Source organism: Kitasatospora herbaricolor (assembly GCF_030813695.1).
Taxonomy (GTDB): domain Bacteria; phylum Actinomycetota; class Actinomycetes; order Streptomycetales; family Streptomycetaceae; genus Kitasatospora; species Kitasatospora herbaricolor.
Genome location: NZ_JAUSVA010000002.1, coordinates 8,660,734 through 8,773,136, shown reverse-complemented (window position 1 = coordinate 8,773,136; position 112,403 = coordinate 8,660,734). Strand labels below are relative to the sequence as shown.

At 74.3% G+C, this 112,403-nt stretch carries 101 protein-coding genes and 3 pseudogenes (2 of these 104 only partly in view); 45 read left to right on the top strand and 59 right to left on the bottom strand.

The features are described from left to right. Both J2S46_RS37965 and J2S46_RS37960 read left to right on the top strand, forming a co-directional pair. Positions 1-585 carry the 3' portion of a carbohydrate ABC transporter permease gene (locus J2S46_RS37965; protein ID WP_191291554.1) on the top strand. 321 nt of this gene lie to the left of the window's left edge, so the window shows 585 of its 906 coding nt (coding positions 322-906); the start codon falls outside the window, past its left edge; the stop codon is at positions 583-585. 55 nt (positions 586-640) lie between these two features. Beyond that, complete coding sequence (locus J2S46_RS37960) at positions 641-1,687, top strand: LacI family DNA-binding transcriptional regulator (protein ID WP_191291555.1); 1,047 nt, start codon at positions 641-643, stop codon at positions 1,685-1,687. 59 nt (positions 1,688-1,746) lie between these two features. Here the strand turns inward: J2S46_RS37960 and J2S46_RS37955 are convergent, their stop codons facing one another. Further along, entirely contained in the window at positions 1,747-2,127 is a 381-nt protein-coding gene (locus J2S46_RS37955) for a carboxymuconolactone decarboxylase family protein (RefSeq protein ID WP_191291556.1), read from the bottom strand. 596 nt (positions 2,128-2,723) lie between these two features. Here J2S46_RS37955 and J2S46_RS37950 point away from each other — a divergent pair. Next, a complete protein-coding gene (locus J2S46_RS37950) occupies positions 2,724-3,131 on the top strand; it encodes a hypothetical protein (RefSeq protein ID WP_191291557.1) in 408 nt (135 codons plus the stop codon). Positions 3,132-3,196: 65 nt separating this feature from the next. On the opposite strand, the gene J2S46_RS37945 is transcribed toward J2S46_RS37950, so the two are convergent. Then, complete coding sequence (locus J2S46_RS37945; RefSeq protein WP_191291558.1) at positions 3,197-3,667, bottom strand: hypothetical protein; 471 nt, start codon at positions 3,665-3,667, stop codon at positions 3,197-3,199. A 238-nt stretch (positions 3,668-3,905) separates the two neighbouring features. Here J2S46_RS37945 and J2S46_RS37940 point away from each other — a divergent pair, with 238 nt between their 5' ends. After that, positions 3,906-5,255 carry a chloride channel protein gene (locus tag J2S46_RS37940; RefSeq protein WP_370882289.1) on the top strand — a complete coding sequence of 450 codons (1,350 nt, stop codon included), beginning with the start codon at positions 3,906-3,908 and terminating at the stop codon, positions 5,253-5,255. A gap of 32 nt (positions 5,256-5,287) precedes the next feature. Here J2S46_RS37940 and J2S46_RS37935 read toward each other — a convergent pair whose 3' ends face one another. Continuing rightward, positions 5,288-5,794: an ROK family protein gene (locus J2S46_RS37935; RefSeq protein WP_191291634.1), complete on the bottom strand. Its 507-nt coding sequence runs from the start codon at positions 5,792-5,794 to the stop codon at positions 5,288-5,290. A gap of 283 nt (positions 5,795-6,077) precedes the next feature. Between J2S46_RS37935 and J2S46_RS37930 the strand changes: the two genes are divergently transcribed. Next, positions 6,078-6,857, top strand: coding sequence for a class I SAM-dependent methyltransferase (locus tag J2S46_RS37930; RefSeq protein ID WP_191291559.1), 780 nt, complete (start codon positions 6,078-6,080; stop codon positions 6,855-6,857). Between the two features lie 80 nt (positions 6,858-6,937). On the opposite strand, the gene J2S46_RS37925 is transcribed toward J2S46_RS37930, so the two are convergent. From J2S46_RS37925 to J2S46_RS37910, 4 genes are all read right to left on the bottom strand, one after another. Further along, on the bottom strand, positions 6,938-7,666 hold the full coding sequence (locus tag J2S46_RS37925) for an ABC transporter ATP-binding protein (protein ID WP_191291560.1): 729 nt from the start codon (positions 7,664-7,666) through the stop codon (positions 6,938-6,940). Positions 7,667-7,712: 46 nt separating this feature from the next. Next, on the bottom strand, positions 7,713-8,474 hold the full coding sequence (locus J2S46_RS37920) for an ABC transporter ATP-binding protein (RefSeq protein WP_229912947.1): 762 nt from the start codon (positions 8,472-8,474) through the stop codon (positions 7,713-7,715). A 97-nt stretch (positions 8,475-8,571) separates the two neighbouring features. Next, positions 8,572-10,473 carry an ABC transporter permease subunit gene (locus J2S46_RS37915; RefSeq protein WP_229912948.1) on the bottom strand — a complete coding sequence of 634 codons (1,902 nt, stop codon included), beginning with the start codon at positions 10,471-10,473 and terminating at the stop codon, positions 8,572-8,574. 4 nt (positions 10,474-10,477) lie between these two features. Then, the gene (locus J2S46_RS37910) at positions 10,478-11,023 is read right to left on the bottom strand and encodes a DUF6233 domain-containing protein (RefSeq protein WP_229912949.1); all 546 of its coding nucleotides are present in this window, start codon (positions 11,021-11,023) and stop codon (positions 10,478-10,480) included. Positions 11,024-11,199: 176 nt separating this feature from the next. Between J2S46_RS37910 and J2S46_RS37905 the strand changes: the two genes are divergently transcribed. From J2S46_RS37905 to J2S46_RS37895, 3 genes are all read left to right on the top strand, one after another. Further along, the gene (locus J2S46_RS37905) at positions 11,200-11,823 is read left to right on the top strand and encodes an MTB12 C-terminal domain-containing protein (protein WP_229912950.1); all 624 of its coding nucleotides are present in this window, start codon (positions 11,200-11,202) and stop codon (positions 11,821-11,823) included. Further along, positions 11,820-13,175: an ABC transporter substrate-binding protein gene (locus J2S46_RS37900; RefSeq protein ID WP_191291561.1), complete on the top strand. Its 1,356-nt coding sequence runs from the start codon at positions 11,820-11,822 to the stop codon at positions 13,173-13,175. The genes J2S46_RS37905 and J2S46_RS37900 overlap by 4 nt, the downstream gene beginning before the upstream one ends. A gap of 195 nt (positions 13,176-13,370) precedes the next feature. Beyond that, positions 13,371-14,042, top strand: coding sequence for an HAD-IA family hydrolase (locus tag J2S46_RS37895; RefSeq protein WP_191291562.1), 672 nt, complete (start codon positions 13,371-13,373; stop codon positions 14,040-14,042). Positions 14,043-14,295: 253 nt separating this feature from the next. Here J2S46_RS37895 and J2S46_RS37890 read toward each other — a convergent pair whose 3' ends face one another. Beyond that, positions 14,296-14,925 (bottom strand): SGNH/GDSL hydrolase family protein, encoded by a 630-nt coding sequence (locus J2S46_RS37890; RefSeq protein WP_191291563.1) that lies wholly within the window; start codon positions 14,923-14,925, stop codon positions 14,296-14,298. 308 nt (positions 14,926-15,233) lie between these two features. Between J2S46_RS37890 and J2S46_RS37885 the strand changes: the two genes are divergently transcribed. The 4 genes from J2S46_RS37885 to J2S46_RS37870 all read left to right on the top strand — a co-directional run bounded on the left by J2S46_RS37885 (position 15,234) and on the right by J2S46_RS37870 (position 18,412). Next, complete coding sequence (locus J2S46_RS37885) at positions 15,234-15,959, top strand: DUF998 domain-containing protein (protein WP_191291564.1); 726 nt, start codon at positions 15,234-15,236, stop codon at positions 15,957-15,959. A gap of 383 nt (positions 15,960-16,342) precedes the next feature. Further along, complete coding sequence (locus tag J2S46_RS37880) at positions 16,343-16,672, top strand: hypothetical protein (RefSeq protein WP_191291565.1); 330 nt, start codon at positions 16,343-16,345, stop codon at positions 16,670-16,672. A 234-nt stretch (positions 16,673-16,906) separates the two neighbouring features. Beyond that, positions 16,907-17,542 carry a dihydrofolate reductase family protein gene (locus J2S46_RS37875; RefSeq protein ID WP_191291566.1) on the top strand — a complete coding sequence of 212 codons (636 nt, stop codon included), beginning with the start codon at positions 16,907-16,909 and terminating at the stop codon, positions 17,540-17,542. Between the two features lie 162 nt (positions 17,543-17,704). After that, entirely contained in the window at positions 17,705-18,412 is a 708-nt protein-coding gene (locus J2S46_RS37870) for a hypothetical protein (RefSeq protein WP_191291567.1), read from the top strand. Between the two features lie 251 nt (positions 18,413-18,663). Here J2S46_RS37870 and J2S46_RS37865 read toward each other — a convergent pair whose 3' ends face one another. The 5 genes from J2S46_RS37865 to J2S46_RS37845 form a co-directional block, all read right to left on the bottom strand. Next, positions 18,664-20,094 carry a serine hydrolase domain-containing protein gene (locus tag J2S46_RS37865; protein WP_191291568.1) on the bottom strand — a complete coding sequence of 477 codons (1,431 nt, stop codon included), beginning with the start codon at positions 20,092-20,094 and terminating at the stop codon, positions 18,664-18,666. A 225-nt stretch (positions 20,095-20,319) separates the two neighbouring features. After that, the gene (locus J2S46_RS37860; RefSeq protein ID WP_073928332.1) at positions 20,320-20,688 is read right to left on the bottom strand and encodes a PH domain-containing protein; all 369 of its coding nucleotides are present in this window, start codon (positions 20,686-20,688) and stop codon (positions 20,320-20,322) included. Positions 20,689-20,999: 311 nt separating this feature from the next. Beyond that, on the bottom strand, positions 21,000-21,908 hold the full coding sequence (locus tag J2S46_RS37855) for an alpha/beta fold hydrolase (protein WP_191291569.1): 909 nt from the start codon (positions 21,906-21,908) through the stop codon (positions 21,000-21,002). Continuing rightward, the gene (locus tag J2S46_RS37850; protein ID WP_191291570.1) at positions 21,905-22,498 is read right to left on the bottom strand and encodes a TetR/AcrR family transcriptional regulator; all 594 of its coding nucleotides are present in this window, start codon (positions 22,496-22,498) and stop codon (positions 21,905-21,907) included. The genes J2S46_RS37855 and J2S46_RS37850 overlap by 4 nt, the downstream gene beginning before the upstream one ends. Before the next feature lie 331 nt (positions 22,499-22,829). Continuing rightward, entirely contained in the window at positions 22,830-23,639 is an 810-nt protein-coding gene (locus J2S46_RS37845; protein ID WP_191291571.1) for a DeoR/GlpR family DNA-binding transcription regulator, read from the bottom strand. A 386-nt stretch (positions 23,640-24,025) separates the two neighbouring features. Between J2S46_RS37845 and galT the strand changes: the two genes are divergently transcribed. After that, positions 24,026-25,156 (top strand): galactose-1-phosphate uridylyltransferase, encoded by a 1,131-nt coding sequence (galT, locus tag J2S46_RS37840; RefSeq protein WP_191291572.1) that lies wholly within the window; start codon positions 24,026-24,028, stop codon positions 25,154-25,156. A 663-nt stretch (positions 25,157-25,819) separates the two neighbouring features. Then, entirely contained in the window at positions 25,820-26,140 is a 321-nt protein-coding gene (locus tag J2S46_RS37835; RefSeq protein WP_191291573.1) for a hypothetical protein, read from the top strand. A 97-nt stretch (positions 26,141-26,237) separates the two neighbouring features. On the opposite strand, the gene J2S46_RS37830 is transcribed toward J2S46_RS37835, so the two are convergent. Next, positions 26,238-26,534 (bottom strand): hypothetical protein, encoded by a 297-nt coding sequence (locus tag J2S46_RS37830; RefSeq protein WP_191291574.1) that lies wholly within the window; start codon positions 26,532-26,534, stop codon positions 26,238-26,240. Between the two features lie 13 nt (positions 26,535-26,547). Then, positions 26,548-28,263, bottom strand: coding sequence for a sodium:solute symporter family protein (locus tag J2S46_RS37825; protein WP_229912951.1), 1,716 nt, complete (start codon positions 28,261-28,263; stop codon positions 26,548-26,550). Positions 28,264-28,672: 409 nt separating this feature from the next. Here J2S46_RS37825 and J2S46_RS37820 point away from each other — a divergent pair, with 409 nt between their 5' ends. From J2S46_RS37820 to J2S46_RS37805, 4 genes are read left to right on the top strand one after another with little or no spacing between them, the layout of a single operon-like run. After that, the gene (locus J2S46_RS37820; RefSeq protein WP_191291575.1) at positions 28,673-33,097 is read left to right on the top strand and encodes a non-ribosomal peptide synthetase; all 4,425 of its coding nucleotides are present in this window, start codon (positions 28,673-28,675) and stop codon (positions 33,095-33,097) included. Further along, positions 33,094-33,348 (top strand): acyl carrier protein, encoded by a 255-nt coding sequence (locus J2S46_RS37815; protein WP_073928341.1) that lies wholly within the window; start codon positions 33,094-33,096, stop codon positions 33,346-33,348. Before J2S46_RS37820 ends, J2S46_RS37815 begins: the two co-directional genes overlap by 4 nt. A gap of 5 nt (positions 33,349-33,353) precedes the next feature. After that, the gene (locus J2S46_RS37810; protein WP_191291576.1) at positions 33,354-34,109 is read left to right on the top strand and encodes a thioesterase II family protein; all 756 of its coding nucleotides are present in this window, start codon (positions 33,354-33,356) and stop codon (positions 34,107-34,109) included. After that, positions 34,103-34,714 carry a LysE family translocator gene (locus tag J2S46_RS37805; RefSeq protein WP_191291577.1) on the top strand — a complete coding sequence of 204 codons (612 nt, stop codon included), beginning with the start codon at positions 34,103-34,105 and terminating at the stop codon, positions 34,712-34,714. The genes J2S46_RS37810 and J2S46_RS37805 overlap by 7 nt, the downstream gene beginning before the upstream one ends. A 45-nt stretch (positions 34,715-34,759) precedes the next feature. Here the strand turns inward: J2S46_RS37805 and J2S46_RS37800 are convergent, their stop codons facing one another. The 7 genes from J2S46_RS37800 to J2S46_RS37770 form a co-directional block, all read right to left on the bottom strand. After that, positions 34,760-35,773 carry a helix-turn-helix transcriptional regulator gene (locus tag J2S46_RS37800; protein ID WP_191291578.1) on the bottom strand — a complete coding sequence of 338 codons (1,014 nt, stop codon included), beginning with the start codon at positions 35,771-35,773 and terminating at the stop codon, positions 34,760-34,762. 211 nt (positions 35,774-35,984) lie between these two features. Beyond that, a complete protein-coding gene (locus tag J2S46_RS37795; protein ID WP_191291579.1) occupies positions 35,985-37,430 on the bottom strand; it encodes an ATP-binding protein in 1,446 nt (481 codons plus the stop codon). A 4-nt stretch (positions 37,431-37,434) separates the two neighbouring features. Continuing rightward, complete coding sequence (locus tag J2S46_RS37790) at positions 37,435-39,111, bottom strand: NAD(P)/FAD-dependent oxidoreductase (RefSeq protein ID WP_191291580.1); 1,677 nt, start codon at positions 39,109-39,111, stop codon at positions 37,435-37,437. A gap of 185 nt (positions 39,112-39,296) precedes the next feature. Then, positions 39,297-39,920 (bottom strand): TetR/AcrR family transcriptional regulator, encoded by a 624-nt coding sequence (locus J2S46_RS37785; RefSeq protein WP_191291581.1) that lies wholly within the window; start codon positions 39,918-39,920, stop codon positions 39,297-39,299. Between the two features lie 130 nt (positions 39,921-40,050). Beyond that, positions 40,051-42,042 (bottom strand): galactose-binding domain-containing protein, encoded by a 1,992-nt coding sequence (locus J2S46_RS37780; RefSeq protein WP_370882345.1) that lies wholly within the window; start codon positions 42,040-42,042, stop codon positions 40,051-40,053. 355 nt (positions 42,043-42,397) lie between these two features. Next, positions 42,398-43,111, bottom strand: coding sequence for a ribonuclease H family protein (locus tag J2S46_RS37775; protein WP_191291582.1), 714 nt, complete (start codon positions 43,109-43,111; stop codon positions 42,398-42,400). Positions 43,112-43,220: 109 nt separating this feature from the next. Beyond that, complete coding sequence (locus J2S46_RS37770; RefSeq protein WP_191291583.1) at positions 43,221-43,676, bottom strand: MarR family winged helix-turn-helix transcriptional regulator; 456 nt, start codon at positions 43,674-43,676, stop codon at positions 43,221-43,223. 160 nt (positions 43,677-43,836) lie between these two features. On the opposite strand from J2S46_RS37770, the gene J2S46_RS37765 reads away from it, so the two are divergent. The 3 genes from J2S46_RS37765 (at position 43,837) to J2S46_RS37755 (ending at position 46,163) form a co-directional block, all read left to right on the top strand. After that, the gene (locus tag J2S46_RS37765) at positions 43,837-45,300 is read left to right on the top strand and encodes an MFS transporter (protein ID WP_191291584.1); all 1,464 of its coding nucleotides are present in this window, start codon (positions 43,837-43,839) and stop codon (positions 45,298-45,300) included. A gap of 252 nt (positions 45,301-45,552) precedes the next feature. Beyond that, positions 45,553-45,768 (top strand): hypothetical protein, encoded by a 216-nt coding sequence (locus J2S46_RS37760; protein ID WP_191291585.1) that lies wholly within the window; start codon positions 45,553-45,555, stop codon positions 45,766-45,768. Next, entirely contained in the window at positions 45,765-46,163 is a 399-nt protein-coding gene (locus tag J2S46_RS37755; protein WP_191291586.1) for a hypothetical protein, read from the top strand. Before J2S46_RS37760 ends, J2S46_RS37755 begins: the two co-directional genes overlap by 4 nt. 87 nt (positions 46,164-46,250) lie before the next feature. On the opposite strand, the gene lexA is transcribed toward J2S46_RS37755, so the two are convergent. The 3 genes from lexA to J2S46_RS37740 form a co-directional block, all read right to left on the bottom strand. Beyond that, entirely contained in the window at positions 46,251-46,937 is a 687-nt protein-coding gene (gene lexA / locus J2S46_RS37750; protein WP_191291587.1) for a transcriptional repressor LexA, read from the bottom strand. Between the two features lie 64 nt (positions 46,938-47,001). Continuing rightward, the gene (locus J2S46_RS37745) at positions 47,002-47,301 is read right to left on the bottom strand and encodes a cupin domain-containing protein (RefSeq protein WP_191291588.1); all 300 of its coding nucleotides are present in this window, start codon (positions 47,299-47,301) and stop codon (positions 47,002-47,004) included. Between the two features lie 302 nt (positions 47,302-47,603). Beyond that, positions 47,604-48,407 carry an endonuclease I family protein gene (locus J2S46_RS37740; protein ID WP_191291589.1) on the bottom strand — a complete coding sequence of 268 codons (804 nt, stop codon included), beginning with the start codon at positions 48,405-48,407 and terminating at the stop codon, positions 47,604-47,606. 560 nt (positions 48,408-48,967) lie between these two features. Between J2S46_RS37740 and J2S46_RS37735 the strand changes: the two genes are divergently transcribed. Then, a complete protein-coding gene (locus J2S46_RS37735) occupies positions 48,968-49,573 on the top strand; it encodes a hypothetical protein (protein WP_191291590.1) in 606 nt (201 codons plus the stop codon). A 57-nt stretch (positions 49,574-49,630) separates the two neighbouring features. On the opposite strand, the gene J2S46_RS37730 is transcribed toward J2S46_RS37735, so the two are convergent. From J2S46_RS37730 to J2S46_RS37720, 3 genes are all read right to left on the bottom strand, one after another. Then, positions 49,631-50,383 (bottom strand): class I SAM-dependent methyltransferase, encoded by a 753-nt coding sequence (locus tag J2S46_RS37730; protein ID WP_191291591.1) that lies wholly within the window; start codon positions 50,381-50,383, stop codon positions 49,631-49,633. Continuing rightward, on the bottom strand, positions 50,364-51,491 hold the full coding sequence (locus tag J2S46_RS37725) for a DNA polymerase Y family protein (protein ID WP_191291592.1): 1,128 nt from the start codon (positions 51,489-51,491) through the stop codon (positions 50,364-50,366). Before J2S46_RS37725 ends, J2S46_RS37730 begins: the two co-directional genes overlap by 20 nt. 307 nt (positions 51,492-51,798) lie before the next feature. Then, positions 51,799-52,290, bottom strand: a complete 492-nt coding sequence (locus J2S46_RS37720) for an FBP domain-containing protein (RefSeq protein ID WP_191291593.1) — start codon at positions 52,288-52,290, stop codon at positions 51,799-51,801. A gap of 99 nt (positions 52,291-52,389) precedes the next feature. Between J2S46_RS37720 and J2S46_RS37715 the strand changes: the two genes are divergently transcribed. Further along, on the top strand, positions 52,390-52,959 hold the full coding sequence (locus J2S46_RS37715) for a TetR/AcrR family transcriptional regulator (RefSeq protein WP_191291594.1): 570 nt from the start codon (positions 52,390-52,392) through the stop codon (positions 52,957-52,959). Positions 52,960-53,451: 492 nt separating this feature from the next. On the opposite strand, the gene J2S46_RS37710 is transcribed toward J2S46_RS37715, so the two are convergent. After that, the gene (locus tag J2S46_RS37710; protein ID WP_191291595.1) at positions 53,452-53,961 is read right to left on the bottom strand and encodes a hypothetical protein; all 510 of its coding nucleotides are present in this window, start codon (positions 53,959-53,961) and stop codon (positions 53,452-53,454) included. A 290-nt stretch (positions 53,962-54,251) separates the two neighbouring features. Further along, entirely contained in the window at positions 54,252-54,830 is a 579-nt protein-coding gene (locus tag J2S46_RS37705) for a TetR family transcriptional regulator (RefSeq protein ID WP_191291596.1), read from the bottom strand. Positions 54,831-54,969: 139 nt separating this feature from the next. On the opposite strand from J2S46_RS37705, the gene J2S46_RS37700 reads away from it, so the two are divergent. After that, positions 54,970-55,905 carry an SDR family oxidoreductase gene (locus J2S46_RS37700; protein ID WP_191291597.1) on the top strand — a complete coding sequence of 312 codons (936 nt, stop codon included), beginning with the start codon at positions 54,970-54,972 and terminating at the stop codon, positions 55,903-55,905. Positions 55,906-56,394: 489 nt separating this feature from the next. On the opposite strand, the gene J2S46_RS37695 is transcribed toward J2S46_RS37700, so the two are convergent. Further along, positions 56,395-57,453 carry an NAD(P)-dependent oxidoreductase gene (locus tag J2S46_RS37695; RefSeq protein WP_191291598.1) on the bottom strand — a complete coding sequence of 353 codons (1,059 nt, stop codon included), beginning with the start codon at positions 57,451-57,453 and terminating at the stop codon, positions 56,395-56,397. 49 nt (positions 57,454-57,502) lie between these two features. Here J2S46_RS37695 and J2S46_RS37690 point away from each other — a divergent pair. Next, positions 57,503-57,966, top strand: a pseudogene (locus J2S46_RS37690) (serine hydrolase domain-containing protein); the annotation flags it as partial. A 100-nt stretch (positions 57,967-58,066) separates the two neighbouring features. Beyond that, on the top strand, positions 58,067-58,732 hold the full coding sequence (locus tag J2S46_RS37685; RefSeq protein WP_191291599.1) for a DJ-1/PfpI family protein: 666 nt from the start codon (positions 58,067-58,069) through the stop codon (positions 58,730-58,732). 285 nt (positions 58,733-59,017) lie between these two features. Here the strand turns inward: J2S46_RS37685 and J2S46_RS37680 are convergent, their stop codons facing one another. The 4 genes from J2S46_RS37680 to J2S46_RS37665 all read right to left on the bottom strand — a co-directional run bounded on the left by J2S46_RS37680 (position 59,018) and on the right by J2S46_RS37665 (position 66,469). Next, positions 59,018-59,710 carry an SDR family oxidoreductase gene (locus tag J2S46_RS37680; protein ID WP_191291600.1) on the bottom strand — a complete coding sequence of 231 codons (693 nt, stop codon included), beginning with the start codon at positions 59,708-59,710 and terminating at the stop codon, positions 59,018-59,020. A gap of 396 nt (positions 59,711-60,106) precedes the next feature. After that, complete coding sequence (locus J2S46_RS37675) at positions 60,107-63,766, bottom strand: DNA polymerase III subunit alpha (RefSeq protein WP_370882288.1); 3,660 nt, start codon at positions 63,764-63,766, stop codon at positions 60,107-60,109. 531 nt (positions 63,767-64,297) lie between these two features. Beyond that, a complete protein-coding gene (gene gap / locus J2S46_RS37670; protein WP_191291602.1) occupies positions 64,298-65,296 on the bottom strand; it encodes a type I glyceraldehyde-3-phosphate dehydrogenase in 999 nt (332 codons plus the stop codon). Between the two features lie 216 nt (positions 65,297-65,512). Next, positions 65,513-66,469 carry a GlxA family transcriptional regulator gene (locus J2S46_RS37665; RefSeq protein ID WP_191291603.1) on the bottom strand — a complete coding sequence of 319 codons (957 nt, stop codon included), beginning with the start codon at positions 66,467-66,469 and terminating at the stop codon, positions 65,513-65,515. A 133-nt stretch (positions 66,470-66,602) separates the two neighbouring features. Between J2S46_RS37665 and J2S46_RS37660 the strand changes: the two genes are divergently transcribed. The 4 genes from J2S46_RS37660 to J2S46_RS37640 all read left to right on the top strand — a co-directional run bounded on the left by J2S46_RS37660 (position 66,603) and on the right by J2S46_RS37640 (position 70,120). Then, positions 66,603-67,139: a carbohydrate-binding module family 20 domain-containing protein gene (locus J2S46_RS37660; RefSeq protein ID WP_229912953.1), complete on the top strand. Its 537-nt coding sequence runs from the start codon at positions 66,603-66,605 to the stop codon at positions 67,137-67,139. A gap of 82 nt (positions 67,140-67,221) precedes the next feature. Then, on the top strand, positions 67,222-67,947 hold the full coding sequence (locus J2S46_RS37655) for a cupredoxin domain-containing protein (protein ID WP_191291605.1): 726 nt from the start codon (positions 67,222-67,224) through the stop codon (positions 67,945-67,947). A gap of 37 nt (positions 67,948-67,984) precedes the next feature. Continuing rightward, a complete protein-coding gene (gene efeU, locus J2S46_RS37650; protein ID WP_191291606.1) occupies positions 67,985-68,878 on the top strand; it encodes an iron uptake transporter permease EfeU in 894 nt (297 codons plus the stop codon). 333 nt (positions 68,879-69,211) lie between these two features. Beyond that, the gene (locus J2S46_RS37640; protein ID WP_191291608.1) at positions 69,212-70,120 is read left to right on the top strand and encodes a LysR family transcriptional regulator; all 909 of its coding nucleotides are present in this window, start codon (positions 69,212-69,214) and stop codon (positions 70,118-70,120) included. 101 nt (positions 70,121-70,221) lie between these two features. Here the strand turns inward: J2S46_RS37640 and J2S46_RS37635 are convergent, their stop codons facing one another. Then, on the bottom strand, positions 70,222-71,682 hold the full coding sequence (locus tag J2S46_RS37635; protein WP_191291609.1) for an aminotransferase class I/II-fold pyridoxal phosphate-dependent enzyme: 1,461 nt from the start codon (positions 71,680-71,682) through the stop codon (positions 70,222-70,224). Between the two features lie 398 nt (positions 71,683-72,080). Between J2S46_RS37635 and J2S46_RS37630 the strand changes: the two genes are divergently transcribed. From J2S46_RS37630 to J2S46_RS37620, 3 genes and pseudogenes are all read left to right on the top strand, one after another. Beyond that, a complete protein-coding gene (locus tag J2S46_RS37630) occupies positions 72,081-72,464 on the top strand; it encodes a hypothetical protein (RefSeq protein WP_191291610.1) in 384 nt (127 codons plus the stop codon). Between the two features lie 49 nt (positions 72,465-72,513). Beyond that, positions 72,514-74,667: pseudogene (locus tag J2S46_RS37625) on the top strand (tetratricopeptide repeat protein); the annotation flags it as partial. A gap of 84 nt (positions 74,668-74,751) precedes the next feature. After that, positions 74,752-75,186, top strand: coding sequence for a VOC family protein (locus J2S46_RS37620; protein ID WP_191291639.1), 435 nt, complete (start codon positions 74,752-74,754; stop codon positions 75,184-75,186). Between the two features lie 335 nt (positions 75,187-75,521). Here J2S46_RS37620 and J2S46_RS37615 read toward each other — a convergent pair whose 3' ends face one another. Further along, a complete protein-coding gene (locus J2S46_RS37615; RefSeq protein ID WP_191291611.1) occupies positions 75,522-75,944 on the bottom strand; it encodes a hypothetical protein in 423 nt (140 codons plus the stop codon). Positions 75,945-76,132: 188 nt separating this feature from the next. Here J2S46_RS37615 and J2S46_RS37610 point away from each other — a divergent pair, with 188 nt between their 5' ends. Continuing rightward, positions 76,133-76,930 carry a class I SAM-dependent methyltransferase gene (locus tag J2S46_RS37610; RefSeq protein ID WP_191291612.1) on the top strand — a complete coding sequence of 266 codons (798 nt, stop codon included), beginning with the start codon at positions 76,133-76,135 and terminating at the stop codon, positions 76,928-76,930. A 210-nt stretch (positions 76,931-77,140) separates the two neighbouring features. Here J2S46_RS37610 and J2S46_RS37605 read toward each other — a convergent pair whose 3' ends face one another. Then, positions 77,141-79,357 (bottom strand): TerD family protein, encoded by a 2,217-nt coding sequence (locus tag J2S46_RS37605; protein ID WP_191291613.1) that lies wholly within the window; start codon positions 79,355-79,357, stop codon positions 77,141-77,143. A 100-nt stretch (positions 79,358-79,457) separates the two neighbouring features. Further along, entirely contained in the window at positions 79,458-80,441 is a 984-nt protein-coding gene (locus J2S46_RS37600; protein ID WP_191291614.1) for a LysR family transcriptional regulator, read from the bottom strand. A 104-nt stretch (positions 80,442-80,545) separates the two neighbouring features. Between J2S46_RS37600 and J2S46_RS37595 the strand changes: the two genes are divergently transcribed. Continuing rightward, entirely contained in the window at positions 80,546-81,439 is an 894-nt protein-coding gene (locus J2S46_RS37595) for an NAD(P)H-binding protein (protein ID WP_191291615.1), read from the top strand. A 74-nt stretch (positions 81,440-81,513) separates the two neighbouring features. Next, a complete protein-coding gene (locus J2S46_RS37590) occupies positions 81,514-81,879 on the top strand; it encodes a darcynin family protein (RefSeq protein WP_191291616.1) in 366 nt (121 codons plus the stop codon). An 80-nt stretch (positions 81,880-81,959) separates the two neighbouring features. Here the strand turns inward: J2S46_RS37590 and J2S46_RS37585 are convergent, their stop codons facing one another. Further along, positions 81,960-82,553: a DinB family protein gene (locus J2S46_RS37585; protein ID WP_191291617.1), complete on the bottom strand. Its 594-nt coding sequence runs from the start codon at positions 82,551-82,553 to the stop codon at positions 81,960-81,962. A 262-nt stretch (positions 82,554-82,815) separates the two neighbouring features. On the opposite strand from J2S46_RS37585, the gene J2S46_RS37580 reads away from it, so the two are divergent. Further along, positions 82,816-83,781, top strand: a complete 966-nt coding sequence (locus tag J2S46_RS37580; protein ID WP_191291618.1) for a substrate-binding domain-containing protein — start codon at positions 82,816-82,818, stop codon at positions 83,779-83,781. A 110-nt stretch (positions 83,782-83,891) separates the two neighbouring features. Here J2S46_RS37580 and J2S46_RS37575 read toward each other — a convergent pair whose 3' ends face one another. From J2S46_RS37575 to J2S46_RS37545, 7 genes are all read right to left on the bottom strand, one after another. Continuing rightward, the gene (locus tag J2S46_RS37575) at positions 83,892-84,956 is read right to left on the bottom strand and encodes a 2-aminoethylphosphonate ABC transporter substrate-binding protein (RefSeq protein ID WP_191291619.1); all 1,065 of its coding nucleotides are present in this window, start codon (positions 84,954-84,956) and stop codon (positions 83,892-83,894) included. Positions 84,957-85,032: 76 nt separating this feature from the next. Then, positions 85,033-85,830, bottom strand: a complete 798-nt coding sequence (locus J2S46_RS37570) for an ABC transporter permease (protein WP_191291620.1) — start codon at positions 85,828-85,830, stop codon at positions 85,033-85,035. After that, a complete protein-coding gene (locus J2S46_RS37565; protein ID WP_191291621.1) occupies positions 85,817-86,734 on the bottom strand; it encodes a 2-aminoethylphosphonate ABC transporter permease subunit in 918 nt (305 codons plus the stop codon). Before J2S46_RS37565 ends, J2S46_RS37570 begins: the two co-directional genes overlap by 14 nt. After that, positions 86,727-87,896 (bottom strand): ABC transporter ATP-binding protein, encoded by a 1,170-nt coding sequence (locus J2S46_RS37560; RefSeq protein ID WP_191291622.1) that lies wholly within the window; start codon positions 87,894-87,896, stop codon positions 86,727-86,729. The genes J2S46_RS37565 and J2S46_RS37560 overlap by 8 nt, the downstream gene beginning before the upstream one ends. Further along, positions 87,893-88,576 (bottom strand): phosphonatase-like hydrolase, encoded by a 684-nt coding sequence (locus tag J2S46_RS37555; RefSeq protein ID WP_191291623.1) that lies wholly within the window; start codon positions 88,574-88,576, stop codon positions 87,893-87,895. Before J2S46_RS37555 ends, J2S46_RS37560 begins: the two co-directional genes overlap by 4 nt. 20 nt (positions 88,577-88,596) lie before the next feature. After that, positions 88,597-89,718 carry a TIGR03364 family FAD-dependent oxidoreductase gene (locus tag J2S46_RS37550; RefSeq protein WP_191291624.1) on the bottom strand — a complete coding sequence of 374 codons (1,122 nt, stop codon included), beginning with the start codon at positions 89,716-89,718 and terminating at the stop codon, positions 88,597-88,599. Between the two features lie 392 nt (positions 89,719-90,110). Further along, a complete protein-coding gene (locus tag J2S46_RS37545; protein ID WP_307352549.1) occupies positions 90,111-92,240 on the bottom strand; it encodes a family 20 glycosylhydrolase in 2,130 nt (709 codons plus the stop codon). 1,362 nt (positions 92,241-93,602) lie between these two features. On the opposite strand from J2S46_RS37545, the gene J2S46_RS37540 reads away from it, so the two are divergent. Further along, positions 93,603-95,129, top strand: coding sequence for an alkaline phosphatase family protein (locus J2S46_RS37540; RefSeq protein ID WP_191294492.1), 1,527 nt, complete (start codon positions 93,603-93,605; stop codon positions 95,127-95,129). A 61-nt stretch (positions 95,130-95,190) separates the two neighbouring features. Here the strand turns inward: J2S46_RS37540 and J2S46_RS37535 are convergent, their stop codons facing one another. Both J2S46_RS37535 and J2S46_RS37530 read right to left on the bottom strand, forming a co-directional pair. After that, positions 95,191-97,290 (bottom strand): SpoIIE family protein phosphatase, encoded by a 2,100-nt coding sequence (locus J2S46_RS37535; protein WP_191294493.1) that lies wholly within the window; start codon positions 97,288-97,290, stop codon positions 95,191-95,193. Between the two features lie 257 nt (positions 97,291-97,547). Next, positions 97,548-97,916, bottom strand: coding sequence for a low affinity iron permease family protein (locus tag J2S46_RS37530; RefSeq protein ID WP_191294494.1), 369 nt, complete (start codon positions 97,914-97,916; stop codon positions 97,548-97,550). Positions 97,917-98,342: 426 nt separating this feature from the next. Between J2S46_RS37530 and J2S46_RS37525 the strand changes: the two genes are divergently transcribed. The 4 genes from J2S46_RS37525 (at position 98,343) to J2S46_RS37510 (ending at position 100,071) form a co-directional block, all read left to right on the top strand. After that, positions 98,343-98,504 (top strand): hypothetical protein, encoded by a 162-nt coding sequence (locus J2S46_RS37525; protein ID WP_191294495.1) that lies wholly within the window; start codon positions 98,343-98,345, stop codon positions 98,502-98,504. A 109-nt stretch (positions 98,505-98,613) separates the two neighbouring features. Next, complete coding sequence (locus J2S46_RS37520; protein ID WP_191294496.1) at positions 98,614-98,970, top strand: PRC-barrel domain-containing protein; 357 nt, start codon at positions 98,614-98,616, stop codon at positions 98,968-98,970. Positions 98,971-98,990: 20 nt separating this feature from the next. Continuing rightward, positions 98,991-99,158 carry a hypothetical protein gene (locus J2S46_RS37515; RefSeq protein WP_191294497.1) on the top strand — a complete coding sequence of 56 codons (168 nt, stop codon included), beginning with the start codon at positions 98,991-98,993 and terminating at the stop codon, positions 99,156-99,158. 46 nt (positions 99,159-99,204) lie between these two features. Next, positions 99,205-100,071, top strand: a complete 867-nt coding sequence (locus J2S46_RS37510; RefSeq protein ID WP_191294498.1) for an alpha/beta fold hydrolase — start codon at positions 99,205-99,207, stop codon at positions 100,069-100,071. A 5-nt stretch (positions 100,072-100,076) separates the two neighbouring features. On the opposite strand, the gene J2S46_RS37505 is transcribed toward J2S46_RS37510, so the two are convergent. Both J2S46_RS37505 and J2S46_RS37500 read right to left on the bottom strand, forming a co-directional pair. After that, positions 100,077-101,465, bottom strand: coding sequence for an MFS transporter (locus J2S46_RS37505; protein WP_191294499.1), 1,389 nt, complete (start codon positions 101,463-101,465; stop codon positions 100,077-100,079). A gap of 26 nt (positions 101,466-101,491) precedes the next feature. After that, entirely contained in the window at positions 101,492-101,950 is a 459-nt protein-coding gene (locus J2S46_RS37500; RefSeq protein WP_229913399.1) for a MarR family winged helix-turn-helix transcriptional regulator, read from the bottom strand. A gap of 195 nt (positions 101,951-102,145) precedes the next feature. Here J2S46_RS37500 and J2S46_RS37495 point away from each other — a divergent pair, with 195 nt between their 5' ends. Beyond that, positions 102,146-102,670, top strand: a complete 525-nt coding sequence (locus tag J2S46_RS37495; RefSeq protein ID WP_191294500.1) for a hypothetical protein — start codon at positions 102,146-102,148, stop codon at positions 102,668-102,670. Between the two features lie 156 nt (positions 102,671-102,826). Next, on the top strand, positions 102,827-103,612 hold the full coding sequence (locus J2S46_RS37490) for a hypothetical protein (protein WP_191294501.1): 786 nt from the start codon (positions 102,827-102,829) through the stop codon (positions 103,610-103,612). Between the two features lie 181 nt (positions 103,613-103,793). On the opposite strand, the gene J2S46_RS37485 is transcribed toward J2S46_RS37490, so the two are convergent. Further along, positions 103,794-106,271: a SpoIIE family protein phosphatase gene (locus tag J2S46_RS37485; protein ID WP_191294502.1), complete on the bottom strand. Its 2,478-nt coding sequence runs from the start codon at positions 106,269-106,271 to the stop codon at positions 103,794-103,796. Between the two features lie 294 nt (positions 106,272-106,565). On the opposite strand from J2S46_RS37485, the gene J2S46_RS37480 reads away from it, so the two are divergent. Further along, positions 106,566-107,204, top strand: a complete 639-nt coding sequence (locus tag J2S46_RS37480) for a LysE family translocator (RefSeq protein WP_191294503.1) — start codon at positions 106,566-106,568, stop codon at positions 107,202-107,204. A gap of 125 nt (positions 107,205-107,329) precedes the next feature. Here the strand turns inward: J2S46_RS37480 and J2S46_RS37475 are convergent, their stop codons facing one another. The 7 genes and pseudogenes from J2S46_RS37475 to J2S46_RS37445 form a co-directional block, all read right to left on the bottom strand. After that, entirely contained in the window at positions 107,330-107,653 is a 324-nt protein-coding gene (locus tag J2S46_RS37475) for a plasmid stabilization protein (protein WP_191294504.1), read from the bottom strand. An 87-nt stretch (positions 107,654-107,740) separates the two neighbouring features. After that, the gene (locus tag J2S46_RS37470) at positions 107,741-108,790 is read right to left on the bottom strand and encodes an SDR family oxidoreductase (RefSeq protein ID WP_191294505.1); all 1,050 of its coding nucleotides are present in this window, start codon (positions 108,788-108,790) and stop codon (positions 107,741-107,743) included. A 322-nt stretch (positions 108,791-109,112) separates the two neighbouring features. Next, positions 109,113-109,565, bottom strand: a pseudogene (locus tag J2S46_RS37465) (SRPBCC family protein); the annotation flags it as partial. Positions 109,566-109,693: 128 nt separating this feature from the next. Then, positions 109,694-109,987, bottom strand: a complete 294-nt coding sequence (locus tag J2S46_RS37460) for a WhiB family transcriptional regulator (RefSeq protein WP_191294507.1) — start codon at positions 109,985-109,987, stop codon at positions 109,694-109,696. A 206-nt stretch (positions 109,988-110,193) separates the two neighbouring features. Further along, on the bottom strand, positions 110,194-111,039 hold the full coding sequence (locus tag J2S46_RS37455) for a YhjD/YihY/BrkB family envelope integrity protein (protein ID WP_229913400.1): 846 nt from the start codon (positions 111,037-111,039) through the stop codon (positions 110,194-110,196). A gap of 95 nt (positions 111,040-111,134) precedes the next feature. After that, positions 111,135-112,019, bottom strand: a complete 885-nt coding sequence (locus J2S46_RS37450; RefSeq protein WP_191294508.1) for a phosphatase PAP2 family protein — start codon at positions 112,017-112,019, stop codon at positions 111,135-111,137. Between the two features lie 9 nt (positions 112,020-112,028). Next, positions 112,029-112,403, bottom strand: the 3' portion of a protein-coding gene (locus tag J2S46_RS37445) for a YihY/virulence factor BrkB family protein (RefSeq protein ID WP_191294509.1). It continues 624 nt past the right edge of the window; the window shows 375 of its 999 coding nt (coding positions 625-999); its start codon lies off the right edge, out of view; its stop codon occupies positions 112,029-112,031.

The window sequence follows — 112,403 nt, the reverse complement described above, 5'->3', positions numbered from 1 at the left end:
GCCGCGCTCTCCGGCGTCACCGGCTACGCGCTCGCCAAGTACCGGTTCCGGGGGCGTACCGCGATCTTCAACATCCTGCTGGCCGGCGTGCTGATGCCGCCGATCACGCTGGCCGTCCCGCAGTACCTGCTGATGGCCCAGGCCGGCCTGGCGGACAGCTACTGGTCGGTGCTGCTGCCCAGCATCGTCAGCCCGTACGGCATCTACCTGGCGCGGATCTACGCCGCCGCCGCGATCCCCGACGAGGTGGTCGAGGCCGCCCGGGTGGACGGCGCGAAGGAGTTCCGGCTGTTCCGCAGCGTGGCGCTGCCGATGATGGTGCCCGGGCTGGTCACCGTCTTCCTGTTCCAGTTCGTGGCGATCTGGAACAACTTCCTGCTCCCCTACATCATGCTCGGCGACGACCACCGGTTCCCGGTCACGGTGGGCCTGTACTCGCTGCTCCAGCAGGGGGCGAACGCCCCCGCGCTGTACACCCTGGTGATCACCGGCGCGCTGCTCTCGGTGGTGCCGCTGATCCTGCTCTTCCTCGGGCTCCAGCGCTACTGGCGCATCGATCTGCTCTCCGGAGCCGTCAAGTCCTGACCGTCCGCCGCTGCCGCGCTTGTCGGCAGCCCCTCCGCAAGGAACGCTTGGCACCATGACCGAACCAGCAGCCCAGGGCCGGCCCGCCGGCAAGCCCCGCCGCGCACCGACCATCCACGACGTCGCCGCGGTCGCGGGTGTCTCGCGCGGCACCGTGTCGCGGGTGCTGCAGGGCGGGCACAACGTCAGCCCGGCCTCGATGGAGGCGGTGAACGCGGCGATCGGCAAGCTCGGGTACGTGGTCAACCGGCACGCCCGCAACCTGGTCACCCAGCGCTCCAACTCGGTGGCGTTCCTGCTCACCGAACCGCAGGAGCGCTTCTTCGAGGACCCCAACTTCACCACCCTGCTGCGGGGTTGCACAGCCGCCCTGGGCGAGCACGACATCCCGCTGCTGCTGATGACGGCGGGCGACGAGGCGGAACGCCGCCGGGTGGTGCGCTACCTGGCGGCCGGCCACGTGGACGGGGTGCTGCTGGTCTCCTCCCATCGGGGGAACCCGATGATCGAGCACCTGCGGGAGGCCGAGATCCCGATGGTCTCCTGCGGCAAGCCGCTCGGCCAGCGCGGCCGGGTCGCGTACGTCGCGGCCGACGACCGGGAGGGCGCCAAGGACATGGTCCGCCACCTGATCGAATCGGGCCGCGGCCGGGTCGCCACCGTCGCGGGGCCGCAGGACACCCCCGGCGGGGTCGAACGGCTGCTGGGCTACCGCGAGGTGCTGGACGAGTACGGCATCGCCTTCGACGAGAGCCTGGTGGCGTACGGCGACTACAGCCGGGCCGGCGGCGAGCAGGCCGCCGACCGGCTGCTGGCGACCGCACCCGGCCTGGACGCGCTCTTCGTCGCCTCGGACCTGATGGCCGACGGCGCGCTGGCCGCCCTGGAGCGGGCCGGCCGCAGCGTCCCCGGGGACGTCGCGGTCGGCGGCTTCGACGACTCGCCGGCCGCCCTGACCACCCGCCCGGCGCTCACCACCGTCCGCCAGCCCTGGGACCGGATCAGCCACGAGATGGTCCGGCTGCTGCTCGCCCAGATCGCGGGCGAGACCCAGCCGACGGTGATCCTGCCGACCGAGCTGGTGATCCGCGAGTCGGCCTGAGGGCCAGGCCCGGGGCCGGCGGCCCCGGGCCCCGGGGCGTCCGGGGCCGCCGGGGCGTCTCAGTCGAGGCCCGGGCCGGGCGTCGACTCCGCCTCCGACTCCGCCTGCGGTGTGAGAAGCATGACGCCGAGCGCCTCCTCCATGCCCCGGGCGGCCGCGACGATGCGAGCGGTGCCCACCAACGGGGCCAGGGCCACCAGCACCCCGCGGACCCGCTCCGGCGGGATGCCGCTCTCCCGGGCGGCTGCGACGTTCAGCAGGTAGGAGTCGGGCGCGGCTCCCATCGCGACCAGGGCAGCGATCCGGACCAGGAGGTAGCTCTCCTCGTCCAGGCCTGATGCTTCGAAGGCGCCCAGCGTCAACCCGGTGAGGACTTCCAGCAGCGGCGGCACGGAGCCCGCGGCCTGTCCCGGATCACCGCTCGCGTCGAAGGCTGCCATCTCGCTCGTTCCTCTCGTCGGGTGCGCCGTCCGAGCGCCGCACTCGTCGACCGCCCTGGGCGCGTGCCACGGGACCGGGCCGGTGACGTGCGGCTCCGTCCGTCCCGACCACCGTCTCACGCGGCACCCACCACCGGCCCGTCGTACGCGCCCGAGCACGCGCCGCGGAACGCGCCCGCACCGCACCCGCACCCGCACCCGCACCCGCACCCGGCGGAGCAACCCGTCCGGGCAGGAAGGGCGTCACGAACCCGGCCTGCCACCGCGGGTGCCGGGCACCGCCGTCGTCGGGCCCCGCCCGCACCGACCAGGAGGCTGGTCATGGCGCACAGCGGCTGAAACCTGGAGGATGGGGCGGTGCCGAAGAATCCGCCGCCGCCGATCCGTCGCTCACCGCGTCAGCGACCGATCGGCGCAGAGGCCCACCGGTTGCGGCCGACCGGCTTGACGGTCCGCCACCGCGCGGGACCTGCCCACGCGACAGGGGAGGGCGCGAACGCGGCCGGCTCCCCGGACGCGGCGCCGGCCCGCGGCCGCCGCCTCGGCGCGCCCTGCGGGCAACTCCCGTCCGCCCCGTCGACCCCGCCGCGCCGGTCATGACGCCCGTCCCCGCGCTGCCCGCCGGGGCCGCCTGGCACGACACGGGCAGCACGGTCTTCCGCTACGCGGCCCGGGCCGACGGGCACTGGTGGGTCCTGCGGCTCAACGACTTCCCTGAGCATCCCCTCTTCACCCTGTTCATCGACGCAGCGGTCGTCGGTGACATCGACGACCTCCCCGCCGCCTGGCGGCTGACGCCACGGGCGGCGCTCCCCGTCCTCCACGCGCCGGACCGCGCCGAGATGCTCCGCGTCATGAGCGGTCTCGGCCCCTACGGTGCGGAGGCCGGCACGCCGTGCACGGGCGACTGGTGCACCTGCAGCCTCCTCACCGACGACTACGCCGCCCGGCCGAGCACCCCGCCAGAGGATTCCGCGGAGGACACCGGATCGGCGCCTTCGTGAGCGGACTCCCTGGAAGGCGGGCACCCCGAGCCCCGACGTCCGGACCACCCGGTACGCCGGAATGCTCAGTGGAACCAGCAGTAGAGGTTGCCTCTCGTGGTCGCGGCGCTCGTGGCGAGCCGTGCGACCGCTCGTACCAGGGCCGGGAGATCGTCGTCGGTCATCTCGTCGCCGTCCTCACGGCGGAGCCGCTCGGCCCAGCGGGCCGCGAGTCGCTCCAGTTCCTCGACGCGGGCGTCGGCGAGCGAGCGGGTCAGCCGGGGCGGAAGAGCGAACATTCCGCTGCCGTCATGGGTCCAGGGCTTGATCCAGCGCGGTTCCGAGGGCCTCGCCGACGCTGAGCGCCGCCGCAGGAAGGCCAGGCCTCGTCCTGGCGGATCCGGGAGCGGGCCGGCGAAGTAGCGGTCCCACTCGTCGACGGCCCCGAGTGCGGAGAAGTACTCGCCCGTCAGCGTGGCGAACCGGTCCGGACCGGCCGGGAACGCGACGGCGCTGCCGTCGTCAGGAGCGGCGAAGAACGCTGTGCCGGGGCTCACCGCGCGCCTCGGGACGCCCGCCCGCGTGCGCGTACGGGGGCGACGCTCGCCCGGCACGGCGCCGCCGGGCGGACGAATACGGCCGATCGCACGGACTTGCTGCCATCATCGGAACTGACCCGGCCGGTCGCCGGCCACGCCGGGCGGTCACCGCCCGCGTCCTCCCCGCGCCCATCCCCTGCCACCGCATCCCCGTCGAGCGCCGGCCTCCACCGGCGGGACGGCACCGAGGAGCACCTTGACGTCACCGAACGGGCCGGCCGCGGACCCTGCCGCCGCCGCCCTCCTCGCGGACCCCTTCGGCCCGCTGCGGAGCAGGGGCTACCTGATGCTCCTGGTCGTGGCGGCCGTGCTCGGCGTCGTCCTGTCGGCGGGTGCCTACGGCTTCCTCCGGGCCGTCTCCCTCCTCCAGGACGCGGTGTACACGGACCTGCCGAAGGCCCTCGGCTTCGACGGAGCGCCGGTGTGGTGGCCGGTCCCCTTCCTCGGGGTGGCCGGTCTCCTGGTCGCGCTGACGGTCCGGTACCTGCCGGGGAACGGCGGCCACCAGCCGGCCGAGGGGCTGAACACCAAGGGCGCACCGCCCGCGGCGGAGCTGCCGGGCATCCTGCTGGCGGCGGTGTTCTCCCTCAGCCTCGGCGCGGTCGTCGGCCCGGAGGCCCCGCTGATCGCGCTGGGCGGCGGCATCGCGCTGTACCTGTTCCGGCTGCTCAAGCCGGACGCCGACAGGACGACCCAGGCGGTGGTCGCGGCCTCCGGAAGCTTCGCCGCCGTCAGCGCCCTGCTCGGCTCGCCGCTGCTGGGAGCGTTCCTGCTGATGGAGGCGTCCGGCCTGGGCGGGCCGATGCTCGGCATCGTGCTGCTGCCGGGCCTGCTGGCCTCGGGGGTCGGCTCGCTGGTCTTCACCGGCATCGGCTCCTGGACCGGGGTGGGCAGCGGCTCGCTGGTGATCCCGAGCCTGCCCGCGGTGGGCCGGCCCGACCTGGGCCAGTTCGGCTGGGCGCTGGTGATCGGGGTCGCGTCGGCCTGCCTCGGCACCGCGATCCAGCGGACGGCGCTGCACCTGCAGCCTCGGGTGAACGGCTCCCGGCTGTTCTGGACGCCGGTGATGGGCCTGGTCACGGCCGGGGTCGCGATCGCCTACGCCGAGGGCACCGGCAAGGACTTCTCCGAGGTGCTCTTCTCCGGCCAGAGCCAGCTGCCGGAACTCCTGCTGCACACCGACGGCTACACCGCGGGCGCGCTGGCGCTGCTGGTCGCCTGCAAGAGCATCGGGTACTGCGTCTGCCTCTCGGCGTTCCGCGGCGGGCCGATCTTCCCGGCGATGTTCATCGGCGCGGCAGGCGGGATCGCCCTCTCCCACCTGCCGGGGCTCCCGTTCGTGGCCGGTGCCGCGATGGGCATCGGGGCGATGTCGGTCGCGCTCCTGCGGCTGCCGATGACCTCCGTCCTGCTCGCCACGCTGCTGCTCGGCGCCGACGGGGTGACGGTGATGCCGCTGGTGATCGTGGCCGTGGTGGTGTGTCACGTCACCGCGTCCAGGCTGGTCCCGCCCCCGGCCCGGACACCGGTGCCCGCCGAGGCCTGACGGCGCCTCGGCCCCGCCCGGGGCGCGCCCGGCTAGGCCTGCTCCGCGTCGGACTCGTCGTGCGTGATCGTCGCGCGCACCCGGACCCCGGAGGGGTCGTTGAAGAGCGGTTCCAGGGTCGGATGCGCACCGCCCTGGGCCGCGTTGGAGAGCCCGAGCGTCGAGGCGGCGACCACCACGCGCGGCGCCGCGGGCGAGATCCGGCGCCGGTCGACGAACTGCTGCGCCTCGTCCACCAGGTACCGGCCGAAGACCGCGAAGTATCCGCCGAGGACGATCCGCGAGGGGTTCAGCACGTCCACCAGGACGCTGAGGCCCAGGGAGAGGTCGGCGGCGATCATGGCCAGCGCGGCGAGGGTTCGGGGCTCACCCGCCTCGGCCCGGGCGAGCAGCTCGTCGAGGCGCTCGGCCAGGTCGACCGAGCGGTCGTGCACCCGGTCGGCCGGGTCGGCAGCGGCGTCGAGGAAGGTCTGGAGCCCGACGGCCAGCTCCCAGCAGCCGGTCCGCCCGCAGGCGCAGGATTTCCGGCCGGGCCGGATTCAGGAGCTGCCGGGAACGAGGGCAAGCGAATCCACAGCGCTCCGGATCGTGATGACAGTGGCCGGACGGCAGGAAGAGACCTGCCGTTTCGACATTCCCCGAAGGGGAGATCCATGAGCCTCGGCATCCGCAACCGGATGCCCGGCACGGTCACCGAGGTCGCGCCGGCCACCGGCCCGGGCGGGCCCAGGGGCCCCGCCCGCCCTCGGCTGTCCGCCGCGACGGCGCGGAACATCGGCGAAACACCGTCATGCACCGGACGCATGAGTTGTCATGGGGATCATGAGCACTCTCCCCGCCGGCGGTGCGCCGGTCACCTACGACCGCATCGGCGCCGGCTACCGGAACGTCCGGCACCCGGACCCGCGGCTGGCCGCCCTGATCGCCCGGGCCCTGGCGGGCGCCGGCACGGTGCTCAACGTCGGTGCGGGCACCGGGTCGTACGAGCCCACTGACGCCGAGGTGACCGCCGTCGACCCGTCCCAGGTGATGCTCGACCAGCACCCCGGCGGCCGCAAGGTCCGGGCCTGGGCCGAGGATCTCCCTTTCGCGGACGGCGAGTTCGACGCCGCGATGGCGATCATGACCGTGCACCACTGGACCGATCTGCGCCAGGGCCTGCGGGAGCTGCGCCGGGTGGCCCGCCGGCAGGTGGTCCTCACCTGGGACCCGACCCACCCGCTGGAGCTGTGGATCGTCTCGGAGTACCTGCCGGAGATCCGCGACCTGGAACACTCCCGGTTCCTCCCGGTCGGCGAGGTCGCGCGGGAGCTCGGCGCGCACACCGTCCTGCCGTTCCCGATCCCGCACGACTTCACCGACGGCTTCCAGGTCGCCTTCTGGCGGCGGCCCGAGCAGTATCTGGACGCCACCGTCCGCCGGGCCAGCTCCACCTTCGCGACCCTGCCCGACGAGGTTGTCGAACCCGCCGTGGCCCGCCTGCGCGCGGACCTGGAGTCCGGGGCCTGGGCCCGCCGCCATGCCGACCTCCTCCGCCAGGAGACCGTGGACTACGGGTTCCGGCTGCTGATCGCCGACAACGACGACCCGCCGCGGGGCTGACCCGCCGGGCCCACCCGGCCGGCCCCGCCAGGTCGGCCCAACCAGGTCGGCCTGCCGGGCGGGCCCGGGCGGCCCAGCCGTCAGAGCGGGCGCCCCGGGCCGGCCCAAGGCTCGTCCGTCCCACCTGCACCACCCGCCCCGCCCGTTCCACCCACCCCCGCGCTCGCGCCGCCCAGTTCGCCCGGCTCGCCGCTGAACGCCACCCGCCCGCGCCGCAGTACGTGCACCACGGCCGCCCGCCGCAGGGAATGCAGCGGGGCCTGCTCGGCCAGCACCACCGTCCGGCCGGCCGCCGCCAGGTCGAACAGGAGGGCGTGCAGCCGGGCCGCCACGGCCGGGGCGAGCCCCCGGCCCGGCTCGTCGAGCAGCAGCACCCGGGGCCGGGCGGCCAGCGCCCGCCCCACCGCCACCATCTGCTGCTGCCCGCCGGACAGCGTGCCCGCCCGTCGGTGGAGCAGCCCGGCGAGTTCGGGGAAGTACCGGTCGACCGGGGCGTCGCCGGACAGGGCGAGGTTCTGGGCGACCGTCAGCGAGCGGAACACCCCGCGCTCGGCCGGGACGTACACCAGCCCCGCCGCCGCCCGGCGGTGGACGTCGAGCGCGGTGACGTCCCGGCCCTCCCACAGCACCTGCCCGGCCGAGACCGGCACGTCGCCGGCCAGCGCCCGCAGCACCGTCGTCCGGCCCGAGCCGTTGCGGCCGAGCAGCACCGTGACCCGGCCCGCCGGGCAGGCCAGGTCCACCCCGTGCAGGGCCTCCAGCAGCCCGTACCGGACCCGGACGCCCCGCAGCTCCGCGGCTACCGCCATCGCGGCACCCGGCCGATAGCCCGCCGCCCGCGGCGCCCGCGCCGGCTCACGGCTCGCCCCAGGCGGCCGCCACCCGCGGGTCGGCGAGCACCTCCCGGGTGGGACCCCGGGCCACCACCCGCCCGGCGGCCATCACGTACACGGTGTCGGCGAGCCGGGAGACCAGTTCGACGTCGTGCTCGACCAGCAGCAGCGCCATCCCCTCGGCCGTCAGGGCGCGCAGGACGGCGGCCAGCCGGGCGGTCTGGGCCAGGTCGAGCCCGGCGGCCGGCTCGTCCAGCAGGAGCACCCGCGGGGCCGCGGCCAGCGCCCGGGCCAGTTCGAGCAGCCGTAGCGCACCGGGCGGGAGGCGGTCGGCCGGCCAGTCCCGGACCGGGTCGAGGTCCAGCAGGTGCAGCGCCCGGTCGGTGGCGGCTCGGGCGGCGGAGCGGGCTGCGGCGCGTCCGGGAGCGGGCAGGCCGGGCAGGGCTCGGGCGGCGCCGCCGCGGCCCTGTTCGGCCCCCACCCGGACGTTCTGCGCGACCGTCAGCCCCGGAAAGGCGGCGACCTGCTGGAAGGTGCGGGCGAGGCCGAGGCGGGCGCGGGCGTGGTCGGGCAGGCGGGTGATGTCGCGGCCGGCGAGCAGGACCCGTCCGGCGTCCGGACGGGCGGCGCCGGCGAGGCAGTCGAAGAGGGTGCTCTTGCCGGCGCCGTTCGGCCCGACCAGCGCGGTGATCCGGCCCGGCGGGGCGGCGAGGTCCACCCCGTCGACGGCCCGGATGCCGCCGAAGCCGCGGACCAGGCCGCGTGCGGTCAGACCGGCGCTCACCGGAGCCGCCTTCCGGCGCACCGGGAGGCGGGACCGTCCCCCGGGGGAGGTGATCCGCCGGCACCTCGGCCGCGGCGGCGTCCCGGCCGGCCCGCCGTCACCGCGGCCGCTCCGCGATCCGCCGCCGCAGCCGGTCGCCGAGCGGGGTGAGGCCGGGCGCGGGGCGGTCGGCGAGCCGCCGGGCGAGGCCGGCCAGGCCGCCCGGCAGCCGGCCGATCGCCGTCGCGAGCGCCCCGACCACCACGGCGGAGACGCCTGGCAGGGTGCCGGCGTCCAGCCCGGTGAGCAGGGCGGCGGCGAGCACGGCGCCGGCCGCGCTGTCCGCCCCGGCGACCACCACGGTGGCGAACCACAGCAGGCCCTGGACCGGGTCGAAGGCGGTGGCGTCGAAGGCCTGCTCCGCCAGCGCCGTCAGCCCGCCGCCGAGTGCGGCCAGGCCGGCGCCGGCCATGAAGACCAGCAGCTTGAGCCTCGGCACGTCGACCCCGGCGGCCGAGGCGCCGGCCTGGTGGTCGCGCATCGCGGTCAGGGCGCGGCCCGGCCGGCCCCGGTGCAGGACGCGGACCAGCAGCAGGCCGGACCCGAGCAGCACCAGTTCGACCAGGTAGAAGCCCTGGTCGTCGGCGGGCAGCCCGAGCCGGGAGACCGTCAGGCCGGTGGTGGCGTAGGGCTGGTCGAAGACCAGCCGGCTGAGCGCCGTCCCCACCGCGAAGGTGACCAGGGCGAGGGCCAGGCCGCGGCGGCGGATGGCCGGCCACCCGGTGAGCAGGCCCAGCGGTACCGTCGCGGCCACCGCCAGCAAGAGCGCCGGGAGGGCGGGCAGCGCGGGAACGCCCGGAACCCTGCCGGACATCAGCAGCGCCGTGCCGAGCGCGCCGAGCCCCGCGTACCCGGCCTGGCCGAGCGACACCTGGCCGCCGTACCCGGTCACCACCACCAGGGAGAGCAGCACCAGCGCCAGCGCCGGCACCAGCAGGGCGTGCCGCAGGTCCTCCGGACGGAAGCCCAGTGGCAGCAGCAGGAGGACCGCGCAGGCCGTCCGGGCGGCGGACGAGCCCCGTCGGCCGGGCGCGCCGCGGGTGGCGAGTCCCGGCCCTTCCTGACCGCGGCCCCACGGCAGCAGGGCCGCGACCAGCAGGGCGACCACGAAGAGGTTGGTCTGCACGGCCTGGGCGAGCGGCAGAAGTTGGCCGCCGGGCCGCAGCCGGGTGAGCTCGCTCTGGGCGATGCCGAGCCCCAGCCCGGTGGCGACCGCGACCGGCAGGCTCCGCAGCCGGGCGGCGACGGCCACCGCCATGGTCGCCATCACGAGCAGCGGCAGCCCGTACGGGTCGAGCAGCAGCAACGGCGCCAGCAGGACACCGACCAGGCCGGCGGTGAAGGAGCCGAAGGCCCAGCCGGCGGCGGAGATCCGGTCGGCGTCGATGCCGGCCAGCCGGGCCAGGCCGCGGTCGTCCACGACCGCGCGGAGCCGGGCCCCGAAGGCGGTGCACCGCTCGACCAGGCCGACCCCGCCGGCCAGGGCCAGGACGACGGCGAGTCGGACGACGGTGTCCAGCCGCAGCGGGTGCCCGCCCGGCCGGGCGACCACGGTGGCCGGGACGAGCGCGGGCGCGTCCCCGAACGGGGTGGTGCCCCAGATCAGCACGATGACGCCGATCAGCAGCACGAACACGCCGATCCCGGCGACCATGCCCTCGGCCGGCCCCGCGTCCCGGCGGCGCAGCGGCCGGAAGACCGCCAGGTCGAGCAGGACACCGAGCGCGGGCGCGGCGACGAGCAGGCAGAAGGCGGCGGCGGGGACCGGCGGCCAGTTCCGTACCACGACCAGTTCGCGCAGCAGGTAGGCGGTGGCCGTCGCCTGGGCGCCCTGGGCGAGGTTGAGCACCCCGGTCGCCCGGTGGGTGACCACCAGCCCGACCCCGCTCAGCGCGGCGGCGCTGCCCACGGCCAGCCCGGCCAGGGCCAGGTCGACGGCGAGGTCCAGGGTGCCGGGCACGGGGTCAGCCGCCGCTGGGGGCCGCGGGCGGACCGTCGGGCGGCGCAGCGGTGGGCGGGTCGGCGGGCGGGTCGGGCTCGCAGACCGGGCAGGGCGCCAGGCCCCGTGCCGCGACCAGCGCGGCGTCGACCGGGACGGCGGGGGTCTTGCCCGCCACCAGGGGGCAGTCCCGGCGGTGGTAGAGGGTGCCGTCGGGTAGCGCCAGCGGCGGGCCGGACGGGCCCGCCTCCGGGACGGCCGGTCCCGGCTCGCCCACCAGCAGGGAGTAGAGCTGCTCGACCCGGCGGGCCGTCCCCGATCCCCCGCCGCCACCGGACCGGCGGGCGGCGATCAGCACCGCCCCGGCCACGATCAGCGCCGCCCCGGGCACCGTCGCCGAGGCCAGGTAGGGCAGTTGCCGGGCGGGCAGGCGCTCGCCGGAGACGCCGTACCAGCCGAGCACGCAGAGCAGGGCACCGGCCGCCAGGGTGAACCACCCGGGCCACTCGCGCAGCGCCCGGCCGAGGGCCTGGAGCGCCCCGCTCGTCCGCGGCGGGTGGAGCCGGCTCATTGTCCGGTATTCCTTTTCTGTCGGCTATATTGCGGTTTGATCATAGATCGTGCCCATAGTCTCACTTGCGGTACACCGGACCGCAGCTGGACACCAACCCGTCAGCAGGACCGAGCGACCGGGGGCCACGGGCGAGGTACGGCCCTCCGGTCGGGAAACACGCGGTGAGAGAAGCCATGGCTACCACGCACACCGACCAGTACCGCGACACCGGCTCGGACCGGCCACCCACGCCCGGCGCCGGGCCGGCGCCCCGGCGGCGGGCGGCCGCCCTCCGGTTCACCGGCGCCCTGCTGGCCGTCCTGCTCGCGGCGGCCTGCGGCAGCAGCGGCGGCAGCGGCACGTCCAGCGGCTCCCCCTCGGCCGCGGCCGCCGCGACGGCATCCGCCGCGGCCTCCGGCTCCGCGTCCGCCTCGGCCGCCGCGAGCGGAACGGCCCCGGCGGACGCGGCCGCCGCCAAGACCGAGGTGACCACCAACTGGGAGAAGTTCTTCGACCCCGCCACCCCGATCGCCGACAAGGCCGCCCTGCTGCAGGGCGGCGAGCAGCTCGCCCCCGCCCTCCAGGGATTCGCCGGCGACCCCCGGGTCGGCCAGGTCGAGGCCCAGGTGACCGACGTGCAGTTCACCTCGGCGACCGACGCCACCGTCACCTACACGCTCTCCCTCCAGGGCGCCGTGGTCCAGCCCGACGCCACCGGGCAGGCCGTGCTCGACAACGGCACCTGGAAGGTCTCCCGCTCCACGCTCTGCGGTCTGGTCCAGCAGAGCGGCGCCACGGCGATCCCCGGGTGCAGTTGAGCCGGACACGCGCACCGGCCGCGCGGCGCCTGCGCCGCGCGGCCGTCCTGGCGGCCCTGCTGCTGACCCTGACCGGCTGCGGGAGCCGGCTGCCCGAGAGCGAGTTCACCGGCGCCGGCAGCCCGGCCGCCGCCGGCGGGGCCACCGACACCGGCGTCACCGCCGGCGAGATCCGGATCGGCGTCATCACCTCGCTGACCAGCCCGGTCGGCAGCGAGACCTTCGCGGGCCCGCGCTACGGCGCCCAGGCCTGGTTCCAGGCCCTGGACGACCGCGGCGGGCTGTCCGGCCGCACCGTGCGGGTGATCACCTGCGACGACGGCGGCAGCGGGATCGGCAACCAGGACTGCGTCCACCGGCTGGTCGACGGCGAGCAGGTGTTCGCCCTGGTGTCGGGCAGCAGCCTGGACTACGCGGGCGCCCCCTACGTCAACGCCAAGGGCGTGCCCGACGTCGGCGGCCAGCCGATCGGCACCGCCTACGAGCGCTGGCCGCACCTCTTCGGGATCTACGGCAGCAGCGCCCCGCGCGACGGACGCTCCGTCGGCTGGGACGGCACGCTCTACCAGAGCACCGAGGTCTACCGGTTCTTCAAGGAGCGGCTCGGGGCCCGCAGCGCCGCCGTGGTCTCCTACAACCAGGCCGACTCCGCCCGCTACGCGCGGCAGTTGGAGCAAGGGCTGCGCGCCGAGGGCTACCGGGTGCTGAGCCAGAGCGTGGACCTGGCGCTGCCCGGGTTCCAGGCCGTGGCCGCCGCGATCAAGGCCGACGGCAGCGAACTGCTCTTCGATGCGATGGACACCCGGGGCAACACCGCCCTCTGCCAGGCCCTGGAACCGGCCGGGGTACGGCTGACGGCCAAGGTCACCAACGTGCAGAACTGGTCCGAGGCGGTGCGCACCGACTACCGGTCCTCCCCCACCTGCCGCAACGCCCTCTGGGCCACCTCCGCCGGCCAGAACTACGCCGACCTCGGGCGACCCGCCGTCCGCGAGTTCCGCGAGGCCGTCGCCCGCTACTTCCCCGACCGTGAACAGAAGCTCTCGGCCTGGGAGTTGGAGGGCTGGGCGGGAGCCAGGTGGCTGACCGACGCGATGGCCTCCTGCGGCGCCGAGCTGACCCGGGCCTGCGTCGAGCACTTCATGCACCGCCCGCAGCCCTACGACGCCGGCGGCCTGCTGCTGCCCGCCTCCTTCGTCCCGACGCCGCCGCCGACGGGCCTCACCCGGGCCTGCCTGAACGCCGCCCGCTGGCAGGACGACGCCGACGGCGGCCGGGGCGGCTGGGTCAGCCAAGTCCCGGACATGTACACCACCTGCTACGAGGTTCCCCAACTCCCCTACCAGCCCTGATTGTTCCCCGCTCCCCGAGCGGCCCGCGGAGGACCACGGCCCGTCCGCCGATGCCGAGGCCCCACAGGTGGAACGGCCGGATCCGGCCGGATCCCGCCCGCCCCGGACGGATACCCTGGTGCCCCGCGCCGGGCCTCGGCCCCGGCGGACGGCCCACCGCACGGGCGCGGCCGATCATCCCGACGGAGGGGCCCGATGACGATCCCCATCACGCGGACCACGGCGCCCTTCGACGCCGTGCTCACCGACCTCGACGACGTGATCCGGCTCTTCGACGCCACCGAAGTGAGCCGGCTGGAGCGGGCCGCCGGGCTACCGGTCGGCAGCACGGCCGAGTCCGCCTTCGGCCCCGGGCGCGGAGAGCCGCTGGTCCTCGGACAGCTCACCAAGGACGCCTGGGTGGCGTCGACGGCGAGCGGCCTCGCCGACCGGGTACCGGCGGCCCGCGCGCGGGAACTCGCCACCGCGTTCACCCGGGCGCCGTTCCGGACCGACCCCGAGGTGGTGGAGTTGCTGCGCGCCGCACGGGAGCACTGCCCGGTGTGGATCGTCACCAACGGCACCCCGTGGCTGGACGAGGACCTGGCCACCCTCGACCTGGACGGCCTGGCCGACGGGATCGTCAACAGCGCCCGGGTGGGCGTCGCCAAACCCGACCCGGGCATCCTCCTGCACGCCGCCGGGCGGGCCGGCGCCGCGCCGGAGCGCTGCCTCTTCGTCGACGACCGCCTGGCCAACGTCGAAGCCGCCGCGGCCCTCGGCATGACGACGGTGCACTTCCGCACGGCGGCGGACCTCCGCCCGGCCCTGGCCCCGCTGCTCGCGGGACCGGTACCGCCCACGCGCCCGCAACGGCGGCCAGGGTGAGGGCCGCGGCTACGAGTACGGCTACGACTACGGCTACGGCTACGGCCGGGTCTGCCCTGGCCGGGGGCAGACGGCCACCGTGCCCCGGCCGGGCGGCGCGGGCAGACGAGCGTTCAGGACACGGTGGGCGCAGCATCCCCCGTCGGGCCCTACCCCGTGGCCGCGCGCGCCGCCCCCCGCACCCGCAGGCCTGCCCCCGCGGGTACCGCCTCGTCCCGCCCGCGGGCGGCGCGAGGCGGTACCCGCGGCGAGGTCAGGAGGCCAGGACGAGATCGACCCAGGCCTCGGCGAGCACGCGGTGGCCCAGCGGGGTCGGGTGGACTCCGTCACCCGCGATCGCCTCGGGCCGCCCGGCGCCCCGGGCGGCCTGGTTCAGCAGGCCGTCGGCGGCCAGCAGTCGGGCGTCGAACTCGGTGGCCAGCCGGCGGACGGCGTGGATCCGGGGATCGAGGTCCGCCCGCCAGTCCCACTGCTCGCGGGTGACGGGGACGACGAACGGTTCGATCAGCACCAGCTGGGTGTCGAAGCGCTCGCGCAGCCCGGTCAGCAGCTGCCGGTAGTCCTCCTCCCAGGCCTCGGCCGGGCTCGGCTCGCCCAGGTCGAACCGGCGCCAGGTGTCGTTCACCCCGGCCATCACCGAGAGCAGCGCGGGGCGGTGGGCGACGGTGTCACGCTCCCAGCGGGCCCGCAGGTCACGCAGGCGGTCGCCGGAGACGCCCCGGTTGAGGACGGTCACACCGGGGCGGGCCGCGTGCAACCGTTCGGCGGCCAGGGCGGCGTAGCCGACGCCGAGGTGGGTGTGCGTGTCGCGGTCGCGACCGGCGTCGGTGATGCTGTCGCCCTGGAAGAGGACGGTCGCACCGGGCGGCAGGACGAGGGGCATGGGTTCGGTTCCTCACGGGTGCGGGGGCCGGCGACCGGCCCGTACGGTGACCGCGGCTATGGCTACGGCTGTGGCAGGAGTGCTTGCGACGATCTCCAGGGACGCTAGCGCGCCCGCCGGTTCGCACCGAGGCCGGGGGCATCACGGTGACGGACCGTCAACGGCCACGGCCCTGCGGCCGCACGGTTTCACGCTCCGTGTGCGCGGGTACATCGCTGGTCACCGACCGTTTTCGGACGGTACGCGACCGGCGCCGCCCGCCCGCCTCACCGCGGGCCGGCGCCGCAGCTCGTCGAAGGGGCCCGCACATGGCCGATCACGCATCCCACCCCGCCCCGCAGAACCGGGGCACCTCCGACCTGACACCCGACCAGGACCGCCGCACGGTCCGCCGGCTGCGCCTGGGCATCGGGGTGATCGGCTCACTGCTGCCGATCGTCCTGCCGATCGGCAACAGCATCACCTCCGCCCGGGTCGCCCTGCTGGCGTCGATGAGCGCCTCGTACTACACGCACATGCGCAACATCTTCGTCGGCGGCCTCTGCGCGATCGGCGTCTTCCTGATCTGCTACCGCTACGACCGGCGGGAGGACCGGCTGAGCACGGTCGCCGGCGCCTTCGCCGTCCTGGTGGCGCTGTTCCCGACCGAACCGCCGCACTCCCTGGTGCCCGACCCCAGCCGGGTCCAGGTGGTGGTCGGCGTCCTGCACCTGTGCTTCGCGGCGGCCCTGTTCGCCGTCCTGGCGTTCTTCTGCCTGCGGCTGTTCGCCGACTCCCGGCCCGAGTCCGGTCCGCGCCCCGGCCGGGACTGGGTCTACCTCACCAGCGGCTGGGTGATCGTCGCCTGCATCCTGACGATCGCGGTCTCGGAGGTCCTGCACCTGGCCTGGGACTCGCCCCTGACACTGCCCTACCTGGGCGAGTCGGTGGCGGTGCTCGCCTTCGGCCTGGCCTGGCTGGTCAAGAGCGAGGCCACCGCCGGGCTCGCGCCGCGGACGCCGCCACGAGCCACGGTGGTCGGGCTGAACACCTGAGGACGCCCCCGCCGAAACCGGGCAGCGCCCGGGGACGAGCTGCGGCCGTGCCCGCACGCCGTCCCCGGGCGCTGCCGTGCCACCCCGCTTCCGGCCTCCGGACCTCCGGCTTCGGTCCCGGTGGGTCACGGCCCCAAGATCAAGGTGCTGGACCGGCATCGGCACCCTGGGCGGAGCGTTCCGGGGCCTCCTCCTCGGCGAGATCGTCCTCGTCCCCCTTCCCGGCAGGGCGGCGGGGGCTTCCTCCGGCGCCCTCGGAGGCCGCCTCACCGGCCCACGCGTCGCGGTCGCGGCCCCGAGGCCGGGCGCCGACAGCGGCCCCTGCCTGCTCCGGATGCCACCGTGCGGGTGCGGCGGGCCGCCCCGGCGGTCACGGTGGGGGGATGGACATCGTCGTCGTACTCGAGTTGGACGTGCCGAGCAACGTGCGGGTGCTGAGCCCCGATCGCACACCCGCGGACCCGCAGCACCCGGTACGCCGCGCGCACGCCGTCCTGGTCGGGGGCTCGGGCACGTGCGGCCCCTCCACCTTGTGCGGACTGGACAGCGGCGAGATGACCCTCGCGCCGTACCGGCCCGCCGACCCGGACCAGCCGTGGTGGCCGCCGCACTGGCACGCCTGCAGTTTCTGCCAGGCCGCCCGGCAGAACACCACGCCCACCACCGGCCCGGCCGACGCGGACCTGCCCGAAGCGGCCACCGCGTCGAGCTGAGCGGCGCACCGGACGCCCGACCCGCCCGAGCCCCGGGGCCGCAGGGGGCCCGGCGGTGGCGGTGGCCCCGGCGGTCTGCCCGCCGCTGCTGGAAATCCGGCCTCGAAACGCGTTCGCGGCGCTGGGCGGTCGCTGCTGCGCCGGGCGAAACTGGGTGGGGGTGGAGCGACCCGTCTGCGGGCAACCGCAGGTGTGACGTTCCGAGCGATCCGACCACTCATCGGGAGTTGGAGCATGGGCCTGATCCACATCGAACTGTTCGCGACCCTCGACCTCGTCGCACAGGCGCCCGGCGGGCCCGACGAGGACCCCGTGGGGTTCCCGTTCGGGGGTTGGCAGGTGCCGCTGCTGGACGACTTCGTCGGGGAGCAGATCGGCGCCTCGTACGAGGGCACGGACGCCCTCCTGCTCGGGCGGCGGACGTACGACATCTTCGCCGCCTACTGGCCGCATCAGCAGGAGGGCGAGATCGCCAGGTTGTTCAACAGCATTCCGAAGTACGTGGCCTCCCGTGGCAGGCCCGACCTGTCGTGGGCCGGGTCCACGCAGCTCGGCCCGGATCTGGCGGCGGCGGTGCGCGAGATCCGCGAGCGGCACGAGCACGTGAAGGTCGTCGGAAGCCTGAACCTGGTGCAGACGCTCCTGCGGGAGAAGCTCTTCGACCGCCTCGGTCTCCTGGTGCACCCGATCGTGCTCGGCGTCGGGAAGAAGGTGTTCGACGGCGGCGCGGTGCCCACCAACGTCACGCTCCTGGAACCGCCGGCGACCAGCCCGAAGGGTGCCGTGTACCTGCGCTACGGGCTTGCCGAGGGCACGCCCGGGACCGGGGACATGTCCGCACCCGATCGGGGTCTCGGACACACCGACTGACGCCGCCTCCGGACGGGCCGGCCGCGGAGCCGGCGTGTTGACCACCCGTCACCAACCCTCATCGGAGCGCCGTCGAGAGTGGCGCGCGCCTCCCGGGCTGCGCTATGAAGATCCCTCAGGAGGGCCACGATCCGGGTGGCCCGCGCGAACGGGGGTCGTCACGTGAAGCCCAATGACAGAAGTCGCCGCACCGTGGTCCTGGCCGGACTGACCGCGGTCGGCATACTCGCCCTGACCGCCTGCGGCGACGGCGGGTCCGCATCGGACACCGCAACCACCGCGCCCGTCACCCCCGCGCCCGTCACCACACCGGCGGAAAGCCGGACCGCCACCGCGAGCAGCACGCCCACAGCCACGGCACCCCCGATCACGGCGGCCGCACCGACGACTCCCCCGGCCGCCCCGGCGCCGGCCGTCTCCCGCCCCGCCCCGGGCACCACCGTCAAGATCGGCGACGCCGTCCGGCTCCCGTTCTCCTACGGGGGCTCCGAGGGCGCCATCGCGCTCACGGTCACCTCGATCGAGAAGGGCGACCCGGCCGACCTCGCGTCGCTGCGGCTGGACGACAACACCAAGGGCCTGGTGCCCTACTACATCCACTACCAGGTCACCAACATCGGCGACACCGACCTCTCGTTCACCAACCTCAGCCACATCAGGGGCCTGCTCGCGAACGGCACCAGGGCACCGGACCTGATGGTCTTCGGGACCTTCGCCAAGTGCTCCGACGGCAAGATGCCCAACGAGTTCACCAACGGCAAGTCCGCCGACTTCTGCATCCCGGTGATGTCCCCCACCACCTCCAGGGTCACGGCCGTCGAATACTGGGACGACCCGTACACCGTCGACAACGGCATCACCTGGAAGTGATCCACGGAGTGGCCCCCGCCGAAGGGCGCTGCCGGGCGCCGTAGCCGGTGCGGGTGCGGGTGCGGCGCTTCGGGCGCGGGGCCGGCCAGGCGCGAACGCGCGACGGAAGCGCGTGCGGTGGCGGCGGCGGACGCGTTCGCGGTCACGGTCGACGGCGGGCTCGGCGGGCACCTGCTCGTCGAGCCCGCGAACAAAGTCGGCGGGCACCCGCGGGCCGCCTCCGCCCGGACGGTAGGCGCCGCCCTGAGGAGCTAGGCGACGTCCGGTCGGGTCATCAGCGGCGACCGCACGTGCAGTTCCAGGCTGGGGCCGGTGAGGGGAACGGTGCCCCAGGTCGCCGCCGCGGTCCCCGCGTCGGCGTCGACGACCAGTCGGACCCGGTGCGGGGTGGTGATGACGTAGAGATCGGCGAGGAACGTGCCGCCCTGCCACGCTCCGGCCGCGACGACGGGCCGGCCGAGCGGGGAACTCTCCCGCCATGCGCCGTGGCCGGCCTCGACGTCGAGGAGCGAGCCGAGACGAATGAGCCATCCGCCGTCGGTGGGTTCGACCCTCACCGTCGTGCCGTCGGGCAGGGCCGACCCCTCCACGGAGGCGTCCAGCCTCGCCTCGGCCGAACGCTCCGGGTCCGCCGAGCCGGGCACCGGCCGCAGGGACAACGCCCGCAGCCGATCGGCGAGGATCTGGTCGTCCCGGGCGCTTCCCGCCTCGTCCATGCCGGGCAGCAGGCACTCCCACATGGCGTCGAGCACCACCTGAGCGTCCCCCTGGGCGGTCACGGCGACCACGAGATCGTGCGACGGGACCACCACGCACTGCTGTCCGAAGGACCCATGACCGTGGTACCCGTGACGCGACATCCAGAACTGGTAGCCGTAACCGCAGGCGAAGTCGGCGTCGTCCGATCCGTCGTCCTTGAACGGCACGCAGTCGATGTGCCGTCCGGTCGCGAGCTCCACCCATGCACGCGGGACGAGTTGCCGGTCCCCCCAGCGGCCTCCGCGCAGCAGCAGTTCACCGAAGGCGGCGACCGCCTCGGTCGTCAGGTGCAGGCCGTGGAATCCGAAGGCGGCGCCGCCGGCCACCCGGTCCCACTCGGCGTGGTCGACACCCATCGGCTCGAAGAGGCGCTCGTCGAGGAACCCGGGGAGGTCGCGGCCCGTGACCCGCTCCACCATCCGGGCCAGGATGAAGGTGGTCGAGTTGTCGTAGCTGTGCCGCGTCCCCTCGGCCGCAGCGAACGGCAGGCGCAGGAAGCCCTTCACCAGGTCGTGGGGCTCAAGCTCCCAGGCCTCGCCGAGGCTGTCCGTGGGATGCCCGGCCGTCATGGACAGCAGGTGGTGCACGGTGATGCGGCCGCCCTGCTCCGAGAGGTCGGCCGGGACGTGGTCGGGCAACACGTCCACCACTCGATCGTCCAGCGAGAGCAGTCCGTCGGCGATCGCGATCCCCACGGCGGTCGAGGTGAACGACTTGGTCAGCGAGTAGAGGAGGTGCGGGCGTTCCGCCGAGTACGGCGCCCACCAGCCTTCGGCGACGACGTGACCGTGGTGCACGACCATGAGGGAGTGACACTCGACGGATCGTGCTTCGAGCCGGTCCAGCAGCGCGACGATCGAGCGGGAGGACACCCCCGAGGCGGCCGGTGCCGAACGCGGAAGCAGGGTGCGCTGAGAAGGCATTCTGACTTTCTAACAGATCCGACCCGCCTCGGGCCCGCCGGTTTTCCGCCCGTCCAACGGTACTTGCCACGGGAGGGGCCGTGCGCCTCGCGATGCAGCACCGCGAGCCGCGCCGCCGCCCCCTCGCCCCCACGGCCCCGCCCACGCCCCATGCCGACGGCACCGCCCGGACGCCCTCGACCCGCACCGCTGCGCGACCGGCCAGGACCAGGGCGGCCCCGCGGGCTACTTCACCGCCACGTACTGGGTCAGGAGGGCCTGCACCTCGTAGATGTCGACGCCCTTGGTGAAGGTCTTCTGGATCGGCAGCGGATTGCCGGACACCCAGATCTTCAGCTCGGCGTCGAGGTCGAAGTTGCCGGCCGTCTCGACCGCGAAGTGCGTGATGCTCTTGTAGGGGATCGAGTGGTACTCGGTCTTCTTGCCGGTGATGCCCTGCTTGTCGATCAGGATCAGCCGGCGGTCGGTGAACATGAACGTGTCGCGGATCAGCTGGTACGCCGCGTGCACCTGCTCGTCGTCCCCGAACAGCTTGGCGAACTCCTTCCGGGCCGCCGCCGGGTCCACCTGGTGCGCGTTGCCGAAAAGTGCCACGTCTCGTCCTCCCGTCGTGCCCCCGCCCCGATCGGCCGGGAAGCAGGAACCGAAAGTCTGTCACGCCTCCACGTCACGGCCCCCGGCCACCCCGGGGCTCCCTTCCCGCCGGGCACCACGGCCGCGGGGCAGGCCCGGCAGGTGAGCGGTGCCCGCCCCGACCGGGCACCTCCCCGGGCGGGACCGTCGCCCTCACCGTCCGGACCTGGTCCGTCTCTCCGCCGGTACGGCCCGGACTCGCCGTGGCGCAGCGACTGCGCGCCCGAACCTGAGACCGTCCGCACCGGAGCCGGACAGGCAACGAGGTCCTTTCAGTCGCCGTCCCCGGCAGGACCGGCCGGGACGAGCCCGGCCCGACCCCCGGCCCGGCTCCCGGCCCGGCTCCCGGCCCGGAGGGCCTCGCGCAGGCGGTCGGCGAACTCGGCCGGACGGGTGGTCAAGCCGGTGTGCCCGCCGGGGAAGTGCAGCAGCTCGGTGCCGAACCGTTCGGCCAGCAGGGCGGCCGGACGGTACGGCAGCTCGCCGCGTGAGTCCTCGCCGCAGGCGAGCAGCAGGCGGTCGGACAGGGCCGCCAGTCGGTCGACGTCCGGGGCGTAGGACATGAAGGCCGGCACGATCCGTCCGACGAAGAACGGCAGGCCGGCCATCGTCTGCTCGGCCCGCGCCGCCGCCTGCGGCGGGAGCGCGACCTCGGCCCTTGGCGCGGCGGTGTCGCCGTCCTTCCGCAGGCCGGCGGCGAACACGGCCATCGCCGGCATCAGCCCCTGCTCGCGGAAGGCCGCCCGCACCCGCGCGAGCAGCGCACGGTGTTCGGCGGCGTCGGGCAGGACCTCCACCACCGGCGGCTCGTGCGCCACCAGGAGTGCCACGCGCTCGGGGCGGGTGACGAGCAGGTGCAGGGCGGCGACGGCGCCCGAGCTGGCGCCGAACACCCGGGCGGGCTCGCCGGGCGAGAGCAGTTCCAGCAGCCGGAACGCGTCGTCGGCGTGCTCCGCCACGGTCTGCTCGGCCTCGGGATCGTCCAGCGTGCTGCGGGACATGCCGCGCGGGTCGTAGGTAGCGACGGTGTACTCGGTGGCGAGGTCGTCGGCGATGCCGGCCATGGCGGCCGCGCCACCCGTCCCGCCCGGAATCAGCAGCAGGAGCGGGCCGTGGCCGCGCACCTCGTGGTGCAGGGTCGCGCCGGGCACCCGCAGGGTGCCGACGGTCGGTCCGTTCATGAGGGGTCTCCTTCTCCGGAGGTGGGCCAGTGCTCCAGCAGGACGTGCAGGGCGTCGAGGGCACGCAGCCAGGAGTCCTGCGGCGGACGCCGGTGCGCGAACCCGCCCGCGGCCTCCAGGGCGACGAACCCGTGGAAGGTGCTGCGCAGCAGCCGGACGGCGTCCGTCAGGTCGGGCTCGGCCAGCCCGTAGCCGCGCAACATGCCGTAGGTCAGTTCGACCGCCCGCCGCGGCCCGGGCGCGTCGGCGGCGAGCGCCGGGTCGATCCGGATGGGGGTCTGCGTGGCCGTGTAGCGGCCCGGATGCGCGTGGGCGTAGGCCCGCCAGGCGTCGGCGAAGGCGACCAGCGCGTCCTTGCCCGAGAGTCCGGCGGTCGCCTCGGCGATCCGGATGGTCTTCTCGTCCGCCGCCAGCAGGGCGATCCGCCCGCGCAGGTCCTCCAGGCCGCGGACGTGCGTGTAGAGGCTCGGGTCCTTCACCCCGAGTCTCCGTGCCACCCTCGACATGGTCACCTGGTCGAGCCCGATCTCGTCCGCCAGTTCGGCGCCCGCGACCGTCACCCGTTCCGCCGTCAGCCCGGCCCGCGCCATGCGCCCTCCCACTGTTCCTAGGGGTCCTAGGTATAACCTAGGACCCCTAGGAACAGCAAGCGGCGTCCTCCGAGCCCCGGGCTTCCAGCGGGCCTGGGAGAAGCACCGGGGCCCGGGCGCCCCGTCCTCGGGCCCCACCCCCGGGACCACTAGGTCGCCGACCCCCGGCGCTTCGAGCAGGAACGGGGCATCAGCCACCCGAGCCTCTTCGGGCCCCGACCTCGGCGTCCCCCGAACGCGGGGCGGCCCGCAGTCCGGGTCGCCCCTGCGCGAGGCCGGGCTGTTCCGCGCGGACCGTCCGATCTCGACCGACGGACCGGCCGGCCGCGCCCTACGGCGACCGGCGGATGCCCTCCGCGACCACGACCCGCCCCACCCGCTCGGCGGCGGCCTCCGACTCCGGCACCGCCCGGTCGGTGATCAGACAATCCAGTTCGTCCAACGTGGCGAAGGTGGAGAGGCCCACGACGTTCCACTTGGTGTGGTCGACGACGGCCACCACCTGGGCGGCGGACCGGACGAAGGCCCGGTTGGTCGCCGCCTCGCCCAGGTTGGGGGAGGTGAGGCCGGCCTCCGCCGTGAGGCCGTGGCAGCCGAGGAACAGGATGTCCACGTGCAGCGCCCGGATCGCCTGGTCGGCGAGCGGCCCGACCAAGGCGTCGGAGGGGGTGCGGATCCCGCCGGTCAGCATCACCGTCGGCGGGATCCGCTGGTGGTCGCCGACCTGCTCGAACACCTCGGCGATCCGGATCGAGTTGGTGACGATGGTCAGCCGCTCCACCTTCACCAGCGCCTTGGCCACCGCGTACGTGGTGGTGCCGGCCCCGAGGGCCACCACCGCACCGGGCCGGACCAACTCTGCCGCGGCCGCCGCGATGGCCTCCTTCGCGGCCAGCTCCCAGGCGAGCTTGGCCTCGAAGCCGGGCTCAAGGATCCGGGTCTCCTCGGCGGACACCGCACCGCCGTGGACCTTGTCGACCAGCCCCTGCCCCGCCAGCGCGTCCAGGTCGCGGCGGATGGTCATGTCGGAGACACCGAACTCCCGGGTGAGTTCGTTCACCCGCACCCCGCCGTACTGGCGGACCCGTTCCAGGATCAGGGCTCGCCGCTGCGGTGCCAGCGGCTGGGAGTTCTCTGTCATCCGGCGTCCTCCGGCTGTCCGTGCCCCCGCTCGCGACCGCCCCGCGTACCTTCATCATGGCAGCCGGCCTGCGGTACGGCGGGGCGACGATCGGGGCCGGCACGCGTGGTGGGATGTGCGGACGGCCGCGCCGCCACGACACCGCGACGTGGGAACCCGTCCACTATCATGATATCGAGTGTGCGGTTCTGTTGAGGCTGTTGCCCGACCCCGTGTTTCCCGACGAAGGCTGCCGCCCGACGAGGACACGTGCTCGGCGAAGGCCCGCACCCGGCGAAGGCTGCCGCCCGGCCGAGGCCGCCGTCCCGTAGGGGCCGCTGCCCCGGCGCCGCACAGGGCCCTCCCGGCGCGCCGCACCGGCGGCCCGGCACAAGGGAGGTGCCACGGTGCAGAAGACGGTGACCGAACTCGCGGACGGCCGGGAACTGGTCTACTACGACCCGGACGGCGACGTGATCCGGGACGCCACCGACCTGCGCACACCGGAGCCGGCCGCCGTCCGACCGGAGATCCGCCTCGACCCCGTGCTCGGCGACTGGATCACGGTGGCCGCGCACCGCCAGGGGCGGCCCTACCGGCCGCCGGCCGGCGACTGCCCGCTCTGCCCGTCACGGGACGGGCGGTCCACCGAGATCCCGGCGGCCGACTACAACGTCGTGGTGTTCGAGAACCGCTTCCCCTCACTCTCCGCCACGGGTGCCGGCCGCGCACCGGACTCCCACCCACCGCTCTTCCGGGCCGAGGCCGGCACCGGCCGCTGCGAGGTCGTCTGCTTCACCTCCGACCACGACGCCTCCTTCGCCGACCTCCCGCAGTCGCGGGCCGCGCTGGTGCTGGACGCCTGGATCGACCGCACCACGGAGCTGAGCGCGCTGCCCGGCGTCCGGCAGGTCTACTGCTTCGAGAACCGGGGCGCCGAGATCGGCGTGACGCTGCCGCACCCGCACGGGCAGATCTACGCCTACCCCTTCCTCACGCCGCGCACCGGGAAGATGATCGCCCGCGCCGCCGAGTACCGGGCCGGGACCGGCCGCAACCTCGCCGAGGACCTGCTCGCCGCCGAGCGTCTGGACGGCCGGCGACTGGTGCTCTCCGGCAGGCACTGGACGGCGTTCGTCCCCTTCGCGGCGCGCTGGCCCTACGAGGTGCACCTGTACCCCCACCGGCGGGTCCCGGACCTGCCCGCGCTCGGCCCGGCCGAGCGGGCGGAACTCCCGCTGGTCTACCTCGAACTGCTGCGCCGCTTCGACCGCCTCTTCGACACCCCGGCGGACGGGGACGACGCAGAGGACACGGACGGGCCGCAGCCGTCCGCACCGACCCCCTACATCGCGGCCTGGCACCAGGCACCCCGGGCCGGCGGCGAGGAACTTTCGCTGCACCTGGAACTCTTCACGATCAGACGCGCGGCAAACAAATTCAAATTCCTCGCCGGCGTCGAATCCGGCCAGGACGCATTCGTCAACGACGTGCTGCCCGAGGCCGCCGCCCGGCGCCTGCGCGACGTCGCCTCCTGATTGCCCGGGCGACCCCGACCGCCCCCTCACCCCCTGCACGGCCACCGGACAGCGGGCCGCGCCGCCCCTCGCGGCGACTCCCCCGGTGATCGCGCCGGCACCCTCCGACACGCCTTTCCGATCGATTCGGCACACCCCGGGCAGACCGTCGCACAATCGAACATTTCCACCGGTCGGGTCTTGACGCTCGCGCGCAATAGGCGTTTTATGTTGCTTATAAGCGTTTGAACATGTTGAAACGCGATGGAGCCGACAGTGCATCACCCGCCGATTCCGGGCGGGCCCGATCGGCCCTCGCGATCCCAGGCCCCACCCGGTCTCCTGTCCCGCTCCCGCGGCGGACGTCGGCGGAGCCACCCACCGGTCCGCGGACCCCACCCGTCCGCACCCGCCCCGGCCCGTCGGCGCAAGCCGGACGGCCCCGAAGCTCGGAGGTTCCCCATGAGAACCGAGCCACTCCACCGGGACCACCCGTCGACGCACTCCGACACACCGACCCGGAGGACCGTCCGCGCCACCGCACCCACACCCACATCCGCACCCTCACCCTCACCCACCGCAGCAGCGTCCCGGCAGCACCGGCCCGGAACACCGCTCGGCGACGGAACCCGCCACCCGGAAGGCAGTACGGCTTCCGCGGGCACGCCACACCCGGAGAGAGCCATGTACACGTCCGCCTTCGCCCAGTCCCTGGAGTCCGGCCCCGTGTCCGGGACGCTCCGCGCCGACCCGGGCGCCGGCCCGGTCGCCGGCTGGACCAGGCGGATCAGCAGTCCCTGGTACGTCACCGTTCCGGTGACCCTGCCCGACGGCCGGACCGGCACCCAGACCTTCGTCGAGTGGGCCGACAGCCGGGGCCAGGCCCGGGAGGAGGCCATCCGAAAGGCCGGTACCCCGGACGCGCTGCGCCACCGCCGGAACGCCGTGGTCGTGCTCGCCGACCAGGTGACCGTGGAGCCCTGGCGGCGCCCGGCCTGGTGGTAGCACCACCTCGCGACCGGCCCCCGCCGTACGGATCGGGCCGGCACGGATCGGGCCGGTAAGGATCGGGCCGTCAGAGGTCCGGCCGGCGCGCGTCCGGTCACCGCGGCTCCGGCCCTGCCGGGTCCGACACCGCCGGTGGCAGCCGGATCGGCCGCAGTGCCGCCCAGCCGGCGAAGGCCGCCGATCCGAGCAGCATGGCGATGCCCACCCAGAGGTTCACGTTCACCCCGCCCGCCCGGTCGAGGTCGGCCTGCGAGGTGACGGTGGCACCCATCACCGTCAGCACGGCGCCGTAGACGCCGAACAGCAGGGCCAGGATCCGGCGCAGATCGAAGAGCCCCACCTTCGCCGCCGGCTCCGCCCCCGCGTCCGCGCCCGACTCCGGGTCCGTCACGCCCTCACCCCTCTCACCAGAAGATCACATTGAGCACGGTGGCCAGCAGCAGGGCCCCGCCGCCGAGGATCGCCGGGTTGCGGTACCACCCCGCGTCCTCGGCGGTGTCGTCCGCCTTGAGCTGGTCCCTCGGCGTCAACGCCCAAACCAGGCCGACCAGTTCACTGTCCGGCTTGGGTCGGGTGACCAGCGAGACACCGACGCTGACCAGGATGTCCAGCACGAAGGCCGCACTGGCGGCGACGAAGCTCGGCCCCTGACCCGCCAGGTGCAGGACGTCATGGCGGACGAGCTGGTCCACCGTCACGGCGGCCGCCGTCCCCACGATCAGCCCCACCCCGCCGGCCAGCGGCGTCGTCCGCTTCCAGAACATCCCCAGGATGAACGTGGCGAACAGCGGAGCGTTGAAGAAGGAGAACAGCGTCTGCAGGTAGTCCATGATGTTGTTGTAGCCACTGGCGATGAAGGCGGTGCCGACCGCGAACACGCAGCCGAGCACGGTGACGGCCCGGCCCACCCGCAGGTAGTAGTCGTCCGGCCGGCCCTTCACCACGTACGCCTGCCAGAGGTCGTAGGTGAAGACCGTGTTGAACGAGCTGACGTTGGCCGCCATGCCCGCCATGAACGCGGCCAGCAGGCCGGTGATCACCACCCCCAGCATGCCGTTGGGCAGCAGGTCGCGGATGAGCAGTTCGATCGCGTTGTTGTACGTCACCCCTTCGGTCGACGTCCCGCCGGCGGCCTTGTACGCCGCCAGCTCCGGCGAGAGGACCGCCGCCAGCATCCCGGGGATCACGATCACCAGCGCGATCAGCGCCTTCGGGTACGCGCCGATCAGCGGCGTTCGGCGGGCCGCCGACATGTTCCTCGCGGCGAGGGCGCGCTGCACCTCGGCGAAGTTGGTCGTCCAGTAGCCGAAGGAGAGCACGAACCCGAGGCCGAACACGATGCCCAGCACGGACAGGGTGGCGTTGGAGATGCCGGTGAGGTTGCTGGCCGGCCAGGCGTTCAACTGCTCCGCCGCATCGGGGTTAACCGCCCGGATCCGGTCGCTCAGCCCGCTCCAGCCGCCCACCTTGTGCAGCCCCACCAGGGTGATCGGCACCAGCATGGCGACGATCAGGAAGAACTGCATCACCTCGTTGTAGACCGCGGCGGAGAGCCCGCCGAGCGTCGTGTACACCAGCACGATCACTGCCGCGACCAGGACGGATGACCACAGCGGCCAGCCGAGCAGCGCGTTGACCACCGTACTGAGGGCGTAGAGATTGACCCCGGCGATCAGCACCTGGGCCAGCGCGAAGCTGAGCGCGTTCACCAGGTGCGCGAAACGGCCGAAGCGCAGCCGCAGGAACTCCGGGACGCTGCGCACCTTGGAACCGTAGTAGAACGGCATCATCACCAGGCCCAGGAACACCATGGCCGGAATCGCGCCGATCCAGTAGTAGTGCACGGTCGGGATGCCGAACTGCGCGCCGTTGGCGGTCATCCCGAAGATCTCCACCGCCCCGAGGTTGGCCGAGATGAACGCCAGCCCGGTGACCCAGGCGGGCAGCGACCGCCCGGCCAGGAAGAAGTCCAGGCTGGAGGAGACCGACCTGCGGGCGAGCGAGCCGATGCCGAGCACCAGGGCGAAGTAGACGGCGAGCAGGGCGTAGTCGACCGGCCCGGCGTCCAGCCGCAGGTTGGCCTCGGCAAGGGCGTTCACTGCGGCCTCGATCCGTTGCATGACGTTCCTCCGCTGCCAGACTTCTAGCAGGGGCGGATCATCGGATGCCCTCGCGTCACCCGTCCGTGGGCGCGCCGATCGGCCGACCGGGCCACCGGGCCCCGTCCGGCACCGGGCCGGACGGCGGGTCGCGCCGAGGGCCGGCCGTGGGCGGTACCGCCCGGGCCGGTCGGCCGACGGGTCCGCGAACAGGTGGGCCTACGGCCGCCGCACCTCCCCGCCCGGAGGGTGGAGCAGCAGCTCCGAGACGGCGCCGATCCCCCCGCAGAGCCCCTCCCACCGCCGTCGGGCCGCTGTTGGCGTGCTTCCGACATGGCGCGTTCCTGCAGATTCGATCCGTTGAACCGCAACCAGCGGGTTGCTTCACTTGACTGTGTCCAATCACTGATCATTGGAGGCGGGCCACCGCATGACAGCAGCAGACGCCCACGAGGCCTTCCCTTTGACGGAGATCCAGTACGCGTACTGGGTAGGCCGCGGCCCCAACTTCGTACTCGGGAACGTCGCCCCGCACGCCTACTTCGAGATGGAGGGCAGGCGCCTCGACCACGCACTGCTCACCCGCGGCTGGCGCCGCCTGCTGGAGCGGCACGGCATGCTCCGGGCGGTGGTCCACAAGGACGGCCGGCAGCAGGTGATGCCCGAGGCGCCACCCTTCGAGATCGGGTTCGAGGACCTCTCGGACGCCGATCCGGCCGCGATGACCGCGCGGCTCGCCGAGATCCGGGCCGACATGTCCGAACGGGTCTACGACCCCGCCGTCTGGCCGCTCTTCGACATCCGGATCAGCCGGCTCCCGGACCACGACCGCCTGCACGTCAGCCTCGACCTGCTGATGGTCGACCTGGCCAGCATCACCCTGCTGTTCACCGAGTGGAGCGCGCTCTGCCAGGACGAGAGCGTCGAACTGCCGCCGATCGACGTGACCTTCCGTGACTACGTGACGGCCCTGGAGGCGGGCACCGACGCACCCCGCTACAAGCGGTCCCTGGACTACTGGGCCTCGCGGGCCGAGACGCTGGCCCCGCCCCCCGAACTCCCGCTCGCCCGGCCACCGGTGCAGATCCACAAGCCGCGGTTCACCCACCGCGAGTTCCACCTGCCGCCGGACGAGTGGCAGCGCTTCCAGCAGCTCGCCGAGGAACGCGGCCTGACGCCCACCGCCGTGCTGGCGACCGTCTTCGCCGAGGTCCTGGCGGCCTGGAGCGGCACCCCGCGGTTCAGCCTGAACCTCACCATCTTCAACCGGCTGCCGCTGCTGCTCGCCGGGAACGAGCGCGGTCACCGCACCGTCCACCCCCATCTGCGGCGCGTGGTCGGGGACTTCACCTCGATCTGCCTGCTGGAGATGGACACCACCGGTGACCTGCCGGTCGCCGACCTGGCCGCCCGGACCCAGACCCAGCTCCAGCACGACCTGCGCCACCGTTACGTCAGTGCCCTGCACACCCTGCGCGAGCGCCGCCGGCGCGGCCTGCAGACCGGCTTCGAGGGCATGCCGGTGGTCTTCACCAGCGGACTCGGCACCGTCTCGGACGCCTCCGGCCCGATGGCCTACTTCGGCGACATCACCTACCGGCTCAGCCAGACCCCGCAGATCTGGCTCGACCACCAGGTGCTGGACGTCACCGGCTCGCTCGACCTCACCTGGGACGCGGTCGAGGAACTGTTCCCCGAGGGCGTCCTGGACGACATGTTCGCCGCCTACTGCGGCACCGTCCAGCGGCTCACCCGGGCCGCCGCCTGGGACGACCGGCTGGACATCCCGCTGCCGGCGCACCAGCTCGCCCTGCGCGAGGCAGCCAACAGCACCGAGGGCCCGGCCCCCGAGGGTCTGCTGCACGAGGCCCTGTTCCAGGGCGCGCTGGCGCACCCCGACCGGCCCGCCGTGCTGCACGGCACCGGCTCCGTCAGCTACCGCGAACTGGCCGACCAGGCGGCCGCCGTCGCCGAGGGGATAGGCCGGCTGACCGACGAGCCGCTGCGCGACCGGCTGGTCGGCATCACCCTGCCCAAGGGCCCCGGCCAGGTGGCGGCCGCGCACGGTGTGCTGCTGGCCTCCGCCGCCTACCTCCCGGTGGGCCCGGCCCTGCCGGCCCGCCGCCGGGCGGAGCTGTTCGAGAGCGGCGAGGCGCTCGCCGTGGTCACCGACCAGGAGCACGACGACCGGCTGGAGTGGCCGGCCGGGCTCCCCCGGATCCGCTCCGCCGCCGGGGACGGCGTCCTGGACGCCCGGTCCGCCGGGGTGCGGGCGGCCGCCGACCCCGCCGACCTCGCCTACGTGCTGTACACCTCCGGCTCGACCGGCCGCCCCAAGGGCGTGATGATCGAGCACCGGGCCGCGCTCAACACCGTCGTCGACATCAACGAGCGGTTCGGCGTCGGCCCGGACGACCGGCTGTTCGGGCTCGCCGACCTCGGCTTCGACCTGTCGGTGTACGACCTCTTCGGCAGCATGGCGGCCGGCGCCGCCCTGGTCCTGCCCGACGAGGACAAGCGCCGCGAGCCGTCGCACTGGGCCGAGTTGATGGCCCGGCACGGCGTGACCGTCTGGAACTCGGTGCCGGCGCAGATGCAGATGCTCGTCGAGCACCTGGAGGACGCACCCGCCGAGAGCGTGCCCGCCGAGCTGCGGCTGGTCATGCTCAGCGGCGACTGGATCCCCCTCGACCTGCCCGACCGGATCCTCGCGCTCTGGCCGGACGCCGAGGTGATCAGCCTGGGCGGCGCCACCGAGGCCTCGATCTGGTCCAACTGGCACCCGGCCGACGACGTGGCCCCGGACGCGCCGAGCATCCCGTACGGCAAGCCGCTGCGGAACCAGGCCTTCCACGTCCTGGACGCCGCGATGCGGCCCTGCCCGGTCTGGGTGGCCGGCGAGCTGTACATCGAGGGCGCCGGCCTGGCCCGCGGGTACTGGCGTGACCCCGAGCGCACCGCGGCGAGTTTCGTCCAGCACCCCGTCACCGGCGAACGGCTCTACCGCACCGGCGACTTCGGCCGCTACCTGCCGGACGGCGCGCTGCAGTTCCTCGGGCGCCGGGACGGCCAGGTCAAGATCGGCGGACACCGGATCGAGTGCGGCGAGGTGGAGGCGGTGCTCGCCAGGCACCCCGGCGTGGAGTCCGCCGTGGTGGTCAAGTCCGTTGAGGAGGGAGCCGCCGCCAAACTGCTCGGCTTCGTCGTCCCCGACCGCTCCGACGGCTCCCTGCTGCACACCGAGACCGCCGACCCGGCCGAGACCGCCCGATGTCGCCAGGCACTGCGCGACGCCGCCGAGCTGCCCGCGCCCGGCCCCGGAGTCGCGGAACTGCGGACCGCCTGGGCCGCCATGGACGACGTGTACGTCGCCGCCGCCGCGACCGCCTTCCGGGCGCTTGGCCTGCCGCACACCCCCGGTGAGCGCTTCGACCCGGCCGCCGCGCTGGCCGCCGGGGTCGCCCCGCGGTACGAGCGCTGGGTGGCCCGCGCGGTCGGGGTGCTCTGCGACCGCGGCCTGCTGCGACGGTCGGCGGACGGCCTGGAGGTGGCCCGGACCTTCCCCGCGCTGATCGCCGAACCGGTCGCCGAGAGCGCCCGGCAGGCCCTGCGGACCACCCTCGGCGTCCCGGACGACCTGATCGACTGGATGCTGTCACTGGCCGGCGGCCTCGCCGACATCCTCACCCAGTCGATGCACTCGGCGGAGCTGTACGCCTCCGACCGCACCCCCGAGGTCTACGCCCGGCTGTTCGGGCCCGCCTACCACGTCGCCACCGAGGCCGTCCGCCGCTTCGTGGCCGACTGGCCCGAGGACCGCCCGCTGCGCATCCTGGAGGTGGGCGGCGGCTACGGCACCCTCACCCGGCACCTGCTGCCGCTGCTGCCGGCCGACCGCACGGACTACCTCTTCACCGACATCTCGCCGTACTTCACCGACCGGGCCCGGGAGGTCTTCGGCGAGTACGGGTTCCTCCGGCCGGGACTGTTCAACCTCGACCAGTCGCCGGAGCTCCAGGGCCACGAAGGCCTGTCCGCCGATCTGGTGATCGCGGCCAGCGTGCTGCACGACATCCGCCGGATCGGCCCGGGGCTCGACACCCTCCGCTCCGCACTCGCCCCCGGCGGCACCCTGCTGATGGTCGAACAGACCGCCTTCCACCCCTGGTTCGACCTCACGATGGGCCTGCAGCAGGGCTTCGACGGCTACGAGGACACCGAACTGCGCGGCTGGGGGCACCCGTTGCTCGACCGGTCGCAGTGGGCGGACCTGCTCGACGCCACCGGCTTCGGCGGCAGCGCGGTCCTCACCCGGGAGGAGGACGGCCCGGCCTCGGTCGGCTTCGACGTCATCGCCGCCGAGGGGCCGCTGACCAGGCGCCGGTTCGACCGCGAGGCGCTGCGCGAGTACGCCGCCGAGCGACTGCCCAAGCACATGGTCCCCACCCGGCTGCTGGCCCTGGACCGGCTCCCGCTCAGCCGCACCGGGAAGGTCGACCGCGGCACCCTCGCCAAGGCCGGGGCGCGCCGGGTCGGACGCAGCCGGGCGGTGCAACCTCCGCAGACGGACCGCCAGTTGAAGCTGGTCGAGATCTACCGCGCGGTGCTCGGCCTCAACCAGGTGGACCTCGCCGACGACTTCCTGGAGGCCGGCGGCGACTCGCTGCTCGCCGCCCGCATCTCGGCCGCGCTGCAGCGGGCCTTCGGCACCGAGGTGCCGGTGGGGATCATCCTGCAGCACCCCACCGTGGCGGCCCTGGACAGCTGGCTGGAGCCGATCCTCGGCCCGGCCACGGCACTGGACGACCAGCCGGCCACCGGCACCGGCACCGTCGAAGGCGAGGTCAGCGCATGAACCGGCAGCAACTCACCGACTGGTTGCGGGACTACCTGGCGGACCTGCTGGACGTCACGCCCGAGGAGGTGGGCACCGACATCCCGCTGGAGTACCTCGGGGTCGACTCGGCCACCACCCTGGTGCTCAGCGCGGACCTGAGCGCGCGGACCGGCCGGGAGACCCGGCCGGGCGAGATCCTCGACCACCCCACCATCGAGCGGCTCGCCGCCCACCTCAGCGGCTCCGACGAGCCGGCCCAGGTCGGGTGAGCGCGGTGGACGCCCTCTCCGACACCTCCGCCCCGCCGCGCTGGACCATCCGCGCGCCCGGTGCGGACGACGCCACCCGGACGCTCTACTGCCTTCCGCACGGCGGGGGTTCGGCCGCGGAGTACGTCCGCTGGGCCCGGGACCTGCGCAAGGTCGCGGTCTGCGCGGTCCAGCTGCCGGGTCGCGGCTCCCGGTACGAGGAGCCGCCGTACACCGGGATGGCGGAACTGGTCGGCGCCCTGCTCGACGAGCTCGAACTCACCCCGCCGTACGTGCTGTTCGGGCACAGCTTCGGGGCGCTGCTGGCCTACGAGCTGACCCAGGCCCTGCACGCGGCCGGGCGGGTCCTGCCCGAGCGGCTGATCCTGTCCAGCTACCCGGCGCCGCACCTGCCGCGGGAGCGGAGCCGGCTGCACCGGCTGCCCGACGACGAGTTGCTGGCGGAGGTCGCCCGCCTGCACGGGGGCATCCCGGAGGAGGTGCTGGGCAATCCCGAGCTGTGCCGGATGACGGCGGTCTGCGTCCGTTCGGACTACCGGGTGCTGGAGACCTACAGCTGGCTCCCGCGGCCACCGCTGCCGGTGCCGATGACGGTGCTGCGCGGCCGGCAGGACGTGGTGTCCGAGGAGCAGTCGGCGGCCTGGGCCGCGCACACCACGCGCGGCCCGATCCAGCAACGCACCTTCGCCGGCGGCCACTTCTACTTCCGCGAGCGACAGCGCGCGGCGGTGCTGCGGACGATTGAGGGGGCCGCGTGCTGACCTTCGCGGCGGCGGCCCTGCTGCTGATCATGATCCCCGGCCCCGACCAGGCGCTGATCACGCGCAACGCCCTGGTCGGCGGCCGGTCCGCCGGGCTGTTCACCATGGTGGGCGGCATGCTCGGCCTGAGCGTGCACGTGAGCGCGGCCTCGCTGGGGGTCTCGGCCCTGCTGGTGGCCTCCGCGACGGCTTTCACGGCGCTCAAGGTGATCGGCACGCTGTACCTGGTGTGGATGGGGATCGCGACGCTGCGCAGCGCCCGGCAGCGGGCGCGGCAGGGCGAGGGCGCCGCCCCGGCCCAGTCGCTCTCCTGGGGGCAGTGCCTGCGGCAGGGGTTCCTGTCGAACGCCCTGAATCCCAAGGTGGCGCTGTTCTTCGTCACCTTCCTCCCGCAGTTCCTGCCCGAGACGGGCCGGACGCTGGGCAGCGCGCTGAAGTTCTCCGTCGTCTTCGTGCTGCTCTACCTGATGTGGTTCAGCCTCTACACCGTCACGGTGGACCGCTTCGGGGCGTTCCTGCGCCGTCCGGTGGTGCGGCAGCGGATCGAACGGTCCACCGGGGCACTGCTCATCGCCTTCGGCATCCGGCTCGCCCTGCAGCACTGAGCGACCGGGCCGGGCCGGGGCGCCGCTCCGGACCGGGCCCGGGGCTCAGACCAGGCCCTGGGCGCAGGCCAGCACCCCGGCCTGGAAGCGACTGTGCGCCCCCAGGTGCCGGGCCACCTCGGACACCAGCCGGCTGACGGTTCGGACGGACACGCCCATCGACCGGGCGATCCGTTCGTCCGTCAGCCCGTTGGCGAGCAGCCGCAGCGAGGTGCGGTGCTGCTCGGTGAGCCAGTCGGTCCCGGCCTCGCCGGCGCAGGGCGCGGGCCCCTGGTACGGGAAGGAGCGCAGCCAGTAGTCCTCGTACAGGGCGACGTAGGTGCGGACGAGGGAGGCGCCGCGGATCACGATCAAGGCGTCGTCCGGCTGGTCCGAGTAGGGCGGGAGGAGGGCGACGTCGTGATCACCGACGATGAGGCTGAAGGGTACCTGCGGGGCGAGCCTCAGCTCGACCCCGACCCGCTGCACCTCGGCGAGGTACTTGCACTGCCAGCGTGCCGAGTTGAAGCCCTGCGGGTAGATGGCGCGGACGGTGACCCCGCGCCGGACCATCCGGCTCTTCTCGGTCAGGAAGCTGTTCAGGGCCTGGCTGACCGTCCGGGACGGGACCCGGTCGGCGTGCAGGGTCAGGCTCTCGGTCCGGGGGAGGTCGGAGAAGTCGCGGATCACCCGCCGCTGGTTGCGGGCACCGACGACGACCTCCACCCGGACCTGTTCGGTGGGCCCGGCCGCGGCCGGCCGGTAGCGGTCCAACAGGGACTCGGTGGCGGCGACGATCGAGGTCAGCTCCTCGTACTGGGCGCGGAGCATCCCCTGTTTGTGGCGCAGCAGGTTCAGCAGTGCCGTGTCCGGGTCCACCAGGTCGCTCTCGCCGATCGAGGAGCCGGAGCGGACGAGCCGGAGCGTCCGCAGTTCGGCCCAGGCCGCTGCCGCTTCGCGCGGGTCGAGGCCGAGCGCGGTGGCCGCCTGGGCGAGGCTGCCCGCGTCGTTCGCCCGTAACCACTGGTAGAGGAGTGGCCCGGCGCTCTCGTTGGCTGCTGGATCCTCCGTGTTGGTCACGTGCCGACCTCCCGTTGTCCGCCGCACAGTTTCGGATTCCGGACCGCGCATGCGCGTGGTGTGATTTTGTGCTCGCATCCAACCATGGTGCGGTGCCGGTCAGGCGGTGCTCGGGCCAACTGGCCGAAATCTGATCCGGACGGCGCCCGTGCCCCTCCGGACCGGCGTGGTTTCCCGGTCCTGGACGCGGTCCCGGGCGGCCGGTCGCGGGTCAGCCGGCGGGCGACGCCTCGCGGTCGGTGCTCGGCAGCAGCACCCGGAAGCGGGTGTCGCCCGGCACCGACTCGACCCGGAGGTCGCCGTGGTGCCGGTTGACCACGATGCGCCAGGAGATGTCCAGACCGAGGCCCGTTCCCTCGCCGACCGGCTTGGTGGTGAAGAACGGCTCGAAGATCCGGTCGCGGATCTCCTCCGGTACGCCCGGCCCGGTGTCGCCGAACTCCACCAGCACGTTCTCGTGGTCGACCGCGGTGCGGACGGTGAGCCGGCCGGAACCGGCCATCGCCGACAGCGCGTTGTCGATCAGATTCGTCCAGACCTGGTTCAGCTCGCCCGGGTAGGCCGGCACGCTGGGCAGCTCCCGGTCGTAGTCGCGGACCACCGTCACCTCCGCCGGGATCTTCCCGGAGAGCATCATCAGGGTGCTGTCCAGCAGCTCGTGGACGTCGACCACCCGGTGCGGGGCCCGGTCCAGCTGCGAGTACTGCTTCGCCGCGCCCACCAGGTCGGAGATCCGGGTGGTGGAGTCCTCGATCTCGTTCATCAGCAGTTCGGTCTCGACCGTGTAGTGCAGCCACCGCAGGGCGCCCTCCAGGCTCTGCGGGCCGACGGTGTCCTCGACCCGGCGCAGCCAGTCGAGGCCGAGGCCGGCCTGGACGAAGGCCGGTCCCAGCTCCCACCCCTCGGCGATGCCCTTCTCCTCCAGCCACTCGTCCACCGCGTCCTCGCGGTCGGCCGCCTCCAGCGGGCCGAGCGAGACGGACTTGGTGGCCGCCACCTGGTCGACGGCGGCGTCCTGGAGGGTGATCAGGGCGTCCAGGCCGTCCTGCGGGTAGGGGCCGGCGGCGATCTTGCCGAGCTTGTGCCGCATTCCGGCGACCCGCTCGCGCAGGGCGGCGGTGGCCCGCAGCGCGGCGGCGGCCGGGTTGTTCAGCTCGTGGGTCAGGCCGGCGGACAGCGATCCCAGGGCGAGCAGCCGCTCCCGCTGGCCGATCGCCTCCTTGGCCACCTGCGCGCCGAGGAAGAGCCCTTCGAGCAGGTGCACCGCCATCGGGAACCAGTCCCGCATCAGCCCCGCGAAGTTCTCCGCCGACAGGACGAAGAAGCGCGAGGGCTCGACCGCCCGCAGCGAGCTGTTGTACACCTGCGGCACCCGGTCCCCCAGGTAGGCCTGGAAGGCACCGGAGTACACACCGCGCTGCGAGGTCCGGTTGACCTCCACGTCGTCGACGCCGACCCGCCGGGAGAGCACGATGGAGCCGTCGAGCAGCACGTAGAAGCAGGTCGCCGGGTCCCCCTCGGCGTACACCGGGCCGGGATCGTAGCGCTCGACCCGGCCCTCGCGGCAGAGCCAGCCGAGTTGCTCGGGGGTCAGCCGCTCGAACAGGAACAGCGTGCGGAGTTCGTCCGGGCTGCAGAGGACCACCGGTCGGGTCATGCCCTCACAGCCTCTCCAGGTAGCGGTGCACCAGCATGACGGCCATCGCGCCCTCGCCGACCGCCGAGGCGACCCGCTTGGCGGACTCGGACCGCGCGTCGCCGGCCACGAACACGCCGGGCACGCTGGTCTCCAGGTGGTAGGGGACGCGGTCCAGCGGCCAGCCCTTCGGTGGTTCGCCGCCCGGCGCCAGGTCGGGCCCGGCGACCACGAAGCCGCGCTCGTCGCGGACCACCACGCCCTCCAGCCAGCCGGTCAGGGGCGCGGCGCCGATGAAGACGAACAGCCACTGGGCGTCCACCTCATCGGTGGCGCCGGTGGCGGTGTCCCGCAGGGTGAGCCGCTCCAGGTGGTCGCTCCCCTGCGCCCGCGCCACCTCGGTGCGGGCGCGGACGGTGACGGACGGCAGCTCGGCGATCTGCTGGACGAGGTAGTGGGACATCGACCGGGTCAGGTCGTCGGCGCGGACCAGGACGGTCACCGACCGGGCGCCCTTGGCGAGGTACACGGCGGCCTGGCCGGCCGAGTTCGCGCCACCGACGATGTAGACGTCCTTGCCGGCGCACCCCGCCGCCTCGGTCAGCGCCGCGCCGTAGAAGACGCCGCGCCCGGTCAGGCCGGCGACGCCCGGCGCGTCCAGCTGACGGTAGGTGACGCCGGTCGCCAGGATCACCGTGTGCGCGGCGATCGCCGAGCCGTCGGCGAAGCGCACCGTCCGGGACGGGCCGTTCACCTCCAGGCCGACCACCTCGCGGGCGGTCAGCATCTCGGCGCCGAACCGGGCGGCCTGCCGCCTGGCCCGGTCGGTCAGCTGCGCGCCGGAGACACCGTCGGGGAAGCCCAGGTAGTTCTCGATCCGGGAGCTCTGGCCGGCCTGGCCGCCGGTCGCGGTGCGTTCGACCAGCACGGTCCGCAGGCCCTCGGAGGCGCCGTAGACGGCCGCGCCGAGACCCGCGGGGCCGCCGCCGACCACGATCAGGTCGTAGAAGTCCGCGGACGGCGCGGTGGCCAGCCCCACCCGCCCGGCCAGCTCCCGGGCGTCCGGTTCGACCAGCACCCGGCCGTCCGGGGTGATCACCAGGGGCAGCCGCAGCCCGTCCTCGCCGGCGGCGGCCAGCAGGCGCTGCCCCTCGGGCTCGTCGGACGGGTACCAGCGGTAGGGCACCTGGTTGCGGGCGAGGAACTCGCGGACCTCGGAGGAGTGGGCGGACCACCGGTGCCCGACGACCTTGGTCTCCGGCACCGGGCGGTGGTCGGAGGCCAGCCAGCTGTCCAGCAGGTCGTCGACCACCGGGTAGAGCTTCTCCTCCGGCGGGTCCCACGGCTTGAGCAGGTAGTGGTCGAGGTCCACCAGGTTGATCGCGTCGATCGCGGCGCCGGTGTCGGCGTAGGCCGTGAGCAGCACCCGGCGGGCCCCGGGGAAGACGTCCATCGCGCGTTCCAGGAACTCGATGCCGTTCATCTGGGGCATCCGGTAGTCGGCGACGATCACCGCGACCAGGTCGCCGCGGAGTTTCATCTCCTGCAGCGCCTCCAGGGCGGCGCTCGCCGTCTCGGCCCGGACCACCCGGTGCGAGCCCCCGTAGCGGCGGCGCAGGTCCCGGGCGACGGCCCGGGACACCCCGGGGTCGTCGTCGACGGTGAGGATCACCGTTCTCGGCGCCTCGCCGCTCTCCGCCATCGCTGTCCCCTGCCTGTGCCGGCCGCCGCTCACGTCGGCGGTGCCCCGGACTGCGCTCCACCTCTCGCTCACCACCGATTCTCTGCCCGCGGGGCCCGGTACCGCCTCCCGGGCGGGGCATCGGCGGGGCGGTCCGGGCCGGGCGGAGCGCGGTCGGGCGCCGGCCCGGGTCGGGCCCGGCACCGTCAGGGCGGCGGGGCGCCCTCGCCCGGCCGCTCGTCGAGGACGAGTCCGGTCACATGGTCGGTGATCATGTCGAGGATCTCCGCCGCGGCCGTCTGGTCGCCGAGGACCAGGAAGTTCAGGGTCAGCCCGTCCGTCATGGCGGCCAGGTGGCGGGCCAGCACCGGGACGGGGACGCGCAGTTCGAAGCCCATCGCGCGGCGGAGCTGTTCGAGGAGTTCGGCGTAGGTGGCGGAGTACCGCTCGTACTGCCGCCTGGCCAGCGGCTCGAACCCCGGCTGGCGCAGGGCGTACTGGGTGAGCTCGTAGGTGAGCATGTGCTCGCCCGGGTTGGCGGCCACGTGGTCCCAGTACGCCTGGAAGCCGGCCCGGACGGTCTCCCGGAGGGTCTCCCTGGGCCGGATCGCCTCCTTGACCACGCCGACGTAGTGCTCGGTGAGCGTGGCGATGACGGACTCCAGCAGGGCCTGCTTGGAGTCGAAGCAGTAGTGGAAGACGCTCAGCGAGACGCCCGCCTCGGCGGCGATGGAGCGGGTCGTGGTCCGGGCGACACCGTCACGGGTCATCGCGCGAATCGCGGCCTCGGTGAGCTGTCTGCGCCGCTCGGCCGACGGCATCCGTGCCATGGGCTCCCTTCCTTCCGGTCGGTGCGGTGCCCGTACCGCTCCCCCGCGGTCGGCGGGAGCAGTGGGACGGCCGGGGCGGGCGGCCGGCGAACCGGGCCGCCCGACCCGGCCGGGGTCGGAGCCGGCACCGTCAGGTGCTGTAGATGCCCACCTCGCGCAGCGAGTACCCCCATTGGGTACCGCGTTGCAGCCCGTGGACACGCACATAGTGGGCCGGCGCCCCGGCGAACCGGACGGTGTCCAGTCCGCCGTCACCCGCGTCGGTGGACCAGGCGGTCGTCCAGTTCACCCCGTCGGCGGAGAGCTCGACCCGGTACGCCCTGCCGTACGCGCGCTCCCAGTCGAGGGTGACCCGCCGGACCAGCTGCGAGGACCCGAGGTCGATCCGGAGCCACTGGTCGTCGCTCCACTCGCTCGCCCAGCGGGTGCCCGGGTCGCCGTCCACGGCCCTGCCCGGCGCGAAGCTCACGAACGGGTTCCACCACTCCGTGGTGGACGCCGAGGCGGACGCGCCGGCCGCGAGGTTGACGCCGGCCCGGTGGTTCTCGGAGGCCCCCCAGGTGTGGAGGTAGGACTCGGCGCCGCGGAACAGGTCGTCCACCACGTCCTGGCCGCCGACCAGCCGGATGTCCTCGATCCAGTCCGGGACCAGGCCGTAGTGCGCGGCGCCGTCGGTGTTGAGGTCCCAGGTGCGCTGCCCGGCGGTCTGCCGGTCGATCAGCGAGCCGCCGTCGGTGCTGCGGAAGGGGTACTTCACCGGGTTGGGGGTGTCCGCGCCGCGGGGCCCGGGCCAGCCGCCGACGCCGTTCATGTCGGTGCCGTAGCCGTACCCGACCTGGTACTTGTCGCGCAGCGCGTCGGTGCGCCGGGCCTCGGCGCTGAACGCCTCCGCCCCGCTCATGTACTGGGCGGCGAACCCGCCGAGCTTGTAGAGCCGCTCGGTCCAGGCGCTGTCCATCCAGCTGTGCGAGGACAGGACACCGGGGTACGAGGCGGACTCCAGGATGTCGAAGGCCCGCCCGGCGGCCTTGACGCTCATGTGGTCGACCTCCAGCATCATCTTGCGCTGCATCATGCCGCGCACGGCGTACTCGCCCAGGTCGGTGAGGCCCCGGGTGTTGCACTGCGCGCCGCCGGCGTACGCGGGCACGGCCACGCCCTGCGGGAGCTGCTGCTCGGCCGCGGGCGCCGCCGCCAGGCCGATCGGGTTGTCGTGCTGCGGGCCGGCGCAGGCCTCGGTCTGCCAGAACGTCCCGGTGGAGAGGAACTGGCCCACGTTGATCGCGGTCCCGAGCGCGCCCTCGTCGAACCGGACCCCGCACAGGGCGTTGTCGAACTTGTGGCAGAGGAACATGCTGCGCACGCCCAGCCCGTACAGCTCGTCCAGGCCGCGGTCGATGTCGGCCTTGCTGCACTGCGCCACGTCCAGGATCTGCTTGCAGCCGAACGGCTCGGAGGTCTCCACGCCCAGCACCACCGCCAGCTTGCCCTGCCGGATCACCTCGCGGGCCTGCCCGGAGTCGGTGACGATCCGGAACCAGCCCTTGCCGGGGCCGCCGTACATCCTGTCGATGTAGGCCTGCATGTCGTAGGTCTTCTGCGCCTCCAGGCGGATCGCGGTCATCTCGTCGCAGCCGCGGTCCTTGAAGAAGTAGACCGAGCAGATCACGCCGTTGGTGACGAGGTCGTTGACGAGCACCCGCTCACCGCCGCGCCAGGCCCGCTCGACCCAGGCGTAGTAGTTCTGCTGGTGGGTGAGCGAGTCGTGGGCGGGCCAGTCCTGGAAGGTCGGCCAACCCACCGGGTCGTGCTTGCCGTCCCCGCCCTTGGTGATGAAGTCGAAGATCGCCAGCGTGCCGTCCGGGTAGTGCTCGGGACAGTCCTTGAGCGCGTCGGCGACGCCGAGTTCGGAGAACGGCTTGCCGCAGATCAGCCGGCCGCCGAAGCCCTCGTCGGCCATCAGGTGGTCGTGCGCGTCGACGAAGCCGCGGACGTGCCCCTGGGCGTCCGTGCCCTTGAAGGGCTCCCCCGTGACGTTGATCCCGGAGTCGGGGGCCGGCCGGGCGGACGGGGTCCACCAGCCGGTTTCGGCGGAGGCGCGGGGCGCGGGTGCGAGCGCCATCGCCACCAGGGCGAGCAGTAAGGACAGCACCGCGATGAGCCTGTGCCTGCTGTGCGAGGGTCGGGCCATGGTCACCACTCACGTCTCCCGTCGGCGGACGACGCGGTCGAGGCGGCAGACCGCCCGGGCTCCGGCACGGCCGCCCGGGCGCCTGTCATGTCCCGCGTCCACGATGTGACGAGAATCCCGACTGTTGTAATCCGAGTCAATAGTCCGGGACAAATGACCTGATGACCCGTCGGGAACGGGCGGCGGCCGGGGCAGGAGCCCGCATCAGGGGGCACTCCCGTCCCGGCCGCACCGCCGCCGACGGCCGGCGCCGGGCCGCTGCCGACGACTGCCGGCGGCTACCGGCTCAGACCGCCGCCCCCGCGCACTGCGGGTGACCCCAGCTGCCGCCGACCTTGGTGATCTTGTCGCCCTTGGCGTACGGACGGGAGCACGGGCAGGTGCCGGCGAACCGCGCGGACAGCGTCCGCCCGCCGCCGGAGGAGGCTCCCCGCGCCGCGCCGGCGGAGGTCTTGCGCGCGGCGCCGGACGCGGCCGCCGGGCGGCTGCTGCGCGAGGCCGAGGCGGACACCGGGTCCGGCACGGGCAGGTCGGCAGCGGTGCCGGCGGCTGCCTCCTGGGTACGGGCGGCGTCGCTGGCCGCCTTGTCGGCGACCGCGTTCAGCGGGTCCCCGTCCACCTGGTGCGCGGGGACGTACACGAAGGTGACCTCGCGGCCCTCCAGCAGCGCGTCGATGCGCTGGATCAGCTCGCGGTTGGCCACCGGCTTGCCCGCGGCGGTCTTCCAGCCGTTGCGCTTCCAGGCCACCAGCCACTTGGTCGCCGCGTCCCGGGTGTACGTGCTGTCCAGCCGGACCTCCAGCGGCACCGCGGGATCCGTCGCGGCAAGCAGCCGCTCCAGCGCGGTCAGCTCACCGATGTTGTTGGTGCTGTGCCCCAGCGGGCCGGCCTCCCAGCGGGTGGGGGCCCCGGCGCTGTCGGCGACCACGTAGGCCCATGCCGCTGGACCGGGGTTCCCCTTGGCAGCTCCGTCACAGGCTGCGATGACTCGTTCGACCATGCATCGATCATGCCAGGCCCGGCGACGGCCTCCGCCCACCCGCGACCCGGCCGGCACCCTCCGGGCCCGTCGGGGCGCGGTGCCCGCGCGCAGGTCGGCGGGGGCCGCTTCAGGGGCGCGGCCAGGGGCGGCCGCCCAGCCGTTCGATGCCCGCGTTGAAGCGCCTGAGGCAGGCGGCGAAGACGGCGATGTCCTCGTCCGTCCAGTCGGCCATCACCCGGTCCAGCGCCCGGATCGTCCAGGCCCGCTCCTCGTCGAGCATCCGGACGCCTTCCTCGGTGATCCGGAACTTCCGGGCCATACCGCCCGCCGGATCGGGGATGCGCTCCACCAGACCGGCCCGCCGGGCGGCGGTGGTCTGGCGGTTGAGGGTGGAGACGTCGAGGTCGAAGGCCTCGCTCAGTTCGCCGATCGACATCGGCCCCTGCACCCGGATCCGACTCAGCAGGATGTAGGCGCTGCGCTCCAGCAGGCCGTCGCGGCGACGACCGCCGCCCTGCCCGGGCAGGCCGTGGCGGCTCAGGAGCATCTGCTCGTACTCGACCTCATGGGTGGGTCTGACCATGATCCTGCCGCCTCCTCGCCGGTGAGCGGCGCGCACCGCCCCGATCCGCTCGCGTCCGCCGCCCCCTCCGCCATTATGCATCAGGCACGCCATATGCATGATGCACGTCGCATGTATGCTGCACTCCTCTGCCTTCGACCGACAGTCAGGAGTGCCTCCCATGGCCGCCCCTCAACGAGCAGCATCATCAGGCGGCGTCGTCGCCACCCTGGCCTTCGCCGGCACCGTCGCCGCGATCATGCAGACCCTGGTCACCCCGCTCATCGCGGAGCTGCCGCAGCTCCTGCACACCGCGCCCTCCGACGCGGCCTGGGTGATCACCGTCACCCTGCTCGTCTCGGCGGTCTGCGTCCCGGTCTCCGGGCGCCTCGGCGACATGCTGGGCAAGCGCCGGATGCTGCTGGTCTGCTCGGTGCCGCTGGTGGCCGGCTCGGTGGTCTGCGCGCTCGCCTCCTCCGTCGTCCCGATGATCGTCGGACGCGGGCTCCAGGGCGTCGGCATGGGCATGGTGCCGCTCGGCATCGCCCTGCTCCGGGACGTCGTCCCGGCGGAGAAGCTCAGCTCCTCGATCGCGCTGGTCAGCGCCTCGATGGGGATCGGCGGCGGCCTCGGCCTGCCGATCGCCGCGGCCGTCGCCCAGTACGCGAACTGGCGGGTGCTCTTCTGGGGCGCGGCCGTCCTGGCCCTGGTGGTGTCCGCGCTGATCTGGTTCCTGGTCCCCGAGGTCCCGGCCACCGCCAAGGGCCAGCGGTTCGACCTGCCCGGCGCGATCGGCCTCGGCGTCGGCCTGGTCAGCCTGCTCCTCGCGGTCTCCAAGGGCGCCGACTGGGGCTGGGCCTCCGCGACCACCATCGGCCTGTTCGCCGCCGCCGTCCTCGTGCTGGCCGGCTGGGGCGTGTGGGAGGTCCGCACCAAGGACCCGCTGGTCGACCTGCGCACCACGGCCCGTCCGCGGGTGCTGTTCACCAACCTGGCGTCGGTCTTCGTCGGCTTCGGCATGTACGCCAGCATGCTGATCGTCCCCCAGCTGCTGCAGTTCCCGGCGGCCACCGGCTACGGCCTGGGCCAGTCGATGCTCGCGGCGGGCCTGTGGATGGCGCCCGGCGGCATCATGATGATGATCGTCTCCCCCTTCGGCGGGAAGCTCACCAATGCCCGCGGCCCGAAGTTCACCCTGATCAGCGGCGTCCTGGTGATCGCCGCCGGCTACGGGTTGTCGCAGGCGCTGATGGGCTCGGCCTGGGGCCTGATGGTGGTCACCATGGTCACCAGCAGCGGCGTGGGCCTCGCCTACGGCGCGATGCCCGCCCTGATCATGAGCTCGATCCCGCCCGCCGAGACCGCCGCGGCCAACGGCTTCAACACGCTCATGCGCGCGCTCGGCACCTCGGTCGGCGCCGCCGTCATCGGTACCGTCCTCTCCCAGCTGACCACCACCACGGGCGGCCACACCTTCGCCTCCGAGAGCGGCTTCCGCACCGGCCTGCTGGTGGGGCTCGGGGTGGCCCTGGTCGCCGCCGCGGTGGCGGCCGTCATCCCCGCCGTCCGGGCCGACGCGGCCTCGGACGGGCCGGACGACGGCCCCGGCGCCCCCTCCGTGGAGCGCACGGCGGCCGCGGTCTAGAACACCGACCGTCAGGGCCCGGGCGCGGCCTGCCAGGTGCCCGGGCCCTTTCGTCCCCGGACGGGCGGCCGGCAGGTCCGGCGGCACCGGTGACGACGGCGCGTCACAGTGCTTTCCGGTCATGTTGATCCGTGATCCGGCCGGGAGGTCCGGCCGCCGGACCAGCCGGTCCAGAGTGCGGTTCGTCCCGCTGTTTCGTACTCGTCGGCGGTCCTGCCCGCCGACGGGGCCAGCCGATCGGACCGGTGTGAAATGACCAGCAACTTCCGCCAGCCGCGGCCCCGCGCGCGGGTGGCCGCCCCTCACCGCCGGCTCGCCCGTGCGGCCGGCACGGTGGCCCTGCTCGTGGCCGCCCTCACCGGGACGGCCACCGCGACGGCCGCGGCCGGCCCGTTCCGGTGCCGGCTGCGGCAGCCGCCGTGGCGCAGGCGGCGGTACCTGCGCCGGTACGGGCGGTGGCACCTGTGACGGCGCAGCCCGCGGCAGGGGTTCCGGCGCCGGCGACGGCACCCGCCGCGCTCGCGGCCGCCGTCGGCGGGTGGACCTGCCCCGGCGTGGCCGTACCGGCCGGATACGTCATCACCATGTTCGACATCTCCGGCTGCAACGGGTACGGCGCCTGGCTCCAGCAGCCCGTCCGGGACGGTATCTGGACCTGCTCGGGCTCACCGGTCGTCCCCGGGTACGTCCTGACGAACTACGACTCCCGGGGCTGCGGCGGCGTCGGCGCCTGGTACCACCAGCTCGTCCGCAACGGCATCTGGACCTGCCCGTACTCGCCGATCCCGGCCGGCTACCGAAGTACCAGCTACGACGCCCGCGGGTGCAGCGGTCTGGGCGCGTGGCTGACCGTCCGGGCCTGAGCCGGACGGTCAGCGGGAGCCCACGACGGCGCGGCCTGCCCACGGGCGGCCGCGCCGTCGGTGCGGCTCCCCCGGCCGGTCGCCCCGTCAGAGACTGCGGAGCACGGCCACGACCTTGCCGAGGATGGTGGCCTCGTCGGCCGGGATCGGCTCGTACGCGGGGTTGTGCGGGACGAGCCAGCTGCGGCCGTCGCTGTTCCTGAGGCGCTTGACCGTGGCCTCGCCGTCGATCATGGCGGCGACGATGTCGCCGTTCTCGGCCACCGGCTGCCGGCGGACGGCCACGATGTCGCCGTCGCAGATGGCGGCCCCGACCATCGAGTCGCCGTGCACGGTGAGGGCGAACAGGTCACCCTCGCCGACCAGCAGGCGCGGCAGCGACAGCAGGTCCTCGGTGGTCTGCTCGGCGGTGATCGGGGCACCGGCGGCGATCCGGCCGACCAGCGGCACCTGGACGCCGCTGCCGGAGGCCCGGGCCGGGGCGGGCGCCGGGACTTCGTCCTCCCACAGGCGGTAGGCACGCGGTCGGTGCGGGTCCTGGTAGAGCACGCCCTTCTTCTCCAGCGACCGGATCTGGTGGGCCACCGAGGAGGTGCTGGTCAGGCCGACCGCCGCGCCGATCTCGCGCATGCTCGGGGGGTACCCCTGACGCGCGACGGCCGAGCGGATGGCCAGCACGATCGCCCGCTGGCGGTCGGTGAGCCCGTCGTCGCCGGCCCGGACTCCGCGCGGCCGGCCGGGCCCCGTTCCCGCCGGGTTGCTGATGTCGGCCATGGCCCCTCCTGATGATCTTTCCTGCTTTCGGACTGTAACCCGGCGGACCGGCAATGGGAATGCCTCAGCCGCGTTCGACGATCAGCAGGGTGCCGCGGCTGCCGGCCCGGACGGCGTGCGGGGTGTCCGCCGGCACCACGTACAGCTGCCCGGCCGGGACGGGGACGTGCCGGCCGGCCACCTCCAGTTCGAGCCGGCCGTCGAGGACCAGCAGGACCTCCGCCGTGGGGTGGCGCTCCTGCGGCAGCCCGGCCCCGGACATCCGCAGCACCTTCACCCGCGCGTCGCCGACCTCGGCGAGCGGCCGGGATGACCAGGGGTCGGGGAGGGCGGCGGCGACCGCCGCCAGGTCGACGAGCGTCATGGCATACCTCGTTCCGGCGGCCCGGCGGGTGCACCGGACCACCTTGTTCACGTCGGGGTGGATGACCGCAACGCTAGCCGTGGACGACCTTGCGTTGGTCGACCGTTCGGCAAAATCCTCGGCCGGCGGCGCCCCGCCGGCCCCGGTCCCGGTGCGGGATCGGGGCCGGCGGGGCGGTGGTCCGGTGGGGTGGCCGGGGGCAGGGCGTGACCGGGGGAGCCGGTACCTACGGACGTTCCCCCGTCACCGCGGGGCGGGGCAGCACCACCCGGCCCGCGGGGATCACGCCGCGTGAGAGCGGGTCACCAGATCGCCTCGACCCACTCCGGGTGGTCGATGAACGGGTTGCGGTTGTGCTGGTAGGTGTCGTAGATGACCTGGTTGCGGCGCTCCTCGAAGGCGCTCGGCGGGTCCTGCTCGTTCCACTGCTTCAGGACGGAGAGCTTGCCGATGTACGGGTTGCTGCCGTTGTTGACCTTCTCGTTGGGCTCAAGGTCGGCGAAGCCGTCGCCGCCGTCGTAGCGGACCGCCATGTAGAGGATCATGCGGGCCACGTCGCCCTTGTCCGCGTCACGCGGCTCGAAGGAGTCGGAGTCGACCAGGCTGCCGCCGCCGTTGCCGACCGCGCTGCCGCCCTTGTCGAAGTCCAGGTTGCCGCGGATGCTGTTGACCTGGACGTCCGCCGCGCGCAGGTGGTGCAGGTCGGTGCCGGGGCCGGTGACCTCGCCGAAGTTGCCGTGCGACTTGGCCCACACGTGCTCGCGGTTCCAGTCGCCCAGGGCACCGCCGTTGAGGGACTTGCTGCGCGAGACCCCGCTGTACAGCAGGACCACGTTGTTGGTGTTGTTCGGGTCCTGGTCGGTGGTCTTCAGCGCGTTCCAGACCGCGTCGTACGAGATCTTGCTCTGGCTGCTGATGATCGTGTGCAGCGAGGCCTTCAGGCTCGTACCGGTCTTGCCCATCGCGTTCTTGTAGTACGTGCTGTCGTACGCGGTGGTCGTGGCGCTCGCGGGGGTCGCGGCGGCCGTCGGGAGGGCCAGGCCGACCAGGACGGCGGCCACGGTGGCCGCCAACGTCTTCCATCTGCCTTTCTGCGCAACGGACATGGGGGTGCCCCTTCCCGGGGGGACGACACGCGCCGGAGCGCGGCCCCACGCTCCACAGGGCCGCGATCTACGCGTGTTGACTGTTGGTTACCGGGAGCATGACATGTGCAAGGCGCCGACCGTGTAACCGGGAGAAGGCCTTTCCGTGACGTTCTCGCATACGGCACACCGCATCAACTCCGTTGGAGGGGGACTCCCTTGTGGGCCGACGGGTGTTCAGGCCCAGCCCCGCCGCCATGGCCACCACGGCCCGGCGGCCTGGCCACTTCGAGCGGTGGCCGACCCGCGGCGCGGTGACCGGATGCGGAGCGCCGATGGTCGCCCGGCCCACCGGCGTGCGCACGAGGCCGGGCGACCACGCGGGCCGGCACGGCGCTCGAAGCGGTCGGGCACCGCGCGGCCGGCCGCGTGCCTGCGGACGGCCCGGTCCGCCGCGTCCGAGGGACTTCCCCACCGGACGGGCGCCTGACAACTGATCACTCCGGTGGGCTTGTGACGGCTTCGATCGCCCTTCTTGCTACCGTGCCTCCTCCGACGGTCGAGGGGACGGGGAGCCGGGCATGGCGCAATTCGTCGAGGTGGCGGCGGCGGTGGTGATGGCGAGGCCGCGCCTGGTGGCGTACCTGCGGGCGCCCGCCGCACCCGCCTCCACGTGGCCCGTGGAGGAGTGGGCCGGCGTCTGCGAGCCGTGGCGCGACGGCGCCCTGCGACGCCGGTACCGCGAGGAGCTGGTCGGTGCCGTCGAGGCGTGCGACGGCTGGACCGACGGCGACCACGCCGGCCTGTTGCGCGGCCTCGACGACGAGGACGGCAGCCTCACGCTCGGGTTCGACCGGGCAGGCGGCTCGCTCACGATCGGGTTCGACCTCCGCGTCGACTTCCAACTCCCCTCGCTCATCTGGGCGTTCTCGACCCTGCGCGGTATGGCCGCGTTCATGGCCGACGAGGACACGGGACTGGTGACGGTCACCGCCGGCTGGGACGACACCCCGGTACTGATGCACCTGGGCCCGAACAGGTCGTCGTTCCTGGACCGGAGCCGGGACGCCGCCGCCTGGAGCAGGGCCAGGGACACGGAGTTCGACGTCCGGTGCGCGGTGTCGGAGGCGGGCACCGACGCGGACGGATCGGCGAGCGGGATCATCCGGCGCCTGCTGGGCGGTTGACGCCCCGTCGTCCGCTCGCGGTCCGGGACACCGCCGCCGCGCGGGACGGGATCGGAGTCAGCGCAGCACGAGCAGATCGAGCGACGAGGTCAGGTCCACCGCGGCCGGGTCCTGAGCCCGCACAGCCTCGCGCAGCCGCTCCTTGCCGCGGGTGAACTCCTCCTCCGAAAGGCTGCGCATCAGCGTGTCGGCGTCCCGGAGAGCATCCGCCCGCTCCAGGAGTTCGGCCAGGCTCGCGATGTCGGCCTGCGGGACGGGCTCCAGGGCGGCCGGTGCGAAGCCCGCCTCGGCGAAGGCGGCGCAGGTCTCCTCGACGGACGGGTAGGTGTCCAGCACCCTGGCCGTCTCGGGGAACCAGCGCACGATGCGGAGGCGCTCGTAGCGGCCCGCGAACGCGTTGCGGACGAGGACCGGCGCCCCCGGCCGCAGCACGCGGCGGATCTCGCGCGCGGCCGCCGGCAGGTCGGGGACGTGATGGGTCACCGTGGACAGCCAGGCCGCGTCGGCGCCCGCGTCCGGCAGTGGCAGGGACGCGGCGTGTCCCGCCCGGACCTGGATGTCCGGGCGGCCCGGGATCAGGGCCCGCATCGCCTCCGAGGGCTCGACCGCGACCACGTGCGCGCCGAACCAGTCGCAGAAGGCCGTGGCGAAGGCTCCGGTGCCCGCGCCGATGTCCACGACGGTCATGCCCGGGGACGGGTCCAGATGCCGTCGCACGGCGTCCTCCCAGGCCGCCAGCCCGTCGCGCGGGATCTCGCGAACGGCCCGGAAAGAGGTCGCTGTCGTGGCGTCATAGGTGATTCTGGCCATGCCCGTCCCGTCCGTAGACCGCCCCCGGCGGGGCGCCCGGGCGAGGATAGCCGCTGTCCGTGACCGACGGGAGCGCGCCGCTTCGGCCCGCCCTGCGCCTCCCGGGCCGGTGCGGGAGCGGGCCGGCCAGCGCGGCGGGCCGGACGGCGCCGGTGCCGAAGCGCAGGTCGGCCTTGTCGAGGACCGGCTCCAGGCGGCGGCGGTCCTCGGTGGCGGCGTCGAAGGTGAGCTGGACGTGGCCCCGCTCGGCGGCGGCGAGAGCGCCGACGCGGGCGGTGACCGCGCGGATCCTCGCCCGCTGCAGGCCCAGCGAGGCGAACATCGCGTACAGGACCTCCGTGATCGCCGGGGTGTGCGCGGTGGGCTCCCGCAGGGTCCGTGAGCGGGAGGTGTGGGAGCGGTCGGCGTAGGTGACCTGCAGCTCGATCCCGCGGGCGATCTTGCCGCCGACCCGCAGCCGGGCACCCAGGTCGACCGCGAGGGCGAGCAGCGCCCGGCGGGCCTGGTCGGGGTCGAGGACGTCCTGCTCGAAGCGGCGGGTGGCGGCGATGCCGGCGGGTGGGCCGCCGGCGGCGACGGGGCGCGGGTCGCGTCCCTGGGCGCGGTCGTGCAGGAGCCGTCCGGTGCCGGCCCCGGCGATCCGCTGCACGGTGGCGAGCGGCAGGTCGGCGAGGTCGCCGACGCTGCGGACCCCGTAGCGCTGCAGGCCGCGGGCGAGCGCCGGGCCGACGCCGGGCAGCGCCTCGACCGGCCGGGAGCGCAGGAAGGCCCGGGCGGCGTGCGGGTCCCGCGGGTCGAGGATGCGGGTCTCCCCCGGGCGACAGGTGCCGCAGGCCATCGCGGCGAGCTGGCGGGTCCCGCCGCCGCCGATCGCGGCCTGGACGCCGTACCGGGCGGCGAGCCGTGTCTGCAGCAGGTCGGCCAGGCCCTCCGGGGTGCGCCGGAAGAACTTCAGCGCGCCGGTGACGTCCAGCAGCGCGCCGTCCGGCGGCAGGGCCTGCACGACGGGGGTGATGTCGGCGAGGACGGCGAACAGCTCCTGGTAGCGCTCGAAGGACACTCCCGCGACACGCACCTGCAGGATCGCCCGGGACGTGCTGCCGGTCATCGCGCACCCCCGGGAGCGGTGGCGGGGAGGTTGCGCACGGCGATGCGCGGATGCGTGAACAACGGTGGTCGCCTCCCAGCTCCACGACCCCCATGCCCTGTCTCCGGTGCCCCCACCTGACACCCACCCTAGAGCCTGTTCGAACATTTGAGCTAATAGAAATCGATCGAACGTCCCTGCTTTCACCTGCAAGGACGCATCGACCTGATTCGAACACGCTCTGTGACCCCACGGGCCGGAGCCGCCGGGAGCGCGGACCGACCGGCCCGGGCGGGCACGGCGCACGCGCCGCCCGCGGCCGACCGCCTCAGGCGGTGACCTTGGCGATGAACGCGGCGAGGTTGGCGACGGCCCGCCGCATCTTCTCCTCCACGGTGAGCGACTCGGGGAGCCGCGCGCCGACGCCCTCCACCCCCTTGCCCCGCACGTAGAGCGGGCAGGCGAGGTCGCTGCAGATGTAGGCACCCACGGAGTTGCCCTGCTGCCCGGCCCGGCCGGCCTTGGCGGCGACCATCAGCGAGACGCCACCGGTGTGGGTGGTCAGGCAGATCGAGCACATGCTGCGCCGCGGCTGCCAGGCGGCGGCACCGGGGCTGCGCAGGGCGAGCGCCACCGGACGGCCGTCCAGCTCGGTGGCGAGGTAGGCCCGGCCGGGGGACTGAGGGTCCCGCCAGCCCAGGAAGTCCAGATCCTCCCAGGGCTGCTCGGCCAGGTCCCGGGGGACGGACAGGCGCTTCGCCTCGCCCTTGGTGCAGTTCACGAACGCGGTACGGATGTCTTGCTCGGTCAGCGGCTTCATGAGCACCACGCTAATTTGCCTATAGGCTTTAGGCAAATGCATAATGGCTATCGGCGATCGGGATGAAGGTCATGGAATGACGGTCATGGGAGGCAGGTCATGGTTCGAGCGGGACTGACACCGGAGCGCCTGACCCGGGCGGGGGCGGAACTGGCCGACGAGGTCGGCTTCGACCAGGTGACCCTCTCGGCGCTCGCCCGGCGGTTCGACGTCAAGGTCGCGAGTCTGTACTCGCACCTCAAGAGCTCCCAGGAGCTCAAGACCCGGATCGCCCTGTTCGCACTGGAGGAACTCGCCGACCGGGTCACCGCCTCCGTGGCCGGGCGGGCCGGCAAGGACGCGCTGGCCGCCTTCGCCGACGCCTACCGCGACTACGCCCGGGAGCACCCCGGCCGCTACGACGCCGCCCGGCTCAGGCTCGACCCCGAGACGGCGGCCGCCAGCGCCGACGTCCGGCACGCGCAGATGACCCGGGCGATCCTGCGCGGCTACGACCTGGCGGAACCGGACCAGACGCATGCCGTCCGGATGCTCGGCAGCGTCTTCCACGGCTACGTCAGCCTGGAGGCGGCCGGCGGCTTCAGCCACACCGCCGTCGACTCGCAGGAGTCCTGGGAGTGGGTCCTGGATTCGCTCGACGCCCTGCTGCGGAACCGGGCGACGCGCTGACCGGCGCGGACGGCGGGGACGGCGGGGACGGCGGGGACGGCGGGGACGGCGGGGACGGCGGGGACGGCGGGGGCGGCGCGGGGCGCCCCCGCCGCGATGGGGACGAGGGCGCCCGTGCGCCGGGCAGGACCGGCCACTCGCAGCAGGTCGCAACAGGTCGCACATCGAGCATGGGAGAGCACTCTCCCGGGAGACTCGGGGTACGACTGACCACTGTCAACCCTTGTGCAGCGACGGGCCTTTGCCGCCGCTGGGGCGCACAGCACGGCGGCTCGGACGGACCGCGAGGCGGGACGGGGGGAACACCGGCCGGCCAGGCCTGCGGACAGCAGGAGGACCGGCGGCGCGCCGGAGGTGGGCACGGCGCGGCCGGGTGACGGCGCGGGCGGGTCGTGGCGTGGTCACGGCGCGGGCAGGTCACGGCGCGGCCGGGTCGTGACGCAGGCGGTCACGACCCGGCCGGCACGCGGATCTCTACCGGCGCGCGGCTCTCTACAACGTGGGGATCGCCAGCAGCAGCCCGCCGTCGAGGCGTTCCTGCATGTGCCGGCCGTGCGCGGCGCAGACGATGACCGTCCCGCCCTGCGCGTCCATCGCCAGGAAGGTCGCCGCCTCGCCGCACGGCCCCTGGGAGCGGTCGTAGCCCCATCCGGCGCCGCACTCCTGGCACCAGGAGCGGCCGTCCTCCGTCCGCAGCGTCGGCCCGCAGCGCGGGCAGATCCCCCACCACGCCGTGCACGACCCCGGTTGCTGGGCGGCCCGCACCCGCGCCAGTTTCTCGGCCGCTCCCCCGAGCCGCCGGGCCGCCTGCCCGAGGGACTCGTCCAGCGCGCCCGGCAACGCTCCCCGCACGCCGCGGGGCAGGTCCGGCTGCTGTCTCAGCCGTTCCCGCATCGCGGCGACGTCCCGCGCCAGTGCGTCCGCACGTGCCTGGAGATCCCGCAGCTCCGCCGGAGTCGGCTCACCGCCGCCGACGGGGTCGGCATCAGCATCCGTGAACAAGCCCTCCACCCCCTTCTCGACACCACCACCGCGCACGGGACCGGCCGGCACAGCCTGCCCGGCACCCCGCCCCCGGCGGCCACCCACAGAAGCATCGTGATCAAACCATGACAGGCACGTCCGGACAAGAGGCGTAGGTCACGTGGCGCGGCCCGGCCGAACCCCGCAGGCGGGGAGCGCCGACGCCGCCCGGGACCGGCGATCCGGTCCCTCCCCGGGCACCGGGGGGCACCGGACCGCGACCCCGACCGGGCGCCTGCGGTCACGCGCCGGCGGCCACTCCCCCACGGTCACGCCTCCGCGGTCACGCCCGCGGTCACGCGTTTGAGCTCACCGAGCGCCTCCCGCAGGTGGTCCGCGAGGCTGCGGCCCCCGTCGTCGCCGACCCAGCGCTCGAAGCCGACCTTGAAGACGGCGATGCCGGCCTCCGCGGCCAGGCTCGCCGCCGGCTCCTCGACGCCGCGCCGGCGCAGGGTGGCGGCGAGCGCCGCGGACAGCGAGGCCAGCTTGACGAGTTCGCGCTCCCGCAGCTCCGCGTTGGCCGTGATGACGGCCTGGCGCCGCCGGGCGAACTCGTGGCGGTCCAGGAAGAAGGCCGCGACGGCCTCCAGCGTCGCGGCCATCGCGTCGATCGGCGCGGCCGCCTCCGGGGTGCCGGCGAGGGTGTCCACGAAGACCTGCTCCAGCGCCTGCGAGCCCCCGAACAGCACCTCGCGCTTGTCGGCGTAGTGCCGGAAGAACGTCCGCTCGGTGAGCCCGGCGCGTTCGGCGATCTGCGCGGCGGTGGTCTGCTCGAACCCACGCTCCCGGTAGAGGTCAAGCGCTGCTTGCTCCAGGCGCCCGCGCGCGTTCGGCTCCCATCGACCCATGCGCAGATCCTACGCGATGACAGTCCCTGACATCAGGTGCTACGGTCGATGACAGTCACTGACATCGACTCCGTCCGCCGCGCCTCCGGTGCCCCGGCACCCGCGGCGGGCGCCGTCGACCTACCCGGAGGTTCTCCTCATGCGCGTGTTCGTCACCGGCGCGTCCGGCTGGATCGGTTCAGCCGTCGTCCCGGAACTCATCGACGCCGGCCACCAGGTGGTCGGGCTCGCCCGCTCGGACGCCGCGGCGGCCGCCCTCGTCCGGGCCGGCGCCGAGGTGCGCCGCGGCACACTCGACGACCTCCCGGCCCTGCGCGACGCGGCCGGCGAGTCCGACGGCGTGATCCACCTCGCGTTCAAGCACGACCTCGCGTTCAGCGGCGGCTTCGAGAGCGCGGCCGAAGCGGACCGGCGGGCCATCGACACCTTCGGCGAGGCGCTCGCCGGCTCCGACCGCCCGTTCCTGATCGCCTCGGGGACGCTCGGGCTGGCACCGGGCCGGGTCGCGACCGAGGAGGACGGCCGGGCCGACGGCCCGCTCACGGCCCACCTGCCCGGGGGCCCGGCCAAGCGGCTGGCCAACGCGCGGGCGACGCTCGCCCTCGCCGGCCACGGCGTCCGCTCCTCGGTCGTCCGGCTTCCGCCGACCGTGCACGGCGACGGGGACCACGGCTTCCTCGCCGCCCTCGTGGCCGTCGCCCGCGAGAAGGGCGTCAGCGGCCACCCCGGTGACGGGTCCAACCGCTGGCCCGCCGTGCACCGCTCCGACGCCGCACGGCTCTTCCGCCTGGCACTGGAGGGCGCCCCGGCGGGCTCCATCCTGCACGCGGTCGCCGAGGAGGGCGTACCGGTCCGCACCCTCGCCGAGGTGATCGGACACCACCTCGGCCTGCCGGTGGCTCCGGTCGCCCCCGAGGACGCGGCCGGACACTTCGGCTGGCTGGCCGGCTTCCTCGGCGCGGACGCCCCCGCCTCCGCCGCGCACACCCGCGAACTGCTGGGCTGGCGGCCGACCGGGCCCGGGCTCGTCGAGGACCTCGACCAGGGCCACTACTTCGCCGCCCCGGCCGCCTGAGCGTCCGCACGGGCGACGCCCGCGAACGGCCGGCGCAGAGAACCCGCGCCCGGACGGCACGGCGCGGCCCGGCCACTGCGGGGGGAGCGGCCGGGCCGGAAGCAGGACGCGGCAACGCCCGCTCCTCGACGGTAGGTCGCCGGTGACGGGGTGCGGCAGGACACGCCGGGCCGGCGCCCGGCTTCCCGGCCGGATCGCTCGTGCGGGTGAGCCCGCGAAGGTTCTCCCGGGTCTCGGGCAGCCTGCCGGGAACCGGCCGGCGGCGTCCACCGTACGGAGTGCACCCGGTGCTGCGGCCGGGTTCGAACCGGCCTGCTCGGCCAGTTCTTCCGCCGGCATCTCGGCACCGGCCCGCAGTCGGCCGACGGACCCGGACCCGGACCCGGGTCCGGGTCCGGGTCCGACCGAGGGTGCCGGGTCCGCTTGAGGGCCATCCGCTTCAGCCGTCCGCCGCCCGGCGGACGGCTGACGGGGTGCGCTGAGCAGCCGTCAGAGGGTCACCACGGGCACGCCCTCCGGGCGGCCGGCGAGCAGCGCCGCGATGTGGTCCGCGCAGCGGATCGCCGCCGTGGCCATCGCGCTCCTGGTCATCCCGGCGAGATGCGGGGTCAGCAGGGCGTTCGGCAGGCCGAAGAGCGGCGAGGCGAAGGCGGCGTGCTCGTGCTCGAAGGTGTCGACGGCGGCCGCGGCGAGCGGGTGCGCCGGGTCGGCCAGCGCGTCCGCCAGGGCCTGCTCGTCGACGATCCCGCCCCGGGCGGTGTTCAGCAGGACCGACCCCGGCCGCATCAGCGCCAGCTCCGCCCGGCCGATCGTCCCCCGGGTCAGCGGGGTCAGCGGCAGGTGCAGGGAGACCACGTCAGCGGTCGCCAGCAGGGCCCTGAGGGAATCCGCCCGTGGCACCGGAGCCCCGGCCGGGCCCCGGGAGTGGCCCAGGACCGTCATGCCCAGGGCCGTCGCCCGCTCGGCCAGGGCCAGGCCGACCCGGCCCAACCCGACGATGCCCAAGGTCAGTTCCGACAGCTCCCGCGCGGGGGCGGCCGGCGCGCTCCAGCGGCCCCGGTGCGCGGCCTCGTTGTGCGCCGGGAGGTTCCGGAGCAAGGCGAGCAGCTGGGCCAGGGCGAACTCGGCGACCGCGTTCGCGTTGGAGCCCGGCGTGTGGGTGACGGCAACGCCGTGGCGGGCGGCGGCGGCCAGCTCGACATGGTCGGTGCCGGCACCGGCCCGGCCGACCACCCGCAGCGGGTGGGCCAGGTCGGGATCGGTCGCCGCCGCGAGGAAGGCCGCCCGCAGCGGGACGCCCGCGCGGGACTTCACCGCGTGATGACCGGTCCCGCCCCGGACGGTCTCGGCGATCAGCGCCGGCTCGTCGAACCCGTCGAAATCGGTGAAGTCCACCCGGCCGGCCCAGGCGGCCCGGGCCCCCGCCCGGTCGGCCACCCGCCGAAGGTTCAGCGTGACGGCCAGCCCGTGGCCGAGCAGGCGTTCCAGCTCCCGGTCGAGCAGCTCGCCGGGAGCCGCGTCCACCAACAGGATCCGCGCCTTCGCCACCTGATCCCCCTTCCGCGGTCCCTGGACCCTACTGCGCTCGGGGGAACCGGCCGCGAGGAGCGCCCGGGCCGTCGAGGACGTCCGCCGGCAGGCCGGCATCCCTGGCGTGATCGCCGGACTCTGGATGCCCGGCAGGGGGAGCTACGTCCGTGCCACCGGTGTCGCCGACACCGTCACCGGCGAGCCGATGACCACCGACCTCTTCATGCGGATCGGCAGCGAGACCAAGACCTTGACGGTCACCGCGCTGCTCAGGCTCGTCGACGACCGCCGGATCGGGCTGGACGACCCGATCCCCGACTACGTCGACGGCGTGCCCGGCGGCGAGGGCATCACGCTGCGTCAGCTCGCCGGGATGCGCAGCGGCCTCTTCCCCTACAGCTCCGACCCGGACTTCGTCCAGGCGCTGGAGGGCGACCCGAGTCGCACCTTCACCCGCAGGAGCTGCTCACCTACGGCTTCCGGCACGGGAACACCTCCGCGCCGGGTGCGGTGTTCCAGTACGGTACCGCCGCGGTAGCGGGCGGCCCGGCGGTACGGCGACCCACCGGGGACGGGGCCGGCCCCGCGCGCCCCCGGACGCCCGCCGCCGGCGAGGCCTACGATGCGGCGCATGGACATCGTGATCCCGCTCTTCGACCGCTTCGAGCCGCTCGACGCGATCGGACCGTACGAGGTCCTGGCCCACGTGCCTGGCGCCACCGTGCGCTTCGTCGCGCCGGAACCCGGCCGGGTGCAGGACGTGCTGGGCGCGCTGCCGGTGCACGTCCCGACCAGGTACTCCGAGGTGGAGCGCTGCGACGTCCTGCTGGTCCCCGGCGGGGCGGGCTCCCGGACGGTGGCGAGCGACCCCGATTTCCTCGACTGGGTCCGCCGCGTTCACGCCGGGACCCGCTTCACCACCTCGGTCTGCACCGGAGCCCTGGTGCTCGCGGCGGCCGGCCTGCTGAACGGCCTGACCGCCACCACCCACTGGGGCGCGGTCGCCGAACTGGAGTCGTACGGCGCCGTCTACACCCCCGAACGGGTCGTCCGTCATGACCGGATCATCACCTCGGCCGGGGTGTCCTCGGGCATCGACATGGCGATCCGGCTGGCCGCCCTGCTCAGCGACCGGACCACCGCGCAGGCGATCCAGCTCTACACCGAGTACGACCCGCAGCCCCCGTTCGACACCGGCTCGGTGGCCAAGGCCCCGGCCGAGGTGCTCGAAAAGGCCCGCGCCCTGGCCCGGGGCGTGCCCCGGCCCGGCTTCCCACCGGCCGGCGCGCCGGGGTAGGCCACTCGGCCTCCGGCCGCCGCCTGCCCGCTTCCCGAACCACTCCTACCGCTCGGCCTGCTCGGCCTGCTCGCCGTCGCGTCATCTGACCACCGGGGGCGCGCAGTTCAGCCCACGGAGCCGGGATTCACTGCCGTGCTCCCCTTCCCCAGACGCCGACGGCCCCGGCGGCAGCTGTCGGCGCACGCGTGACGGCCCGAGGCCGTACGCCTCCTCCAAGTGCGCCACGACGCCCTCGGCATCGCGGACGACGGCTTTCAGCTCCGCTTCGACCGCCGTACCCGGTCAGCCGAGCTGCCCGGTCGGCCGCATGGTGATCTGGTTGATGTCCACGCCCGCAGGCTGGTTGAGCGCGAAGGCGATCGTGGCCGCGATCTGCTCGGGGGTCATCGCCTCCTCAGGGGTGCCGCCGCGCTCGGCCCAGAACGCGGTGTCCACCACTCCGGGAGCGACGACGGTCACGCCGACTCCGTCCTTGCCGACCAGCAGCCTGGTGTTCTCGGCCAGCGCGTGCGCGGCCCACTTGGTGACCGAGTACAGGTTGCCGGGCGTGTTGCGCACCCCGGCGACGGACCCGATGATCACGATCCGGCCCTTGGACGCCCTCAACTGCGGCAGGGTCTCGCGCACCAGCAGGGCCGGGCCCAGAACGTTGGTGAGGACCATGGCGCGCATGTCCTCGGGGGCATGGCTCTCCAGGTTGCCGGGCAGCGAGAAACCGGCGTTGGCAATGACGTTGTCCAGTCGGCCCCACGCCTGAACCACGCGGCGCACGGCGGTGGCGACGTCCTCCGCCTCGGCGGCGTCGCCTGTGATCGTGAGCAGCCGCTCACCGGCTCCGGCCGAAGCGGCGAAGGCGGCCAGCTTGCCCGCGTCACGTCCGGTGACCGCCACCCGGTGGCCCTGCTTGAGGAGGGTGCGGGCGGTGGCGGCACCGATTCCGGTCGATCCACCAGTGATCAGCGTGACGGGCTCCATGCAACGGCCTCCTCGGCGACGTGGTCGTCAGATTCCCAAAACGCCTGCACTATACGTGGGATGACCTGCTGCCAGGGTTGTCACGCCGTGCCGCGGCCCAGGCCGCTCGACCGCCGCCGGTGCGAGCTCCCACGGGTACGTGCTCCGGCCGCTCTCCTGCGCAGACGCGGAGTCCGGCACGTCGTCCCGGAGAGAAGGCCGACCGAGCACGAACTGCACGGCCGGCTCCGACACGCTGACCGTCTGGGGAAGCGGTCCTGCCCCCTTCTGCCCCCTTCTGTCCCGTGCGGCACGGGCAGCGGCTGAGCCTGGTCCTTGGCGGCCGGCGCGGCGCCGGCGCCCGGCGTACTGCTTCCCCGCCTCGTGCCTGGAGCCGGTGGTCTCATGAGACACGTCTCAGCCTGGAGAACCCGGCGAGGCGTGCCAGAGCCGGCCCGGGCCGGCGCCCGGGCGGCGGCGGGCCGGGCGCCCGTTCTCGGGGTCCTGGCTGTCGGCGTCGCCCGGCGGGGTGGCGGCGAGGACGGCACGGACGGCGGCGGTGCCGCCGCTCGCGTGGGCGTCGGCGATGTCCTGCAGGTTCCAGGCGTGGGTGCCGATGACGGTGACCGACCTGCCCCGGCGCGAGACGGTGCCCCGGCCCAGGATCAGGAAGTGGTGGAACAGCGGGTGGGCGGCCTGGGCGTGGGTGTCGTCGAAGTAGGTGAGGTCGACCTGCCCACCTTCCGAGCCGTCGTCCAGCGAGACGAAGATCGTACGGCGGCCGGAGCGCATCGGCGGGGTCTGGATGGCGACCTTCGCCCCGGCCACCAGGACGGTCTCCCCCGCCGTCCGCTCCCCCAGCTGGTGGGAGGGGGTGACACCGAGTTCGGCGAGCAGCGGGTGGAAGGGCTGCATCAGGTGGCGGGAGGCGTCCATGCCGATGACCTCCAGTTCGGCCTGCAGTTCCTCGTCCGGGGTCATCGCGGGCAGGCCGGTGCTGCCGGCCGCCGGCGCGGCGGGCGGGGCGAGGACGAGTTGGGCGGGGATCTGGGCGGTGCGGTGCTGGCGGTGCAGTTCGTCGATCTGGAGCAGGAGTTCGCGGCGGTGGGCGCCGGGGGCGAGGGCGTCCAGGGCGCCGATGCGGACCAGGCGGTCGGCGACCGGCTGGCTGGGGCGGGCCCGGGCCCAGAAGTCGGGGATGTCGGTGTAGGGGCGCTCCGCGGCGATCCGGGCGGCCTCCTCGTCGGTGATGCCGCGGACGTCGGCGAGCGGGATGCGCAGGCCCAGGCGGCCGTCGGGGAGCTGTTCGGTGCGGTAGTCGGTACCGGAGTGCTGGACGTCGACGGGCAGCACCGGTACACCGCGCCGGCGCGCGTCCGCGAGGACGAGACGCTTGGGGTACATGCCGGGGTCGTGCTCCAGCAGCCCGGCGTAGAACGGCGCCGGGTAGTGGGCCTTCAGCCAGGCACTTTGCAGGGTGGGCAGGGCGAACGCCACCCCGTGCGAGCGGGCGAAGCCGTAGGCGCCCATGTTCTTGAGCATCGTCCAGACCCGGTCGATCACCTCGGGCCGGCGGCCGGCCGAAGCACTGGCCCTGCGGTACCAGGACTCCAGGGCCGCGATCCGCTCCGGCTTGGCGAGCGCGCGGCGGGCCTCCTCGCCCATCGCCAGGTCGGAGCGGGTCATGGTCGCGAAGACCCCGGCCACCTGCTCGTTGAAGATGACCACCCCGTACGTGCTGCGCAGCCACGGCTCCAGGTCGGGGTGCGGGTAGCTGACCGGCTTCTTCCCGTGCCGGCCGAGCAGGAACGGTTTGATCATGTCGGCCTGGACCGGGCCGGGCCGGAACAGGCTGATCTCGGCGACCAGGTCCTCGAAGGTCTCCGGCTGCAGGCGGCCGAGCAGGTCCTTCTGCCCCGGCGATTCGAGCTGGAAGACGCCGAGGCTCTCGCCCTCGCGGAGCAGCCGGTAGGCCTCGGGGTCGGTGAGGGGCACCTGGGTGCGGTCGTCGAGGTCGATCCTGCGGCCGGTGGTGCGTTCGATCTCCTGGACGGCGTAGGCCATGGAGGACTGCATCCGGACCCCGAGGACGTCGAGTTTGAGCAGGCCCAGGTCCTCGACGTCCTCCTTGTCGAACTGGGAGGCAGGGAAGCCCTCGCCGGCCGTGGGGAAGACGGGGGTGCGCCGCAGGAGGGTGTCGTCGGAGAGGATGACGCCGCAGGGGTGCATGGCGGTGCCGCGGGGCAGCGCGTCCAGGCCCTCGACGAGGTCCCAGAGCCGGCCGTAGCGGTGGGCGTGCTCGGCGAGCTGCCGCAGCTCGGGGAGTTCGGCGAGGGCGGTCTTCGCGGAGCGGGCGGTGAGGTGCGGGAAGGCCTTCGCCAGGGTTCCGGTCTCGTCGGGCGGCAGGCCGAGCGCGAGACCGGCGTCGCGGATCGCCCAGCGGACCCGGTAGGTCTCGGGCATGGAGAGGGTGCAGACCCGGTCGGTGCCGAACCGCTCCATGATCCGCCGGTAGACGTCCAGGCGCCGGGCCGATTCGACGTCGATGTCGATGTCCGGCAGCGACTTGCGGCGCAGGTTCAGGAACCGCTCCATGATCAGTTCGTGGTCCAGCGGGTTGGCGAACGAGATGCCGAGCAGGTGGACGACCAGCGAGCCGGCGCCCGAACCGCGGGCCTGCACCCGGATGCCCATCTCCTTCACGTCGTCGACGACCTGGGCGACGGTCAGGAAGTAGGTCGGCCAGCCGAGGGTCTGGATCACCCGCAGCTCCTCCTCCAGGCGGCCGCGCATGGTGGCGGAGCGGTCGTAGCCGTGGCGGACCATCGCCGCCTCGCACCGCTGCCGCAGCGTGCGGGCCGAGGTGCCCGGCGCCGCGCCGATCACGTGTTCCTCCGGGAAGTGCACCCGGCCGATGCCGAGGTCGGACTCCGGGTCGAGGCGGCAGTCGCCGGCGGTGCGCTCGGTGGTGGCGAGCAGGTGGGCCGCGCCGCCGTTCTCCTGGCCGGCCGCCCGGGCGACCTCCTCCGCCAGGGCGGCCATCTCGGGCTTGTCCTTCAGCGAACGCTCGCCGTTGCAGGTCCGCCCGGCCCGGACGGGGACGAGCAGCCGGGCGGCGTCCAGCACGTCCGCGACCGGCGCCTGCGCGCGGTCGGCGTAGCGGACGGCGTTGGTGAGGACGGCGAGCAGGTCGAGGTCGGCGGCCAGGCCGACGGTGCGGGCGGCGAGGCGCAGCGAGCCCGGTCCGGTGCCGGTGCGGCGGTGGTGGACGGCCTCCAGGCGCAGGTGCGGGCCGTAGGCCTCGCGCCAGGGGGCGAGGAGTTCGGTGGCCCGGTCGGGGCGGCCGGCGGCGAGGGCCCGGACGGGTTCGGAGGCGGGGCCGAGCAGGGCGGTGAGGCCTTCGGTGTGCTGCCGCAGCGCGGCCCAGGGGACGATCGGCTGGCCGCCGCCGGCCTCGGCGCGGGCGGCCCAGGCGGCGGTGATCAGCGCGCACAGGTTGGCCCAGCCGGCGCGGTCGCGGGCCAGCAGGGTGATCCGCGGGGCGGACTCGTCGACGAACGCTCCCCCGCGCGCCGGGGTCCTGCGACGGGCGGGCGTCGCGGTGGAGGGCGGCTCCAGCAGGGGGACGGCGAGGTCCGCGCCGAACACCGGCCGCACCCCGGCCCGGAGGCAGGCCTTGGCGAAGCGCACCGCCCCGGCGACGGTGTCGCGGTCGGTCAGTGCCAGCGCGTCCATCCGCTGCTCGGCGGCCCGCTCGACCAGCCGGTCGGGCAGGGAGGCCCCGTAGCGGACGGAGTACCCCGAGGCGACGTGCAGATGCGTGAACAACGGTGGTCGCCTCCCAGCTCCACGACCCCCATGCCCTGATCTCCGGTGCCCCCACCTGACACCCACCCTAGAGCCTGTTCGAACATTTGAGCTAATAGAAATCGGTCGAACGTCCCCGCTTTCACCTGCAAGGACGCACCGCGCCGATGCGAACACCTTCGGTGACCCTCGCGCCCGGGGCACCGAGGCGGCCGGACGGGGGCGGTGACGCATGGGGTGCATGAGGCGAGTGGGGTGGATCGGCCGCATGGGAGGCCGGGCGCGGGCCGGGCGCGGGCCGGGCGCGGGCCGGGCGCGGGCCGGGCGCGGGCCGGGCGCGGGCCGGGCGCGGGCCGGGCGCGGGCCGGGCGCGGGCCGGGCGCGGGCCGGGCGCGGGCCGGGCGCGGGCCGGGCGCGGGCCGGGCGCGGGCCGGGCGCGGGCCGGGCGCGGGCCGGGCGCGGGCCGGGCGCGGGCCGGGCGCGGGCCGGGCGCGGGCCGGGCGCGGGCCGGGCGCGGGAGCAGCCGCGGCCACCGGGGACGGCCGCCCAGGGCCGTCCAGGGCCGGGCCCGACGGGCGGAGGCCGATTTCCCGCCCTCGTCCTTCGGCGACATGGCCTCAGAAGTGCTGCCTGCGGAGTGCGTTGAGATGGATGGTCACGCGGTAGGCCGTCGGCACCGGGCGCCGACGGGCGGCCCGGGCGCGAGGCGCGGCCCGGGCGGCGAGAAGCCCGGGCGCCGACGGGCCCGGGCGACGACGGGCCCGGGCCAGTCGAGCCGGCCCGGGCCCGCCTCGTACCGGGTCAGCCGGCCGCGAGCAGTCCGACCGTGTCGATCACGCGGTTCGAGAAGCCCCACTCGTTGTCGTACCAGGCGACGACCTTGACGTGACGGCCCTCGACCCGGGTCAGGGCCGAGTCGAAGATCGACGAGGCCGGGTTGCCGGTGATGTCGGAGGAGACCAGCGGGTCCTCCGAGTACTCCAGGATGCCGGCCAGCGGGCCCTCCGCCGCCGCGCGGTAGGCCGCCAGCACCTCGGCCCGGGTCACCTCGCGGGCCACCGTGGTGTTGAGCTCGACGATCGATCCCACCGGTACCGGCACCCGGATCGAGTCGCCCGACAGCTTGCCGTCGAGGCCCGGCAGCACCAGGCCGATCGCCTTGGCGGCGCCGGTCGTGGTGGGCACGATGTTGACGGCGGCGGCACGGGCCCGGCGCGGGTCGCGGTGCGGACCGTCCTGCAGGTTCTGCTCCTGGGTGTAGGCGTGCACGGTGGTCATGAACCCGTGCTCGATGCCGGCGAGGTCGTCGAGCACCGAGGCCAGCGGCGCGAGCGCGTTGGTGGTGCAGGAGGCGTTCGACACGATGGTGTGCAGGGCGGGGTCGTAGGCACGGGTGTTCACACCGTAGGCGAGCGTGACGTCCGCACCGTCCGAGGGCGCGCAGACCAGCACCTTCCGCGCCCCCGCGGTGAGGTGGGCGCCGGCGGCCGAGGCCGAGGTGAAGCGGCCGGTCGCCTCCAGCACGATGTCGACCTCGAGTTCGGCCCACGGCAGCTGCGCCGGCTCCCGCTCGGCGAGCACCTTGATGCGGCGTCCGTCGACGACGAGGGTGTCCCCGTCGACGGTCACCGGGCGGCCCAGCCGGCCGGCCGTGGTGTCGTAGGCGAGCAGCCGGGCAAGGGTGGCGGGCTCGGAGAGGTCGTTGACGGCGACCACGTCGAGCTTGCTGTCGCGCTCCAGCAGGGCACGCAGCACATTGCGCCCGATGCGGCCGAATCCGTTGATAGCGATACGAGTCATGAGTGGTGTCCCTTCCACCGATCACCAGATCTGTCGACACCAGACTCGCGCGCGGCGCCCGCCCGTGGCAGCGGCGTGAGTGCCACGGTTCGCAAGGATCGCGCCAACCGCGGATGCGCCCTCCGAGGACCGCGCCAGGCGATCCGGGACGGGACGGAACAGGGCGGGACGGGACGGGGTGCCCGGGCGCGGAGGGCCCCGGGCCCCGGCGGCGCGCTACTCGCCCTGGGCGAAGGTGCGCCGGTACTCGCTCGGCGTGGTGCCGAGGATGCTCTGGAAGTGCAGCCGGAGGTTGGCGCCGGTGCCGAGGCCCGTGTCGGCGGCGATCTGCTCGACGCCCCGCTCCGAGCGCTCCAGCAGCTCCCGGGCCATGTCGACGCGGGCGCGCATGACCCACTGCATCGGCGTGTAGCCGGTGTCCTCGACGAAGCGCCGCGAGAAGGTGCGCGGCGACACCGCCGCGTGCCGGGCGAGCATCTCCAGCGTCAGGGGCTCGCCCAGCCGGTGCAACGCCCACTCCCGGGTGGCGGCGAACCGCTCGCCGACCGGCTCCGGCACACTGCGCGGCACGTACTGCGCCTGACCGCCGCTCCGATAGGGGGCGGCGACCAGCCGCCGGGCCGCGTGGTTGGAGGCGGCCACGCCGAGGTCGCCGCGCAGGACGTGCAGGCACAGGTCGATGCCCGAAGCGGCGCCGGCCGAGGTCAGCACGCTGCCTTCGTCGACGAAGAGGACGTTCTCGTCGACGCGGACCAGCGGGTACCTCGCGGCGAGCGCCCGGGTGTAGTGCCAGTGCGTGGTCGCGCGCCTGCCGTCGAGCAGACCGGTGGCGGCCAGCGCGAACGCACCCGTGGAGATCGCCGCGAGCCGCGCGCCCCGGTCGTGGGCGGCCACCAGCGCGTCGAGCACGGCCGGCGAGGGGGCTTCGCGGTCGGGGAGCCGGTAGCCGGGGACGAAGACGATGTCCGCCCAGCCGAGCGCGTCGAGACCGTGGGCCACGTGGTACGACAGGCCGTCACCACCGGCCACCAGCCCCGGCGCGGCACCGCAGACCCGTACCTCGTACGGCATGCTCGCCCGGGTGGTGAACACCTGCGCGGGGATGCCGACGTCGAGCGGCTTGGCGCCGTCGAGCACCAGGACGGCTACGCGGTTCAGGCGGGAGGCGGGCACGGGGACAGGGTACGGAACGCGGCCCGGGGACCGCTGGTCCGGGCGGCGTCCGGAGCGGCGTACCCGCGTGGCGCGTGGTGCGTGTGGTGTGTGCGGCGCGTGCCCGGCCGGACGCGCACCCGGCCGAGGGCGATTGCTCGGCCCCAAGGGCTACGGCGCCGTCCAGGTCGCGCCGCCCGCCGACTGGATCAAACCGAGCGGCGCCCACCCCTGGTGGGAGGTCTACCAGCCGGTATCGTACGGCCTCGACAGCCTCGGCAGCCGGGCCCCGGCCTCGGCCGTCCCGCTCTCCTCCGCGAACTACCCGAACCGGACCGGCTCGGTGACCCTGCCCGCCGACACCGCGTTCGAGTACGAGTACGTCGTCAAGGACGCCCCGGGGAAGGTCACCTGGGAGTCCGGCGCCAACCGCACCGCGAACAGCGGCTCCGCCGGGTCGCTCAGCCTGAACGAGAGCTGGAAGCAGCGTTCCGGACCCCGGAGCCGGGCGGCCCTGCCCAGGGCCGCCCGGCTCCGCCGTCGTGGCGGCGGGGCGGCGGAGCGGCGGAGCGGCGGGGCGGCGGGGCGGCGAGGCGGCGAGGCCATCCGGGGCTGCGGGGCCATCCGGGTGACACGACGCGCGACCGGTCGTGCCGCCGGTCGTGTGGCCGGAATCCGACCCGCTAACTAAGGTATGCCTCAGCTTGCAAGGGGGGTGGCCCTCGCCCCGCACGACGCCCGCGTGGGGGCCCTGTTCCGGTCGAGGGAGCCCCATGCCTGCCGCCTGCCGCAGCCGCCCGCTGGTGCCCGTCGGCGCCCTGGTCGCCGCCACCGCCGCGTCGGTCCTGGCAGGCTGTTCGAGTTCCGGGGGCGGCTCGCCGGGTTCCGGGACGACGCTGCGGGTGGACGCCTCCGACACCGCCTGCCGGGTGTCGGTGAACACGCTGGCCGCCGGGCCGGTGAGCATCGCCGTCAGCAACACCGGCTCGAAGGTCACCGAGGTGTACGTCTACGCACCGGGGAACCGGATCTTCACCGAGCGGGAGAACATCGGCCCCGGCACCAGGGCGACCGTCACCACCGAGCTCGAGCCCGGCTCCTACGAGATCGCCTGCAAGCCCGGCATGACCGGGGACGGCATCCGACAGAAGATCACCGTGACCGGTGGCGACGCGAGCGCCACCGTCGCCGCGGGCCGCCGGCCGGGCGCCGCGGTCGCGACCTACCGCGGCCACGTCCAGCACCAGGCGGACGCCACCCTCCCGGTGGTCCAGCAGTTCGCCGCGGCGGTGAAGACCGGCGACCTCGCGCGGGCGCAGGCACTGTTCGCGCCGTCCCAGGTCGGCCGGGACCGCACGGAACCGGTCGCCGAGAGCCACCGCCTCTCCTCGGACGACGCCCTCGACGAGTGCATCCGGCACGTCGGCTCCGCCCCCTTCGCCTGCCGGCCCGGGCTCCGCGGGCCGGGCGACTCGTGGGGTCGCTCCCTGCTCGAGTAGGGCTGTCCCCGACCGGACCACCATCCGAGGAGAACGCGTGTTCGCCAACTACCTGATCGGCCTCCGCGAAGGCCTCGAAGCGAGCCTGATCGTCTGCATCCTGATCGCCTACCTGGTCAGGACCGACCGGCGGGACAAGCTCCTGCCGGTGTGGGCCGGGATCACGGCCGCGGTCGTCCTCAGCATGGCCTTCGGGGCGCTGCTCCAGTACGGCTCCGCCCAACTGAGCTTCGAGGCCCAGGAGGCGCTGGGCGGGACCTTGTCGATCGCCGCAGTCTGCCTGGTGACCTGGATGGTCTTCTGGATGCGCCGCACGGCCCGCCACCTCAGGTCCGAACTGCACGGCAAGCTGGACGAGGCCATCGCCCTGGGCACCGTCGCCCTGGTCACCACCGCCTTCCTGGCCGTCGGACGGGAAGGGCTGGAGACGGCCCTGTTCATCTGGAGCGCCGTCCAGGCCACCGGGGACGGCGTCCGCCCGCTGATCGGCGCCGCGCTCGGCCTGCTGACCGCCGCCCTGCTCGGCTGGCTGTTCTACCGGGGAGCCCTGCGGATCAACCTCGCCAAGTTCTTCACCTGGACCGGCGCCCTGCTGATCGTCGTCGCGGCCGGCGTGCTCGCCTACGGCGTGCACGACCTCCAGGAGGCCGGCTGGCTGCCCGGCCTGGACAACCTGGCCTTCGACATCAGCGGCACCGTCCCGAAGGACAGCTGGTACGGAACCCTGCTCAAGGGCGTCCTGAACTTCCAGCCCGACCCCACCGTGCTGCAGGTCGTCGTCTGGGTGGCGTACCTCGTCCCGACGCTCTACTTCTTCCTGCGGCGGCCCGCGGCCAGGCCCGCCGGCCCGGTGGCCGGCGCCAAGGGCGGCGCCGGCACGGACACGGACACCGGGCCGGGCACGGGCACCGACCACCGCCGGCAGTCCTGACCCACCGTCCCGCGGCCACCCGTCCGGCCCACGGTGGCCGCCCGGAGCGACCTGCGCTGCAATGGTGAAGGGCCCTCCGCACCGGCCGTCCGGCCCCGGCACCGGCGAACGGAGACCCGCCGTGCGAGGGGACGCCGAGGTCCTGGACTTCCTCGACGGGCGGACGAGGAGGAGCACATCGACTACCCCGACACCCGGTCGGCACTGCTGGAACAGCTCGGCGCACCGCTGGACGCGGCCCGGCTGATCGAGCAGCCGTCCTCCTGACCGCCCGGATCACCCCGCCGTCCCGCGGGCGGGCCCGCCGTCATCGCGTCCACAGCAAGGCGATCCATGCTCGAACTGCGCCATCTGCACGTGCTGCGCGCGATCGCCCGCGAGGGCTCGCTCGCCGGGGCCGCCCGGGCGCTGCGGCACAGCCAGCCCACCGTCACGCACCATCTCGGCACCCTGGAGGCGCACTTCCGGACCAAGCTGGTCGAGCGGGGGCCGCGCGGCGCCGTCCTCACCGAGGCCGGGGAGGCGCTGCTGACGCACGCCGAGGCCGTGCTGGCCCGGATCGCGCTGGCCGAGCGGGAGGTCCGCGGCCTGGTCGAAGAGGGGTCGGTCGCGCTGCGGGTCGGCACCTTCCCGACCGCGGGGGCACTGCTGCTGCCGCCGGCCGTCCGGCGGGTGCACGGGCACGGGGTGCGGGTGTCGCTGACCGAGGGCGAGCCGCCCGAGCTGCTGGCCGGGCTGCGCAGCCGGGAGCTCCACCTGGCCCTGGTGTTCTCGCAGCCCGGCGACCGGCTCGGGCTGGACGAGGACTTCGTGGTCCATCCGCTGATGGAGGACCCGCTGCTGCTCGTCCTGCCCGCCGGCCACCCGCAGGCCGGGGTGGACCGCGTCCCGCTGGCCGCGCTGCGTGACGAGGCCTGGATCGTCGGCACCACCGACGCCGACCCGTGCGACCGGCTGCTCGGCCGGGCCTGCGCGCGGGAGGGGTTCGAGCCGGTGCACGCGCTGCGCACCGACGACTACGGCGTGATGCAGGGCTTCGTCGCGGCCGGCATCGGGGTGGCGCTGGTCCCCCGTCTCGGCCTCGGCCGGCCCCGGGAGGACATCGTGGTGCGCGAGCTGGTGGGCCTGGTGCTGGCCCGCCAGATCGGGGTGGCGATGCCCAGGTCAGGGGTGTCGCCCGCGGCGCTGGACCTGCTCGCCGCACTCCGCCGGCAGGCGCAGGTGCTGGCCGGACCGGTCTGACCCGTCCCGGTGGCCCCGGCGGGCTGCCGCACCCGCACCCGCGCCGGCGCCACGCCCACGCCCACGCCCACGCCCGCACCCGCACCCGCGCCCTGCTGCGGCTACTCCCCCTCGTCGACCACCCGCAGGGTGCTGACGGCGAGGTCGGCCGCGCCCCGGACGTGGCCGCCCGGGGTCGCCGCGGTCCGCCGGAAGAAGTCGACCAGCTCCTGGGTGATCACCTCGCCCGGGAGGACGTTGGGGATGCCCGGCGGGTAGGCGGCCAGGGTGTCGGCCGACACCCGGCCGACCGCCCGGGCGGCGGGCACCACCGTGCTCCGCGCGAGGAACGCCGCCCGGGCCGTGGACCGGACCGGACCGGGGGCCGGCAGCGGGATCCGGACGGGTGCGGCCTGCGCGCCCGGCGGCGCGGGCAGCGCGTGCAGGGCCTCGGTGAAGCGCTTCGGGTCCGGTGCCGCGCCGGCGCCGACCACCGCGACGATCGCGGAGTCGGTGGCGACCTCGACCATGATCCGGTGCTCGTTCAGCAGGCGGCGCCTGGCCTCGTGGCCGGAGACTCCGCCGGCCCGGGTGTCGACCGCCACCCGCAGCGGATCGGCGGCCACGATGTCGGCGAACCGGCCGAAGCCGTCGCTGACGACGCCGAACCGGCCCCCCGCCCGGACGGCGGCGCGCATCGCGTCGGCGGCGGCGAGGGAGGTGCCGATCGCCTCCCGCCCGGTCACCAGGGTGCGGCGGGCGAGGTCGAGCGAGGCCAGCAACAGGGCGCTCGCGCTGGTCGACTGGGTCAGGTGGAAGATCCGCCGGAGCTGCGGTTCCAGCACGTCGGCGTACGGTCCCTCGCCCAGGTGCAGCATCGCCGACTGGGTCAGGCTGCCGCCCAGCTTGTGGGTGCTGGAGACCACCACGTCGGCGCCGCGGGCGAGGGCGCCGCCGGGCAGGCCCGGGTGGAAGCCGAAGTGCGCGCCCCAGGCCTCGTCCACGAACAGCGGCACGCCGGCCCGGTGCGCGACCTCCGCCAGGGCCCGGACGTCCGCCACCGCGCCGAAGTAACTGGGCGTCACCACGTAGGCGGCCGCCGCGCCGGGGTTGACGGAGAGCGCCGCCGCGAGGGCCGCCGGGGTGACGCCGTGGGCGATCCCGAGGTCCAGGTCCACGGAGGGGTGGACGAAGGCGGCTCGCAGCCCGGAGAGCACCAGCCCGTCGATCACGCTGGAGTGCACGCTGCGCTGCACCACGAGCGTGTCGCCGAGGGCCCGGGCCGCCAGCACGGCCATCCGGTTGCCCTGCGACGCGCCGTTGGTGAGGAACCAGGTGCGGCGCGCGCCCCAGGCCTCGGCGGCGAGGCCCAGCGACTGGTCCAGCGGACTGCCGGCGCCCAGGTCGATCCCCTCCAGCAGCGGCGGTACGTCCAGCCGCAGCGGGGCGTCGCCGAACAGCCCGGCCAGATCGGTCGACCCGCCGGTGCCGGCCGCGTGGCCGGGGACGTTGAGGCGTTGCCAGTCCTGGCCGGCGGTGCGAAGGACGGCGTCCGCGTAGGGCGCGGCGTGCTGGGGGGACACGGTGCCGACGAGGCCACCACTGCCGGGCGTGCCGCCCGGGGGGGGTGGGGACGGGGGCGAGTGCGGGGATTCGGGAAGGGCTCACCCTTGGAGGCTCGCAGCGGGCGGGGTGCTCGCGGAATGCCGCAGTTCTCTGGCAGGGTCCAGCTTTCTTCTATACCCCCGCTTCCCCACCTCCGTGCTCTGTGCCCCCCGATCCCCGCCCCAGCCGCGGAGAGCCACGCGTGCCGGCGATCTCGGCGCCGGCCCACCCGCCTCCGGTTGAGCCTGCGGCGAGGGGAACGAGTTCGGCCGAACCGGTGGCCAGGGGAACACGTTCCTGCTACCGATGAGGAACGGGCCCTGAGGGCCGTGCTTTGACGCTCTGTCGGCCACAGCGCGCGAACAAGGGGGAGGACGTGTCGCCAGGATGGAGGATCACGCTGCTGACCGTCGCCGGCGCGGCGATCGTGTCGACGCCGTTGGTCTGGCTGCTCGACGGTGCGGACACCGGCCAGCTGGTCGGTGCCTCGGTCCAGGGGGCCGCCGGGATCACCGCCCTGGCCTGGGCCTGGTTCCGGCCGTCGGTGACCGGACCGACGGTGACCGGACCGACGGTGACCGGACCGACGGATGTGGCCGCCGGCACGGGAAAGGCGAAGGCCACCTCCGGCGGCAGGGCGGTCTCCGGCGTGCGGCGCCCCGGCGGCGCGGGAACCGGCTCCGCCCGGGCGGAGCGGACCGGGGACGCGTCCGCGGACGGCTCCGACAGCAGTGCCACCACCGGCATCGACCACGGCTGACCCCGGCCGACCCCGGCTCCACCGGCCCGTTGGAAGGGGGACGGCCGCGATGACGCGCTGGCGCAGACGCCCGCCGGACCCCGGCCCGGAGCGCGCCCCCGGCGCCGGGGACGACGGCGACGGACCCGGGACCGGCGTGCCGGGGGTGACCGTCACGGAGAGCGGGCGGGCCACGGCCCGCGATGCCGGCACCTCGGTGACCGGCCACCGCGGACCGGCCCGCGCAGCCGGTTCGGTGGAGGTGTCCCGTACGGCGCCCGCGACCGCCTCGGCAGGCGCCGTCGCCAACAGCGGATACCTGGCGGTCGGCGGCCTCACCGTGGTCCAGCAGGCTGCGCCCCGGCCGGCCGCCGGCCGGCCGCACCAGGTCGGTGTGATTCCGCACCGGGCCCTGTCCTTCCAGCACCGCGCCGCGGTCCAGCGGCTGCGGGCCGCGTTGGACGGCTCCGCGGTGCCGTCCCAGGTACTGACCGGCACCGGCGGGGTGGGCAAGACCCAGCTGGCCGCCGACTACGCCCGCACCGCCTGGGAGCGCGGCGAGGTGGACGTACTGGTGTGGATCACCGCGAACAACCGGTCGGCGACCGTGGCCGGATACGCGCAGGCCGCCACCGAGATCCTCGGTACCGATCCGGGCGACCCCGGGCAGGCCGCGAAGGCGTTCCTGGCCTGGCTGGAACCCAAGGCCGCTTCGAGGCCCTGCCGATGGCTGGTGGTCCTGGACGATGTCGCCGACCCGGCCGACCTGCGTGGCCTGTGGCCGCCGGCCCACCCGCACGGCCGCACCCTGACCACCACCCGGCGCCGCGACGCGGCCCTGACCGGCGCGGGCCGTCGCCTCCTGCCCGTGGAGCTGTTCACCCCCGACGAGGCCCACGCCTACCTCACCCGCGTGCTGGCCGCGCACGGCCGTCGCGAGGCCGGCGACCAGCTGCAGGGTCTCGCCGCCGACCTCGGCCGGCTACCGCTGGCCCTGTCCCAGTCCGCCGCCTACCTCGTCGACGCCGGACTCGACTGCGGTGCCTACCGCCGTCTGCTGGCCCGCAGAGCGAAGAAGCTGGCCCACCTGCTGCCCGAACCCGACGCGCTGCCGGACGATCAGTCCACCACCGTGGCCGCCGCATGGTCGCTGTCCGTCGACCGCGCCGACCGGCTCCACCCGGCCGGACTGGCCCGACCGATGCTGCAGCTCACCGCGATGCTCGACCCCAACGGCATCCCCTCGGCCGTCCTGACGAGCGCCCCCGTCCTCGCCCACCTCACCCGGCACCGCGCCCGGATCAGCAGGGGATCGGCCCCGGTCACGGCCGACGACGCGGTCCAGGCGCTGCGCGCCCTGCACCGCCTGAACCTGATCGACCACGATCCCCGGGACGCGCGTCCGGCGGTGCGCGTCCACCGGCTCGTCCAACGAGCCACCCGCGAGGCCCTCACCCCCGACGAGCACGACCGGCTGACCCGCACCGCAGCCGACGCCCTGCTGGACGCGTGGCCCGAGATCGAACGCGACACCGCGCCGGCCCAGGCTCTGCGGGCCAACACCGCCGCCCTGGCCGGCCAGAACCAGGACGCCCTCTACCGATCCGGCGCCCACCCGGTGCTGTTCCGTGCCGACCGCAGTCTGGGAGGATCCGGCCAGGCGGTGGCCGCCCGCGACCATGCCCAGCGTCTGGCGGCCGAAACCCGCCTGCGGCTGGGTCCGGAGCACGCCGACTCCTTGACCGCCCGGTACCACCTGGCCGTCTGGCGCGGGGCCGCGGGGGACGCCGCGGGGGCCGTCGTCGCACTCGGTGGGCTGGTCGAGGACCAGCACCGGGTGCTGGGCCCGGACCACCGGGACACCCTGGCCACCCGGTACAACCTCGCCCACTGGCGAGGAGAGTCGGGGGACTTCGCGGGCGCCGTCGACGACGCCGCGAAGGTGCTCCAGGACCAGATCCGGCTGCTGGGCCCGGACCACCCGGACACCCTGGCTGGCCGGTGCAACCTCGCCCACTGGCGAGGAGCCGCAGGGGACCCGTCGGCGGCCGCCGCCGCACTCGCCGGGATCGTCGAGGACCAGATCCGGCTGCTGGGCCCCGACCACCCGGACACCCTGACCGGCCGGCACCGGCTCTCCCGGTGGCTGGCGGCCTCGGGGGACGCCGGCGGCGCCGCCACCGCCCTCACCGAACTGCTCGCCGACCGGATCCGGGTGCTCGGCCCCGACCACGTCGAGACCCTCGCCACCGAGAAGGACCTGGCCGAGCCGGCGCCTCGCCGGCCGGGCGCGCAGTACGGTCCTGTCATGGCAGCAAGAATCGACCTGACCCTCGACTGCACGGACGCACAGCTCCTCGCCGAGTTCTGGAGGACTGCGCTGGGCTATGTCGACGAACCACCGCCGGCTCCCTTCCGGACGCGGGAGGAGTGGCTCGCGCAGTTCGACCTGCCGGCGGACGAGTCCGCCGACGACGGTGCCTGGCTCTGCGACCCCGGAGGTGACGGCCCCAGGCTCTCCATCCTCAAGGTCCCGGAGCCCAAGAGGGCGAAGAACCGGCTGCATCTCGACATCCGGGTGCCCGGGCACGGCAGCACCGACGAGCGGTGGGCGCGGGTCAGGGCGGAGGCCGACCGGCTGGTGCGGGCGGGCGGGACCGTCCTGGAGGAGTTCACCGGACACCACGTGGTGATGGCCGACCCGGAGGGCAACGAGTTCTGCGTCGCCGCGGCCCCGGCCTGAACCGGCACGGCGGACGTGTCCGGGCAGCGGCGCTGCGGCCCGGACACGTCCCCCGTTCCCCCTGGAGCAGGGCGCGGCCCGGCCGCGACGAGGAGAAGCGACCGGGCCGGGAAGCAGGGCGCAGCAACGCCCGCCCTCGGACGGTAGCCGGGCCGGCGGGCGGATCCCCGGGACGCGCCGGGATCCGGACGGGATCTCACCCGTCGGCCGGAACGGCGGGGGGTGCTGGCCCGCACCGGCCGGCGCCGGGTCACCGCCTGCGACCCCGCCGGCGGTTCCCGCAGGCAGCCGGATCCGCGGACCCGGTCCCGGCCGCCCCCGCCGGCCACTACCGGTCAGCCGACGCCGATCCCCCAGCCTGCGTCGCTGACGACCGTCCAGTCGCTGCCCGACTGGCTGGTCGGAATGGTGGCCGTGCCGTAGATGACGGCGCCGTTCGTGGGGCAGCCGACGCCCTTGTACCCGTAGATCGACACCGAGCCCCTCCACCAGTAGCCGCTGATGTAGTTGTCGTGGACCGGCGTGCTCTGGCAGACCCCGACGTAGGAGCCGTAGTTGTTGTAGCCCCAGATCCTGATCGAGTCCGCGATGCCGAGGCTGTCGCGGAAGACGATCTGCTGTCCGTTGCTGCCGGCGCTGGCCGGGCCGGCCGCCCCGACCAGGCTGCCGGCCACGACGGTGAGTATCGCGGCGGCGCCGGCCAGCTTCCTGCTGAGCTTCGCGGCCGACCGCCGGGCAGGATGGATCGGGTGGGACATCCGGGACTCCTCGGATCAATTGGATCAGGACGGGCGGACGGAAGCCCGCCCACTCTCCACATGCTCCGGAGCCACCGAACCGTTGCCTTTGATGCGCAACGGAAATGACATGACGTCAGTCCGGCGCTCCCGCCTCCGCCCGGCATACCGGCGACAATCCGGCGTCCCGAAGGTAGGGTCCACGATTCATGACCGAGACCAGCCGGGAACGGCTCCGCGCCACGTTCACCGAAGATGCCGAGCTCTACGACCGGGCCCGCCCCGGCTACCCGAACCGGATGTACGAGGACCTCTCCGGCCTCGTGACGCTCGGCCCGGAGTGCCGGATCCTGGAGCTGGGGTGCGGCACCGGCCAGGCGACCGTCCCGCTGGCGGCGACCGGCTCCCGACTCACCGCCGTCGAACTCGGCCCCGAGATGGCGGGGGTGGCTCGGCGGAACCTGACGCCGTATCCGCGCGCGCAGGTCGTGGTCGGTGCCTTCGAGGACTGGCCGCTGCCGCCGGACCCCTTCGACCTGGTGTTCGCGGCGACGTCCTTCCACTGGATCGATCCCGCGGTACGGGCGGCCAGGGCGGCCGACGCGCTGCGGCCCCGCGGCCTCCTGGCCGTCGTCTCCACCCGTCACGTCAAGGGCGGCAGTGAGGAGTTCTTCGCCGACGTCCAGCCGCTCTACGAGCACTTCGATCCGGCGACGCCGCCCGGCCTGCGGCTGTCCCCGGCGGCGGACATCGCCCCGGACGACGCCGAACTGGCCGGCTCGGGGCGCTTCGGTCCGGTGGAGGTCCGGCGCTACGAGTGGGACCTGACCTACTCCAGCCGGGAGTACCTGGACGTGCTGCGCACCTACTCGGGGCACCGGGCCCTGCCCGCGCCGGCCCGCACCGGGCTGCTGGCGGGCATCGCCGACCTCATCGACCACCGCTACGGCGGCAGCATCACCAAGCGCTACCTGACGGAACTGATGACCGCCGAGCGTCTCGCCTGACATCGCAGGGCCGGCCCTGCTCCCACGGCCCGACCGGCGGGGAAAACCCACGGGGATCGAGAGGTGCCTTCCCCGGCCCCGGCAACGACGACGCCGGGGTGCCGTAACGGCGCCCCGGCGCGAAGTCGAGGGCGAGGAAAGCGAAGGGACTAACGTTGGAGGTGTGAGAAGGAAGCCCCTTCATGGCCTCGCCGGGTCCTACGGTAGCAGTCAGCCGGGGATCAGGTCGCGGAGATTCTCCGGAGTGACGACCACGGAGCCCGGGGGCAGACCCGCCGGCCGCTCCAACCCGATGTAGGTGACCGGGCCGTCCGGAACGGACGCGCCGTCCCAGCGGGTGACGACGGTGCCGGCGCCGGCCATCAGGTCCGCGAGATGGCGGACCGTCAGGTACTCCCGCTCGACGATGCCGCGCAGCAGCGTGGCGACCGACACCCGGTTCCCCTCGACCCGGTTGGAGCTGGGGCTGCCCTTCAGGTGGAGGTGCAGCCACTTCGCCCGCCAGCCGCCGTCCGGGCCGCGCAGGAACGCCAGCGGCAGAGCCACCCGGCCCTGTCCGCGCAGCTCCGACTTCATCCGGACGGTGCGCGCCTCGAAGGGACGCCCCTGCTGGTCGCCGTCGCGCAGCATGAACCCGAAGAAGGACTCCTCGACCTCCTCGAAGCCCTCGCCCGAGAAGATGTTGACCTGGGGGACGATGAAGTCGCCGCGGACGGCCCCCAGGCGCAGGTTGATGAACTCCGAGGCTCCCTCGGGCGCGTCGGTGATGTCCCCCGAGTGCTCGCCCTCGACCTGGGTGAGCGCGGTGTAGGACAGCCAGCCGAGCGTCCCGTACGAGGCGTCCAGGAGCAGCGCGGACAGGTCGAAGTCGGTGGTGCGGGCGGCCTGCTTCCAGTGGACGAAGAAGCGGAGCAGGTCCCCCTCCACCGGTGAGAGGGAACCGCGGGGCAGCACCCCGAGGCCGGCGGCCGTCGCTTTGCCGCTGAGCGGCAGCGCCACGTCGAGGACGTCGGGGTCGATCAGCAGGTGCCCCGGCGCCGGGAGGCGGCGGCGCGTCTCGGCGTCCAGGGCGGTGATCAGGCGCTTGCGCTCGTCCGGCGGCACGGCCGGTCGGGTGTCGGATGCGACCCAGGCGCGGCCGAGCCGGTTGACGAAGACGCGGGTCCCGCCGGGTTCGTCGGTGCGGTTGTGGAGGTGCTCGCGGACGGACAGCAGCACCCGGCCGGCCACCTGCGGGGCGGCCTGCTCGGCCGCGGCCAGCACGGCGTCGCGCTCGTCCTGGCCCGGGCAGGCGCGCAGCAGGCGGTCCAGCGCGCGGAACAGCTTGCCCGGGGCGCCCGCCAGCAGCCTGGTCGCCCCGGTGACGTCGCCGGCGCCGAGCAGTTCCTCGACCCGGCTGTCGAAGGTGCGGGCCTGCGACTCGCCGCGGGCGACGGCGAAGACCTCGGCGGCGTGCGGCCAGCGCGGGTACTCGTGCGGGTGGAGCCGCTCGCCGAGGCGCTTGAAGGCCTCACGGTGCGCGGTGACGTCGGCGAGCTTGGCCGGCGCGGCGGCCACCACCGCGTCGAGCCCGGCGAGCAGGGCGCGGCGGACGGGGCGGGACAGCGACCGGAACCGGGTCCGCTCCAGCAGGGTGACATCGCCGTCGGACAGGGCGCAGGCCAGCCGCAGCACGTCGGTGACGGTGTCCAGCAGGAGGTCCGCGCCGGTGTCCAGGCGGGCCAGGTTGACGAGCGCGCGGTTCTCCCGGATCGGGATCGCCTCGGGCTGGGGACCGCTCGCACAGTGCTCCGCGAGCACCCGCAGGTCGCGCAGGTGCTCCTCACCGAGCGGGGTGGTGCTGCCCGCCAGGGCCAGGTAGAGGGCGGTGACCTCCTCCTCCGGCGGGCCGCCCGGGTGCAGGACCGTCAGACGGTCGCCCGCGGCGGCGATCAGCTCGTCGTGCGCGGCGAGCAGTTCGGCGTAGGTGTGCCGGTAGTTGCCGTACGCCGGGAGGGTCAGCAGGTCGAGCACGCCGGTGCGCAGCTGGTCGGCGGTGCTCGCGCGGGACGCGTCGTCGGCGAGCGCCTCGGTGACGCAGTGCGTCCAGAAGTCGAAGGTGTCCGGGACGTTGGCCGGGAAGTCGACGAAGTAGGCGTTGTGCGCGACGTGGTCGCCGACGATCTCGCGGACGGTGGCCAGGGTGCGCGTGGCGGTGTCCCTGACCGTGTCCTCGTCGAGTTCCGCGAGTTGCTCCAGCAGGTCGGCCGAGAGCTTGAAGCCGACGGACATCAGCGCGGCGTCGAACTGCCGTGCCGCGGTGGCTCCCTGACCGACCGCCCCGGTGGTTCCGGCGCGGGCGGCTGGTCCGGCGGGGGCAGCCGGGCCGGCGGGGGCGGGGACGCGGCGGGTGTGCCGGACGACCATGGATTCGAGACGCTGGAGCATCCGGTGATGATCCCAGACCCCGCCGGCCCGGCGCATGCGGGTTTCGCAGCCCGGCCGGCACCGGGCCGGCGCGGGCTCCTCCGCCGGGAGGGCTGTCCTGCTACTCGGGGCCGGTTGCGTCCGCCACCGTGACTGCCGCGGCCGCGGTCGCAGTGCGGAGCGTGCGGCGGACGGCGGCGCGGAGCCAGCGGTGGGCTCCGTCGGCCGTGTTCCGGGGGTGCCAGGCCATCCCGATGGTCAGTGGTGGCAGGTCCAGCGGGATGTCGAGGAGCCGCAGTCCGAGGGCGCCGGCGTCGTGGGTGAGGGGTGAGGGGGCGGCGCCGGGGAGTGCGGCGGGCACCAGGCAGACGACGTCGGTGCGGGCGGCGAGGGTCATCGCGGCCAGGTGGCTGGGGAGGACGACGCCGACCCGCCGGTGCAGGCCCTGCGCGGCGAGGGCGGTGTCGAGGGGGCCGGTGAACCGGCCCCGGCGGCTGACCGCGACGTGCTCGGCGGCGGCGAGCCGGGCCGGGGTCAGCGGCCCCTCGGTGAGCGGATGGCCGGGGCGGACGGCCGCCACCATGCGGAGGCCGACCAGCTCCTCGACCCGGGTCTCCGGGTCCACGTGGTCGATGGACCCGATCTCCAGGTCGATCCGGCCGTCGCGCAGGGCGGGGCCGGCCTCCAACTCCTCGGCCCGGATCCGGAACGAGACGCCCGACGCCTCCCGCCGGGCCAGTCGCAGCAGTCCGGGGGCCAGTGCCGCGCCGACCAGGTCGGCGGCCTGGAGGGTGAAGGTGCTGCTGAGGCCGGCGGGGTCGACGCTCGCGCCGGGGCTGAGCAGCGCTCCGAGGCTGCGTACCACCGCGGCGGCCTCCTCGCGCAGGGCCTGGGCGCGCGGGGTGGGCACCATCGCCTGCCCGGCCCGGACCAGCAGGGGGTCCTGGAGGACGCGGCGCAGGCGGGCGAGGGTGCGGCTCATGGCGGCGGGCGAGGTGTGCAGCCGTGCGGCGGCGCGGGTCACGCTGTGCTCCGTCAGCAGAGCGTCCAGCGCGATGGCGAGATTGGCGTCGATGACCGGATCAGGGCTGCTCACCAGCATCATTCCATTTCAGTCAATGATTCCGTGCTGAAGTTCCCATTGTGGCATCGCGGAGGTCCTCAGCAGGATGAGGGACGTACCGAACCGGCACGACCCAAGAGGTTTTCATGATCGTCATCACTGCTCCCACCGGGAACATCGGCCGCCACCTGCTCGCCCTGCTGCTGGAATCCGCCCCCGCCGCGGGCGAGGAACTGCGCGTGATCGTGCGGGATCCCGCCCGGCTGCCGGACACGGCGCGCGGCCGCGTCGAGGTGGTCACCGGCTCGCACGGCGACGCCGAGGTCCTCGACCGGGCCTTCGAGGGTGCGGACGCCGTCTTCTGGCTCGTCCCCCCGGACTCCTCCCTCGCCCCGCAGGACGCCTGGACCGGTTTCACCCGTCCCGCCGTCCGGGCGCTCGCCGCCCACGGCGTCGGGCACGTCGTCGGCGTCTCCGCGCTCGGCCGCGGCACCCCGCTCGCCGCCCGGGCCGGCCTCGTCACCGCCTCCCTCGCCATGGACGACCTCATCGCCGGCGCGGGCGTGGCCTACCGGGCCCTCGCCAACCCGTCCTTCTTCGAGAACCTCCTGGAGGAGGCCGACTCGATCCGCGAGCAGGGCCTCTTCACCGACGTCGTCGACCCCGACCGCAAGGCCCCCTTCGTCGCGGTCGCCGACATCGCGGCCGCCGCCGCCCGCCTGCTGCTGGACCGCTCGTGGACCGGCGCCGCCGACGTCCCGGTCCTCGGGCCGCGGGACCTCTCCCCCAACGAATCGGCCCGCATCATGACCGAACAGCTCGGCCGTCCCGTCCGCTACGAACGCCGGCCGCTCGACGAGATGTACAGCACCCTCGTCGGCTACGGCCTCAACGCGGAATTCGTCCAGGGCATCGTCGACATGAAGCGGGCCAAGGACGAAGGCCTCGACGCCGGCGTCGCCCGCACCCCGGAGACCGGGTCGCCGACCGGCTTCGAGCAGTGGTGCGCCCGGACTCTCAAGCCCGCCGTCCTCTCCTGAAACCCCGCACGCGGCACCCGGCCGCCCAGGAGCACTGTCCCGGTCCACCACTGCCCCAGTTCGGAGACACCCTGATGCCCACCGACCTGACCGCACCCCCGGTCACGGCGTTCATGCTGGTCAAGACCACACCCGAATGGCTCGCCCTGACCGTCCAGGAACGGGTGGACGCCTTCACCACCGAGGTCCTGCCGGCCATCGAGGCCAGGACCAGCGGTGTCCGGTCACGCTTCTTCGACACGGAGTTCTACTCCGCACGGGTCACCGACGTCTGGATGTGGGAGGCCGAGGACCACCACGGCTACCAGCTCCTCATCGACGCCCTGCGCGAAACCCCCTTCTGGGACCGCTACTTCGAGGTCGTCGACCTCCTCGTCGGCACCGAGAACGGCTACGCCCGCACCTACGGGCTCGAACCCGTCGCCACCATCGCCACCTGACGCACCGCCCAGCCGCGCGAGCGGGCCGATGCCGTCGCCGCCCTCCGCCCGGTCCCGGTCGGAGGGCGGCCGCGCGAGCGCTACCCGCGGCCGTCGGCCTCCTTGGCCACCTGCTCCAGCCGGCCCCGGTAGCTCTCCCACCAGGCCGGGTCCTCGGACGCCAGGCCGATGTTGTTCCGGCTCATCCCGGCAGAGCCGTCGATGAGTTCGCGCACGATGTCGGCATGGCCGGCGTGCCGATGGGTGTCGCCGATCACCCGGACCAGGGCATGGAACAGGGTCACGTCGTCCTGCCCGGCCGGCCACCAGGGGACCCGGCCCACCGCGTCCAGCTCCAGGGCGTCGAAGGTCGCGTCCGCGTGCTCCCACGCCCGGCGGTACCCCTCGACGATCTGCGCACGCGACTCGTCGGCGGTGGCCCACATGTCCGCGTTCGGCTCGGCGTCGTCCGCCGCCGAGAGCAGCGGCCCGGCGGCCGGACGTCCGAAGGTGGCGCCGAAGTAGCCGAGTTCCACCCCGGTGGCGTGCTTGACCAGACCGAGGAGGTTGGTGCCGGTCGGGGTCAGCGGGCGGCGGATGTCGTACTCCGAGAGCCCGTCCAGCTTCCACACCAGGGCGTCGCGGGCGAACTGCAGGTAGAGGCGGAGGACAACCTTGGGATCGGACTCAGTCATGGCGCCATTCTGCCGCTGGACGCCGGTCCGATCACCGGCTTTTCTGCTGAGGCGGTCGACCGGCGCACGAGGCGGACGGTCGACCCGCGGCGGCCGCGGACGTCGGCGACAGGTTGCCTGCGGTCCAGGCTCAGCCACCCAGGGGCCGGAACGCCGAGTCGAGCCCTTCCAACGACCAGCCACCGCCACCGGGGCGGCAGTTCATGGCGGCGTCTGGGTCGTCGGACACGTTCGTGCCCGTGTTGAAGTTGACGTTCGGGTCATGAACGGGCAGGCGCTGGTCGCCGACCGGACCCGCGACACCGTCCGGCAGGCGATCGAGCGGCTCGGCGCCGCCCCGGGCACCCGCAGCCGCACCCCCGCCCGCCCCGGGGCGGGCCGCACCCCCGCCCGCCCCGGGGCGGTGTTCGTGCGCTGCCCGTACCTGCTCACCGACTACTTCGGCATCATCGTGTCCTCGATCGCCGAGACCCTGGACCTGCACGGACGGCAGCTGATCCTCAACGCCGGAGGGGCCGCGAAGGACAGCCGGGTGCTGGCCGACCTGCCGGACCGGCCCGAGATCGCCGGGGCGCTGCTGATCCTGCCGACCGAGGAGGGCGAGGAACTGGAGGCGCTGCGGGCCCGCGACTTCCCGTTCGTGGTGGTCGATCCCCGCACGCCCGTCCCCCGGGACATCGCCGCCGTCTCCGCCTCGCACTTCACCGGCGCCCGGAACGTCGCCGCCCACCTGGTGGCCCTCGGCCACCGGCGGATCGGGCTGATCAACGGACCCGGCGACTGGCTCGCCAGCAGTTCCCGGTTCGCCGGGCACGCCTCGGCGCTCGCCGAGGTGGGCGTCCTGGTCTCCCCCGAGCTGGTCAGCAGCATCGAGCCGACCAGCGACTGGGGCTACAGCGCTGCCGGCCGGCTGCTCGACCTGCCCGACCGGCCCACCGCGCTGGCCACCTTCAACGACAAGGCGGCCGTCGGCGCCCTGCGGGCCGCGCACGAACGCGGCCTGCGCGTCCCGGAGGACCTGTCGATCACCGGCTTCGACGACGTCTACCTGAGCAGCAGCACCGTCCCGATGCTCACCACCGTCCGCCAGCCGCTGGAGGAGCTCGGCCGGATGGCCGTCAGCCTGCTGACCCGGCTGATGGAGGGGCACACCGTGGAGGCCCTGCACGTCGAACTCGCCACCGAACTCGTCGTCCGCGGCTCCACCGGCCCGGCGCCGGCGGGCTGACGGGCACGGGCTCACGGGCTGGCTGACGGCACGACAGGCACACGGGCCGGCTGACGACACGACAGGCCGACGGCCGGCCGACGCCCCGGTGTGCGCCGGCCGGCCTGCCGTCAGCTGCCGGTCGCCTGCTTCCAGGCACCCACGTAGGACTTCAGGTTGGCGTCGATGTCGCTCCAGTCCGGTGTGAAGATCTCCACCCCGTCCAGCAGCCGGCTCAGCCCGGCGGCGTTCTCACCTGCGGGGGTGACGTCGGTACGGGCGGGGAAGCCGCCGGCGAGGGTGGTGGCCTGCTGCTGGACCTCCTGGGTGAGCAGGTGGTCCAGCAGCTTCCGGGCGTTCGCCTGGTGCGGCCCGTTCTTCACCACGCCCGCGGCGTAGGGCAGCGAGAAGGTGCTGGGCCGGCCGTCCTTCGCCGCCGGGAACCAGATGGCCTGGTTGGGCATGGCCGACCGGTTGGCGAAGTTCATCTGCACATCGCCGTTGGCGACCAGCAGTTCACCCTTGTCGACCTTGGGGGCGAGCTGGCCGGTGGAGGAGGACGGCCCGACGTTGTTCTTCTGCAGCCGCCCCAGGAAGTCGGTGGCGCCCCGGATGCCGCCGAAGTCGTGCATGGCCTTGATCAGTACCGCGGTGCCGTCGCCGGCCACCCCGGGGGTGGAGTACTGCAGCTTGTCGCGGTACTTGCCGTCGAGCAGGTCGTCCCAGGTCTTCGGCGGTGCGTCGACCTCCTTGCTGTTGTAGATGAAGCACAGGTAGTTCTTCACCACGGAGGTCCAGGCGCCGGCCGGGTCCTTGTCGCCGTCGGCGACCTTGTCCGAGCCGGCCGGGCGGTAGTTCTCCAGCAGGCCCTGGCCCGCCGCGGACTGGATGAACGGCGGCAGCGTCACGACCAGGTCGGCCTTGGTGTTGGACTTCTCGCGGAGCAGGCGCTGGACCATCTCGCCCGAGCCGCCCTCCACGTAGTTCACCTTGATGCCGGTGGCGGCGGTGAAGTCCTTGAAGGCCTGGTCGTAGAAGCCCTTGCCGTCCTCGGCCTTGAGGCCGTCGGCGCTGTAGACGGTGACCTCCCTGGCATCGCCGCCGGACTGCGCGGAGGACCCGGAGCAGGCGGCGAGCGACCCGCCGAGGGCGAGGACGGTGAGCGCGGCGGTGAGCGGTCTGGGACGTGCGTTCATGGCGGGGTGTCATTTCTGGAGGCGTCCGGTGACCGGGCACCGGACGGGAACGGGAGATCGGCGGCGGGGCCGCGGCTCAGCGGTACGAGGCCCGGGTGCGCAGCCGCGCGGTGGCGGCGAGGACCACCAGGGTGCTGGCGATCAGGGCCACGGCCAGCGCCGCGCCGGTGAACAGGGCGCCGCGGTCGGTGGCGGCGAAGATGCGCACCGGCAGCGGCAGCCAGTCCGGCGGGTAGAGCATCATGGTGGCGCTCAACTCGCCCATGGACAGGGCGAAGCAGAGGCCGAAGGCGGCGGTCAGCGAGGGCAGCAGCAGCGGCAGGGTGACGCGCCGGAGCACCTGCGCCGGCGGAGCTCCGAGACCGGCCGCGCTCTGTTCCAGCGCCGGGTCGAGACGGCCGATCGCTGCCCGCACCGACTGGTAGGCGAAGGAGGTCACCAGCACGGTGTGCGCCAGAAGGACGATGGTGGTGGTGCCGTTGAGCAGCAGCGGCGGCTTGGAGAAGGCGACCAGCAGGGCCAGGCCGACGACCACCGAGGGCACCGCCAGCGGCAGCATGAACAGCCCGTCCAGCAGCTGCCGCAGTCGGCGGCCGGTGCCTCGGGCGGCGAGGGCGGCCCAGCCGCCGACGGTCAGTGCGGCGAGGCCGGCGACCAGGGCGGTGCTGAGGCTGGTGACCAGGGCGTCCAGCGACTGGCCGCGGCCGAGGTCGACGTAGTGGGCGGCGGTGAAGGCGGACGGCAGGGCGCCGTCCCACCGGTCGGCGAAGGAGGCACCGACCACCATCAGCAGCGGCAGCGCGAAGACCGGCACCACCAGCAGCAGGAACAGCGTCCGGTGGGCGAGGCGGGCGGCCCGGCTATGCACCAGCACGGTTGCCTCCTTCCTTGCCGGCCCGGGGCAGGCAGAGCCGGTAGAGCGAGTAGAGCGTGACCGAGAGGACGACGTTGACGACCGCGATCACGCAGGCGGCGGGGTAGTCGGACTCCAGCACGGCTCGGCTGTAGACCAGCAGGGTGAGGGTGGTGACGTCCTTGGCGCCGGTGAAGAGCACGATGCCGAACTGGTTGAGGGACATCACCAGCACCAGGCTGCCGCCGGCCGCCAGCGCGGGCAGCACCTCGGGCACGATCACCTGACGGACGATCCGCCCCGGCCGGGCGCCCAGCGAGGCGGCCGCCTCGATCTGCGCGGTGTCGAGCTGGGAGAAGGCGGCGAGCAGCGGCCGCATGACGAAGGGGGTGAAGTAGGTGATCTCGGCCAGCAGGACGCCCCAGGGAGTGGTGAGGAAGGCGAAGAGGGTGTGGTGGCTGCCGGTGAGCCCGGTCCAGGCGCCGTTGGCGACGCCCGCGCTGCCGTAGATGAAGGCCAGCGACAGGGTGATCAGGAACGACGGCAGCGCGACGAAGAGGTCGATGAACCGGCCGACCAGCCGGGCACCGGGGAACGGCACGAAGGCGATCACCCATGCCAGGTAGAAGCCCAGCAGCAGGCAGCCGACGGTGGAGCCGGCAGCGACCCACACGGTGGTCCGCAGCGCCCGGTGGAACGCGGTCGAGCCGAGCACGTCCGACCAGGCCGCCAGCGAGTGCCCGCCGGTGTCGGGCGAGACGGACTGCCAGCCGACCAGCACCAGGGGGTAGAGGAAGACCAGGCCGAGCCCGACCAGCGGTGGCAGCGCCCACAGCCACCCGGGTGCGGACCGCGACCGGCGGCCCGCCCGGGCGGAGGCCGGCGGGGGTGGCTGGACGGGTGCCTCGAAGAGGGCGCTAGCCATCCCTGCGGTCCTCTCCGGCGGCGGGGAGCACCACGGCGTCCTCGGGGTCGAAGCGGAGCGTCACCCGCTCGCCGGGCAGCGGCGGCACGCGCAGCTCGCCGAGGTCGGCGGTGAGGCGGGGGCCGGCGTCCAGGTCGACCAGCAGCCGGTGGCCGGCGCCGCGCCACTGGACGTCGGCGACGGTGCCGGCCGGCGCGCCGGGGTCGCCCTCGGCGCCGAGCCGTACCAGGTGCGGGCGGATGCAGAGCACGGCGTCGTCGCCGGGGGCCAGGCCCGCGGACGGGGTACCGCGCAGCGCGGTGCCGCCCAGCGAGACGCTGCCGTCGTGCCACTCGACGGTCACCGGCAGCAGGTTGGCCTGGCCGACGAAGGCGGCGGTGAAGGTGTCGCCGGGCCGCCGGTACAAGCGCCGCGGGGTGTCGCAGTCCACCAGCCGGGCGTCCTTCATCACCGCGATCCGGTCGGCCAGGGTGAGCGCCTCCAGCTGGTCGTGGGTCACGTAGAGGATGGAGACGTGCGGCAGTTCGCGGTGCAGCCGGGCCAGTTCGGCGAGCATGCCGGAGCGCAGCTGCGCGTCCAGTGCGGAGAGCGGTTCGTCGAGCAGCAGGACGTCCGGCCGGATGGCCAGCGCCCGGGCGATGGCCACCCGCTGCTGCTGGCCGCCGGAGAGTTCGCGCGGGTACCGGCGGGCGTAGCCGCCCATCCCGGTCATCTCCAGGGCGCGGGCCACCCGCCCGGCGATCTCGGCCCGGGGGGTCTTGTGCGCCTTCAGGCCGAAGGCCACGTTCTGCTCGACCCGCAGGTGCGGGAAGAGCGCGTACTGCTGCACCACCATGCCGATGCCGCGCCGGTACGGCGGCAGGTCGGTGACGTCGCGGCCGCCGATGTGCACCCGGCCGCGCAGCGGCGTGGTGAAGCCGGCGGCGGTGCGCAGGGCGGTGGTCTTGCCGGATCCGCTGGGGCCGAGCAGCGCCACCACCTCGCCCGGGGCCACCTCCAGGGTGAAGCCGTCCAGCACGGTGGTGCCGTGGTAGGCGACGGTGACGTCCTGGAACCGCAGGCCGGACCGGGCCGTCCCGGTGGTGTCCGGAGCGGCGCCGGGGGTGGGCGCGGCAGGGGGCGCCGTTGTGAGGGCCGGGCTCGCGCCGGCGGCGGCCGTCATCGCTCCCCCTCGAACAGGAGGGCGGGCAGTTCGGCGATGGAGGGCAGCAGGTGGGTGGCGCCGCCGGCGCGCAGCCGGTCCTCGCGGTGGGCGCCGGTGAGGACCCCGGCGACGACGGCGGCCCCGGCGTTGCGGCCGGTGAGCATGTCGTACCCGGTGTCGCCGACGACCGCGACCTGCTGGACCGCGTCCGTCCCGGTGCGCAGCAGGGCGGTGAGCACCATGTCCGGGTAGGGGCGGCCGCGGGCGACGTCGGCGGGGCAGAGGGTGAGGTCCGCGAGGTCCTGCCAGCCGAGGGCGGCGAGGATGCGGTCCTGGGTGATCCGGGAGAAGCCCGTGGTCAGGGCGACCTTGATGCCGGCTCCGCGCAGCTTGTCCACGGTTTCGGCGGCGCCGGGCAGCGCGTTGCAGCGGCCGCTGTCCACCAGGTCGTGGTAGGCGGCTTCGAAGGCCCGGTTGGCGGCCTGGGCACGGCCTTCGTCACCGAAGAGGTGGCGGAACACGGTGATCTTGCTTTCGCCCATGGTGGCCCGGACGTGGGCGAGCATGCGCTCGTGCTCGGCGCCGCCCGCCGTCACGCCCTGGCCGGCGGCGGCCCGTTCGAAGGCCTGCTCCACCAGGCCGTCGTCGGCGACGGTGGTACCGGCCATGTCGAGGACCGCGAGTCGTATGTCGTGCATGGTTGAGCTCCTGTGGTGTTTCAGAGGCCGAGGATGTCGGCGGTGGTCTCGGCGATGGCCGGGGAACAGGTCATGCCGCGCCCGCCGGGGCCGGTGACCAGCCAGGTCCCGTCACCGACCTGCTGGCGGTGGACGACCCGGGTGGTGTCGGTGCACTGGGCGTAGACGCCCGCCCAGCGGTGGCGGATCCGGGGCAGCGGGCGGCCGAGCAGGTCCGCGACGACGGTGGCGAGGTGCTCGTAGGGCTCCTCCACCACGTCGAAGCCGAAGGGATGCTCGTACTCGTGGGTGTCGCCGATGGTCAGTCCCCCGTCGGCGCGCTGCACCATCAGCAGTTGCATCCTGTGTTCGGCGGCGGTGGCCTCCTGCGGCTGGACGGCGGCGAGGGTGTCCAGGGCGCTGCCGGCGTAGGCGGGGTAGTAGCGGAAGCTGTCTCCGTCGGCGACGGAGGTGGTCAGCCGCTCGCCGAGCGGGTCGGTCTGCATCATCTGCAGGCGCACCCGGCGGACCGGCAGTTCGGGGGCCAGCTCGCGGACCAGGCCGCCGAGCCACGCGCCGGTGCAGAGCACCACGGCGTCGCCGCTGTGGGTCCGGCCCCGGTCGTCGCGCACGGCCGCGGGGCCGACCACCTCGCGCACCTCCCGGTCGGGCAGGAAGGTGTAGCGGCCCGAGCGCTCCAGCTCGGCCCGCAGGGCGGGCTGCGCGACCCTGGGCTCGACGGCGCCGTCGCGGCCGCACCACAGGGCGCCGAGCAGCCGGCCGCGCAGCGCGGGGTTGGCGGCCCGGGTCTCCTCGGCGTCCAGCAGCCGCAGACCGCGGGCCTCGGCGTCGGGGAGCTTCAGGGCCTGCTCGGCAACGGCGAGTTCGGCCTCGGTCCGGACGACGGTCAGCGATCCGTTGCCGCGGAAGCCGAGCCCGGGGACGCGGGCGCCGATCTCCTCCCAGAGCTCGCGGGCCCGCAGTGCGGTCGCCAGCTCCTCCCCGCCCGCCCGGCCGCCGACCCAGACCAGGCCGAAGTTGCGTACCGAGGCGCCGCGGGCCTGCGACTCGCGCTCGATGTGGACGACCTCGTGGCCGCGTTCGACTGCGTGCCAGGCATGCATGCTGCCCAGGACGCCTGCTCCAACAATGATGATTCGCACGGGGAACAGAGTTGGTCCGGAAGATGTATGGCAGGCAAGCAGGTTGTGACGGGACTGTTAACTTTGGCCCAGACCGGTTATCCATCCGTGACCTTTTCCGGACACTCCGGAGTGCGGGCCACGGGGTGACGGCGGGGCCCGCCTGTACCACCGCTCGAAGGGTCGATGCCGCCGATGGCCGCTCAACCGCGGTACGAACGAAAAAATCTGACGGAACATCATCGGATGCCCCGTCGGAAATCGAGCCGAAGACTGCACGGTGAACGCAACTGCCCCGACCCGACGCAACGCCGGCGGGGCGCCCGCTCGGACGGAGCGGGCGCCCTTTCGGGCCGACCAGGCCCGGGTCGGGTCAGGTCGGGTCGGGTCGGGTCAGGTCACATGCGGTCAGGTCAGCTGATGGTCCAGTGCTGCAGAGCCGCGTTGGTGTTGTTCTGCTGGGTCACCAGGGCGCCGTTGGCGGTGGAGGCGGTGGTCAGCAGCAGCCCGCTCTTGGCCGAGGCCAGGGTGTAGCCGCCGCCGGCCAGTGCCACGGCCTGCCAGCGCTGGTTGAGGCCGCCGCTGCAGGTGTACTGGATCACGGCCGCGCCGGCGGACATCGAGCCGCCGTTCACGTCGAGGCAGAGACCGGAGGCGCCGTTGACGAGCGTGTAGGAGCCGTCGGACTGCTGGGTGAAGGTCCACTTCTGGTTGCTGCCGCCGTGCAGTGCCCAGGTGTCCAGCTGGAGGCCGTTGCTGGTGGAGCTGGCCGGGTCGTCCAGGGCCTGGCCGCCGGTGGTGACGGTGTGCACGCCGTTCAGGGTGCCGGGGGTGCTCGGCCAGGTGATGTCGGGGGCGGCGTAGAAGGCGATGCCCGCGGCCGTCCAGCGCGGGCCCTGGGCGGCGAGGCGCTGGCTGAAGCCGGTCCAGTCGTGGGTGGACTGCGGCGACCAGCCGATCTCGGCGACGGCCGGCAGCCGGGGGAAGCTCATGTGGTCGGTGTAGACGGACGGTTCGGGGAACTGGCTGCCGGAGTTCGGCGTGCTGGTGCTGGGCGAGTAGGCGCGGTCGGCCCAGAGTGCGGCCTCCACGCCGGCGATCTGGGCGGCCGGCACGACCGGGGAGGTGCCGTTGGTCTTGGCGGTGACGGTCGTCGGGTCCCAGTCGTAGGCCTTCTGGGCCGAGACGTAGCCCTCCCAGCTCAGGCCGTAGGGGGTGCTGGAGTCGTACTTCATGTCCAGGTAGGCGTGGTCCGAGGGGGACATGATGAACCTGGCGCCCTGCGCGGCCCCGGAGCGGACCTGCTGGATGCTCTTGGACTCCTGCGAGGTGCCCACGGTGGCCCGGTCGGCGGCGTCGCCCCAGAACTGGAGCAGGCTGTTCGCCGGGAGGCTGCCCTGGCCGAGCTGGTGCCAGCCGATCAGGGTCTTGCCCTGGGCGGTGGTCGCCGAGGCGGCCGCCGACACGTACGAGGCGTACTGGGCGGCCGTGGCCTGCGGGGTCTCGTCGCCGCCCACGTGGAGGTAGGGGCCCGGGGTGAGCGCCGCCACCGTGCTGATCACGGTGCTCAGGAAGCTGCCGACGTTGGCGACGTGCTGCGCGTCGCCGAGGCAGTAGAGGCTGATGCCCACGTCGACGCCGGAGTACGGGGCGATCGCCTGGTTGTTGCAGTTCAGGTTGGCGACGGAGGCCAGCGCCGCGCTGGTGTGGCCCGGGCCGTCGATCTCCGGGACGAGCGTCATGAACCGCGACTTGGCGTACGCGACGAGGTCCTGGTACTCGGCCGCGGTGTAGTACCAGGAGGTGCCGCCGGTGAAGCCGCTCTGGGTGCTGGCTCCCACCGTGGTCAGGTTCGGCAGCGCGCCGATCGCGATCCGCCAGCCCTGATCGTCGGTCAGGTGGAGGTGAAGGGTGTTGATCTTGTACGCGGCGGATTCGTCGATGAAGCGCTTGACCTGCGCCACGGGGTAGAAGCGGCGTGCCACGTCGAGCATCGCGCCGCGGTAGGAGTACCGGGGCGAGTCGGATATCTGCACGGGCGCGACCGTCCACGGCCCCGGCTTCACCGTGGGCGACTCCACGGCGGCCGGCAGCAGTTGGCGCAGGGTCTGGACGCCGCGGAAGAGGCCCTCGGCGCCGTGCGCCGTCACGGTGACGCCGCCGCTGTTCGAGGTGAGGGTGTAGCCCTCCGCCCCGAGCGTGGCCGGGCCGTTCGGGTCCAGCACGACGGCGTTGCCCGCCGGCTGGGTCGAGCTGACCACCGGGAGGGTGAACCCGGTCGCGGGCGCCAGGAGCCCCGACAGGTAGCCGCCGACGCCGAACGCGGCCGGGTCGGTGGACAGCACGTCGACCTGCGTCCCGGCGGCCAGGGTGAACCCGCTGCCGGTGCCGGCCGACTCGGAGACCGGCTGGGGCACGATCGCCGGCAGGGCCGACACCGCACGAGCGGCCGTCACCCCCGTCGTGCCCGACAGCAGCGACGTCGCAATGGCGACGGCACCCAGAGCGGCGAGGCCAGGGCCTCGCCGACGAAACAACCTCATCGATGACTCCTTCATGTGGACGGACCGCACCGCCCTGGGGCAAGGTGCGGCACCGCGCCGGACCGGGGGGAAGAGGGGAATACAACTGCGGGAGGAAGGAGCGCGGACCCGACCACAGGTCCTCGCCGGCGGAACAACTTCTTGCGGGGGGGAGGCCCACATCTCGACGCGGCAGGAAAGGACCTGCCCTTCGGCGGGGCATACCCGATCGTGACGCGCACGCTTATTGCGAGAGAAATTGCCGATCACCGGCGGCCGGGACCGGAAGCATTCGGAGAACATACGGGCGTGGGACGACACACGTGATTTCTCGGCTTCCTCCCCGGATCCTACGGTGCCCGGGGGTTCCCTGGGGCACCTCGGTCGTGGCGGGCCGAGTGCTCTACCGACGAGCTTCTACTGCTTGATCGTGCATGCTAGTGCGGGGATTAGAGCATGTGCAAGCAGCAAGCGCCTGCCGCAGCCCGACCAGGAGAGGGCCGGCGACGGAGCTAACCCGCCCGGCACCTCGGGGAGTTCGACACCGCACCGGCGGACGGGCCGGAGCGATCACCCCCGGGCGCCCGCCGACCGCCCCGCGATCGCGGGCCCGGCGCCTCCGGGGCCGGCAGACGGCCGGGAGCGCCGCCCCGGGACGGCCGGGCGGAATGCTCCGAAGCTGCCGCGAGGTAATCCCCGACTCACGTTCACCCTCTTTTCACCTGAGCGGAATGCGCCGAGGGCAAGCGGTTCGCGAAATTTCACACCGCGGACCTCTTCGCGCCACCGGAGCCCGGTATTCGGCCCGGCCACGGCACCTGCCGTTCCGTCGGCCCGGGCACCCCGACATGACCCACCCGACCAACCGGAGGACAGCGGCCCCCACTCCGAACGGCTTCGATCCGACCCATCGAGTGGCCGTCGGACGCCGGCCATCACTGCGCGATTCTGTTCTTTCGCGTGGAACTCTGAGGAGTTTGTCGAGTCGATATCGGATGAAGTGACACGCTACGTGGCTTTTCTCCGGTAACGATTCGATAACCGGTCTGGAGTCAGTAGCCGGAGTCCGTGGAGACTGACGCCCGTCGAAGGCGGTTGCCCCCAAGGCGGCCCGCCCCGACGACACACTGCGCCGCTTCGACCCACCGGGCCGACTCCGCGGACCTAGCCACGCCCTTGGCCGACGCCGCTGATCACCTGTGCAGCAGGATCCGCTCGACCGTCAACTCCCTTTCCGGCAAGCGGTGGTGGCCGATGTGCCCGCACCAGGCCGCAGGCCGCCCCGAACACCCTCGCCACCCCGGTCCTCAGCGACCCGGGTCGGCTCCGCTCGACGCGCCGGCGATCCCTCCCCCGTCAACTCCCCAGGAGTCCCCCTTGAAGATGACCAGGCCCGTTCGCACCCTCCTCGCGGTACTCACCGCCACGGCCGCGACCGCCCCGCTGGCCCTGGCGGCCGCCCCGGCCCAGGCCGCCCCCAAGCCCACCACCTACAAGAACCTGCCGAACGGCAGCAAGACCGCGAAGACCCTGGTGATCGGCATCGACGGCACCAGATACGACCGTCTGGCGGCCGCCGACGCCCCCCGGATCAAGGGGCTGATGGCCGACGGCCTCACCGCCCCCAGCAGCCTCTACGCCGACCCGCTCTCCCCCACCGTCTCCGGACCGGGCTGGTCGACGATCGCCACCGGTGTGTGGCCGGACAAGCACGGCGTGAAGGAGAACACCTTCAGCGGCTCGCACTTCAACCTCTACCCGAGCCTGGGCAAGCGGCTGGAGACCGCCTCCTCGGCGACCTCCACCCTGGTCGTCGCCTCCTGGAACCCGGTCGCCGACACCATCTTCAACGGCGGGGCCGACCTGCGGATCGCGGAGAGCGAGAACGACGCCAAGACCGCCTCCGACGCGGCCGACTACCTCGCCCACGGCAACCCCGACGCCACCTTCCTGCACTTCGACCAGGTCGACGAGGCGGGGCACGGCTACGGCGGGGCCAGCTCCCAGTACCTGGCCGCCATCCACAACGTGGACGGCCTCGTCGGCCAGGTCGTCGACGCCGTCAAGTCCCGTCCGACGTACGCCTCCGAGGACTGGCTGATCATCGTCACCACCGACCACGGCCACACCGACGCGGGCGGTCACGGCGGCAACTCCGCGGTCGAGCGGCAGACCTTCGTGGTGGCCGACGGCGCCGGTTACGCCCCCGGCTCGGTCCGGCGGGACGTGAAGGTGGTGGACATCGCCCCGACCGTGCTCCAGCACGAGGGCGTCGCGGTGAACCCGGCCTGGAACCTGGACGGCACCCCGATCCCCGCTCTGGTCCCCGACGCCTTCGACGCGCTGCGCGGCTCGCTGCAGACCCGGGTGGACGAGAGCGGCATCGACGCCGCCCTCACCGGTTTCACCCACACCCCGCCGGCGGGGTGGAGCATCGACAACTCGGCGATGCCCACCGGCGGCGTCACCGAGTGGCGCGGCTGGTCGTTCGCCACCGATGAGTTCTGGACGGCCGCCGAGCGCGGCCAGGGCCGGGAGACCAACGTCCGGTCCCGCGACGTCTTCGCGGTGGCCGACTCCGACGAGTGGGACGACGCCACGCACGGCGCCGGCCAGTTCGACTCCACCCTGGTCAGCCCGGTCTACCCGGTGGGCGGCGCCACCAGCGCGGTCGTCGGCTACGCCACCGACTATCTGGTGGACGGCCCGCAGACCGGTGACGTCTACATCTCCTTCGACGGCGGGGCCCCGCAATTGGTGAAGTCCTACCGGGCGAACGCCAACACCTTCGAGTCCGTCACCGTCAGCGTCCCGGCGGGCGCCACCACGGCCCAGCTGAAGTTCCGCTACACCGGCACCAACAGCGCCTTCTGGACCGTCGACCAGGTCACCCTGACCCCGCGGAGCTGACCCTCCCGGCCGGGCACCGCACGCCCTCCGTGCGGTGCCCGGGCCGCCCCCGCCCGGCGGCTCAGCCGGACGGCGTGCCCGGCGGGTGGGGCAGCACGCGGGCGACCAGGAGCGCGACGTCGTCGTGGTCGTCGGGACGGCGCAGCGCGCCGAGCAGGCGGTCGCAGGTGTCGTCCAGGGAGCGCAGCGGGTCGTCGAGCAGTTGCAGGAGCAGGTCGAGGCGGGCGTCGATGGGCTGGTCCCGGGTCTCGACGAGGCCGTCGGTGTACAGGACAAGCAGGTCGCCGGCGGTCAGGCCGAGGTCCCTGGCCTCGAACGGGACGCCGCCGACGCCGAGCGGCGCCCCGGTGGGCAGGTCGATCAGGCGGGGGCTGCCGTGACGGGGGACGAGGACGGGCGGCAGGTGGCCGGCGTTGCAGAGGCGGCACCGGGCGCGGCGCGGGTCGTGCACGGCGTAGACGCAGGTGGCCATGGCTTCGCCCAGCCCCTCGGTGATCCGGTCCAGGTGCCGCATCACCTGGCTCGGGTCGAGGCCGAGGTCGGCGAGGGTGCGGGCGGCCGTGCGCAGCTGCCCCATGGTGGCCGCCGCCTTGATGCCGCTGCCCATGACGTCCCCGATCACCAGGACGGAGGTGTCCGCCTCCCCGGGAATGGCGTCGAACCAGTCGCCGCCGACCTCCTGGGTGGCCTGGGCCGGCTGGTAGCGGTAGGCGATCTCCAAGCCGGTCAGGCGCGGCGGGACCTGCGGGAGCAGATGCCGCTGGAGGGCGAGAGCCGCGCCGCGCTCGCTCTGGTACCAGCGGGCGTTGTCGATGGACACGGCGGCGCGGCCGGCCAGCTCGACGGCCAGTGCGAGGTCGTCCTCGTCGAAGGGCAGCGGGTTGTGGGTGCGCTTGAGGTCCAGCGCTCCGAGCACCTCGCCGCGGGCGATCAGCGGCACCGCGAGATAGGAGTGCAGGCCGGCCCTGGCGAGCTGGGCGGCGGCGTCCCGGTCCCTGGCGATGCGGGGCAGGTCCTGGTCGCCGACCTGGGGGACGAGGATCGGCCGGCCGATGGTCACGCACCGGGTGACCAGGCGGTCGGCCTCGTACCGGGCGAGTTCCCCGACGGGGTCGGCGGCGGCGAGCGCCTCCCCGGGCCGGTCCGCGGTGACGGCGAGCGCACGGAAGGTCGCCGGTCCGGTCGGGGCGTCCGTACTGGGCCGGCCGCCCAGGGCGGCGTCCAGGACGTCCACCGCGGCCACGTCGGCCAGCTCGGGGACGACGAGGTCCGCCAGTTCGCGGGCGGTGCGCTCCAGGTCGAGGGTGGTGCCGATCCGGACCGAGGCGTCCGCGATCACCGCGAGCCGTCGCCGTGCCCGGGCGGCCTCGGTGGCCGCCCGGTGCCGGTCGGTGACGTCCACGACCGTGACGGCCACGCCGAGCACCCGTCCGGCGGCGTCCTCCAGCCGGTAGAACGAGCCCGACCAGGCGTGGTCCGTCCCGGGGTCGGCGGGGGTGCGGCCGATGGTGTTCACGTTCAGCAGGGGCTCGCCGCTGGTCAGCACCTCGCGCATGGCCGACTCGATGGACGCGGCGTCCAGGAACGGCAGCGCCTCGCGGATGCCCAGGCCGATGACCTTCGCGGCGGGCAGGCCGTTGATCCGCTCCAGGGCCGGGTTGACCAGCACGTAGCGCAGGTCGGTGTCCACGACCGCGAACCCGATCGGGGACTGCGCGACCAGCCGGGTCGACAGCGCGACGTCCCGTTCGACGGTGCCCAGGACGGCCTGGTCGGCGGCGATGCCCAGCGCGAAGCGGCCGCCGTGCTCGTCCAGCAGGCGCATGTTGCGGAACTCCACCAGCTTGGTGCCGCCGCTCTTGTGCCGGATCGGGAAGACCCCGGCCCAGCTGCCGCCGCCGCTCATCACCCGGGCGAACAGCTCGACGACCTGGGGGACGTCCTCCTCGGCGACCATCAGCGTCGCCGCGAACCGGCCCAGCGCCTCCTCGGCGCTCCAGCCGAACAGCTCCTCGGCCTGCGGGCTCCACAGCGTGATCCGGCCCTGGTCGTCCAGCACCACGGCGGCGACGCCCAGCACGTCCAGCAGCCCGCCGGGCGGGGACAGGGAGACCCTGGCCGCCCCCGGGCCGGTCCCCGACGCATCGGCCGCCGCGCTCATCCGTCACGCCCCTTTTCCCGCGTATCCGCGTCGTCAGGTCGGTGATGTGGCGAGCGGGCCGTTGCTCACCCGTCCGGTCCGCCACCCCCATGGTCTCTCCGCACCTGCCGAACCCGCCGCCGGGGCGGAGAAGGGATCGCTCGCGGGGGCGTCCGTGGGCTCGTTCGCGCGGTCGCCGTCGGGGTCGCCGCCGGGGCCCCTCCCGGGTCTCCGGCGGGCTCGCCGCCGGGCCGTGGGCGGGGGCAGGGCCGCCGCGCTCAGAGCCGCTCCTCCATCCGGATCGCCTCGCGGAGCTCCTCGTGCGCCTCCCCCGGGTGTCCCTCGTGCTGTTCCAGCAGGGCGGCCGCGATCGCGTCGAGTTTGCGCTGGAGGGCGTGCTCGGCGCGGCGCTCGGCGTTCTTGAGCAGTGCCAGCAGCACCAGGGTGACCGCCGTCATGGTGTCGCCCACCAGGATCTGCCACTCCGCGGACAGACCGGCCGCGTGGACGCCGAAGAAGGCGGCCACCAGCAGGACGCAGAACACGGAGAACGCCGGCGAGCCGGTGAGGTTGGAGGCGGCTTCGGCGAGCCGCTCGAACCGGCCGCGCTTGCCGTCACCGCGTTCGGCGGGGTGCGAGAGCGTCATGTCCTACTCCTCCGGTCACCCTCCGTAGGCGAGGGCGTCCGACGGTCCGGGGGCGCCCCGGAAGCCGTCGGCACGCACCCGGCACCCGGCCGGGTGCCGGCGACGGAAGGGGGCTGCCGCCCTGCCGTGCGTCTGTCCGCTCCGGCGGCCGCCAACCTTGCGGTTTGCGGTCCGGCGCCGGGTGCCGGGCGGACGGGCCAGGGCCGGTCTGCCGGCGGCCCCGGCCGTTTCGGATCGGCCCACCCGGGCAGGCGCGTACCGCGTGCGGAGGAGGAGTCACGGACGGCTTCCCCAGGGCCCCGTAGGGGCCGTGGCGGATCGCGGCGACGGCGCGGTGCGTCCGTCCGCGACGAAGGACGTGCGACGACCCGGACGGAGTGGCCGCCCCCGGCCGGGGTGGCCACTCCCCTGGAGGCTGGAGGCACCGTGGAAAACCAGTTCACCACCTTCACCACCCTGCTGGACCGGGCCGACTGGGGCGACCACGTCGGCTTGCTCCTCGCCCCGGTCAGCACCCGCGCACCGGCGGCCGCCGCCCCGCCGGCCCTGCAGGACGTCGCGGACATCGACGCCGGCCACCCGGCCTGAGTCCTGGTCCGGCACCCGGTCCGACGCCCCGCCCCCGCCCCGCTCGGTGGCCGGAGAGGCGCAGGTGACCGCAGGATGGAAGGCACTGCCCGTTGATCGGAGGCCACGCATGATCCAGATCGCCGACATCCGCGAGTGGCGTGATCAAGACGTCGTCGACCAGGACGGAAAGAAGATCGGAGTCCTGGAGTCGGTGTACGTGAACACGTCCACCGACGAACCGTCGTTCGCGACCGTCAGCGTCGGCCTGCCGACCCGGCACCGCTTGGTGTTCGTGCCGCTGGCCGGGGCGATCGTCGGTCCCGGCTACGTCAAGGTCGCGTTCGGGAAGGCCCTGGTGAAGGACGCGCCCTCGATCGACACGGACGGGGTGCTCACCGCCGAGCAGGAGCCCGAGGTGTTCGCCCACTACAAGCTGGAGTACGCGCCGGGCGCGGGTGGCGAACGCCAACTCGCCCGCCGCTGACCGACGGGAGGTGGACCGCCGTGGCCTGGCTGCTGTTCCTGGTCCTCGCCGCCGTCGTGCTCGGGATCCTCGGCGCGACGGTCAAGGGCCTGTTCTACCTGCTCGTCATCGGCGTGCTGGTCTTCCTCTGCGCCCTGCTGTTCGGGGCCGCCCGCCTGCGCCGGACCGGACGGCGCCCCACCCGCTGACGCGACGGCCCCGGCGACCGCACCGGGCGGGAGAGGAGAGCCGGCGATGGCCGAGCGCATGGTGGAGGTGGACGGCGTCGAGCTGTGCACCGAGGCCTTCGGCGACCCGGCGGCCCCGCCCGTCCTGCTCGTCATGGGCACCGGGGCGTCGATGCTCTGGTGGGAGGACGGCTTCTGCCGGCTGCTCGCCGAGGGCAGGCGCTTCGTGATCCGTTACGACCACCGCGACACCGGCCGGTCGGTCACCTACAAGCCGGGCCGCCCCGGATACACCGCGACGGACCTGGTCCGGGACGCCGCGGGGGTGCTCGACGCCTACGAGGTCCCGGCCGCGCACGTCGTGGGGGTCTCGGCCGGCGGGGCGCTCGCGCAGTTGCTCGCGATCGGTCACGCCGACCGGGTCCGCTCGCTCGTCCTGATCAGTACCTCCGCCGCCGTACCCGGTGACCGCGAACTTCCCCCGCCGACAGAGGAGTTCATCCACTTCGTGGCGGCCCCGCCCGTCCACCACCCGGGTGCCGACGCGGTGGTCGAGCACCAGGTGGCCTACGCACGGGTGCTCGCCGGAGGCCGGCGCCCCTTCGACGGGACGGCCGCCCGCGGCCTGGTCCGCCGCGACATCGAGCGCGCGCACGACTTCGCCGCGGCCCGCAACCACGACTCGCTCCCGGACGGCGATCCCCCGCAGGCGCCGCTGTCCTCGATCGCCGTGCCCACCCTGGTGATCCACGGGACCGCCGATCCGATGTTCCCGCTCCTCCACGGCGAGGCACTCGCGGAGCAGATCCCCGGGGCGGAGCTGCTGACCCTTCGGGACGCCGGCCACGGGATCGAGCGAGCCGACTGGGCGACGGTCGTCCCCGCGATCCTTCGGCACACCGCCACCGGCGACGAAGAAGGCGGTCCTGACTGACCGTTTCAGACCTGCCCCGTTCCACGGCGGGCGAGGGCGAGGCCGGCCGTGGTCGTGACCGCCATCGCGGCGACGCCGACCAGCGCCGCGGTCGTGTAGGCGTCGTCGTCCGGGAAGGTGCGGCCGGTGGCGGTGCCGGCGGCCAGGATCAGACCGCCGAGGGCACTGCCCAGGGAGTACCCGACGCTGCGGACGACGTAGTTGAAGCTCATGGCGCTCGACGTCTCGCTCTTGGGGGTGACGGCCAGGATGACGCCGGGCATGGCGGCCGAGAAGCCGCCGACGCCGAAGCCCAGCACGCCCATGGCCGCGAGCAGTTCGGCCGGATCGGACCGGGCGGTGGCGAACAGGACGAACCCGCCGCCGACGACGGCGGCGCTGCCGGCCAGGAGCAGGGGGCCGTCGATCCGGACCCGCGGCGTGAGCCTGCCTGCGACGAACCCCAGCACGGAGAACGGGACGAGGACCAGCCCGGCCACGAAGGTGGTGAGTCCGAAGCCGTAGCCGGCGCTGTGCGGCGTCTGCGCGTAGCGGGTGATGAGCGTGAGCAGGAGGTACATGCCGCTCCCGCCGACGAACATGGCGATGTTCGCCCCGGCGACCGCCGGGTGCCGTACCGCCCGGACGTCGACCAGGGGCGTCCTGGTCCGCAGTTCGGAAACGGTCCAGCCGCAGAGCAGGAGTACGGCGACGACGGCAAGGGTCACCGCCACGGCGAGGTGTCGGCTCCACAGGCTCCGCTCGCCGGCCAGGAACAGGACAAGGAGCAGTCCGCCCGCCAGGACGAGCGCACCGGCCACGTTCACGTGGGCGCCGCGGCCTTCGGGAGCTGCGGGCATGGAGCGCCACGCGGTCACGAAGGCGAGGGCGGTGACGAGCAGGCCGAGGCCGTAGGCGGCCCGCAGTCCGCCGAACTCGGCGAGCAGCGCGGCCAGCGGGTAGCCGACGCCGGCTCCGATGACGGAGACCACGGAGATCAGGGCGATCGTGGCCGCGCTGCGCTCCTCGGGAAGATGGTCGCGGGCCACGCCCATCATCAGCGCCGTGAGACCGAGTCCGACGCCTTGGGCCGCCCTGCCCACGAGCAGCCAGGCGAACGGCAGCGGCAGGACGGTGAGCGCGCTGCCGACGACGACGATCGCCAGCGTGACGAGAATCGTGGCCCGCCGGTGCGGGCCGGCTCCGAGCCGGCCGAGGACGGGCGTGGCGACGGCGCCGCTGAGCAGGGCGATGGTCAGCGTCCACTGCGCACTGTCGAGGGAGACGTGGAACGTGGTCGCCACGCTCGTGATGAGCGGCGTCCCGAGGCTGGCGACCACCGCCACGACCAGGGCGATGAACACCAGGGCGGGGACCAGCAGACGTAGCTCGGAGCGTATCGGGGCAGTGCTCATGGGCTGCTCGTGAGCCTGGGCCGCGGTCACCGGACGGACTCGCCTCGGGCGTGGCTTTCGAGCTCCGCCAGGTGCAGCAGCGCCGGAAGGGCTACCGCGAGGGCCTCGACCTCGTCACCGGTGAGTTCGTCGATCAACCGCGCGTACGCATCGACGCCCGCCTGGCGTCGCTCCCGGACGTACGACGCGCCGGCCTCGGTCAGGCAGACCAGCGTGACCCGCTTGTCGGACGGATCGCCCTTCCGCTCGACCAGTCCGGATTCCTCCATCACCCGGACCAGGACCGTCATCGCGGGCTGGGTGACGCCCTCGGCCGCCGCCAGATCGGTGATCCGTCGCGGGCCGGTGCTGTCCAGGGTGGCCAGGGTGGCGGCGGACGTCAGGCTCAGGTCGCGGGGAAGGCGTCTCACGGCCCTGGTGGCCAGACCGTAGAGGGCTGACCCGATGGCATAGGAAGCGCTGTGCGCGGCGTCTCGGCGACTCATGCCCGAAGCATAGCGGATTTATATGAATCCTTTATGCATCTCCCGACCAGGGTTCTCGCGGATCCGCTACGAGGGACGCGCGGACCTCCGTCCGGGCCTGCTCCAACTCCCCGACAGCGCCTTCTCGGCCGTGGCACGGTCGCGATCGCGGACCCCGGCAGCCTTGCCGAACACCGTGCTGGCATGGTGAGGAACATGAGACGGACAGGAACGACACCAGACCCGGAAACCCCGACGCGGCGCGGCCTCGCGGCTCTGGGTGAGGTGGCGTGCCGGTACCGGGCGGACGAGATTCCCCCGGAGGACCTGCCGATGGTCGCCGCCGAGGCGCTCGTGGCCGGGCTGGACACCCCGACGCTGTGCGAGCTTGCCGGACTGCCGCGCAACGCGGACGTCGCCGACATCCGCCACGCCTTCGAGCAGGCGCTCGCCGAGTGCGGGATCGAGCTGCCGGATCCGGACCTGGCACGGCGCCACGCCTTGCGCCGGCTGGCGGCGGGACTCCTCGCGGGCGAGATCGAACCCGCCGACCTGGCGACGGACGACTGGTGGGAGGAGGGGACCGAAACCGCGCAGGAGCGAGCGTTCGCACGGCTGATCCCGCCGTGCGCGTGCTGCCCCGAGTACGCCACGGGGCTGGAGATGCGGAGGCGGGCCGCCGAGTTGCGGGCCGCCGCACTCGCCCTGACATCGTCCGCGCCGGTCGCCCCCGGCTGCTGACTCCCCCGCGGCGACCGGCGGAACGCGGCAGGGTAGCAACCCGCGCCGCCGGGGGTGGGCCGTTTCGCCGAGGTGGCGAGGGCTTGGCCGTCCCTCTGCCAGCGTGGTTGGTGCCCGGGGCGTCGAAGCCGCGCTCCATCGGACGTGGAGGGTCCCTTGAAGTACTGCCCGACATGCCGACGCCACGTCAACGGTGCCCTCTCCTGCGCGGGGTGCGGGGTGGCGTCCGGCACGCTGCCGGACGCCGCCCCGGAGCCCGCACCGGCGATGACGGCCCGACTGCCGCCTCCGCGCGCCACCGCCCACCCGGTCCGGGCCGGCACCCGCCGCCCGCCCGGCCTGCCCGGGCCCGCCGGCACCCCGGCCTCTCCCGGCCGGCGGTCCACCCGTGGGCCGGGCCTGCTGCCGGCCTTGCTGGCCACCTGCATCGGCGCGGTGGTCCTGCTGGTGACCACCGGTGCGGGCGCCGGCTCCGCGCCGCCCCGGTCGGCCGTCCTGAGCGCGCCGATCGGCGGTGACGCGGGCCGGCCCCGACCTGCCGCCCCGCGCGCGCAGCAACCTCAACAGGCGCTCGTCGCGGAGCCGCTGACCGACGCGGGAGTCACGGCCGGCCCGGACACCGCCACGGCGTACCCCGGTCCGCTCACGCGGCCCAGCGGTTCCGCCGAACCGGCCGGGGCTCCCGCGCCCGGTGACCCGGCGCAACCGGCGGGCCCGCCTCCACGGCCCGGCGCCGCGGCCGCCGAGCCCCCGCGCGCCCCCGCGGAGGGTGCGAAGCGGCCCGAGCCGACCCCTCCCCCGTCCGCACCGCCCTCGCGGCCGCCGGCGCCCGCGCCCGTCGAGACCTCCGCCCCGAGCCCGAACCCGACCCTGCGCACCAGCCCCTCCCCCGCCGCCTCGCCGGACTGCCTGATCCAGCTCCTCTTCGTCTGCCTGTCCTGACTCCTCGGCCGGGGCGGGGCCCGTGCGCGCGGCCGCCCCGCCGGGCGCCCGGTAGGGCCGGGGCGAGGCAGCCGGCCGCGCCGGCTGCCGGGTCCGAACGCACCGTCACCGGCTGCGGCCGGCGACCGGTGTGACGGTCCGTACGATCCGGGCCGACGTGCGAGCGCACCAGGCGCGGGCGTCAGCTCAGCCGCAGGGCGACGACACAGGTGTCGTCGCTGGGGTTCGGCGCCTTGAGCCTGCGCAGCACGTGGTCCAGGCAGCCGTCGAGGCCCGGCACGCGGTAGTCCTCCACGGCCCGGGCGAGGCGGTCGAGGCCGAGTGCGAGGTCCTCGCCCCGCCGCTCGATCAGGCCGTCGGTGAAGAGCAGCACCAGGTCCTCCGGGTCCAGCCGCAGGACGGTGCTGCGGTACACGCCGCGCGGGACGGCGCCGAGTATCGGGCCGGGAAGCAGCTCCAGGTGGCGGGCGGTGCCGTCGTGGACCAGCAGCGGGGGCAGGTGCCCGGCCCGGGCCCAGGTCAGGGTGCGGTTCACCGGATCGAGCAGGCCGCAGACCGCGGTGGCGATGAAGCCGCCGCCCAGGTGGCAGAGCATCTGGTTGAGCCGCTCCAGCAACTGCGCCGGCTCGGCGCCGGTGAAGGCCATGCCGCGCAGCGCGTCCCGGAGCTGGGCCATGCCGGCGGCGGCGCGCAGGCCGTGCCCGGAGACGTCGCCGACGACGATCAGCACCGTGCCGTCGGGCAGGTTCAGGGCGTCGTACCAGTCGCCGCCGACCTTGGCCTCGGACTCGGCCGGCAGGTAGCGGGCGGCGACTTCGAGGCCGGGCGTGGGCGGCCCGCCCGGCACGTCCATCAGGGCGTGCTGCAGCGCCAGGACGGCGCGGTGCTCGTCGGCGGTCCGGCGGACCTGCTCGGCGAGCCGCGACCGGGCGTCGACCAGGGCCTCCTCGGTGCGCCACCAGGCGGTCACGTCCTGGACCACCCCGCGCACCGCGAGTACGGGGCTGCCGGGGGTGGGCCCGGGCACGGTCTCGGCCATCGCCCGGACACCTCGGCCGACGCCGTCGGGGCGGACGATCCGGAACTCCAGTGCGGCGGCCCGCTCGCCGTCGAGCAGCCTCCGCGCCACCCGGCGCACCGCCTGCCGGTCCCCGGGCGCGATCGCCGACTCGGCCTCGGCCGCCGTCAGGTGGCCGGGCCGGGCCGGCCGGGGCAGCCCGAGCAGCCGGAACACCTCGGGCGAGCAGTCGAAGCGGTCGTCTGCCACCCGCCACTGCCAGGTGCCGAGACCGGCCAGCCGTTGGGCCTGGGCGAGTTGGGCCTCCCGGCGCTCCTGCTCGTCGTGGGCGCGCCAGCTGACCAGTACGCCGTCCAGGAACGGGGTGGCCCGCAGCGTCATGCTGGAGCCGTGCACGGCGCCGCCGACCACCTCCACGAACTGTTCGGCGGCGCCGAGGTAGGGCTCCCTGCCGACGGCGACGTCGATCAACTGCCGGAAGGTGCCGGACGCCACCATGCCGGGGTACAGCTCGCTGAGCAGCCGGCCGGTGAGGGCCGCGCCGGTGCGGCCGGCGAGGTCGACGGTGGCGGCGTTGGCGTGCACCACCCGCAGGTCGGTCACGGTCCCGTCGGTCACCGGCCCCTCGGTCACCGGACCGTCGGTCGCCGCTCCGTCACCCGCCCGGACGGCGTGCAGGATGAGCACCGGGTCGAGCAGGGCGTCCAGCACCGCCTGGAACCAGGGTTCGCCGGCGGGGAACGGCGCTCCCCCGCCCTCCGGGCCGAGCGCGAGCACCCGCAGCAACTCGCCGGCGCAGAGCCGGGCGAGGGCGGAGAGGTGCCGCCGGACGTCCGCGGTCGGGGTGCAGGTGCCCGGCCAGCCGAGTTTGATCGCGCCGATCAGTTGCTCGCCGGTGCGCAGGGGCAGCGCGCAGACGGTGTCGCCGGGGACGAGGTCCTGGCCGGTCAGGTCGGGGTACCGCCGGCTGAACTCGCCCCGGCCATGCACCCAGACGGTGGCGCCGCGGCGCGCAGCGTCGGTCAGCGGCAGGGACATCTGCGGGGGGATCCGCTGCCACTGGCTGAGCTGATGGGCGGGCACCCCGTGGCTGGCCACCAGCCGCAGGGCGCCGTCCGGCTCCAGCCGGGTGACGGCGAGCGCGCTGACGCCGAGCGGGGCCAGCGCCGTCTCCATCAGGAGTGCAGCGAGTTCGTCGGGGGACTCGGCGGCGGACAGCGCCGAGGCCGCCAGGTGGTAGCGGGCGGCGAACCCGCCGGCCGAGAGGCCCCGCTGCCCGGGTGCGGCGGGCACGGGGGCGTGGTCCGTCACCCGGCGGCCCCGACTCCTCGGGGCGGTCGGCGGCCCGACCACCGGGGGAGGTTCGCCGGCGGCCTGGGGATGCGCGTCCGCCTCCGGCGGCGCGACCGAACCCACCAGGTCGGCGGCCAGGTCGACCAGCTTGCGGTTCGCGTCCTGGGACAGGCGGGTGAGGTGCTCGAACGCCTGCTCGGGCGAGCAGGCGAGCCGCTCGACCAGGATGCCCTTGGCCTGCTCGATCACGGCGCGGGTGCGCATCGCCCGGCGCTGGCCCTCCACCTCGGCGCGCAGCCGGTCGATGGTGGCCTCCTGCACGGCGTTCTCCGGGCCCTTCTCCGGCATGCTCACCCCTTCGGCCGCTCCTCCGCCAGGGTCTGGGTCCAGGGTAGGTCGCGGGCCGGCGACCGGCTCCCCCGTGCGGTGCGGCGGGATCCCTCCGTACGTCCGCCGGCGGCGGGCCGACGCGGTCAGGACGTCGGTGGAGGCGCCGCCGAGCCCGGCCGAGCGGCAGGAGGGCGCCCCTTCGCCCACCTGCGACTGCTCCTGACCGGGGCCGCGCGACGAATCCGCCGGGGCCGCCCCCGCGACCGGGGGCGGCGGCAGCAGGGCCGGCGCGGTGGCACAGGTTGGGCTCCCATGGCACCGAGCACCGCACTCTGGTCCTTCGCCCTGGTGGTGGGACTGCTGACCCTGACTCCCGGCCTCGACACCGCGCTGATCCTGCGCACCTCGGCCCTCGGCCGTCGCCGCCGGGCCTGGGGCGTGGTCCTCGGCATCCAGACCGGGACCCTGCTCTGGGGGGCGCTGACCTCGGTGGGCGTGACGGCACTGCTGACGGCCTCCCACCTCGCGTACGAGACGCTGCGCTGGGCCGGCGCCGCCTACCTGGTGCGGACGGGGTTCCGGATGCTGCGCGCCACCTCCGGGGGCGGGTCCGCGCCGGAGGCGGCCGCGTCCGACTCCCGTCCCACGGCCGACACGGCCGGCGGCGGCTGGCGGCAGGGGACGCTGACCAACCTGCTCAACCCGAAGATGGGCGCCTTCTACGTGGCCCTGCTGCCGCAGTTCATCCCGCCGGGATCGAACCACGTCGCGACGGGTCTCCTGCTGACCTCGGTCCACATCGTGCTGGGCCTGCTCTGGTCGAGTGTGCTGATCGCCTGCGCCCGTGCCCTGCGCGGTCGGCTGAGCAGGCCGACGGCGCGCCGCCTGCTGGACCGCGTCACCGGCACGGTCGTCGCCGCCTTCGGCATCCGCCTCGCCTTCGGCGACTGACGGACGCCGGCGAACCGGCCGGCCGCGCGCCGACGCCACCGGCAGGTCCCGGCACGACGGTACCGGCAGGCCCCGGCAGGTCCCGGCACGACGGTACCGGCAGGCCCCGGCACCCACGACGGGTGTCAGTGCCCGAGGGCGTCGGCGAGCTGCTTCTTGTTCATCTTGGAGCGGCCCTTGACGTTGCGCTGCCGGGCCTCGTTGTAGAGCTGGTCGAAGGTCGGGCCCTGGGAGCCGGAGTGGGAGCGCAGTCCGCCGCGGCGGCCCGAGGAGATGTCCTCGACTGACGAGCGGCTGGCCGTCCTGGACTCGCCGTGCCGGGCCCGCTCCTTGTTGACCGTCCGGGCGGCGATCTCCTTCGCCCGCTCGGGGCTCTCGCCGCGCTCCTCCGCGCTCTCCTTGATGTGCTCGTACTGTCGTTCCCGCTTGGGACTCGATCCACGCGGCATCGCTGCCTCCTGAGTCGTCGGTCGGTTCGGCGGGCGTCCGCCCGCCTCGGTCCGCCCCGGCCGCGCCGGGCCGGGCGGTGGCTGAAGTCACGATCCTCGGCCCCGCCGGACCGGAGCGCCGGTGGACCGCGCCCACTTCGCGCAGACACCGGTGCCCAGCAGCAGGGCGACGACCGCGGCCGCGAGCGGAGCCCGGTGGGTGGTGGCCCAGAACTGCAGGCTCCGGTCCTTGGCGATGTCGTCGAAACGGCCGCGGGCGCCGCGGTCCTCCAGACCGTCGACGGGCTTCCACAGGTTGACGGGGTCACCGCTGCGCCGCCGGCGGTCCGCCTGCTGGGAGTCGAGGCCCGTCCGGGCGAGGTAGCGGTCCAGCAGGCCCGGCACGACCGCGTTGGCCAGCAGGGTGGCGGCCGTACTGCCGCCCACCCAGTACTCGCGCCGCTGCGGACGGTCGGCGGCGTGCAGCACGGCGCGCGCCGCGACCTCGGGTTGGTAGACCGGAGGGACGGGCCGGCCGCGGTTCGGCAGCCGGGAGAGCGTCCAGTCGAGCTGGGGGGTGTTCACCGCCGGCATCTGGACCATCGTGGAACGCACGGCGGTGCGGGAGGCCAGCAGTTCGCAGCGGAGCGCCTCGTGCCATCCCTGGAGGGCGTGCTCGGCGCCGCTGTAGGCGCTCTGCAGCGGGACCCCGCGGTAGGCGCCGGCGGAGCCGACGTGCACCAGCGTGCCGTGGCCCCGCGGCAGCATCCGCCGCAGGGCGATCCGGGTGGTGTAGACGTAGCCGAGGTAGCTGACCTCGGTGACGCGGCGGAACTCCTCGGGCGTGATCTCGGTGAAGGGCGCGGTCACGGACGAGACGGCGCCGTTCACCCACACGTCGATCGGCCCGAGTTCGTCCTCGATCCGCTCGGCGGCCGCCTCGACGGCCGCCGGGTCGGCGATGTCGGCCTCGATGGTGATGGCCGTCGTGCCGGCCTGCCTGGCCTCGGCGGCCGCGGCCTCCAGGCCGGCCCGGCCCCGGGCGATCAGGGCCAGACGGTCCCCGCGCTCGGCGAAGGCCCGTGCGCAGGCGCGTCCGATCCCTGCACTGGCACCGGTGATCACCACGACCCGTCCGGTGTACTGCGATGCGTTCATGGTCGTCGTCTTTCCGACCCGGCACAGGGCAAACACATCGGTCGCGGTCGCGGTGGCCGGCACCGTCGTCGCAGGTCAAGGGCTCGTAGACGGTCCCGGGCGAGCCCCGGGCACCGGTGCCCGGCTCGGGGCTCCGGTGCCCGGGCACCCGGCCGGGTCAGCCGTGCCGCATGTCGTCCGGGTCGGCGGGCGGCGGCGCGCCCTCGCCGGTCATCCGGCTCTCGGGGCGCTCCCGCACCGGCGCGTCGCCGGCCCCCGAGGTGGCGCCGCCCACGCTGCCGCCGCTCGCGGTGCCACCGACGGCTGCGGCCGGGCCGCCGTCGGGCGCCAGGCGGCCGCGCCAGCCGCCGCTCTCGTGTCCGCGCTGCTCCATGAAGCCCTTGAAGCGCTTCAGGTCGCCCCTGACCTGCCGGTCCAGGACTCCGAGCAGGTCACCCGCCTTCTCGGCCACGCCGTGCGGCTCGAAGTCCATGGCCAGGCTCACCCTGGTGCGGGCCTCGTCCAGGCGCTGGAAGGTCACGATGCCCAGCTGCCGGACGTCGCCGCCCACCGTACGCCAGGAGATCCGCTCGTCGGGGAGCTGGTCGACGATCTCGGTGTAGAACTCGCGGCGCGCGCCGGCGACCTTGGTCGTCCACTGGGCGTGCCGGTCGTCCGTCTGGTGGACCGCCTCCACCCCTTCCATGAAGCTCGGGAAGTCCTCGAACTGCGTCCACTGGTTGTAGACGCTGTGCAGCGGGACGTCGACGTCGATGGACTCCTTCACCATGCTCACAACGGTCTCCTTCCGGATCGACACGCTCGGATTCACTGTCGAGGGCGCGCCTGCCCCGCTTCGGTGCGGCCAATCACCCGGCCGCGCGGGGGCGCGTCCCGGCCGGACCACCGGCCGCGGCGCAGCCGTCAGGCGGCCCGCACGGCGCGGGCGCGGCCCAGCAGCTCGGCCCGTTCGCCCTCGGACAGTCCGCCCCACACGCCGTACGGCTCCCGGACCTCCAGGGCGTGCCGGAGGCACTGCGCGCGGACGGGGCAGCCCCCGCAGATCTTCTTCGCCTCCGCCTCCCGGTCGTCGTGGGCCTGGCCGCGCTCGCCGAAGGGGTGGAAGAACAGGCCGGTGTCGACGGCGCGGCAGGCCGCGGCGAGCTGCCAGTTCCAGTGGTGGTCGAAGGCGCCCGGCAGGCGCTTGAGGTCGGTCATGGGGTTCTCACCTCGGGCTGGACGAAGACGGGAGGGGCGGGGCCGGTGGGGGAACTCCTGGCGGGGCCGGCGAAGGGGGCGGTCGGGCCGCCCGTCCTGGAGTGTCCGCCCGGTGGCTCCCGAACCGGCTCCTCGGCCGCCTGCCCGCTTTCGCCCGTCCCACGCAGGTTCGTCCGCCCGTTCTCCGCCTGTTCTCCGCCGCGGGCTCACCGCGGCGGTAGGTCCGAGGCCGGGCCGGCCGTGCGTCCCACGACCACGCGGCCGGCCAGCGCCCCGCCGTAGATGGTGTAGCCCACGCCGATCAGCCACGACTGGACGACGAGGACGGCTCCGACCGTCCCGTAGGAGACGGCGTTGGAGACCAGCAGCGGTGCGAGCACCAGGCGCGAGAAGTACCGCAGCCCGGCCAGCGCGGCCATGGTGGCCACCGCTCCCGGCAGCAGCCGGCGCCAGGGCACGCGCGAGGCGAGCAGCAGGTGCTGCAGCCACCAGAACAGGAGCAGGCCGCCGAGCAGGGTGGCCGTGAGGCGCAGCGCGGGCTGCGCGGCGCTGTGCCGCCAGGGGCTGCCGCTCCAGGCGGCGACCAGGATGTAGGCGGTCAGCCCGGCGAGGCCGAGCCCCTGGCGCCAGACCGAGTGCCAGGGGCTGCGGTCGAGCTGCCAGATGCGCTCGTAGACGGTCTGGACGGAGGCCATCAGGGAGATGCCGAAGACCGTCAGGGCGGCGATGCCGAAGCCGGTGGTGGTGCTGAGGACCTGGCCCCGGGAGGCGAACAGGCCGCGGGTCGCCTCGGCGCCGCGGCCGGTCAGTCCCAGGCCGTCGGTGATCCACTGGCTGATGCCGCTGCCGTGGGTGGGCGAGGCCGCCGCGATGACGATCAGCAGGGGCACCAGGGTGACGAAGAACAGGGCGGCGAAGGCCATCGAACGCTGCAGCAGCTCCACCGTGCAGCCCTGCCGCCAGACCTCGCGGGCGACGGCGGCCGCGCTGCGGCGCCCGGGCACGGCGGCCGTCCCGGCGGTCTCCGGTTCGTGTTCGCGCTCCTCAGCCACCGTGGCCTCCACAGCTCGGCCCCTTCCTGGCGGCTACCCCGTGGCCGCCGGTGCAGTCGGCGGGAGCCCCTCCCCCGGCCGGCGGCGTTCCCCGGCTACCGGCGGGCCGGCCCGCCCGCCGCGCGGGCCGGTGACTCGTCCTGGTCCGTGGCGAGTTCGGGTTCCAGCCCCTCCGGGAGCGCCGGCACCGGCAGCCCGCTCTCCCGGCGCCAGGCGTCGAAGGCCCAGGCGGTGGAGGCGACCAGGGCGAGCCCGAGCAGCCAGCCGCCCAGGACGTCGCTGACCCAGTGCACGCCGAGGGCGATCCGGGTCAGGCCGGTCCCGAGGACGGTCACGGCGGCCAGCGTCCAGGCCGCCGGACGGACCCGCCGGGGCACCAGCGGCAGCAGGACGAGCAGCAGGATCGCGCACGAGGTCATGGCGGTCATGGCGTGCCCGGAGGGGAACGAGTAACCGGGGGCGTGCGCGACCGGGTCGGGCAGCCGGGGCCGGACCCGGCCCACCGCCTCCTTGACCAGCAGGCCGGTCAGGCCGGCGGCCACTTCGGTGAGGGCGGCCCACAGGGCCAGCCGCCAGGCCCGCCGCAGCAGCAGCCAGCCCACGGCGGCGGCGACCAGCAGGCGCATGGTGACCGGGTCCCACGGCCCGTCGGTGAGGGTCCGCGCCGCCTCCAGCAGCAGGGGGTGCCGGCGGACGCTCCCGTTGAGGCCTGCCGCCGCGCCGGCGTCCAGTGCGCGCAGCGGCTCCCAGCCGGACTCGATCAGCACCAGCAGGACGGCGGTCGGGACGGCCGCCACCGCGAAGGCCACGACGGCCGCCAACAGGCGGCTGCCGAAGCGCCGGTCCGCGCGGCGCGGGGGGAACCGGCGCCGCTGGTGACCGCGGGGCGGCGCGGGACGGCGGACGTGACGGGGCTCGTGACGGGGCTCGTGACGGGGCTCGTGGCCGGGCTTCCGGCCGGGCTTCTCGTCGGATGTCATCGGCCCCGCCTACCCGCGACCCGCCGGGCCGTCCCCGGGGTCGTCCGGTCCTGCCGGCACCTCCGGGTCGGGTCGTACCGGCTCCTCGACGCCCGCCCGGTCGGCCTCCAGCTGCGCGGCGAAGGCGATCCCGAGCAGGAGGGCGACGGCGGTCAGGTACGCCCACATCAGCAGCGAGATGATCACACTCAGCGGTCCGTACACCGCGTCGATGGAGTTGCTGACCCGCAGGTACACGCTGAACAGACCGGTCAGTCCGACCCAGAGCACCAGGTAGACGACGGCGCCGAAGGCCAGCCAGCTGTGGCCGGGCTGCTCGCGCCGGGGCGCCCGGTGGAAGATCACGCTCGCGGACAGCAGCGCGAGGACGATGCCCACCGGCCA

Excerpts from the sequence above, each read along its gene's own strand:
- J2S46_RS37960 (WP_191291555.1), top strand. The coding sequence starts at position 641 with ATGACCGAACCAGCAGCCCAGGGCCGGCCCGCCGGCAAGCCCCGCCGC.
- J2S46_RS37460 (WP_191294507.1), bottom strand. The coding sequence starts at position 109,987 with ATGACCGACCTCAAGCGCCTGCCGGGCGCCTTCGACCACCACTGGAAC.
- J2S46_RS37715 (WP_191291594.1), top strand. The coding sequence starts at position 52,390 with ATGGTTCGAGCGGGACTGACACCGGAGCGCCTGACCCGGGCGGGGGCG.
- J2S46_RS37885 (WP_191291564.1), top strand. The coding sequence starts at position 15,234 with ATGGCCGATCACGCATCCCACCCCGCCCCGCAGAACCGGGGCACCTCC.
- J2S46_RS37685 (WP_191291599.1), top strand. The coding sequence starts at position 58,067 with ATGGACATCGTGATCCCGCTCTTCGACCGCTTCGAGCCGCTCGACGCG.
- J2S46_RS37740 (WP_191291589.1), bottom strand. The coding sequence starts at position 48,407 with ATGTCCGTTGCGCAGAAAGGCAGATGGAAGACGTTGGCGGCCACCGTG.
- lexA (WP_191291587.1), bottom strand. The coding sequence starts at position 46,937 with ATGGCCGACATCAGCAACCCGGCGGGAACGGGGCCCGGCCGGCCGCGC.
- J2S46_RS37520 (WP_191294496.1), top strand. The coding sequence starts at position 98,614 with ATGATCCAGATCGCCGACATCCGCGAGTGGCGTGATCAAGACGTCGTC.
- J2S46_RS37595 (WP_191291615.1), top strand. The coding sequence starts at position 80,546 with ATGATCGTCATCACTGCTCCCACCGGGAACATCGGCCGCCACCTGCTC.
- J2S46_RS37835 (WP_191291573.1), top strand. The coding sequence starts at position 25,820 with ATGTACACGTCCGCCTTCGCCCAGTCCCTGGAGTCCGGCCCCGTGTCC.
- J2S46_RS37730 (WP_191291591.1), bottom strand. The coding sequence starts at position 50,383 with ATGGCCAGAATCACCTATGACGCCACGACAGCGACCTCTTTCCGGGCC.
- J2S46_RS37615 (WP_191291611.1), bottom strand. The coding sequence starts at position 75,944 with ATGTCCCACCCGATCCATCCTGCCCGGCGGTCGGCCGCGAAGCTCAGC.
- J2S46_RS37560 (WP_191291622.1), bottom strand. The coding sequence starts at position 87,896 with ATGACGGCCGCCGCCGGCGCGAGCCCGGCCCTCACAACGGCGCCCCCT.
- J2S46_RS37580 (WP_191291618.1), top strand. The coding sequence starts at position 82,816 with ATGAACGGGCAGGCGCTGGTCGCCGACCGGACCCGCGACACCGTCCGG.
- J2S46_RS37640 (WP_191291608.1), top strand. The coding sequence starts at position 69,212 with ATGCTCGAACTGCGCCATCTGCACGTGCTGCGCGCGATCGCCCGCGAG.
- J2S46_RS37735 (WP_191291590.1), top strand. The coding sequence starts at position 48,968 with ATGGCGCAATTCGTCGAGGTGGCGGCGGCGGTGGTGATGGCGAGGCCG.
- J2S46_RS37485 (WP_191294502.1), bottom strand. The coding sequence starts at position 106,271 with ATGCCGGAGAAGGGCCCGGAGAACGCCGTGCAGGAGGCCACCATCGAC.
- J2S46_RS37865 (WP_191291568.1), bottom strand. The coding sequence starts at position 20,094 with ATGCCTTCTCAGCGCACCCTGCTTCCGCGTTCGGCACCGGCCGCCTCG.
- J2S46_RS37700 (WP_191291597.1), top strand. The coding sequence starts at position 54,970 with ATGCGCGTGTTCGTCACCGGCGCGTCCGGCTGGATCGGTTCAGCCGTC.
- J2S46_RS37875 (WP_191291566.1), top strand. The coding sequence starts at position 16,907 with ATGGGCCTGATCCACATCGAACTGTTCGCGACCCTCGACCTCGTCGCA.
- J2S46_RS37450 (WP_191294508.1), bottom strand. The coding sequence starts at position 112,019 with ATGACATCCGACGAGAAGCCCGGCCGGAAGCCCGGCCACGAGCCCCGT.
- J2S46_RS37480 (WP_191294503.1), top strand. The coding sequence starts at position 106,566 with ATGGCACCGAGCACCGCACTCTGGTCCTTCGCCCTGGTGGTGGGACTG.
- J2S46_RS37675 (WP_370882288.1), bottom strand. The coding sequence starts at position 63,766 with ATGCGGCCGATCCACCCCACTCGCCTCATGCACCCCATGCGTCACCGC.
- gap (WP_191291602.1), bottom strand. The coding sequence starts at position 65,296 with ATGACTCGTATCGCTATCAACGGATTCGGCCGCATCGGGCGCAATGTG.
- J2S46_RS37880 (WP_191291565.1), top strand. The coding sequence starts at position 16,343 with ATGGACATCGTCGTCGTACTCGAGTTGGACGTGCCGAGCAACGTGCGG.
- J2S46_RS37720 (WP_191291593.1), bottom strand. The coding sequence starts at position 52,290 with ATGAAGCCGCTGACCGAGCAAGACATCCGTACCGCGTTCGTGAACTGC.
- J2S46_RS37930 (WP_191291559.1), top strand. The coding sequence starts at position 6,078 with ATGAGCACTCTCCCCGCCGGCGGTGCGCCGGTCACCTACGACCGCATC.
- J2S46_RS37925 (WP_191291560.1), bottom strand. The coding sequence starts at position 7,666 with ATGGCGGTAGCCGCGGAGCTGCGGGGCGTCCGGGTCCGGTACGGGCTG.
- J2S46_RS37535 (WP_191294493.1), bottom strand. The coding sequence starts at position 97,290 with ATGAGCGCGGCGGCCGATGCGTCGGGGACCGGCCCGGGGGCGGCCAGG.
- J2S46_RS37585 (WP_191291617.1), bottom strand. The coding sequence starts at position 82,553 with ATGACTGAGTCCGATCCCAAGGTTGTCCTCCGCCTCTACCTGCAGTTC.
- J2S46_RS37505 (WP_191294499.1), bottom strand. The coding sequence starts at position 101,465 with ATGAGCACTGCCCCGATACGCTCCGAGCTACGTCTGCTGGTCCCCGCC.
- J2S46_RS37555 (WP_191291623.1), bottom strand. The coding sequence starts at position 88,576 with ATGCACGACATACGACTCGCGGTCCTCGACATGGCCGGTACCACCGTC.
- J2S46_RS37845 (WP_191291571.1), bottom strand. The coding sequence starts at position 23,639 with ATGACAGAGAACTCCCAGCCGCTGGCACCGCAGCGGCGAGCCCTGATC.
- J2S46_RS37895 (WP_191291562.1), top strand. The coding sequence starts at position 13,371 with ATGACGATCCCCATCACGCGGACCACGGCGCCCTTCGACGCCGTGCTC.
- J2S46_RS37745 (WP_191291588.1), bottom strand. The coding sequence starts at position 47,301 with ATGACGCTCGTCGACCTGGCGGCGGTCGCCGCCGCCCTCCCCGACCCC.
- J2S46_RS37475 (WP_191294504.1), bottom strand. The coding sequence starts at position 107,653 with ATGCCGCGTGGATCGAGTCCCAAGCGGGAACGACAGTACGAGCACATC.
- J2S46_RS37775 (WP_191291582.1), bottom strand. The coding sequence starts at position 43,111 with ATGGTCGAACGAGTCATCGCAGCCTGTGACGGAGCTGCCAAGGGGAAC.
- J2S46_RS37470 (WP_191294505.1), bottom strand. The coding sequence starts at position 108,790 with ATGAACGCATCGCAGTACACCGGACGGGTCGTGGTGATCACCGGTGCC.
- J2S46_RS37850 (WP_191291570.1), bottom strand. The coding sequence starts at position 22,498 with ATGGCGCGGGCCGGGCTGACGGCGGAACGGGTGACGGTCGCGGGCGCC.
- J2S46_RS37760 (WP_191291585.1), top strand. The coding sequence starts at position 45,553 with ATGACCAGCAACTTCCGCCAGCCGCGGCCCCGCGCGCGGGTGGCCGCC.
- J2S46_RS37600 (WP_191291614.1), bottom strand. The coding sequence starts at position 80,441 with ATGATGCTGGTGAGCAGCCCTGATCCGGTCATCGACGCCAATCTCGCC.
- J2S46_RS37785 (WP_191291581.1), bottom strand. The coding sequence starts at position 39,920 with ATGGCACGGATGCCGTCGGCCGAGCGGCGCAGACAGCTCACCGAGGCC.
- J2S46_RS37825 (WP_229912951.1), bottom strand. The coding sequence starts at position 28,263 with ATGCAACGGATCGAGGCCGCAGTGAACGCCCTTGCCGAGGCCAACCTG.
- J2S46_RS37905 (WP_229912950.1), top strand. The coding sequence starts at position 11,200 with ATGGCTACCACGCACACCGACCAGTACCGCGACACCGGCTCGGACCGG.
- J2S46_RS37955 (WP_191291556.1), bottom strand. The coding sequence starts at position 2,127 with ATGGCAGCCTTCGACGCGAGCGGTGATCCGGGACAGGCCGCGGGCTCC.
- J2S46_RS37790 (WP_191291580.1), bottom strand. The coding sequence starts at position 39,111 with ATGGCGGAGAGCGGCGAGGCGCCGAGAACGGTGATCCTCACCGTCGAC.
- J2S46_RS37795 (WP_191291579.1), bottom strand. The coding sequence starts at position 37,430 with ATGACCCGACCGGTGGTCCTCTGCAGCCCGGACGAACTCCGCACGCTG.
- J2S46_RS37950 (WP_191291557.1), top strand. The coding sequence starts at position 2,724 with ATGACGCCCGTCCCCGCGCTGCCCGCCGGGGCCGCCTGGCACGACACG.
- J2S46_RS37510 (WP_191294498.1), top strand. The coding sequence starts at position 99,205 with ATGGCCGAGCGCATGGTGGAGGTGGACGGCGTCGAGCTGTGCACCGAG.
- J2S46_RS37495 (WP_191294500.1), top strand. The coding sequence starts at position 102,146 with ATGAGACGGACAGGAACGACACCAGACCCGGAAACCCCGACGCGGCGC.
- J2S46_RS37655 (WP_191291605.1), top strand. The coding sequence starts at position 67,222 with ATGCCTGCCGCCTGCCGCAGCCGCCCGCTGGTGCCCGTCGGCGCCCTG.
- J2S46_RS37815 (WP_073928341.1), top strand. The coding sequence starts at position 33,094 with ATGAACCGGCAGCAACTCACCGACTGGTTGCGGGACTACCTGGCGGAC.
- J2S46_RS37910 (WP_229912949.1), bottom strand. The coding sequence starts at position 11,023 with ATGAGCCGGCTCCACCCGCCGCGGACGAGCGGGGCGCTCCAGGCCCTC.
- J2S46_RS37770 (WP_191291583.1), bottom strand. The coding sequence starts at position 43,676 with ATGGTCAGACCCACCCATGAGGTCGAGTACGAGCAGATGCTCCTGAGC.
- J2S46_RS37705 (WP_191291596.1), bottom strand. The coding sequence starts at position 54,830 with ATGGGTCGATGGGAGCCGAACGCGCGCGGGCGCCTGGAGCAAGCAGCG.
- J2S46_RS37610 (WP_191291612.1), top strand. The coding sequence starts at position 76,133 with ATGACCGAGACCAGCCGGGAACGGCTCCGCGCCACGTTCACCGAAGAT.
- J2S46_RS37500 (WP_229913399.1), bottom strand. The coding sequence starts at position 101,950 with ATGAGTCGCCGAGACGCCGCGCACAGCGCTTCCTATGCCATCGGGTCA.
- J2S46_RS37565 (WP_191291621.1), bottom strand. The coding sequence starts at position 86,734 with ATGGCTAGCGCCCTCTTCGAGGCACCCGTCCAGCCACCCCCGCCGGCC.
- J2S46_RS37765 (WP_191291584.1), top strand. The coding sequence starts at position 43,837 with ATGGCCGCCCCTCAACGAGCAGCATCATCAGGCGGCGTCGTCGCCACC.
- J2S46_RS37890 (WP_191291563.1), bottom strand. The coding sequence starts at position 14,925 with ATGCCCCTCGTCCTGCCGCCCGGTGCGACCGTCCTCTTCCAGGGCGAC.
- J2S46_RS37545 (WP_307352549.1), bottom strand. The coding sequence starts at position 92,240 with ATGAGGTTGTTTCGTCGGCGAGGCCCTGGCCTCGCCGCTCTGGGTGCC.
- J2S46_RS37540 (WP_191294492.1), top strand. The coding sequence starts at position 93,603 with ATGACCAGGCCCGTTCGCACCCTCCTCGCGGTACTCACCGCCACGGCC.
- J2S46_RS37820 (WP_191291575.1), top strand. The coding sequence starts at position 28,673 with ATGACAGCAGCAGACGCCCACGAGGCCTTCCCTTTGACGGAGATCCAG.
- J2S46_RS37855 (WP_191291569.1), bottom strand. The coding sequence starts at position 21,908 with ATGAACGGACCGACCGTCGGCACCCTGCGGGTGCCCGGCGCGACCCTG.
- J2S46_RS37620 (WP_191291639.1), top strand. The coding sequence starts at position 74,752 with ATGGCAGCAAGAATCGACCTGACCCTCGACTGCACGGACGCACAGCTC.
- J2S46_RS37590 (WP_191291616.1), top strand. The coding sequence starts at position 81,514 with ATGCCCACCGACCTGACCGCACCCCCGGTCACGGCGTTCATGCTGGTC.
- J2S46_RS37680 (WP_191291600.1), bottom strand. The coding sequence starts at position 59,710 with ATGGAGCCCGTCACGCTGATCACTGGTGGATCGACCGGAATCGGTGCC.
- J2S46_RS37530 (WP_191294494.1), bottom strand. The coding sequence starts at position 97,916 with ATGACGCTCTCGCACCCCGCCGAACGCGGTGACGGCAAGCGCGGCCGG.
- J2S46_RS37725 (WP_191291592.1), bottom strand. The coding sequence starts at position 51,491 with ATGACCGGCAGCACGTCCCGGGCGATCCTGCAGGTGCGTGTCGCGGGA.
- J2S46_RS37575 (WP_191291619.1), bottom strand. The coding sequence starts at position 84,956 with ATGAACGCACGTCCCAGACCGCTCACCGCCGCGCTCACCGTCCTCGCC.
- J2S46_RS37780 (WP_370882345.1), bottom strand. The coding sequence starts at position 42,042 with ATGGCGCTCGCACCCGCGCCCCGCGCCTCCGCCGAAACCGGCTGGTGG.
- J2S46_RS37605 (WP_191291613.1), bottom strand. The coding sequence starts at position 79,357 with ATGCTCCAGCGTCTCGAATCCATGGTCGTCCGGCACACCCGCCGCGTC.